This is a genomic window from Pantoea sp. USHLN256 (assembly GCF_037149875.1).
In the GTDB taxonomy this organism is placed as follows: Bacteria; Pseudomonadota; Gammaproteobacteria; order Enterobacterales; family Enterobacteriaceae; genus Pantoea; species Pantoea nemavictus.
This window is the reverse complement of sequence record NZ_JBBCQO010000003.1, coordinates 57,672-173,014: the sequence shown is the minus strand read 5'-3', so window position 1 is coordinate 173,014 and position 115,343 is coordinate 57,672. Positions and strand designations below refer to the sequence as shown.

The following is a 115,343-nucleotide window of genomic DNA, read 5'->3' as shown; positions in this document are numbered from 1 at the left end:
CCGTTGCGACTAAAGCTTTGCCGATACCGCGCTGGCGCTGTGCCGCCTGCACCGCAATCCGGCTAATGCGTTGTGAACGCAGCGTCGCCGCCTGCGCAAAACCCGCATGCGCCGCCAGCGATTGCGCCACCAGATTGCCACGCGGCCGGCGGTAACCCGCCCATATCGCTTCTGCTAGCGCCTGATCTAATCCGCCCTCCTCCACCAGCCACAGCGCGCCGGTGATGTGTTCACCTTCTCCGGCTAACCAAAAACGCATGCCAGGTGCATCCAGCATGCGGCGTAAATCCAGCGGTGACGTGCGGTAGTGCGCGCTGGCCAGCAGGCGGTAACCCGCTTCCAACGCAGAAAAGTTTTGCTGTGGTGTCGCCGGGAAAATTGCGACGTCGGCGTTTACGCGGCTTTCCTGCGCATCCTCAAACAGCAACGCCTGACTGAGCCACTGCTCCAGCGGATCGTTGGGCGACCAACGCAACGGCTCGTCGAGCTGGAAGTAATGGACATCGGGCAAGGTGGCGCAGAAGCGCAGCATAAAACCGCGTCCGGTACCTTCATAACCTTGCACGGTGGTGGTGAGCAGCACACGCGGAAAACGCTGCACCAGCTGCTGCAACAGCGGCGTGGGAATCGCTGCCGCTTCATCGACAATCAGCCATTGCGCCAGCGGCGTCTGTTCTCGCGCCAGAATGGCATCCGGTGCCATGAAGCGGAAATGCTCACCCGCAAAGTCGGCCAGCACCTCGGTTGAGACTTTGCCGGGCGCCGTCACTAAACAGTGCTGATTCTGCTGCGCCAGCATGCCAGCCAATGCAGATTTGCCGCGACCGCGCGCGGCGGTGATCACCGCGACGCCGGCAGGCATCGTTTCGAGCTGTTGCAGGATTTGCGCCTGCTGCTGTGGTGCCTGGCAGTGCCATTCGGGCAGATCAATATCGGCGGGATAACGCACAGGTTGATGCTGACGCTGCAACATTACCTGCGCATCGTCGAGCAGAAGAGATTGGAGATGATGGATAAAATGCGGTGTGGCGATCGGTTCGGCGACATCGGCCCAACGCAGGCTGTCAGCGTCTGTTTGCGTTGGCCAGCTTTTCCAGGCGGGCGTCAATAGCAATAACCAGCTGCCTGCACGCAAGGTTCCCGCCAGCGCCGCGAAGGCTTCGGCATGAAAACCTTTACGTGCATCGAATATCGCGTGCTGGAATTCACGGCCCAGTAACGTGCGCAATGCGGTTGGCGCGACCGCATGCGGCAAATCATCGCTGTCACTGAGCGTCAGCCAATCGCCTTGCAACTCCGCTCGCCATTGCGAGGCTTGCAGCCGGGCCCAATCCGCTTCGCCAGCAATCACACTCAGGCGGCGAATGCCTGCACGCTGCATCGCCGCCGTCGGTTCAATCAAGGACATCACTTGCTAGCGAAGGTGTTGCACTGACCGGGATCGCCGCTATCGAAACCGCGCTTCAGCCAGGTGTAACGCTGCTGGGATGTACCGTGCGTGAAGCTGTCCGGCACCACGCGGCCCTGACCTTTCTGCTGCAGGCGATCGTCGCCAATGGCTTCTGCCGCATTTAGCGCTTCCTGCAGATCGCCAACTTCGAGAATATTTTGCTGCTGCATATAATGGCCCCAAACACCAGCAAAGCAGTCAGCCTGCAGCTCCATCTTCACCGACAGTTGATTAGCCTGCGCCTGACTCGCGCCCTGCTGCATCTGGCGTACTTTCGGCTCAATACCGAGCAGTTTTTGTACGTGATGGCCAACTTCGTGGGCAATGACATAGCCCTGCGCAAAATCGCCGCCGGCACCGAGTTTGGTTTTCATATCATCGTAAAACGACAAATCGATATACACGGTTTGATCGGCCGGGCAATAAAACGGCCCCATCGCCGATTGGCCGGTACCACAATTGGTGCGCGTCGCACCGCGATACATCACCAGTTTCGGCGGCACGTACTGTTTGTTCATCTGCTGGAACAGCTTGCTCCAGGTATCTTCCGTGGTCGCCAGAATCACCGAGGTGAATTTGGCATCTTCATTACTCTGCGCGGTGTTCACCTGACGCTGCTGCGAAGTTGGCGCGACGCTACCGCCGCCTTCCAGCAGCGCGGTGAGGTCGTAGCCGTAATAGCCTGCAACAGCGACAACCACTAACAAGATCAGGCCACCTTTGCCGCGAGGAATGCGGATTTGCCGTCCGCCACCGCTGCCAATGCCCGGTGAATCATTGCGTCGATCTTCTACATTGTCGCTTTCACGACGCCCTTGCCAGCGCATGGCCTACTCCTTTAAACATGTTTTGGCATGATTTTAGTTGGCGGCGCAGGTTAGCACCAGTGTTGTAGTCACATAACACCGTAGGGTCGTCATTAATGACGACCTCTATTACGGGCATAAAAAAAGGTCGTCATAAATGACGACCCTACAAGATAGGTGGACAGACTTAATCCAGCTTCACACCCAAACGCTGGGCGACTTCTTCGTACGCTTCAACCAGGCCGCCGAGGCTCTGACGGAAACGGTCTTTGTCCATTTTGTCCATGGTGTTTTTGTCCCACAGGCGCGCGCCGTCTGGCGAGAACTCATCGCCCAGCACCACTTCGCCGTTGAACAGACCAAACTCCAGCTTGAAGTCGACCAGGATTAAGCCCGCGTCATCAAACAGCTTGCTCAGCACGTCGTTGGCTTTAAAGGTCAGCTCTTGCATACGTGCCAGATTGGCTTTGCTCACCCAACCAAAGGTTTCGCAATAGGATTCGTTCACCATCGGGTCGTGTTTGGCGTCATCTTTCAGGAAGAGATCAAACAGCGGTGGATTGAGCACAATGCCCTCTTCCACGCCCAGACGTTTTACCAGCGATCCTGCCGCACGGTTGCGCACCACGCACTCGACCGGCACCATCTCCAGCTTTTTCACCAGCGCTTCGTTATCCGACAGCAGCGCTTCCATCTGGGTCGGAATGCCCGCTTCCTGCAATTTGGTCATGATGAAATGGTTGAACTTGTTGTTTACCATTCCTTTGCGATCAAACTGCTCGATTCGTGCACCGTCTCCTGCTGACGTATCGTTGCGGAATTCAAGTACCAGCAGATCCGGATTATCGGTGCTGTATACGGTTTTCGCTTTACCGCGATACAACTCAGCTCGCTTTTGCATCTTGTTAACTCCAAACATGAAAGAACCCGTGTTCAGCGGTGTTTCACCGCGCGCCGACTGCGTGACGCAATCGTTTACTTCGCCGGGCGCTATTATACACAAAATCATTCGAGATGCAGGAAGGCGGCAAACGAATGACAAATCGGCGAGCCGATTTGAACAGCGCTTGCGCTGGCCCACAGGGTGAATCTTCTTAGAAGATTCATAATCCCGATGAGCTTACTCAAGTAAGTGATTCGGGTGAATGAGAGCAGCCAACGCATCTGCAGCTTGAAGGATTTGTGTATATGACAAATCAAAACAAAAAGGCCGGGTAATCTCCGGCCCTTTGGCAATTTATTTCAGCGCGCCTTGAATCACTGATACCAGCGCATCATTCTGCGTCTGGGTTAGCACGTGACCTTTCGGATCGATGAACTGCAGACTACTGCGGTTATCCAAATCGCCAACCTGCAATTTGTAATCGCCGTTTGGTAATTCCGGATCTTTCGCACCGATCTCATCCCACACGCCGCTGCCCGGCTGTTTGTAGGTGACTTTCAGGCTGCCCTGCGAACGGTTGTCGTCTGTGACTTCCATGCCCACGCGTTTCAGCGCCGCTGGCAAACGCTGCCAGGTCACGTTGAACGGTGCACGCAGAATCAACAGCGGTAAACCGGTATCGTCGGCGCCGCTCTGGACATCAATTTGTCCGGTGGCACGGTTTGCTGCGGCATCCTGGCTGGCAGAATCCACTTTATCCAGACCGGTGCTGATGTCGTTCAGCATCTGGCCGGTATAGCGTTGGATCTGCGCCGGAGAAGTGACGGCCTGACCTGACTGCTGCAGCTCGAGCAGACGTACCGTCAGCACTTGCTGATAGCTCTGATTCTGCACGCTGATCTGATAGCGACCGCGATACTGGTTATCTTCGTCAGCACGGTTCCACTGCACCCAATCGGTAGTCAGCTGCTGTGAAGCATCATCACGCTGCGCAATCGGGAACTTGTAAGACTGGACTACGCCAACCACTTGCGACCAGATCGAACCCCGGCTGCTTTCCACGGCCAGCACGCCGGTGTTACCGGTGAACTGCGCACGCGTGCCGTTCAGCAATGCCAGCGGCTGGGCTGGCGGACGAATATCCAGCTCTTTACCAACTGCGCCTTTGGCGACGCTATGCGGAACATCGTAATCACCATTCTGCAGTGGCAGAATCATGCCGGCGGGCGCTTTTAAATCCTGCAGCTCAGGCGCCTGCAGGTAAGATTCGTCGCCGCTGACCTGGCGCTTATAACGCTGATCGTTGGAACACGCTGTTAGCAGCATCAGGGTGGAAAGGCCCACTACCGTTGCCAGCGTCGAGCGCTTAACTGAATAACTCATTGATTCTCCCTAAATTATCGCAGACCCGCTTTAATCAGCGCCTGAGCCGTTTTCGCCTGACCCGCTTCGGTCAGTGGCGTCATTGGCAAGCGCAGCGTGTCATCCGCGATTAATCCTAGCTGTTTTGCTGCCCATTTCACCGGGATTGGATTGGGTTCACAGAAAAGCGTCTGGTGCAAATGCATCAGACGCTGATTCAGGCGACGCGCTTCGGCGAATTTGCCCTGTTGCGCCAACGCACAGAGTTCAACCATTTCACGTGCCGCAATATTAGCCGTTACCGAAATGACGCCTTTGCCGCCCAGTTGCATGGAGTCCAGCGCCGTGGCGTCATCACCGCTGACGATGATGAACTCATCATTAACCAGCTCTTGGATCTGTGAGATGCGCGATAAGTTCCCGGTAGCCTCTTTGATTCCGATAATATTTTTAATTTCGGCCAGACGCGCGACGGTTTCCGGGAGCATGTCGCAACCGGTACGCGAAGGAACGTTATACAGCATCTGCGGCAGATCGGTGCTTTCCGCAATGGCTTTAAAGTGCTGGAACAAGCCTTCCTGGGTTGGACGGTTGTAGTAAGGCGTCACCGTTAAACAGCCCACAACACCGCTGCCGGTAAAGCGTTTTGTCAGGGAGATGCCTTCAGCTGTGGCATTGGCGCCAGTGCCAGCGATAACCGGGATACGGCCATCGGCCAGTTCCAGGGTTTGCATGACTACATCACCGTGCTCGTCATGGCTGAGCGTGGCTGATTCGCCGGTGGTGCCAACAGAAACAATCGCCGCGGTGCCGCTGGCAACATGATAATCAATCAGTTTTTTTAGACTTTCGCGGCAGACATTACCTTTTTCATTCATTGGCGTAATGAGCGCAACAATACTTCCGGTGAACATGGGCTATCCCCTCGACAAACAAGTGCCTCATGTTACGTTTTACATTGAAAGAAAAGCAAGCGAGCCACGCCATTCCCGCGCTTGTCAGCAGTTTTTTTTATGTTTACCTTATAGTTATTAGCGAACGTACAGGAAATGCCATTTTGTCGCAGTCACAGCCTCACCATCTGGTGATCACCGCACTGGGCGTTGATCGTCCGGGTATCGTCAATACCATCACCCGCCACGTCAGTAGCTGCGGCTGTAATATCGAAGACAGTCGTCTGGCGATGCTTGGTGATGAGTTCACCTTCATCATGCTGCTCTCCGGCAGCTGGAATGCGATAACCCTGATTGAATCTACGCTGCCAATGAAAGGTGCCGAGCTGGAGTTGCTGATTGTGATGAAGCGCACCAACGCACGCGCTACGCCACCGATGCCCGCCACCGTGTGGGTGCAGGTTGAAGTCCCGGATTCTCCGCACATCATTGAGCGCTTCACCGATCTGTTCGATAAACACCAGATGAATATCGCTGAATTGGTCTCGCGGATTAAACCGTCGCAGGATGGCGTAGCCCCGACGCTCTATATTCAAATGACGGCGCACAGCCCGGCCAATCCGGTCAGCGCCCCTATCGAGCAGGCTTTCAATCAGCTGTGCGAAGAACTGCATGCACAAGGCTCAATTCGTCTTTATAGTGTGACCGACGATGCCAACAGCAGCGTTTAATCAGGCTCCGGGTTATTTCGCCACACACTCTGCCGCTGCGGCAAACCGTGTAGTGAAATAACCCTGACGGTAAACACCCCCTGGCACTTTTGTTCCTGATGGTGTATTACCCACAGCATGTAAAAAATAATGGAGAGTTGTGATGAATCCACTGAAAGCCGGTGATACCGCACCGAAATTTAGCTTGCCCGATCAGGACGGCGAACAAGTAAATTTGGCCGACTTCCAGGGACAGCGCGTTCTGGTCTATTTCTATCCGAAAGCCATGACGCCGGGTTGCACCGTTCAGGCCTGCGGTCTGCGCGACAACATGGATGAGTTGAAAACTGAGGGTGTCACAGTACTGGGCATCAGCACCGATAAAGCCGAGAAGTTGTCGCGCTTTGCCGATAAAGAGATGCTGAACTTCACGTTGCTATCCGATGAAGATCATCAGGTGTGTGAGCAGTTTGGCGTGTGGGGTGAGAAAACCTTTATGGGTAAAACCTACGACGGCATTCACCGCATCAGCTTCCTGATCGATGGCGAAGGCAAGGTAGAGAAAGTGTTCGACGATTTCAAAACGTCGAACCACCACGACATCGTGTTGGATTATCTGAAATCAGCCTGATAGTAACGGGTGCGCAAGCCGCACCCGTTCTCTTTTACTCTATTCGCGGCTCATCAAGCGCCGGTGTTTCAGGCCAGGCATGCACCACGGCTTTTACCAACGTTGCCAGCGGAATCGCAAAGAACACGCCCCAGAATCCCCACATCCCGCCAAAAATCACCACTGACAGAATGATCACCAGCGGATGCAGATTCACCGCTTCAGAGAACAGAATTGGCACCAGCACGTTGCCATCCAGCGCCTGAATCACCAGATAGATGGCGATCATGGTCCAGAAATCGCTGCCCAGTCCCCACTGGAACAGGCCAACGCCAATCACCGGAAGGGTCACCACCATCGCGCCGATATAGGGAATCAGTACTGAAATTCCGACCAGCACCGCCAGCAACAGCGAATAGTTGAGGCCCAGCATCAGAAACGCCAGCCAGGTAACAAAGCCTACCGCCACCATTTCCAGCACTTTGCCGCGAATGTAATTAGTGATCTGCTGATTCATCTCTTGCCACACCACGCCCGCCAGACCGCGATTGCGCGGCAGCACGCGACGCACCGCGCTCAGCATCTGCTCTTTATCTTTCAGCAGGAAGAACACCATCAGCGGCACCAGCACCAGATAGATCATCAGCGTCATCAAGCCCACCAGCGACGCCAGTGAATACTTCACCAGCGATTCGCCTAAGCCAGTCAGGCGGCTGCGCAGATTCTCCACGATGATGTCGATGATGCCAGCATCAACCAGTGCCGGATAACGCTTCGGCAAGCCAGCGGCAAAGAGATAGAGTTTATTCAGCATATTGGGCAAGTCGCGGGTCAGATTAATGCCCTGCTGCCAGGCCACCGGCGCCACAATCAACACCATCACCAATAAGATGCCCGCGAACACCACCAGCACCGCGCTGGTGGCCCAGGTGCGGCTACAACCGGCGCGCTGCAGGCGTACCGTTGGCCACTCAAGCAGGTAGGCGAGCACTAACGCCACCAGTAGCGGCGCCAGTAAACCGCTTAAGAAGAACAGAATACAAAACGCCGCCAGCAGAATCACCAGCAGGCCGATAGCCTGCGGGTCGCTGAAGCGGCGTTTGTACCATTGATAAAGCAGAGCGAGCATGCAAAACATCCTTGAAACGAAAACAGAAAAGCGCACGTTCCGTAGCGGTGCCATAAATTACGTCGCTACGGAACGTGCATGATAGGGGGGGTTAATGCGTAATACTACTCACCAACGCATCCTGACCGGAGATCATTACGCAGTTGCGCCCGGCATTTTTCGCCTGATAGAGCGCGGCATCGGCTTGCTTGAGGCTCTGTTCCTGCGCCCCGCCATCCGGCTGCCAGTCAGCAATCCCCACCGACAGCGTGACATTGCCAACCTGATCAATCCAGTTTTCCGCGATGCTGATACGCACGCGTTCGGCAAGAATGCGCGCATCTTCAACCGAGGTGGCGGGCAACAGCATCAGAAACTCTTCCCCGCCGTTACGGCACACCACATCGGTTTGCCGTGCGCTGTGACGCAAGGTGCGCGCCACGTGTTTGATCACCTCATCACCCACATCATGACCAAAGGTATCGTTGACGCGTTTGAAGTGATCGATATCCAGCGCCAGCACGGAAAACGGTTGGCGCATGGTAGAGAAATAGTCGAGCACGGCGCTTAAACCGCGGCGATTGAGCAGGTTGGTCATCGGATCGGTCTGGACTTCAGATTTCAGCCGGCCAATTTTGTCCTGCACTAAACCAATGCCGGTCAGCAACGCGCGCTTCACCTGCGCCGCTTCAAAATACCAGGCGCGAATGCCGCCAATCTCAGTTGATACGCCCTGCGAATCCATCTGGCTGGCTTTGCGCGCCAGCTGCCACAGCGGCAAGGCAATCAGCCGCGCCAAAATCACCGCCACCAGCAAGGTCAGCAGCGCGAACGGCACCGAGTTTTTCAGCACTTTTAATAACAAGCCAGAGAGCGGCGCCAGCGTGGCATCGGTCGGTTTCAACGCCACCACCATCCAGCCGGTGGTGGGCACGATGGCATAACCGGCCAGTTTGGCTTTGCCCTCTTCGCTTAACTGCACTTCGCCGTTGGTTTGCTGCTGGCGCTGGCGCTCGCTGATGATGGCTGGCGCACTTTTGCCAATCAGCTGGCTATTCTGGTGATACAGCACCTGATTATTACGATCCATAACGTAAACCTGGGTGCCGTCGCGATAGAACTGTTCGCCGAGCAGCGCGTTCAGGATGCTTTTCTTTTTCAGATAGATAGTGCCGCCCACATAGCCGAGATAGCGTCCGTCTTTGCTCCAGATTGGCCAGGAGACAAACACAATCAGGTTGTTAGCGGCGGAAATGCTGGGTCGGCTGACCATCGGCTGACGCTGCGCTAACGCTTCACGCGAAGACTGGCTGGTCAGCCGCATGCCTTTCAGCATCAACGATTCCGGTGAAATCGCCTTCACGATACCGTTACTGTCGACCACCGCGACCGAGTTAAAGCTGTTGGTTTGCTCACGCAGGCGATTTACTTCCTGCTGCGCCAGATCGTCATCATCAAAATCATTGCCTAACTGCGTCGCGCTGTAGTGCAGCTGCGACTGAGCCAGCTGAAAGAAGACTTCCGTGGTGGCGGCCAGTTTGGTGGCGTAAGCGCGATTAGCTTCGAGGGTGCTTTCGATCAGGACCATACGTTGCACGCGCCAGGTGGCGTACAACGCATTGGCGAGCGTGATGACGATGCTGGTGATTGCTAACAGCGCGATCAGCGTGCGCAGGTCAGTTTTTGGCCGCAGGCGCGTTAGCATGGCGCACCTGCTTTAAAGCGTAGATTCATAGATTTGTGTGCCTGACAGTCTTGTTATTGTTGGTTGCACTTGCCCTGGTGAGGGAACGAGCAATTGTACACCCACAACTCAAATTGAGCACGAAGCATCCTGTCAGCCACCGACAATTCTTTCTCACTGCTGGTGCTAATCGATCAAGCCATTGGCATCGTAAAACGGCCACGGGCCGGGATAATCGCCGATGTTTATTTGCGTCAGCCGACATTGCAGACATGCGCTAAGGATATTGAGTGACGAGCCATCAGCCGCAACTCCACTTGCAGCTGGCGCTTAAACCAAATCTAACTGTGACAGCAACATCGTGGAAAAATGACGAAGAGATGACAGCAGCGCGGGCTGCTGTCAGGCAGGCATTACAACATCAGGAAAGCGTAACCTTCGTTTTGCAGCGAAGCCACGGTGGTGCCACTCGACAGCGTGTGGGTAACGCGGGTATCAATCCAGTCGCGCTCCAGCTGATGGAATGCTACCGACTGATCGCAAATGGTTACCTTGACGCCCGCGCTTCTGAGCTCATCAATCAGCTTGAGGTTCGGGTTATCGGTGCCGTAGGTTTTGCGGAACTGTTCATTATTTAGCGCCGCGGGTACCGCATCGCTGTTGATCGACACCACAAACTTCAGCTGATTCAGTGGAACGCCCGCTGCGTAGTAGAGGTTGGTGACGCGCGCAACGCGCTCCAGACCGAGATTCGGCTGGCGAACATCCCCTTCATTACGGTTGATCTGGAAGACGATTTTGTTGCTTAAACCCGGCGTGTTGGCCGGATTGTAGTCCGGCACACTCACAAAGTGGATTTTGCCGTAACCGGCAATGGCGGGCGTGCTCCAGAAATCGGCGGGCTCGCTCTTTTTATCTGCAAACTTGTCGCTGACTTTATCAATCAGTTCCGGAAGCTGTAACACATTACCGCCGACAAAACCTGCCAGTGCCGCGATAACAATATAGGATGCTGGACGCATTTCACTTCTCCTGTGCCTGAGATTTACATCTGTAAGAGTGCATAACCCTGATTTTCCAGCGTCGACACGGTGGTCGGACTGGAGAGCGCATGAATCACCGATTGGTCGATCCACGCTTTCGGGAAGTGATGGAATGCCACCGACTGATCGCACACCGATACCTTCACGCCCAACTTATTCAGTGCGCCTATCAGCGCCAGATTAGGGTTATCTGCTTTATAGAACTGTTGGAAATGCGCGTTATCCAGCATCGCCGGGGTGGCGTCACCGGTGACCGAGACGACAAAGTGCAGGTCATCAGCTGGCACGCCAGAGGCGATATAAAGATTAACCACGCGCGCGACGCGCTCCAGACCGAGGTTCGGCCGCTTCATATCCCCTTCGCTGCGGGTAATCTGGAACACCACTTTGTTACTCAAGCCAATCACCGGCTTAAAGGCGGCGTCCGCTTCATAATGGATTTTGCCGTAGCCCTCCACGGCGGGTGTACTCCAGAAACCCTCCGGATCGGCTGGCTCGGCAGAAAAATGGCTCACAACACGCTGATACAGGTCATCACCCTTGCTCACGGTGGCGCCCACAAATCCACCCACAATGGCGATGAGGGCGTATGTGACAACAGAACGCATAGAAACTCTCCGGCATGCACTGCGCGTCAATTCACAGTCCGTTTGAATAAAGTGCCTTATCTATACCACAGCGTGCGCAGGGCAAAACGCCTGTAGTGACGGGCTGTCCGGCGTTTTGATTGCGCGAAAAATAATTAGCAGGGTTAATTGAATAAGAGTTTCGATTGTTGTGCGGCAGGAAGTGAAGAAATGGTTGGCCGTGAAATTGTGACCCCAACGCCAGTAGAATAAGTTGACGTGCGTTTAAAATATAGCCGCCATTTACTGTTCCAGAGGCCATGCGCAGCGTGAGCACGATTAAAATAACTGATGGATAAAGCGGGCCAAACCCGCTGATTTGCCACTGCTTTTCAGAGTAAACCTATAAAAATTCATGCCAAATTCAATAATTTTGAGCAACTTTACGTAACTTTAACTTTTGGCGGCCCACAGCCCGGTTTATGCCGCAACGCCCTATTCAATTTTTTGCTGCAATTTTGCGATGCTGTAACCGATTTTTCATTTATAGACCATTTAGCTTCATCATTTGCTTGTCGCAACAGTGTGGTTAAGATAGAGCGCGCGGTACCCATGCAAAATAAGCGCAGAACATTTGAACAACTTACCTGTCCAATTTCGGGTGACTTTTACAGGATCAAGGCATGTTTAACCGGTTGAAAAAATCAGTACTGGCGGCCCTTATTCCTGCGCTGCTGCTCACGCCTGCGCTGAGTGCGCGCGCCGACATTAGCGATACGCTGCCCGATATGGGCACCACCGCCGGTGCTACGCTGTCGATTAATCAGGAATTACAGATGGGCGACTTCTATGTGCGCCAGCTGCGCGCCAGTGCGCCTCTGATAAACGACCCGCTGTTGAACCAATATATTAATGAGCTGGGTCAGCGCCTGGTGGCCCACGCCAACTCGGTACGCACGCCGTTTCACTTCTTTCTGATTCAGAACGACGAGCTGAATGCCTTCGCCTTCTTTGGCGGCAATGTGGTGCTGCATTCGTCGCTGTTTCGCTACACCGATAATGAAAGCCAGTTAGCCTCGGTGATGGCGCACGAAATTTCGCACGTTACCCAGCGCCACCTGGCGCGCGCGATGGAAGAGCAGAGACGCAATGCGCCGCTCACCTGGGTGGGAGCACTGGGATCTATTCTGCTGGCGATGGCCAGCCCACAAGCGGGTATGGCGGCATTGACCGGCACGCTGGCGGGCACGCAGCAGGGCATCATCAGCTTTACTCAGGGCAACGAACAGGAAGCCGATCGCATCGGCATTCAGGTACTGCAACGCGCCGGCTTCGATCCGCAAGCAATGCCCACTTTCCTGCAGAAGCTGGCGGATCAGAGCCGCTTCTCCTCCAAGCCGCCGGAAATTTTGCTGACGCACCCGTTACCGGATAGCCGCCTGGCCGATGCGCGTAACCGCGCCAACCAGATGCGTCCAGTGGTGGTGCAGTCGTCGCAGGATTTCTATATGGCGAAAGTGCGTTCACTCGGCATGTATTCCACCGGTCGCAATCAGCTGACCGATGATTTGCTCAACGACTATGCCAAAGGCAACGTGCGCGAGCAGCAGGCTGCGCAATACGGCAAAGCGGTGCAGTTCCTGCAGGCCAAAAGCTTTGATAGCGCCAAACGGGTGATCGCCCCGCTGCTGGCGAAGCAGCCGGATAACGTCTGGTTTCTCGATATCATGACCGATATCGACATCGGCCTGAATCAGCCGCAGCAGGCGATCACTATGCTGAGCAGTAATAAAGCCAGCAGCAGCAACCCGGTGCTGCAGTTGAACCTGGCTAACGCCTATGTTGAAGCGAAGCAACCGGCTAACGCCAGCCGCATTCTCAATCGCTACACTTTCGCGCATCCGGACGATCTCAACGCCTGGGATTTGCTGGCGCAGGCCTCCGCAGCCCAGGGTTTACGCGATGAAGAGCTCTCCGCGCGCGCCGAAGGTTTAGCGCTCAACGGACAACTCGATCAGGCGATCTCGACGTTAAGCAGCGCCAGTGCGCAGGTGCCGCTCGGCAGCCTGAAACAGGCGCGTTATGACGCACGCATCGATCAGTTCCGTGAACTACAGAAACGCTTCAAGGTGTATCAAAAAGGATAAGAAACATGGTGAGCATTTATCACAACCCGCGCTGCAGCAAGAGCCGTGAAACGCTGGCGCTGTTGCAGGAAAACGGAGTTGAACCTGAAGTGGTGTTATATCTCGATACGCCGCCCGACGTGCCGACATTGAAGCGCCTGCTACAACAGCTCGGCATGCACAGCGCGCGTGAACTGATGCGTCGCAAAGAAGATCTTTATAAAGCGTTAGCGTTGGCGAATGATGAGCTGAGCGAGGATCACCTGCTGCAGGCGATGGCGGCTCATCCAAAACTGATTGAACGTCCGATTGTGGTTAATGGCGAGCAGGCGCGCATTGGACGTCCGCCCGAAGCGGTGCTGGAGATTATTTAAAGCTCCAGCGCTTCCTTAACAAAGGGAATGGTGAGTTTGCGCTGCGCACTAATTGAGGCGCGATCGAGGCGATCCAGCGTATCAAACAGCGTGCGCATCTCACGATCGAGGCGTTTCAGCAGGAAGCGCCCAACATCTTCCGGCAGCTCAAAGCCACGCAATCCCGCACGCAGCTGCATCGCCTGTAATTTGTCGTCATCCGACAGCGGCTGTAAGCGGTAAATCTGCCCCCAATCAAGGCGTGAAGCCAGATCCGGTAAGCCAAGATTCAGCTGGCGCGGCGGTCGATCGCCGGTGATCAGCAACCGCGTTTTACCGATTTCCAGAATGCGATTGTAGAGATCAAAGATCGCCATTTCCCACTCCGGATCGCCCGCAATACATTCGATGTTATCGATGCACACCAGCGCCAGATTCTCCATCCCTTCCAGAACCTCCGGCACAAACCACGTGCGTTTATCCAGCGGCACGTAGCCCACCGCCTCACCGCGCGCCGAGAGTTCAGCACAGGCTGCATGCAGCAGATGACTGCGGCCACCGCCTTCGCGCGACCAGAAATAGAGATAGCTGCCGTGTTGCTGTGAGAGTGCACCTTGCAGCGCCGCCAGCAGAGACGCGTTTTCCCCCGGCCAGAAACTGGCGAAGGTTTCATCATCGGGTAAATAGAGTGGCAGTGAGAGCTGTGCCGGCGTGTTCAGAAGTACCTCAACGGATGAGCGGGCAGAAAACCGCGCAAGTTTATCACGATCTTTGTCGGAGATGAACCGGGCTTCCCTGCCCGGTTTGTCGCCTTAACTTTCGCGCTTCTCTTCCGCATCCAGCACCACTTCTTCTGGACGTAATACGCTGATTAGACGGAAGATCAGAGCCAGGCCAACGCCAACGATGGTCGCCAGCGCCATGCCTTTCAGCTCGGCGGCACCAATGTGCACTTTGGCGCCGCTGACGCCGATGATCAGGATCACCGAGGTCAGGATCAGGTTTTGCGCCTTGTTGTAATCCACTTTGGATTCGATCAGCACACGAATACCCGACGCGCCGATCACCCCGTACAGCAGCAGCGACACGCCGCCCATGACCGGCACAGGAACCGCCTGAATCGCTGCCGCCAGCTTGCCAACGCACGAGAGCAGGATGGCAAAGATTGCCGCGCCGCCAATCACCCAGGTGCTGTACACGCGGGTAATCGCCATTACGCCGATGTTCTCGCCGTAAGTGGTATTTGGCGTTGAGCCGAAGAAGCCGGAGATCATGGTCGACAAACCGTTGGCGAACATGGAGCGGTGCAGGCCAGGATCGCGGATCAGATCTTTCTTCACGATATTGGCGGTGACCACTAAGTGGCCGACGTGCTCGGCAATGACCACCAGCGCGGCCGGCAGAATGGTCAGCATCGCCACCCACTCAAAACGCGGCGTATAGAAGGTTGGCAGCGCAAACCACGGTGCATTTTCCACCGCAGTCCAGTCCACAATTCCCATGCCGTAAGAGAGCGCATAGCCGACCAACACGCCGACTAAAATCGGGATGATGGCGAGGAAACCGCGGAACAGCACCGAACCAAAGACCGTGACCGCCAGCGTCACCATGGAGATGATCACCGTTTTGCTGTCTGGCGAAGTACCGTCAGCAGGCAGCAAGCCAGCCATATTCGCCGCTACGCCCGCCAGTTCCAGACCGATAACCGCCACAATCGCGCCCATCGCCGCCGGAGGGAACATCACGTCAAGCCAGCCGGTACCGGCTTTTTTCACGATCAACGCCACCACGCAGAACAAGAAACCACAGAGGATAAAACCGCCGAGCGCCACTTCATAACCGAGCGGCAACAGCAGCAGCACCGGCGAAATAAAGGCAAAGCTCGAACCGAGATAAGCGGGGATTTTTCCTTTACAGATAAACAGATACAGCAACGTGCCGACGCCGTTAAACAGCAACACCGTGGCCGGGTTGATGTGAAACAGAATCGGCACCAGCACGGTGGCGCCGAACATGGCGAACAGGTGCTGCAAGCTGAGTGGAATGGTTTGCAGCAGCGGTGGGCGTTCACTAACGCCAATAGCGCGACGAGTCATTATTATCCCCTATCCTCTTCATTCTTCGCGCCATGGCTGCGTTGGCTGCTCTTGTCCACCCGAATCACTTACTGAAGTAAGCTCATCGGGATGAACGCGTTTGCCGCCTTGCCCTGGCGCGAATAACTCGAGGATGACATTGTTGTGTTTTAGACAAAAAAAAGCCGACTCTCTGGCCGGCTGCTTTCTTTATTTGGTTCCGAAAATCTTGTCGCCGGCATCGCCGAGCCCGGGAATGATGTATCCCTTTTCGTTCAATCCCTGATCGACAGATGCGGTGTACAGCTCCACATCCGGATGCGCTTTTTCTAAAGCCGCAATCCCTTCTGGCGCGGCCACCAGCACCAGCACCTTAATACTGGTACAACCGGCTTTCTTCAGCAGATCGATGGTGGCAATCATCGAACCACCGGTTGCCAGCATCGGATCGACCACCAGCGCCAGGCGTTCTTCAATGTTCGATACCAGCTTCTGGAAATAGGGTACCGGCTCCAGCGTCTCTTCATCACGATACACGCCGACCACGCTGATACGCGCGCTCGGTACGTGCTCGAGCACCCCTTCCATCATGCCGAGGCCAGCACGCAGAATCGGAACAACCGTGATTTTTTTACCTTTGATCTGATCGATTTCGACCGGACCGTTCCAGCCTTCGATGGTGACGCGCTCGGTTTCCAGATCGGCGGTGGCTTCATAGGTCAGCAAGCTGCCCACTTCCGAGGCCAGCTCGCGGAAACGCTTGGTGCTGATATCATGCTCACGCATCAGGCCCAGTTTATGTTTGACCAGCGGGTGTTTGACTTCCACGATCTTCATGATTGTTCTCCCGGAATTGAGTTGAGCTAAAAAAAATCGCCGGATTATACCGCCTTTTCGCCGCCGCGCCACATGTCATCGGTCAATGGCTTGCCTGAATCAGCTCAAGAGTAAGGATTGGCGAAAATCTGACGCTGTGCAAAGGCAGCGTGAGATGGGACTCGCAAACGTTTGCCTGCGCTGTTAGAATTGCCGCGCTTAATTTTTGCCACCAACCGCAACTCGCGTGGGGATTCCGCAGTGACCGACAAAACCTCTCTCAGCTACAAAGACGCCGGTGTTGATATCGATGCTGGTAACGATCTGGTTGACCGTATTAAAGGCGTAGTGAAAAAAACTCGCCGCCCGGAAGTGATGGGTGGATTGGGTGGATTCGGCGCGCTCTGTGCGCTGCCGCAGAAGTACCGCGAGCCTGTGCTGGTCTCCGGAACCGATGGCGTCGGCACCAAGCTGCGTCTGGCGATGGATCTCAAACGCCATGACAGCATCGGCATCGATCTGGTTGCGATGTGTGTCAACGACCTGATCGTGCAAGGTGCAGAGCCGCTGTTCTTCCTCGATTATTACGCGACCGGCAAGCTGGATGTAGACACGGCTTCCTCGGTGATCACCGGCATTGCCGAAGGCTGCTTGCAGTCTGGCTGTGCGCTGGTGGGCGGCGAAACCGCTGAAATGCCTGGCATGTACCACGGCGAAGATTACGACGTGGCCGGTTTCTGCGTCGGCGTGGTGGAAAAATCAGAAATCATCGACGGTTCGAAAGTGCAGGACGGTGACGTGCTGATCGCGCTGGGTTCCAGCGGTCCACACTCGAACGGTTACTCGCTGGTGCGCAAGATTCTGGAAGTCAGCCAGACCGATCCTGAAACCAAGCAGCTGGAAGGCAAATCATTGGCCGATCACCTGCTGGCGCCGACCCGCATCTACGTGAAAAACATCCTTAGCCTGATTGAACAGGTTGATGTGCATGCGATTTCACATCTGACTGGCGGCGGCTTCTGGGAAAATATCCCACGCGTATTGCCAGACAATACTCAGGCCGTGCTGGAAGAGAGCAGCTGGCAGTGGCCTGCGGTATTCACCTGGATGCAGCAAGCGGGTAATGTTAGCCGCTTTGAAATGTACCGCACCTTTAACTGCGGCGTGGGTATGGTGATTGCGCTGAGCCCGGCAGACGCAGATAAAGCGGTGCAACTGATGAGTGACGCTGGCGAAAAAGCGTGGAAAATCGGTGTGATTAAAGCGTCTGATGCTGAAGAGCGTGTGGTTATCAACCCATGAAAAAACTGGTTGTACTGATCTCCGGCAACGGAAGCAATCTTCAGTCCATCCTAGACGCCTGCGCAAGCGGGCGTATTAACGGCAGCGTCGCTGCCGTTTTCAGTAATAAAGCCAGCGCCTACGGTTTGACGCGTGCGCGGGAAGCCGATGTCGCGCAGCATGCGTTAGCCGCCAGTGATTTTGCCGACCGTGCAGCCTTCGATCGCCAGCTCATGCAGGAGATTGACGCGTACGCACCGGATTTGGTGGTGTTGGCTGGCTATATGCGCATCCTCAGCAGCGCTTTTGTCGCGCACTATCACGATCGTTTGGTGAATATCCATCCGTCGCTATTGCCGAAATATCCGGGCTTGCATACCCATCGGCAGGCGCTGGAAAACGGCGACGAGGAGCATGGCACCTCGGTGCATTTTGTGACTGACGAGCTGGATGGCGGACCGATTATTTTGCAGGCGCGCGTGCCGGTGTTTGCGGGCGACAGCGAAGACGAGATCAGTGCGCGCGTGCAGCATCAGGAACACGCGATTTATCCGCTGGTGATCAGCTGGTTTGTCGATGGGCGTTTGCAGATGCGCGAGGGTAAAGCGTGGTTGGATGGTGAACCATTGCCGCCGCAGGGTTACGCCCACGACTGATTTCCCCGTCATACTTCAAGTTTCAGGAGCGTTGGCTTCACTTGCTCACCCCAGTCACTTACTGATGTAAGCTCCTGGGGATTCTCAAGCTTGCCGCCTTCCTGAAACTTGAATTATTTATGGGAGCGGTTTCGACAAAACGTCATCAACCAAACCTTCCCGTAATGTAATCTTCGGTGCGCCGCGCTTTTGGCGAGGTGAAGATACGATCGGTTTCATCAAACTCCACCAGCTGGCCGTTGTGCATAAACGCGGTGTAATCTGACACGCGCGCCGCCTGCTGCATGTTATGCGTCACCAGCACCAGCGTGAAATGCTGCTTCAGCGTGGTCATCAACTCTTCTATCACCAAGGTTGAAATCGGATCGAGCGCCGATGTCGGCTCATCCAGCAGCAATACCTCGGGTTCAATAGCAATAGCGCGCGCAATCACCAAACGCTGCTGCTGACCGGTAGAGAGCGTTAGCGCATTCTGTCCCAGCTGATCTTTGACTTCGCCCCACAGCGCCGCGGCACGCAGCGCACGTTCGCAGGCTTCATTCAGCACGCGTCGATCGCGCACGCCCTGCAAGCGCAGACCGTACACCACGTTTTCGTAGATCGATTTCGGGAACGGATTCGGTCGCTGAAACACCATGCCAATGCGGCGACGCAGCGCGGGAAGATCCTGGTTGGCCTGCATTACCGCATACCGATCGAGCAGAATTTCACCCTCAATGCGACAGCCATTAATCACGTCATTCATGCGATTAAAGCAGCGCAGCAGCGTCGATTTTCCGCAGCCGGACGGCCCAATCAGCGCCGTGATGCGGTTTTTCGGGATCTGCAGATCAATGTTATTCAGTGCCTGGCGGTCGCCGTACCACAGCGACAGCTGATTCACGCTCAGGGCAATGTCGTAATCGGGCGTCATCAGAAAACCTTTTTAGTGCGTCATGAGCCGGTAACGCTCACGCAACCGATGACGCAGCGCCATGGCCAGCAGATTGAGCGACAGGATGATCACCACCAGCAGCAAGGCGGTGGCGTAAACCAGCGGTCGGTCAGCATCGATGTTGGGACTTTGGAATGCCAAATCGTAGATCTGAAAACCGAGGTGCATGAATTTGCGATCGAGGTGCAGATAAGGGAACACCGCATCAACCGGCAGTTCGGGCACCATTTTCACCACGCCCACCAGCATCAGCGGCGCGGTTTCTCCCGCCGCGCGCGCCACGGCCAGAATCAGACCGGTCAGCATCGCCGGGACCGCCAGCGGCAATACCACGCGCCACAGCGTTTCTGCCTGGGTTGCGCCCAGCGCCAAGGATCCCTGACGCAGATTATCAGGAATACGTGACAATCCCTCTTCGGTGGCGACGATTACCACCGGCAGCGTCAGCAGCGCCAGCGTTAGCGCGGCCCACAGCAAGCCCGGCGTGCCAAAGGTTGGATTGGGTAACGCGCTGGAGAAGAATAACTGATCGAGCGTGCCGCCAATCAGCCAGACAAAGAAACCGAGCCCAAACACGCCGTAAACAATCGACGGCACGCCTGCCAGATTGACCACCGCGATGCGCACCAGCCGCGTCAGCGCATGGCGTCCGGCGTACTCATGCAGCCACACCGCAGCAACAACGCCGAGCGGCATGACGATAATCGACATCAACAACACCATCAGCACAGTGCCAAAAATCGCCGGAAATGCCCCACTTTCACCACCACCCGAGGTCGGTGAATCACTGATGAATTGCCAAATCTGACTGAAGAAGTGCAGCGTTTGGGTGGTTAATGTCATGGCATTGGGGTACCAGGCATCCACCACCTGCGCCAGCGGGATAACGTGATCCTGTCCCTGCACATCACGTAGCACCAGCGTGTCGCGCTGACTTTCGTGTTGTAGATGGGTTAACTGCTGCGCCAGCGCGTTAAAGCGGCGCTGTAAGGCGCTGCGATTAGCATCAAACTCTGACTGCACTTCGAGGCTGAAGGTGCCGTTACGCTGCTGTTCATCGGCCTGTTGCTGCAGGCTTTCCAGCTGCGCGTTGAGGCGTGCCATCTCAATACGGCGAATTTTACTCGCCTGGCGCAGCTGCTCATGCACCTGCTGCAAACGCTGATGCAGCAAGGCATCGCGGCTGTGCGCCGTCATCACTTCATTATCCTGGCGCAACTCCACCAGCCAGCCATAGGCATTGCCGCCGTTGCGGCGCTGCAGCACTAACACATCGGCAGGACGCCGGGTTTTCGCCTCGCCCTGGCTGTACAGCACGCGGAAATCTGGTGCAGCAAAATCACGGTTGCCGGTTTTCACTACATAGCGCCATTGCGCGCCCTGCTGCTGCTTTTGCAGCGTTTCACCCAGCACCATCACCGCATGACCTTCCGGCGGCAGGAACTGGTATTGATCAACCGGCTGCGGCCAGAAAGCGCGAACGCCCTGCCAGCCCAGCAAGCCAATCAACAAGGTAAACGCCAGCAGGCACACCGCAACCGCCCCCGCAGTAAGCCAGCGCCAGCGATCGTTTTGTTGCATCGCCTTCATCCCTGGACCTCATGCTGGCTGTAGCGTTGGCGTAACCGCTGACGAATCAACTCGGCAATGGTGTTGATCACCAAGGTAAACATCAGCAGCAGTAACGCGCTGAGGAACAGAATGCGATAGTGCGCGCTGCCGGCGGCGGCTTCGGGCATCTCAATCGCGATGTTAGCGGAGAGCGCACGCAGGCCAGCAAATAAACCGCCTTCGCTGACGGGCGTGTTGCCCGTCGCCATCAGCACAATCATCGTCTCGCCGACGGCGCGGCCAAAGCCAATCATCAAGGCGGCAAAAATGCCCGCCGAAGCGCCCGGCAGCACCACACGCGTCAGGGTTTGCCATGGCGTAGCGCCCAATGCCAGTGAGCCCTGCCCGAGCGCGCCCGGCACGCTGAATAACGCATCTTCCGATAAGGTGAAAATCAGCGGCACCAGCGCAAAGCCCATCGCCAGTGCGGCCACCAGCAGATTACGCTGTTCGTAATGCGCTAACCGCTCGCCCACGTCCGGCCAAAACAGCGTCGGCAGCCAGAGCGTGAGTAACGTCGTGACTAAAAGCACCGGCAGCAGCAGAATCACTTCAAACCCCGGACGTCGCCAGTTGGCCGGCAAACGCGGACTCAGCACGCCACACAATAATAGGGTGGCGGCGAGCACCAGCGGCAATAGCAACACGCCAACCAGCGCGCTGCTGATATGCGGTGCCAGCCAGACGCCCGCGATTAAACCAATCACTACGCTCGGTAGCGCGCCCATCATCTCGATGCCAGGTTTAACCCAACGGCGTAAACCCGGCGACATAAACCACGCGGTGTACATGGCGGCAGCCAACGCTAGTGGGGTGGCGAACAGCAGCGCCAGACTGGCCGCTTTTAGCGTGCCCAGCACCAGCGGCATCAGGCTGAACTTGGCCTGATAGCTGTCACCCGCCGCGGTGGATTGCCACACCCAATCGGGCTGCGGATAGTTTTCATACCAAATCTTCTGCCACAGGTTGCGCCAGGTGAAGTCCGGCCACGGATTATCCAGCGCGAACTGTTGCCATTGCCCGGCACGTTCAATAATCAGGCCATCCCCACGCGGCGCGAACGCCAGCGCCTGAATGCCTGGCGCCAGCTGCCGCGTCAAAATCGCGCCCTGCTGCTTGCTGGCAAACAGTTGAACCTTGCCCTGCTCATCAAAGGTGGCAAAGACGCGACGCTGCAATTCGGGCGTAATGCCGGCCAGTTTCTGGCTGCCGTTAAAGGTATGAATCTGTTGCAGGCGCGGTCCTTTATCACCCGCAATGGCAAACCATTGATGTATGCCCTGCGCATCCTGAATCAGCAAAGTACGTCCACCGGCCAGCATATGCAGGCTTTGCGGCGGCAGGTTGAGGGTTTGGGTTTCGCGTAATTGCGCGCCTTGCGGTGTGATTTGCCAGACACGCAGCAAACGCCCACTACTGGCGTAGAGCAGCGTCCCATCCGGCGACAGCAGCAGATGTTCGGCCTGCTGCTGCGGCAACACGATCTGATTAACTTTTTGCTGATTTTCCAGCGTCAGCAGGCTAATACCGGCTGCGGTTTGCGCGGCGATAAGCCACTGATTGTCGCTGAGCGACGTCAGCGTCATGTTACTCACCGTACCTTGCGGTAAACGCATTGGACGATCGCCGAGCGGGAAACGCCATTCGCCGCTGCCGTTGCGGATAACCGGTTGCATTAACAGCAGCTCGCCCTGCATATTGAGCAGCACGCTGCGGTTATCGCTGCTGGTGACCGCCGCATCAGGTTTGCCGTTGAGCGCCAGCGCAGGGCCCGCAGGTTGACCATCCAGCGGGATAAAGCGCGCTTCGTTGCGGTTGATGCGCCAGCCCAGATGACCGTCGCTGCCCATCGCTAGCATCGGCGCTTTATCCCACAGCTGCAGATTAGTGGTGGCATGCATGCCTGGCGCGCTAAACAGCGGTAATACCACCCAGATCAACCAGAAGAACAGCAGTAACATCAACAGTAAAATTCCCACGCCACAGGCCGTGACTATGCGGCGCACTAAATTATCAGTGGCGCGTCGACGACGGTCGCTAAAGTGGACGGGAATGCGATTTATGCTCATGCAGGCCAGGTTACCGGTGGAAACAAGTCGCTATGTTGCCCGTAGCTGATTGATAAGACAACCTTTGACGTTGGACAAGCCTGCCATACTCTCGCCATAATGGTGACGGACACTGAGCGGTACCGCATTTTTGCGTTTTTTCCGCCGGACATTCCGTCCAGCATCAGCATCTCGGAGTCAGAATGGGTCAGGATAAGCTGTATATAGAAAAAGAATTAAGCTGGTTAAGCTTCAATGAACGTGTGTTACAGGAAGCCTCGGATAAAAGTAATCCGCTGATTGAGCGCATGCGCTTTCTGGGAATCTATTCCAATAACCTCGAAGAGTTCTATAAAGTGCGCTTTGCCGATCTCAAGCGGCGAATTCTGATCAGCGAAGAGCAAGGCAAACCGACCTCTTTGCGGCATCTGTTAAAGAAAATTCAGCTGCGGGTGCAGAAATCAGATCAAGAGTTTGATGCACTCTATAACGATCTGCTGCTTGAAATGGCGCGTAATCAAATCTTCCTGATCAACGAACGCCAGCTGTCACCGAATCAGCAAGAGTGGCTGCGCTACTACTTCAAACATCAATTGCGCCAGCACGTTACGCCGATTCTGATCAACCATGACACCGACCTGATCGAATTCCTGAAAGACGATTACACCTATCTGGCGGTTGAAATCATCCGCGGCGACGATGTGCGTTACGCGCTGCTGGAGATTCCTTCGGATAAAGTGCCGCGCTTCATTAACCTGCCAGCTGAATCACCCCGTCGCCGCAAGCCAATGATTCTGTTGGATAACATTCTGCGTTATTGCCTGGATGAAATTTTCAAAGGCTTCTTCGATTACGATACGCTGAATGCCTATTCAATGAAGATGACGCGCGATGCCGAGTACGATCTGGTGACGGAGATGGAATCAAGCCTGCTGGAGCTGATGTCATCAAGCCTGAAGCAGCGTCTTAATGCCGAGCCAGTGCGCTTCGTTTATCAGCGCGATATGCCAGATGCGATGGTGGAAATGCTGCGCCATAAGCTGTCGATTTCGAACTACGATTCGATTGTGCCCGGCGGCCGTTATCATAACTTCAAAGATTTCATCGGCTTCCCGAACGTCGGTAAAAGTAATCTGGAAAACCGCCCGCTGCCGCAGATTCGCCACATTGGCTTTGATGGCTTCCGCAACGGCTTCGATGCCATACGCAATCGCGATGTGCTGCTCTATTATCCGTATCACACCTTTGAGCACGTGCTGGAGCTGCTGCGCCAGGCTTCATTTGACCCGAACGTGCTGGCAATTAAGATCAACATTTACCGCGTGGCGAAAAACTCGCGCATCATGGATGCGATGATTCACGCCGCCTATAACGGCAAGAAAGTCACGGTGGTGGTTGAACTGCAGGCGCGCTTCGATGAAGAAGCCAACATACGCTGGGCGAAACGCCTGACCGAAGCCGGCGTGCACGTGATCTTCTCCGCGCCGGGTCTGAAAATTCACGCCAAGCTGTTCCTGATTTCGCGCCGCGAAGGTGAAGAAGTGGTGCGTTATGCGCACATCGGCACCGGTAACTTCAATGAAAAAACCGCGCGCATTTATACTGACTATTCATTGCTGACCGCCGATGCGCGCATCACCAATGAAGTGCGTCGCGTGTTCAACTTTATTGAGAATCCGTATCGTCCGGTCACCTTCGAGCATCTGCTGGTGTCGCCGCAGAACTCGCGTGACATGCTGTACAAGTACATCGATGCGGAAATCGCCAACGCGCAGCAAGGTAATATTGCCGGTATTACCTTGAAGATCAACAACCTGGTGGATAACGGTTTGGTTGATCGGCTGTACGCGGCCTCGTCGGCTGGGGTGAAAATCAATCTGCTGGTGCGCGGCATGTGCTCACTGATTCCGGATTTACCGGGCATCAGTGAAAATATTCGCATTACCAGCATCGTTGACCGCTATCTTGAGCACGACCGCGTCTATATTTTTGAGAACGGCGGCGAGAAAAAGGTGTTCCTCTCTTCCGCGGACTGGATGACGCGTAACATTGATCACCGCATTGAAGTTGCCGTGGCGATTCTTGATCCGCGCGTGAAGCAGCGCATACTGGACATCATTGCCATTCTGTTTAGTGATACGGTGAAAGCCCGCATCGTCGATAAAGAGCTGAGTAACCGTTATGTGCCGCGCGGCAACCGTAAAAAGGTGCGTTCGCAGCTGGCCATTTACGACTACATCAAGAAACTGGAACAACCCGAATAACGCCTATGCCAATCTCACATAAAAGTACGCCGAAACCTCAAGAGTTCGCGGCAATCGACCTCGGCTCGAACAGCTTCCATATGGTCATTGCCCGCGTGGTGGATGGCGCTTTGCAAGTGCTGGGACGCCTGAAACAGCGCGTGCATCTGGCTGATGGCCTGGATGCACACAATCGCCTGAGCGAAGAGGCGATTGAGCGCGGTCTGAGTTGTCTGGCGTTGTTCGCGGAACGTTTGCAGGGCTTTAGTCCCGCGAACGTCACCATCGTCGGCACCCACACGCTACGTATCGCCAGCAACGCGGAAGAGTTCTTGCAGCGCGCGGCCGAAGTGATTCCCTATCCCATCGAAGTGATTTCCGGTAACGAAGAAGCGCGTTTAATCTTCATGGGCGTGGAGCATACGCAGCCGGAGAAAGGTCGCAAGCTGGTGATTGATATCGGCGGCGGATCAACCGAACTGGTGATTGGTGAAGACTTTGAGCCGCAGCTGGTGGAGAGCCGTCGCATGGGTTGCGTCAGCTTCGCCAATCTCTTTTTCCCGAAAGGGGAAATCTCGTCGGAAAACTTCCGCCGTGCGCGCCTCTCAGCTGCCCAGAAGCTGGAAACCATGGCGTGGCAATATCGTCTGCACGGTTGGCAATATGCGCTGGGTGCATCGGGCTCCATCAAAGCGGCCTGTGAAGTGCTGCTGGCGATGGGCGAAAAAGAGAAGCTGATCACGCCAGAAACGCTGGAGTTACTGACCAACGAAGTGCTGAAGCATAAATCCTTCAATGCGCTGAGCCTGCCGGGCTTGTCGGAAGAGCGTAAAGCGGTGTTTGTACCGGGATTAGCGATTTTGTGTGGCGTGTTTGATGCGCTCGCGATTCGTGAGCTGCGTCTCTCTGACGGCGCACTGCGCGAAGGCGTGCTGTATGAGATGGAAGGCCGTTTCCGCCATCAGGACATTCGCAGCCGCACTGCGCAGAGCCTGGCCAATCATTACGCCATTGATAGCGATCAGGCGCGGCGCGTGCTGGAAACCACCGAGCAGCTCTATTTACAGTGGCAGGAGCAGAATCCGAAGCAGGCTAATCCGCAACTCTCGGCGCTGCTGAAATGGGCGGCGCTGCTGCACGAAGTGGGATTGACTATCAATCACAGCGGCATGCAACGTCACTCGGCGTATATCCTGCAGAACTCCAATATGCCGGGCTTTAATCAGGATCAACAGATGCTGCTGGCCACGCTGGTACGTTATCACCGTAAAGCGGTGAAGCAGGATGAGATGCCACGTTTCACCTTGTTCAAAAAGAAACAGTTTCTGCCGATGGTGTTCCTGCTGCGTCTCGGTACGCTGCTGAATAATCAGCGCCAGGCAACCACCAAACCGGATTCGCTCAAGTTAAGCACCGACGATGGTCACTGGACGTTGACCTTCCCGGCGGGCTTCCTGAGCCAAAACACGCTGGTGCAGTTGGATCTGGAGCGCGAGCAAGCTTACTGGAATGATGTCACCGGTTGGAAACTGATGCTGGAAGAAGAGGAGTAAAGCGGGCTGCTGGCCCGTTGTATGGTTATGACAACACGCCCTGATAACTATTTCGCTGAAAAGTACGGTCTGACACCGACCCATTCTGAAGTCCTGGCGGCCCTTCCCCACCTTGAAGTGGGGAAAGCGCTGGATTTGGGATGTGGTCAGGGCCGCAATAGCCTGTTTCTCAATCAGCATGGCTTTGAGGTCACAGCATGGGACAGCAATCCGGCCAGTCTCGAACGCCTGAACAGCATTATCGCAGAAGAGAATTTGCAAAATCTTCACACCGAGTTGTGTGATCTCAATAGCGTACGCTTTAACGGCGCCTACCAGTTTGTGTTCTCAACGGTGGTGATGATGTTCCTGCAGCCTGCCACCATCCCGCAGCTGATTGCTGATATGCAGGCCAGCACGCGCAAATATGGCTACAACCTGATTGTGGCGGCGATGAATACCGCTGATTATCCTAATACGCAGAACTTCCCTTTTGCTTTTAAATCCGGTGAGTTAAGCCACTATTACCGCAACTGGCATATTGTGAAGTACAACGAAGATATCGGTGAACTGCACCGCCGTGACGAAAACGGTAATCGCATCAAATACCGTTTTGCCACGCTGCTGGCGCAGAAAGCCAGCTACTGATGTAACGGCCGCCCTGTGCGGCCGTTATTGTCTGATGTCGATCAATACCTTGAACCTTTTTTGCTCGTTTTTCACACAGCGATTGCTTTAGCGATCTAAGTGTGACTAAATATTGCCTCCGCCCAATCGGGTAACTATAGGAACCACCCCGCGTGAACAGCGCCATTTCTGCACGAAGACGTCCCAAAACCAGCACCATGAGCCGCATTATTTTGCTGATCAGTTTCTTTATTTTGGTTGGCCGTCTGATTTTCATCATTCCCGGTGCTATTGAGCATCATCAGCAAAAGCAAGTCATCTCTGAACCGGTCACGCTGAGCACCAGCGATTCGCGCTAACGCATCTGCGGGTCCTTGTCGCTGCGACACATTATCCTTTGAGACAATGCTGCTTTTTACGCTCTGTTACCCGCAACGCGCTACACTGTGAGCTGACTTTACAGACACAAGGAACGCGTTATGTCTGCTTCGCATTCACAAAAATTAGCTGAAACTCGCCATCACATTCTAAATCTGCTGCTTAACGAGCATGATCTCGTTGATGTCCTGCTGGATAAATCTGTCGATCTTAATGCTGCCGAGCTGCGCGATATTACCGACTGGCGCCATGAATTAGAGAGCGAACTCCAGCAGTTACATGCGGCGGATTTAGCCGACATCCTCGAAGCCTTGCCAGAAGAAGAGCGTCAGGCGCTGTGGCGTTTAGTGCCCACCGCGCAGCGCGGTCACGTGTTGGTTGAGGCTTCGGAAACCGTTTGGGCTAGCCTGACGGAAGAAATGTCTGATCGCGATATTCTGCATGCTATTGAGCCGCTGGATATCGACGATCAGGTATATCTGGCGCGCTACTTGCCGCGCGATTTAACCGGACGTCTGCTCACTACGCTGGAACCCGGTCTGCGCGCGCGATTGATGAGCGTGATCGAACTGGATCGCGATCGCGTCGGACAGATCATGGATTTCAACATCCTGACGGTGCGCTCGGACGTTACCTTAGCCACGGTGCAACGCTATCTGCGTAAAGGCAAAAAAATGCCAGACGGCACCGATAAGATCTTTATCACTGATGAGCAAAATCAACTGCTGGGTGAGTTGACCCTCACCGATATTCTGCTGAACAAACCGAAGATGTTAGTGGCCGAGGTGATGAATTCGCATCCCACCACCTTTCAACTCAACGATAAAGCGGAGGACGCCGCCAGCGCGTTCGAACGTTATAACCTGATCTCCGCCGCGGTAACCGATGCACAAGGCAAGCTGATTGGCCGTATCACCATTGAAGACGTGGTCGATTTGGTGAATGAAGAGAACGAAAGCAACATCCGTAAAATGGGCGGTATCAGCCAGGGTGAAGACGTGTTTGCCCCGGTGCGCAAAGCGGTTGGCAAACGCTGGGCGTGGCTGGCAGTAAATCTGTGTACCGCTTTCGTTGCGTCGCGCGTGATAGGTCTGTTTGAAGCGACGATTTCACAGCTGGTTGCACTGGCAGCGCTGATGCCAATCGTTGCAGGCATCGGCGGCAATACCGGTAACCAAACCATCACCATGATCGTGCGTGCATTAGCGCTGCATCAGGTTGAACCGGGTAACTTCTCGTTTCTGATTATGCGTGAACTCGGCGTGGCGATAATTAACGGCCTATTCTGGGGCGGCATTATGGGCGGCGTAACCTGGCTGATGTACGACAACCTGCAGCTGGGCGGCGTGATGATGCTAGCGATGGTGCTGAATCTGCTGCTCGCGGCGCTGATGGGCGTGCTGATTCCGTTAATCATGACCAAAATGAAACGCGATCCCGCCGTGGGTTCCAGCGTACTGATTACCGCAATCACCGATACCGGTGGATTCTTTATCTTCCTCGGTCTGGCGACGATATTTTTACTACACCACTAAGGCTTTAAACAGTGTGCGTAACGTTGCAGCATCTGCTGTAAATTGAGTTGCAACGTTGCGCGCGCCAGTTCACTCAATGCTGGATTGACCCGTGTTGAACCACGCTGATTTAACCACTCCAGCACATCGATCAAATGCCATAACGCTGTTTTTCCATCATGTATCGGACGCGGAAACTGCGGGCTGTGGCTGAGCATCAGCTTGCGCATATTCTGCCGCGAAACCCCTATTAACTCCGCGATATCCGTCAGCCCAACTAAGTCCGGCGCGGCTTCAATCAGTTCAGCATCGGGCAAGGCCTGAAAAACATCGTCTAACGCGCTGCGCACCGCTTCCTGTGCAGTAATGGCTTCGCGACTGAATGTCATGCTTAATTTTCCCGCCACGCCCGCGCCAATAAGCGCATCAGTGCAGCCATTTCCACCAAGTCGCTCTAGTGCTTCATTGGCGCAAATCTCATCATTGAGTTGAAATCGCAGCGTAAACTCAAATTCCATGTTCTGTTCCTCGTCACTTAACCCGCTTAGGGCTTCTACTGCAGTTATCCACCACACGCCGCAAAAGCCTGGCATGCATTTCGGGATTTTTCGGCGTACTCCAGATGCAGGTAATGCAGTAATCTCCACATCGACACTCGGCTGAGTTGTCCGGACAATACATCTTTCCCCACGCATGATGGCCGCCAACAGCAACTCGCCACCCTTTAGCTTCTGCATATCGCAAAGCTTCTTCTACCGCTTTATGCGGATGCCGCTTCCTGTCTGACATCGCTGGCTACCTTATGCTTACCGCAATGAGTTGTCAACTGACAACCCCTGTATATTTCGGTACTATTTCAGCGGCGGTAGGTTTAGAAAATAACCAGAACGGTCTCAACGCGGCACGCTTTAATCGCGTGCTGGAAACCAGCGCACAAATTCCAGCGCACACTCCGTGACGAACATATAAACTCTGTAAATATCACTGACCTGATGGAGAAAAAGCATGTTTAAGGTGGATGATTTTGTACAGTCGAAGACCGGTGGCCCGAAGATGCAGGTGCTGCGCGTGGAAGGCGATATGTTGTGGTGTGCTCGCGTTGACGATCACATCAAACGAGAAATTGAAGTCCGAGCCGATACCGTGAATCTGTATCACGAAGACGGCGATTTCGGCGTCTGCTAAAAAAATGGCCCCATTTCGGGGCCATTTTTACGGATTGTCGCGCTGAACATTATTCTGCCCGATGCCACCGATAAATGGCAGACGCAGCCTGAATGGGGTGAAATCCAGTCCCATATTAAGACCCAGCACATTCACCTCTAATCCCTCTTCCGCTCCCACCGTTACGCCAAGCACACCGAGTACAGAGAGCTGTACGCCGCGTCCTGAAGGCGGTAACCCCACCGGATTCAGCAGTGAGCGATAATCTTTGCCGAGCGCATTGGCTGGCAGATCCAGTTTCAGCGCGGGCACTTCACGGCCAATATGCGCCATGAAGGTATTGCTGTTGGGCCCCGGCCAGGCGTGATAGGTGGTTGGCCAGGGATACGATTTAATCGCCGCTTCGATCTGCGGAATCATCGCCTGTGCCGCGCTGCCGCGATGATCAACCAATAAACGAGGTCTAGCGCCGTACCAATAGCCATCCGGCAGATTACTGTTACGACGCACTTTATCACCGCTGCCCCAGCTGATGACTTCATAGCGATTGTAGTGGGTCTCCCCGGCGCGCTTGAAGATAATCCACGGATGCACCGCCACTGCGCCCTTCCAGCCATAAGTCGGCGCGGCGTAAACCTGCACAATTGCTTCTGAGGCGTAACGATGCGGATCCGGTGCGATACCGGCAGAATCGCGCCGAGCGGACGCCCAACCATCGCGTTCCGAGGTTAACTCACCACTGCGCGTTGCCTGCGCCAGACTGGCGCCTAATGAGAGCAAGATGATACATAGAAAAGAGATCAGTACGGCTTTGAAAGGCAACATCGACGGCATCCTGATGAGTAAAAATCACGCGCTATCTTGCATCGAAACGGGGAGTTTGTATTCACGAACTATGCGATGAAGCGAAAAAGCGGCATGCCTAACAGAAGTAAACTGATTGTACAAAATTTGATTGCCTTACTGTCATTTATAAAAGACAATCTACTAAGGATTCAGTGCTTGCGAGGACGCTATGCTGTACACGACTCAACGTTATCAGGACGCTACCGGTAAAGTCCCCTACACTGAGTGGATCAAAAGGTTACGTAAAAAAGATCCTCGTGCTGCAGCAAAAATTGATATCCGCATTGACCGCGCAGAAAGCGGCAATTTTGGCGATCATAAGTTTGAATTGGATGGTGTTTGGGAGCTTAGAATTGATTATGGCCCCGGTTATCGTGTCTATTACGCCCTTGATGGTGAAAGAATAATTATACTCCTCGTTGGTGGAGATAAATTCACTCAAGCAAACGACTTAATGAAAGCTGTAAAATTTTGGCGGGATTATCAAAAGAGGTAAGAATATGACTATCATCATTCAGTCTGCTAAAAAGAAAAAAGCAATAAACCACGATGATGCGATGGTAGCAGAGCTGCGCGAAAATCCTGAATATGCACAAATTTATCTGCAGACCGCTCTCGAAGATATTTATGAAGAAGGGGGTATTGCAGCCTTCCTCATCGCCTTACGCCGTGTTGTTGAAGCGCGCGGTGGGATCAGTGAAATATCTAAAAAATCAGGTCTGTCACGTCAGCAACTGTATAAAACGCTATCTGAAAACGGCAATCCTACATTAACGACTCTCACTGAGATTACTCGTGCAGCAGGTGTGCGGCTTATTCCACAAATCTAATCAGCAGGTAAAAAAGCCCGCAATTAAGCGGGCTTCGTTTTTACGCAGTAATAAAACATATATTTTCCACTCAATGATGGTGTGATAGGTTAATGGATTGTATTTATAAGAAAATTTTTTCTGCAGACAAACCCATCTTTTTTCCGTTATAAAAACCCTACTTAAAGCACACAAAAAATCACTTCAAGAAGGATATACTAAACTCATAACCTCTTGGTTAAGTTTTGTACTCCTTCATTCTTAGAGATAATAACCACAGTTCAGAAAGAAAATTCGGCATCACACACCAAACACCACCGGATATCCCACGAGGAACAGTTTCATAGCTTTCGTCAGCGAACATAAGCCTCATTTCACACTCGGTATTATACATTTTATCGTCTATTGTACCTTCCAACTTCACAGTCACTTGACTAATTGCAGATGAAGTATCTTCAACACCAGTAATGGACCAATGTATTAACGAAATACCTTTCAATTCATTGCGTAATCGACCAGCACGAAACCCAATAGGACGGTTGGGATAATCGACTGTACCCTTGGCTAATTCACCATAATTCTTCGTCATTAGCCAAGAAAGATATTCACCGGCAAAAGCCTCTGGACTATCTAATGGTAGGTTTGTAGTATTATTAGAAGCAGCCATGATAATATTTGAAACGACAGGCCGGGCTTTCCACCTATTTAATGCATTTTTAATTTCAGAATTTCGTTGTATTCTTTTCCCAAGCTCACGCATATCAATTGGTTTTTGTTCCTCGGTAGCTTTTTCTAATCTTTGTACTTCATCACGACACCGATCAAAATAATCAATTGCCGCCCATAAAAGATTAAATGCCTTCCCTGCAACTATGGGACTGCCGTAGTTAGGGTTTAATCCATGTACAATACCATGACGAAATGGCATACAGATAAGTTCCGTATCGAGCTTTCGTCGAGTCGAACCAAGAATTGCAAGCCCTTCAGATAGACCTCCGGGGCCTGATGTCTGGCTATCAAAAACAGGTTTATCCGCACCACCAGAAAACGGATGTTTACCTGTTGATGTGGTGCATACTCCATCAATAATGCTTAAAATAAGGGGGATAGCCGACAAATAATCTTCTGCTCCTGCTCGATCTACAGCTCGTTCATACATTGCTTCCCATGGATTAAAATGACGCTTACAAAACCGGTAACCCAAAAAACGCATGTTATCTGGATTTAGGTGATAGTTTGTCAGTTCGATTTCCCCATCCACAACGTTCATATCGAGAACTTTTGCGACAATGTCTGTCGATAAAAAATCATAATTTACCCATCCAAGCGGACTATAAATTTGCGCGAAAAGATCCCTGTTGCTCATCATATTTTTTATAATTCCTAACTGTCTTTCTACCTGCTGAAACTGCTCTTTAGCATTCTTGTCGAATGCTCCCAATAACTTTGCTACTGGACGATATTTTTCAATTTGATCAATAAGATATTCAGCAGGCGATTTAGGAACATGTTTATCTGACATTCATACTTCCTTTGTTGTATCAGAAATTGCGGAGCAAAATTTGCGTAAAATCATATCAATAATAATAGCTACTTATTAAGAAGCTAGCCATTGAGCATAAAAATCCATCCATATATTCGGCTGCATTTTATGGCTCAATTATAAGATGGCGTATATCCTTATTCTCCGGCGCACTGCGCTTCATGGCATTATACCGTCCCTTACTGAATATCTGCGCGCTGAACAGCAGTGGTTGAGATATGGCTGGGATACCCCGACTTAAATATATTTTTTTAATTTAGTCATTAAAAAATAATATTATAGCTCAACGGGAATTTATCAAATGGTAATTTTCAAATCTAAACTCGAAACCTGAGAGTGCTATCAAAAATCCCATTGAAAAAACCGTGTTTCCCGTTGCTAACCGCTGCCAGAAAGATACAAGTGCAAAAGCAAAAAAGCCCGCAGTTGTGCGGGCTTAGAGATGCTTAAATGCTTAAACGTGCAGGCTATTGCCAAACTTTAAATCATTCCCACTCAATCGTCGCAGGTGGTTTACCCGAAATATCATAAACCACGCGGGAAATGCCGTTCACTTCGTTGATGATGCGGTTGGAGACGCGGCCGAGGAAATCGTACGGCAGGTGCGCCCAATGTGCGGTCATGAAGTCGATGGTTTCTACTGCACGCAGTGAAACCACCCAATCGTATTTACGACCGTCGCCCATCACGCCGACAGAACGCACCGGCAGGAATACGGTGAATGCCTGGCTGACTTTGTTGTACAGGTCGGCTTTATGCAGCTCTTCAATGAAGATGGCATCGGCACGGCGCAGCAGATCGCAATACTCTTTCTTCACTTCGCCCAGCACGCGTACGCCCAAACCTGGACCCGGGAATGGGTGGCGATACAGCATGTCGTACGGCAGGCCGAGTTCCAGACCAATTTTGCGCACTTCATCTTTGAACAGCTCTTTCAGCGGCTCAACCAGGCCCATCTTCATCTCTTTCGGCAAACCGCCCACGTTGTGGTGCGATTTGATCACGTGCGCTTTGCCGGTCGCAGAAGCGGCAGATTCGATCACGTCAGGATAGATGGTGCCCTGCGCCAGCCACTTCACGTCTTCCAGACGCAGTGCTTGCTCGTCGAATACTTCTACGAACACGCGGCCGATGATTTTACGCTTGGCTTCTGGATCGTTCTCGCCCGCCAACGCATCAAGGAAACGCGCTTCAGCCGCAACGTGTACGATGTTCAGGCCGAAGTGGTCGCCGAACATGTCCAGTACCTGCTCAGCTTCATTCAGACGCAGCAGACCGTTATCGACGAACACGCAGGTCAGGCGATCGCCGATGGCGCGGTGCAGCAGCATCGCGGTCACAGAAGAGTCGACGCCGCCAGACAGGCCGAGGATAACTTTATCGTTGCCAACCTGCTGACGAATACGCTCAACCGCGTCTTCGATGATTTTGGCTGGCGTCCACAGCGCTTCACAGCCGCAGATGTCACGAATAAAACGCTCCAGCATACGCAGCCCCTGACGCGTGTGCGTCACTTCCGGGTGGAACTGCACGCCGTAGAATTTCTTCTCTTCGTTAGCCATGATGGCGAATGGACAGGTTTCAGTGCTGGCAACGGTTTCAAAACCGGCTGGGATGGCGGTGACTTTGTCGCCGTGGCTCATCCATACGTCCAGCAGCGGTTTTCCTGCTGCGCTAATCGCATCTTCGATGTCACGCACCAGCGCGCTCTGGGTCAGCACTTCTACCTGCGCATAACCAAACTCACGCTCGTTGGAGCCTTCAACCTTGCCACCCAGCTGCATCGCCATGGTCTGCATGCCATAGCAGACGCCCAGTACCGGCACACCGGCGTTGAACACGTATTCCGGCGCACGTGGGCTGTTCTGCTCGGTGGTGCTTTCCGGACCGCCAGAGAGGATGATGCCGTTCGGGTTGAACTGGCGAATTTGCTCTTCGGTGACATCCCACGCCCAGAGTTCGCAGTAGACGCCCAGCTCACGCACGCGGCGCGCCACCAGCTGCGTATACTGAGAACCAAAATCGAGGATCAAAATACGATGTTTATGAATATTTTCAGTCGTCATTGAGGCGTTTCCATTGGGATGGACTTAATAATAAAAGCGCCCGGCTGGTGCCGGGCGCTAAATTTTACGGGATTATGAACCCATGCGGTAGTTTGGTGACTCTTTGGTGATGGTCACGTCATGCACGTGGCTTTCGTTGATGCCCGCGCCGCTGATGCGCACGAACTCCGCTTTGGTGCGCAGATCGTCGATGGTGCCGCAACCGGTCAAGCCCATGCAAGAGCGCAGGCCACCCATCTGCTGGTGCACGATCTCTTTCAGGCGACCTTTATAAGCAACGCGACCTTCAATACCTTCCGGTACCAGTTTGTCAGCGGCGTTATCGCTCTGGAAGTAACGGTCTGAAGAGCCTTTGGACATCGCGCCCAGTGAACCCATTCCGCGATAAGACTTGAACGAACGGCCCTGATACAGCTCGATTTCACCCGGAGACTCTTCGGTGCCGGCCAGCATAGAACCGACCATCACTGCTGCTGCACCTGCGGCGATCGCTTTAGCGATGTCGCCAGAGAAGCGGATACCGCCATCAGCGATAACCGGAATCCCGGTGCCTTCCAGCGCAGTAACCGCGTCAGAAACCGCAGTGATTTGTGGCACGCCGACACCGGTAACGATACGCGTGGTACAGATTGAACCAGGACCGATACCGACTTTCACCGCGCTCACACCCGCTTCAGCCAGCGCCAATGCACCTGCGCCGGTCGCCACGTTGCCGCCGATGATTTCCAGGTTCGGGTATTTTGCACGGGTTTCACGGATACGCTGCAGCACGCCTTCTGAGTGGCCGTGTGATGAGTCAATCAGCAGCACGTCAACACCGGCAGCAACCAGCGCATCAACGCGCTCTTCGTTGCCTGCACCCGCACCAACCGCTGCGCCGACGCGCAGGCGGCCTTCCGCATCTTTACAGGCGTTAGGTTTACGTTCGGCTTTCTGGAAATCTTTAACGGTAATCATGCCCAGCAGGTGGAAGCTGTCATCCACAACCAGCGCTTTCTCAACACGCTTTTCGTGCATTTTGTGCAGCACCACTTCACGCGCTTCGCCTTCCTTAACGGTAACCAGACGCTCTTTCGGTGTCATCACCGCAGAAACGGGCAGCGTCAGGTCAGTGACAAAACGCACGTCACGACCGGTGATGATCCCCACCAGCTCGTTCTCGGTGTTCACCACAGGATAGCCAGCAAAACCGTTACGTTCGGTCAGCTCTTTTACCGCCGCCAGCGCGGTGGTTGGTAGCACGGTTTGTGGATCGGTAACGACGCCACTTTCGTGTTTTTTCACCTTACGAACTTCATCCGCCTGGCGCTCAATTGACATGTTTTTGTGGATAAAGCCCAAACCCCCTTCCTGCGCCAGCGCAATAGCCAGACCCGCTTCAGTTACGGTGTCCATTGCAGCGGAGAGCATTGGGATGTTCAGACGAATGTTTTTTGTCAGTTGCGTGCTGAGATCAGCGGTGTTGGGTAAGACAGTGGAGTGAGCGGGAACGAGCAGAACGTCGTCAAATGTGAGGGCTTCTTTCGCGATTCTTAACATTGCAATATCTCCACCTGGGGGCGATTAAAACAGATAAAATATTGCCGCGGCATTATACAGGCCGAAACCGATTGCCTCCAGTGTTTTTTCAGAAAAAGTCTTGATCCTCCGGGTGAGCAATGTAGTATCGGTTGATTAACCCTCTGATTTAAAATTTGATCTACATCACATGTCGCTACCGCCAACCGCCAATATTTTTACTGTCAGCCGCCTGAACACCACGGTGCGCCAACTGCTGGAAAATGAGATGGGCCTGGTATGGCTCAGCGCTGAGATCTCGAATTTTACCCAGCCCTCTTCCGGCCATTGGTACTTCACGTTGAAGGATGATGGTGCACAAGTACGCTGCGCGATGTTCCGCAATAGCAATCGTCGCGTCGCCTTCCGTCCTCAGCATGGTCAGCAAGTTTTAGTACGCGCCAGCATCACGCTGTATGAGCCGCGCGGCGATTATCAGCTGATTATCGAAAGCATGCATCCGGCGGGCGAAGGCTTGCTGCAGCAGCAGTTCGAACAGCTGAAAGCGCGTTTAGCCGCAGAGGGCTTGTTCGATCAGCAGTTCAAACAGCCGCTGCCGGATCCGGCGCGTCAGGTGGGCGTGATTACCTCCGCCACCGGCGCGGCGCTGCACGACGTGCTGCGCGTGCTGCATCGACGCGATCCGTCATTGCCGGTGATCATCTATCCTACGGCGGTGCAAGGCGTGGATGCGCCCGCTGGCATTGTGCGAGCCATCGAGTTGGCCAACCAGCGTGATGAGTGTGACGTGCTGATTGTTGGTCGTGGCGGCGGTTCGCTGGAAGATTTGTGGAGCTTCAATGACGAACGCGTGGCACGGGCGATTTTTGCCAGCCGCCTGCCGATCGTCAGCGCCGTTGGGCATGAAACCGATGTCACCATCGCCGACTTCGTTGCGGATTTACGTGCGCCAACGCCTTCTGCGGCGGCTGAGCTGGTGAGCCGTAATCAGCTGGAACTGGTGCGCCGTTTGCAGTCGCAGCAGCAGCGCATGGAGATGGCGATGGATTTTTATCTGGCACAGCAGCAGCGGCGCTTTACCCGCATCCAGCACCGATTACAGCAGCAGCATCCGCAGCTGCGTCTGGCACGTCAACAAACCGCACTGTTTCAGCTGCAGCGCCGTCTTGGCGAAGCGATGGATCAGCGTATGCGCGTAGCGAATCGTCAGCAGGATCGCCTGCTGCAGCGTCTCAACGCACAGCAACCGCAGGGACGGATTCTGCGCGCTCAGCAGCAGCTCCAGCAGTGGCACTATCGTCTGCAACAGGGCATGGAAAAACAGCTTAATCACAATCGTCAGCGCTTTGGCACATTAGCCGCACAGCTGGAAGGCGTAAGCCCTTTGGCGACGCTGGCGCGTGGATTCAGCGTCACCACCGATACGCAAGGTCAGGTGGTGAAGAGAACCCAGCAGCTCAGCAAAGGTGATTTGCTGCGTACCCGACTGGATGATGGCTGGGTGGAAAGTCAGGTTACCGCGCTTGAACCGCAGAAATCCCGGGGCCGTAAAGCGCGTTGATAGGATGAAAACTATACTTTTGACATAATCATTTGTGATCAGGAGTTAGTATGCCTTTTAGCGTTATTCCTCCCTACATGCTGCGCAATATCATTGATAACTGCACCGGTGCGCAGCAAGACTATGCGCGCCGCACTCTCACCCACGTGCAGCACTTGATGGAGAAACACAGCCATCAAGCCACCAGCGCCGCCATTGCCAAACCAGGCACCGTTCAGCGCGCAATCTACGACGCCGAAGGCACGCAAAATCTGCCCGGCACGTTAATCCGCACGGAAGGCCAGCCGAAAAATGACGATGTCGCCGCCCAGGAAGCCTGGGATTATCTCGGCATTACCTACGATTTCTTTTGGCAAACTTACCAACGCAATTCGCTCGACAACAAAGGCCTTAAACTCGATGGCACCGTGCATTACGGCAAGGAGTACCAGAATGCCTTTTGGAACGGCCAGCAGATGGTATTTGGCGATGGTGATGGCCAGATATTTAATCGCTTCACCATTGCACTCGATGTGGTGGCGCACGAACTGACGCATGGCGTAACGGAAACCGAAGCCGGGCTGATTTACTTCCAGCAGGCAGGCGCGCTGAACGAATCAATGTCGGATGTTTTTGGCTCACTGGTGAAGCAGTTTCATCTTAAGCAGAGCGCCGATCAGGCTGACTGGATCATCGGCGAGGGTTTACTGGCGGGCGGGATTAAAGGCCGCGGGTTGCGCTCGATGTCGTCACCCGGCACCGCCTACGACGATCCGGTGCTGGGAAAAGATCCGCAACCCGCCGATATGGATCACTACATTGAGACGCGGGACGATAACGGCGGCGTGCATCTTAATTCTGGCATTCCCAATCGCGCATTTTATCTCGCGGCTAAAGCGCTGGGCGGCTTTGCCTGGGAAATCGCGGGCCAGGCGTGGTACGACACGTTATGCGACAAAACGCTACCGCAGGATGCCGATTTCAGCATCTTTGCCCGCTTCACCGTGCAGCACGCCAAACAACGATTTAACACTTCAGTGGCGGAGAGCATTCAATCCGCCTGGCAGCAGGTGGGCGTAACGTGGACATCCAACTGACCGATGACGCTGTCATTAAACTGGCGCGTGAAGGCGGTATCGCCTTTATTCCTAAGCTACGCGGTGAACGACGCTTTGCCTTGTCAGAGCTGCCAGAACCGCAAAAACAGCGGGTTTGTGAAGTATTAGAACAGGCCATGCCCCTTGGCGAACCGGAAGATCAGGCGGCAAATATCGGTCGTGGCGATCAGCGCTATTACCGTATTCAAATCACCTACGCTACCCATCGCGAGGCGGGAACTTTGGTGCTGTTAATTCCTGAGCAGTTAGCACCACCTGAGTTGCAATCTCTCTGGCGCGACGGGGAATAGGTTATAAGAGATCTCTCAAGGAAAGTCATAACTGATTGACTATACTCATTATGTGGCTAGCTAGTCCACGTCGAAGAAAACACCCTTAGATGAGGTCTCTGCTATGACACAAAAAAAGCAACGAGGTGGTGCCGGGAACTTTGCAGAGGACCCGGAGCGCGCCAGGGAAGCAGGTAGCGCTGGCGGCAAAGTCAGCGGGGGTAATTTCAGAAACGATCCTGAAAGAGCCAGGGAAGCTGGAAGAAAAGGAGGTCAAAAAAGCCGCCGCCCTTCCAAGCAGCAGTGAATAAGGTACCTTGAGGGATAAAGTGCGCTAAGGATGGTAAAAAAAAGGCCGACATCATGATGTCGGCCTTTCTCATTAGGGCACTTACTTGCTGTCTGGCAGCGCGTAAGCAATCACGTAATCACCACGGTCTGGTGACTGACGTGCGCCGCCCGCGGAGATCAGGATGTACTGTTTGCCGGTTTTCGGCGATACATAGCTGATTGGACCGCCCTGGCTGCCGACTGGCAGACGTGCTTTCCACACTTCTTTACCGGTTGAGCTATCGAACGCGCGCAGATAGTAATCCTGCGTTCCGGCGATGAACACCAGGCCGCCCTGCGTCGCCAGCGTGCCGCCTAACGTCGGCATACCAATTGGCATTTTCGCGCGCATTTTGATACCAAACGGACCGGTATCCTGCACGGTACCCACTGGCACCTGCCAAACGATTTGGCGGGTTTTCATATCAATCGCCGACAGCGTACCGAACGGCGGTGCCTGGCACGGAATGCCCAGTGGCGACATGAAGCGGTTTTTGTTTACCGCGTACGGTGTGCCTTTCAGCGGAACCGCACCCATGCCGGTGTTGATCGCTTCACCACCATTGCTGGCCGCAGTTTTGCTGGTGTCTTGCGGCACCATCTGTACCCACAGACCCAGACGCATGTCGTTAACGAACATATACTGGTTGTTCGGATCAAACGAGATACCACCCCAGTTCATACCGCCCAGTGAACCCGGGAAGCTGAGGGATTTATCGGTATCCGGCACGGTGAACAGACCATCGTAACGCATGCCTTTAAAGGCGATGCGGCACGCCAGCTGGTCAAACGGTGTTGCACCCCACATATCCGCTTCAGTCAGCTTCTGGTTGCCAATGTTTGGCATCTCCACCGAGTGCGGCTGCGTTTTGGTGTACTGCTCGTTCGGGATGTGGCCCTGCGGCATCGGCAGCTCTTCAACTTTGGTCAAAGGCTTGCCCGTCAGGCGGTCCAGCACCCAAATCATGCCGGTTTTCGCCCCGATGACCACGGCTGGCTTAGTGGTGCCATCCTTCATCGGGAAGTCTACCAGGCTCGGCTGCATTGGCAGGTCGAAGTCCCACAGATCGTTATGCACGGTCTGATACACCCACTTCTGCTTACCGGTGGTGGCATCCAGCGCCAGAATTGATGCGCCGTAGGTGTGATCCAGTTTGGTACGGTTCGCACCCCACAGATCGACAGACGGGCTACCCATCGGCAGGAACACGGTGTTCATCGCTGGATCGTAGGACATAGGTGCCCACGAGTTCGGCGTACTACGCGTGTAGTCTTTACCCGGCATTAACACCGCATTAGGATCGTCGTTGCCTGGGTCAAACGCCCAACGCATCTGGCCAGTGATCACGTCAAAACCACGCAGCACGCCGCCTGGCATGTCAGTCTGCACGTTATCCGCGACGCGACCGCCAACCACAACGGTGGTCCCGGCCATCGCTGGAGGCGAAGTCAGCTGATATTGCGGATCTGGCGCTTTGCCCAGACCGGTTTTAAGATCAACCACACCGTGCGTACCGAAGCTGTCACACAGCTCACCGTTATCGGCGTTAATCGCAATCAGGCGCGCGTCAATGGTGTTCATCAGAATACGGCGCTGGCAGGTATCACCCGCCGGCAGCACAGCTGCAGTAACCGGCGTTGAACCCGGCTGCGTAGGCTGCTGCAGCGGTTTAGTCGCATCGAAATACGCTAAGCCACGGCAGCGGTTCCATACTTCCGCCTGAGCGTTAATTTCGCGTTTCCAGATCTGCTTACCGCTGTCTGCGGCTACCGCAATCACGTTGTTGTGTGGCGTGCACAGATAGAGCGTGTTGCCGATTTGCAGCGGAGTCTGCTGATCTTCCGCACCGTTACCGGTTGGGCTGATTGGCGTATCACCCGTGTGGAACGTCCAGGCAACCTGCAGATCTTTTACGTTGTCGCGCGTGATTTGATCGATGGCGGCGAAACGGTCGCCACCTGGCGTACGGCCATAGCTGCTCCAGTCCTGCTGTGGTTTCGATTTATCAACAGGAATCAGCGGCAGCTGTTTACCGTCAAACGCGACGGTAGGATGCGGCTGGAACATCTGCACGAAGGTTGCCACCATGCCTACCGCGATAACCGCCGACAACACGTAAGAGACTTTCGCCAGAGAGCTTTTGCCTTCGCGTTTACGCAGTGCTGGCCAGGTAATGAATGCCAGCAGCATCAAGCCAGCCGGAACCATCAGGCGTGATACCAGCGGCCAGAAATGCCAGCCAGCATCAAACAGTGACCAAATCAGCGTACCGGCAAACACCAGAATGAACAGGGTGACGGCAGATGATTTGCGACGGAAGAACTGAATGGCCGACAGCAACATAGCGATACCGGCGATGAGGAAGTACCAGCTGCCGCCAAGCGCTACCAACTTGCCGCCGCCGATAGCGAAGAACAAGCCGATTGCCAGCAGGACCAGGCCTAACAGTACAGACCAGATGCTCAGCCCTTTGCCGGGACGAGCGGAATTTTCTGCCATAACAAAAACTCTCCTGAAAAAATAACGCGCTGGTGCCGGTAAGCCTGAGGCAGCCGGTATTGAGGCTCCTGCCGAAGCGGGAGACAAGACATATCCGTTACGCTTTATTTTAATCTATTGGTACGGGAGCAAGGCCCGTGATTCGTCGCTTGTGAGCGAGGACACAATGCAGATGAGAGTGATTCTCGCCCCAAGGCGGCAGGATTGTACCACCTGGTACAATAAAAAGTGAATATCCATAACGCAGCAGTTACTGGTTAATAGCATTTTTGCTACAAAACCAGTCGTAACCCATTAATAACTATGACGGCGTGCGGTGGAAAATTGTTACTGAGCAGTGAGGTCGGGGACGAATTCGACACGCTTCTTCGAGATCAGACCGTCACCGTGCTGACAAAAGTAATCAACCGCTCCACAAGCTTTTAGCACCTGCAGCGGTTGATGGCAGTCGGGGCATAACGCCAGATGCGCAAAATGGCTGGCACAGTGAGCACACATAAAATCATCTGGGATGTGAGTAAGCGGTTGCTGGCAGTTGGGGCAAGGGATGTGCATCGATCCTCCGGCATAAAAAAAAGGGCCCGTCTGGGCCCTTCTCATCTTAACGCTTGTTCTTCTTCAGATGCGACATCAAACGCTGACGTTTACGCTGCTGAGTTGGCGTCAGCAGGTTGCGTTTGCCCGCATATGGGTTATCGCCTTCTTTAAATTGAATACGAATCGGCGTACCCATTACGTTGAGTGAACGACGGAAGTAGTTCATCAGGTAACGCTTGTACGAATCCGCGAGATCTTTCACCTGGTTACCGTGGATCACCACGATTGGCGGGTTATAACCACCGGCGTGCGCATATTTCAGCTTCACGCGGCGGCCTCGCACTAGTGGTGGCTGATGATCGTCGGCTGCCATGGTCATGATACGCGTCAACATCGCCGTGCCCACACGCTTGGTGGAGCAGTCATAGGCTTCAGTCACGGATTCGAACAGGTTACCCACGCCGCTGCCGTGCAGTGCTGAAATAAAGTGGATGCGCGCAAAATCGATAAAGCCCAGACGGAAGTCTAGCTGCTCTTTGACTTCGTCTCGCGCTTCCTGCGTCATGCCATCCCACTTGTTGACCACAATCACCAGTGAGCGCCCACTATTGAGGATGAAGCCCAGCAGCGACAGATCCTGATCGGAAATTCCGGCACGCGCATCAATCACCAGCATCACCACGTTAGCGTCTTCAATCGCTTGCAACGTTTTGATAACGGAGAATTTTTCTACGGTTTCGGTGACTTTACCGCGCTTGCGTACCCCCGCCGTATCAATCAGAACATACTCGCGTTCGTCACGTTCCATTGGAATGTAGATGCTATCGCGCGTGGTGCCAGGCATGTCGAAGACCACAACGCGATCTTCGCCAAGAATACGGTTGGTAAGCGTTGACTTACCTACATTAGGGCGGCCAACGATAGCCAGTTTGATCGGCAGTGTGGTTGGGTCGAAATCTTCTTCTTCCTCTTCCTCCAGCGCCTTCTCACCCTCTTCTTCTAATGCGGCCCAATAGGCGGCATTCTCTTCTTCTTCCGTAAGTTCCGCTTCTGGAACGATTTCGTCCATCCACGGCAGCAATGCGGTTTCCAGCAAGCTGTTAACGCCGCGGCCATGCGAAGCGGCAATCGGGTGAATTTCACCTAAGCCCAGCGCATAGAAATCCAGCACTGCCGCTTCCGGATCGATGCCATCCGTTTTGTTAGCGACAACAAAGGTGGCTTTCTCACGTGCACGCAGATGATTAGCGATTTGCTGATCCGCCGGCATCACGCCCGCGCGCGCATCGACCATAAACAGCACCACATCGGCTTCTTCAATCGCCAGCAGCGACTGCTCCGCCATGCGGTTTTCTACGCCTTCTTCGGTGCCATCAATACCGCCGGTATCAATAACAATGAATTCGCGCCCTTCCACTTCGGCGCGACCATATTTGCGATCGCGAGTCAGTCCAGGAAAATCCGCCACCAGCGCATCACGCGTGCGTGTTAAACGGTTAAATAGCGTAGATTTTCCCACATTGGGACGCCCAACCAGCGCGACCACAGGTACCATAACACTTGCCTCAGTTTTGAAAATAGTTCGCTCGAATGGCGTGATTATAACGACATTTGACGCCAGGTGTCAGGCAGAAGGCGCACAGAATACCATGCCTGACCAAAAACGAAACGGCCCCTGACGAATCAGGAGCCGTGTAAGCGAGCGGAAAATGGATTTCCGCAGAGCCAATGACTTAACGCGAGATGGCGTAAACTTCTCCGCCTTTCGCCTGGATCAGCAGCTTATCACCGGCAACAACCGGTTCAGTCTGGAAGCCATCGCTATCCAGTTTCTGCTGCGCCACGAAGCGGCCATCAAGCGTATTAATCCAGTGCAGATAACCTTCGCTATCGCCTACCACCAGATAACCGTTGAACAGCACAGGTGAAGTCAGATTGCGGTGCAGCAGATCACTTTGACGCCAGATGGCCACGCCACCGTCAGCATTCAGCGCAATCACACGGTCATCCTGATCGACCAGATAGATACGACCAGCATCCACCACCATGTCTTTGACGCCACCAATCTCACGTTTCCACAGCACCTGGCCAGAACGCAGATCCAGTGCGGTAAGATTGCCGTTATAGGCCAGCGCATAGACCACACCGTTTACGACCACTGGCGTGGTATCCACATCGCTCAGACGATCGATTTCAGTCGCGCCGCTTGGCTGCGAAATACGCTGCTGCCAGATCAGTTGGCCTTGATTGATGATGACCGCGCTAACACGACCATTGTCGCCGCCGACGATGGCACCACCAAAGGCAACAGTTGGCGCTGATTCGCCGCGCAGTGACAGCGCAGGCATATCAAGATTGACGCTCCACTTAATCGCGCCGGTGCTCTGGTCAAGTCCCTGCAACATACCGTTGCTGGTGTGCACCAGAATCAAACCATCGCTGACAACCGGACGCGACAGCGCTTCACCGGCGACTTTAGTCTGCCAGGCAATGCCACCATCGCTGGTGTTCAGCGCAAATACCTGACCACGCTCGCTACCGATGTAAATGCGATCGCCGCTGGCCGTTACGCCACCAGACAGCAGTGCGGAGATATTTTTCGAGAAGAAGCCGGTTTTCTCAGAGAGATCGACTTTCCATTTCTCTTTGCCATTGCTGGCATCTAGCGCTTTAACCACGCCAAAACGATCCGCAGCATACACGGTACCGTCCAGCCAGGCTGGATGCAGGTTGGAATAGAAATCACCCACGCCGTCCCCGACAGAGGTGCTCCACGCGGTCTGCGGCGTAAACTGGTTTTCCACTTTTGGCAGCGGGGCCATTTTCACTACATCTTCTTCGCCGCTGAACAGCGAGCAACCGCTGAGCAGAGTGACTGAAATCAGCCCTGGCAGCAGGTATTTACGTAATTCCATGTGCGCTCTCTTGACTGGCTTAACTTAAGTTATTCATCTTCATCTGCAGCATTTGCTTCAGCGCAGGAGAGGCCTGCGATTCGGCACCTTTGCTCCAGGCATCACGTGCGCCCTGCTTATCGCCTTTGCTCAGCAGTGCTTCTCCGCGAATATCCGCCACAATGGCTGTCCAGCCATCACCTTTAACATTGTTAAGGGTAGAAAGTGCGGCATCGGCCTGACTTTGCTGCAACTGAATGCGTGCCAGACGCAGGTTAATTACTGCCTGCAGGTTGGCATCTTTGGTATCTTTTAGTCCGCTCTGAAGCAGAGCGATAGCTTTATCCAGCTGATTAGCTTCAACATATTGCTTAGCCAGATCCAGCGACGCCAATGCGCCGTAGGTGTTGTTGTTTTCGCTAGCGAAAGTGGCCACTGCTTCCAGCGTATCAGGCTTATCGGCCTGCATGGCGCTGGTCAGTTGCTGATACTCAGCGGATGCCGCTTTATCGGTTCCTTCCTGATGGCTGGCCCAGAAACGCCAGCCACCCAGCGCAGCGATACCGATGATTACGCCAACGGCCAGAAATTTACCATTGTTGGTGAAGAACTGACGCAGCGCGTCAACTTGTTCGTTTTCGTTGCTGTAAACTTCCACGCAATCCCTCTCTTTAATATGGCTGTTGCAGTGCTGCGCTTACTGCAGCAGCGTGCGCAACGTCGCAGCGGCGTCGCTCTGAGCCAGCGTCTGTTGATCGCCGGTACGCAAGTCTTTAACCACAACCTGGCCCGCGTTCACTTCATCTTCGCCCAGCACCAGCGCAATGCGTGCGCCCCACTTGTCTGCACGGGCAAACTGCTTCTTGAAGTTACCGCCACCGAAGTTGGTCATCAGCTTCAGTGCGGGATCAGCATCACGCAGTTTTTCCGCCAGTTGCATCGCGGCAGACTGAACGCCCTGCCCCGAAGCGATAACATAGACATCAACAATGCGCGTCGGTTCAAATTCTGGATTAACCGCTTGCACCAGCAACACCAAACGCTCCAGGCCCATAGCAAAACCGACGGCTGGCGTAGCGCGACCACCCAATTGTTCGACCAGGCCATCATAACGTCCACCGGCACATACGGTACCCTGCGAGCCGAGGCTGCTGGTCACCCACTCAAAAACGGTGCGGTTGTAATAATCGAGGCCGCGCACCAGACGCTGATTCACGCGATATTTGATACCCGCATCGTCCAGCAGCGCGCACAGGCCGCTGAAGTGCGCGCGCGAGTCTTCATCAAGGAATTCACCCAGCGTCGGCGCATCGTTCAGCAGTGTCTGAATTTCAGGATTTTTGCTGTCGAGTACGCGCAGCGGATTGGTATACATGCGGCGCTTACAATCTTCGTCCAGCGCTTCTTTGTGCTGCTCAAGGAACGCCACCAGCGCGTTACGGTAGTCAGCGCGCGCTTCCAGTGAACCGATAGAGTTCAGTTCCAGCTCAACGTGATCGGCGATGCCCAGCGCTTTCCACCAGCGCGCAGTCATCATGATCAATTCGGCATCAATGTCCGGACCCTGCAGGCCAAAAACTTCCGCACCAATCTGATGGAACTGACGGTAGCGACCTTTCTGCGGACGCTCGTAGCGGAACATGGGGCCAACGTACCACAGACGCTGCTCCTGGTTGTACAACAGACCGTGTTCGATTCCGGCGCGCACGCAACCCGCGGTGCCCTCCGGACGCAACGTCAGGCTTTCGCCATTGCGGTCTTCAAAGGTGTACATCTCTTTCTCAACCACGTCGGTGACTTCACCAATCGCACGGCTGAACAGCGGGGTGTGCTCAACGATCGGCAGACGGATTTCACTGAAACCATAGCTGGCCAGAACCTGCTTCAGAGTGCCTTCAATACGCTGCCAAATTGCGGTATCCGCTGGCAGGTAATCGTTCATTCCGCGAATCGCTTGAATATTCTTCGCCACGTTAGAATCTCTTTAAGACAAAAAAACCTGAGCGGCATCATACCTTATGAGGATGAAACCGCACAGGTTCAATCACAAACTGGTACGCGGCCTGCACGCACCTTGATTATTTTTCAAGCTGCTGCACGTTGATGCGACGGCTTTCATCCAGCATGGTGGCCTTGGCGCGAATACGCGCTTCCAGCTGATCGATCATGTCGTTGTTATCGAGACGATCGCGCTGACGCACGCCATCTTCATAGAAGCCGCTTTTCTTGGCGCCACCGGTCACACCGAGGGTAGAAACCGTGGCTTCACCCGGACCATTAACCACGCAGCCGATAATCGAAATATCCATGGGCGTGATGATGTCTTCAAGGCGCTCTTCCAGCGCATTGACGGTACCGATGACATCAAACTCCTGACGCGAGCAGGTTGGGCAGGCAATGAAATTGATGCCACGCGAACGGATGCGCAGGGATTTGAGAATGTCATAGCCCACTTTCACTTCTTCGACCGGATCGGCCGCCAGTGAAATGCGCAGCGTATCGCCAATGCCTTCGGCCAGCAGCAGGCCCAAGCCGATGGCAGATTTCACTGAACCCGCACGTGCGCCACCCGCTTCGGTGATGCCGAGATGCAGCGGCTGATCGATAGCTTTCGCCAACAGACGATAAGATTCAACGGCGAGGAAGACGTCAGAGGCTTTGACGCTCACTTTGAACTGATCAAAGTTAAGACGATCGAGATGATCCACATGACGCATCGCGGATTCGAGCAGCGCCTGTGGCGTTGGCTCACCGTATTTTTCCTGCAGATCTTTTTCCAGCGAACCGGCATTCACGCCGATGCGGATCGGGATATTGTAATGACGCGCACAATCCACCACCTGGCGGATACGCTCATTATTGCCGATGTTACCAGGATTGATACGCAGACAATCCACGCCATATTCGGCGACTTTCAGTGCGATGCGATAGTCAAAGTGAATGTCCGCCACCAGCGGCACGTTGACCTGTTGCTTAATCAGTTTGAAGGCTTCAGCCGCATCCATGGTCGGAACGGAAACGCGGACAATATCAACCCCGACGCGCTCAAGCTGGCGAATCTGATTAACGGTTGCGTCCACGTCAGTGGTGCGGGTGTTGGTCATTGACTGAACGGCGATGGGCGCACCATCGCCAACTGGCACCTTGCCGACGTAAATCCGTGTTGATTTGCGACGGATAATGGGTGCTTCGTTATGCATATTCTCTCTCCACAATTACCCGGAAAGCGCGCTGCGCGTTATTGCGCACCCAGCGTCAGACGGGCAACCTGGTTATTACGGATAAAACGACTTAAATCAACGGGCTGATTCTGATATTGCACGTCAACCGCACTCGGAGCGCCAATTTTCAGACGATACGGAGCCGTACCGGACAAACTCAGCTTGCCGCCGCTACGTTGCAAACCACTGAACAACTTCTTGCCGGTGGCATCGCTCACTTCCAGCCAGCAGTCGGCTTTGAAGTTCATCACGATGGCATTCGGATCGCCAGCCGGTTGGCTGACCGCTGCGTTTGCGGTAGGCATTTGGCCGGCCGGAACGCTATTAGCCGGTGCCGGAGACGTGGCCGCTGGCGGCGTGGTGTCAATCGGTGCCTGGCTAGGCGAAACCACGGCATTCTCGCTGCCGTTGGTTTGCGCAGTCGTGCTTGCAGCTGGTGCGCTGCTCGCGGTGTTGCTGCTCTCTGGCGTCGCAACCGCACCCGCACCGTTATCAACCGGCGTACCGGCTGCATTCGTATCCGCATCAGCATTGCTGTCGGTGCTGTTGTCACCCAGCGGAATAGACTGGCTATTATCGCCGCTGCCGTTTTGATCGGCCATCGACACCAGATCAGCCTGTGATGCCTTATGATTTTGCCACCACCAGGCACCGGTCAAACCGACGACAACAAAGATCACCAACCAGGTGAAAATCATCAGCCAGCCATCGCGTTTTTTACGACGCTTACCCAATGAAAAGCTCTGCATTGGCTCGATTTTGGCCGCGCGCACCGGAGCCTGTTTTGCCATCATCGGCAGCAGGTCATCTTCCGGCACATGCACCAAACGGGCATAAGAACGAATGTAACCGCGCAGGAATGTCGAAGCTAAATCAGCAGGTGATTTGTCCTCTTCAATATCACGTACGGTAGAAACTTTCAGGCACAGGCGCTCAGCGACGTTTTGCTGGGTCAGCCCCATCTGCTCACGGGCCAGACGCAGGCGTTCACCTGTGGAATGTACTGCAGAATTATCTTGAGTGGCTTCAGTATTCATTAGCTAAATAACGCTGGTACTGTATCGATTGTGGAAAACTTCGCGCCAACCGGTCGCCATAACGTGTAACGTCAGCAGCGTTTCCCTGTTGCGCGGCGAAACGTATCTGTAACCATAGGCTCTCTGCCGTTGCGGGCAAACGCTGATGGTACACTTCTAAAAGCAGCGGAACGGATTGCTGTTCCTGCTGTTCAAGCCGCCTTTCCACTTCCCTTAGCAGTTGACTGCCCTGCTCCGGTGCGGCATCCAGCGCGTAACCTAATTGCTCGCGCGCTGCGGCACTCTCATCAGCCTGCAGGTAACAATAGCCCGAAAACAGAAATGCATCCTGACGGGCATCGATTTCCTGCGCCTCAATTGCCAGCTTAAACTGTTGATGCGCTTCGTCATACTGCCTTAAACCGCAGAGAAACGCACCGTAATTGTTAGCGACATAACCATTCAGCGGTGCTAACTGCCGAGCGCGTTGATAGTGCCAGCGTGTTTGCGCGCTATTCTGTTGCGCCTGCGCCACGCGGGCAAGGGCTAACGGCACCCGATAATCATCCGGTGCCGCCTGCTGCGCACGCAACAAATTGCGCTGTGCGGCGGCAAAATCCTTGACCGCAAGATAGTGCAATCCCAGCTGCAAGCGGATATCCGCTGCGCTCTGTCGGGCGGGGTGATTGACACAACCGGTTACAACTAAGCTGGCCAGAATCGCCGCAGGTATTCCTTTACGCATATCAGTTTCTCCCTGAAAAATGTGCGGAGAGACTGACATGAGTTACGCCCGGTGAATATCACCAGGCGCTGGCTTTCAGAGCGCCTTCACAGAGATGGCTTCACCCGCCATTTTCTTACGCAGCGTACGCTTGGTACGGTCAATCACATCGCCCGCTAACTGACCACATGCGGCGTCAATGTCATCACCGCGCGTTTTACGCACGATAGTGGTGAAACCGTAATCCATCAGTACTTTAGAGAAGCGATCGATACGGCTGTTGGAGCTACGGCCATACGGCGCGCCCGGGAACGGGTTCCATGGGATCAGGTTAATTTTGCACGGTGTCTCTTTCAGCAGTGCTGCCAGCTCATGTGCGTTGTCGGTGCTGTCATTAACATGATCCAACATCACATACTCGATGGTCACACGGCCCTGATTAGCATTGGACTTGCCGATATAGCGTTTAACCGCCGCGAGGAAGGTTTCGATGTTGTACTTTTTGTTGATCGGCACGATTTCGTCACGAATGGCATCGTTTGGCGCGTGCAGCGAAATCGCCAGCGCTACGTCGATCATATCGCCCAGCTTATCCAGCGCCGGCACCACGCCTGACGTTGACAGCGTAACGCGACGTTTTGACAGACCAAAACCGAAGTCATCCAGCATAATATCCATCGCCGGTACCACGTTGTTTAGGTTGAGCAGCGGTTCGCCCATGCCCATCATCACCACGTTGGTGATAGGACGTTGACCGGTGATTTTCGCCGCGCCGATGATTTTAGCGGCACGCCATACCTGGCCAATAATTTCAGACACGCGCAGGTTGCGGTTAAAGCCCTGCTGCGCCGTCGAACAGAATTTGCACTCCAGCGCACAGCCTACCTGCGAAGAGACGCACAGCGTTGCGCGATCCGCTTCCGGAATGTAGACAGTTTCCACCAGCTGATCGCCGACGCGAATCGCCCATTTAATGGTGCCATCGGTGGAACGCATCTCTTCCGCCACTTCCGGCGCACGGATTTCAGCACGCTGCATCAGTTTGCCGCGCAGCACTTTATTGATGTCGGTCATCTGCTCGAAATCATCGCAGCAGTAGTGGTACATCCACTTCATGACCTGATCGGCACGGAACGGCTTTTCGCCCATTTCGAGAAAGAATTCGCGCATCTGCTGACGGTTAAGATCCAGCAGGTTAATTTTTTCGTTTTTTGGGGAAACAACCACGGGGGAAGCGGACGACGGCGTCACAATCTGTTCGGACATAATGTTCTCTGGCCTCGTTGTTACACGTTACGGCTCTGGTTAATAGTAGGAAAAAACAGCGCCCTTGCTGAGTCAGACTCAACAAGGGCGCATAATTGTACTACATCTGCTGCATGATGCCAGGGGAACCGTTTCACAGATGTTGAACAGCTGTAAAGACGTGTGTCCGCCTGGCCCTCAATGTACTTAGCGAGTGCGTGGGCAGACTTCGTTTTCTGCGAAGAAGTACGCGATTTCGCGTGCTGCAGATTCAGCTGAGTCAGAACCGTGGGTCGCGTTCTCGGTGAAGCTGTCCGCGTAGTCAGCACGCAGAGTACCTGCCAGCGCGTTGTCTGGGTTAGTTGCACCCATCAGATCGCGGTGACGCTGAACGGCGTTTTCGCCTTCCAGTACAGAAACCACAACTGGACCAGAAGTCATGAATTCAACCAGACCATCAAAGAATGGACGACCTTTGTGCTCAGCGTAGAAGCCTTCAGCCTGCTCTTTGGTCAGGTGCAGCATTTTTGCGCCAACGATTTTGAAGCCCGCGCTTTCAAAACGGTTATAGATTGCACCAATCACGTTCTTAGCGACGGCGTTTGGTTTCACGATTGAGAAAGTACGTTCGATTGCCATGTTGACCTCTAGTTAGCATCCTGAAGAATCCGGGAGCCTGCTCCCGGTAAGAAAACGCGCCGATTATAGGGACATCATCGGGCGTTGCCTATTGGCGATTGGTGGAATTATTGAAAATAATTGATTTTTGTCGGGGCAAGCAGGCAAAAAGTATGCCATATCCCTGCACTCAACCGCGGGTAAACGCTAGCGAGGACAACTGCCCCGCTTCATCCATTACGACCAGTTGATAGCTGCCGGGTTCATCCAGCACCAGTGCTGCACTCTTTTTCCCGGCATCCTGTTCAAGCGGCTGTCCATTCAAAAACCACCAGCGCTGTTCGCCTTGTCCGCCCTGCACCGCCACCGGCATCACCAACACCACTTTGCCCGGCAGCGGTTGCACACGCTGGCCATTGATCACGCCGGTGATCACCAGCGGCGGCGCATTGCCCTGATTCAGTGGCGGACAGGCGGGATCGATGGGCGGCAATCGCTGGGCACGCTGTTCAGCAGGCGCTAGCCAGGGCTCAAGCGGCAGCGGCCACATCAACCGCTCACGGCTCTGCGCATCAGGACAATCGGCCGCCACGCGCAATCCATCACTATTCTGCCAGTATTGCTGGCGCAAGCCATTAACGCTCTCCTGCCCCGGCGCGAGCAGCGTTGGCGGCACGGTTTGATTCAACACCCAACTCTGACGGCGCTGACGGCAATTCTCATCGCCCAATGGCAACGGCTGGCCGCCTGGCCAGCAGATGCTCATGGCGCTGACCGATGGCGGACGCGGATCGCGCACGGCACCGTTCACCGGCATATGTCCCGCCAGCAGATTATTCACCTGATTCATCACCGGCACCGCTGAGGCAAAGCCAAATTGGCCAGCCACCGGCGTCGCATCTGGCCGTCCCACCCACACGCCAATCAGATAGCGCGGAGTGATACCAATCGTCCACGCATCGCGATAGCCGTAGCTGGTGCCGGTTTTCCACGCCAGTGGGGCAACATCCGACACCGCGCCGCTGGCGGGGGGTTGCGCAGCGCCTGCCAGAATACGCCGCACAATCCATGCGGCACCTGGCGACAACAACGGCCTTTCCTGTAACGGCTGTGTCGACAGCCAGCGCAGCTGAGCCGCGTTACCGTGACGGGCAAAGGCGCTATAGGCCGCGACAATGTCATCCAGCCGCGCGCCGGTACCGCCAAGCACCAGCGAGAGATTCGGTTCTGCGCCCGCCGGGAAGCGCAGATTTAATCCCACATTACGCAGACGCGCCGCCAGCGTTTTTGGCCCCAGAGCAGCCAAAAGCTGCACCGCAGGCAGATTAAGCGATCGCTCCAGCGCTTCACTGGCGCTTACCGGGCCGTGGAAGCCTGAATCAAAGTTGCCGGGACGATAGTCGCCAAAGCGGCGCGGCACATCCTGTAATAACGATTCTCCATGAATCAGCCCTTCATCCAGCGCCATACCATAGACGAAAGGTTTCAGTACCGATCCCGGCGATCGCACGCTGGCGATCATATCGACATGACCAAAGCGGCTGTCGTCGTTGAAATCTACCGAACCTACATAGCCGCGCACCTTCATACTTTGGTGATCCACCACCAGCAGCGCCAGCGAAGTGCGAGCAGGTAAGTTGCTTTTTAGCGACGACGCCAGATTCTCCAGTTCGCGCTGGAGCGACAAATCAATTGTGGAGGTGATTTTGTTGTCGGGTGACAACGACAATAAGCGCCGGGCGAGCAGCGGCGCACGTTGTGGCATTTGGCGCGGCGGCAGCCAAACGGCTTCCTGTTTAATATCGGCGACATCCTGCGGCGTCCAAACGCCATATTCCGCCAGACGATCCAGCACCTTATTACGCGCCGCTTCGGCGCGTTGCGGCCAGCGATCCGGACGCAAGCGGCTCGGCGCCTGAGGCAGCACTGCCAACAGTGCCGCCTCGCCTTTAGTGAGCTGTGACGGCGGCTTGCCCAGCCAGATCCAGCTCGCCGCACCCACGCCCTCAACCGTGCCGCCAAACGGAGCGCGATTGAGGTACAACGTCAGGATGTCTCGTTTGGAGAGATGATATTCCAGCTGTAGCGCACGCCACGTTTGTACCACTTTGCCACGTAAGGTGCGCGGTTGGGGATCGATAAGCCGTGCCACCTGCATGGTCAGCGTACTGCCGCCGGAAACCACGCCGTGATGCAGCACGTTCTGCCCGATAGCGCGCACAATCGCCATTGGATTAATACCGGGATGATGCCAGAACCAGCGATCTTCATAGGTTAGCAGCGCGTCGATGTAGGCTGGCGACACTTCGTCCAACGACACCGGATAGCGCCACACGCCTTGTCTATCAGCAAAGCGCCACAGCGGCGTGCCATCTTCGGCCACCACCACGCGCGCCGGTTGTACCTCATGCAGCGGTAAAGGTGTCAGTCGATCCAGCAGCCACAGCGCGGCCAGCGATGCCAGTAAAAAAAGCGGTAGCCAGCGCCACCGCTTTAGTCGGTTTCTTATCGGCATCAATGCTTAACGCACGTTGATTTTTTCTGGCGTGCTACCAATCGCACGCCACTCAGGCACATACATCGATTCCACCTGCGGTGGTGGCAGGTGATAGCTGCCCGGCGTAACCGCCCGCGCCAGATACAGCAACGTGCCCGGCGTGTAGCCGTCGAGCGCCAGCGCGGCAACAAAACGATCGTCCCGGAATTCGATATGTTTAATATTGGCCTGCTGCATATCCATCATGCTCTCTTTCAACGCATCGGCACTGTCGCCTAAACTGGCGCTGCTGTCGCTGAGGTTCTGGTTCTCCAGCTCAAGGCCAGCAGGCAGCAAGTCCACCACTAGCGAATCACTCACGCGCTCGCTGGCTTCGACTTTCAGCCGCACCACCAGCAACTCGCCACTTTTCAGATTGGCGAGATCGGCAGGCTTACCGTCCAGCGTGAAATATTCACGACCGATCTTCAGCACGTTGCTGATAGGCGACGGTGCGGTGCGGGGATAGCCCACCACATTTAGCGTGCCGTAGAGCGGCGACGCATTGTCGCTTTTCACCGACACGCCTTGTCGCAGCTGATCTTCCGTCATGCCAATGTTAAGCGGCTGATTACTGCTCAGCGGTTGCGCTTTACCCTGCAGTGTCGCCTGCCAGCTTTCGCCTTTGTGCTGCTGCAAGGTGCGGGCGGCGAGGAACAACGCGTTGTTTTCCTGCGTGGAGAACCAGCGCTGGCCATGTACCGCTTTCGCCAGATCGATCAGCAGCGGACCTTGCATATCTGGCAGCAGTTGGTTTTCGCTTAACAGCGACAGAATCAGCGCGCGGTCGCGCACCGGACTGCCGTAATCGCCGAGCCAGCTGTTCGGCTTACGTTCCAGGCCAATCCCCTGCGCCAGCGCCAACTGTGCACGCTGCTGATCGCCCATCAACTTCAGCGCTACGCCAAGTTGCACCATCGCCAGGCCCGATTTGGCCTGCTCGCGTTTTTCATACAGCGCACGCAGGGCACCAAGCGGTGCCTGCTGCTGGCGCGCCAGTACTAACCCGGCATAGGCCTGCACGCTGAAACGTAAACCATCGGCATCGCTGCTCCAGCTGGTTTCGATCTGCGCAGGGTCCTGTAGATAGCGCAGCAGACGTTCGTCGGCGCGGGTAATCACGCCATCCGGCACGCTATAACCCGCTTCGCTGGCGCGCAGCAAGAAATCGGTGACGTAAGCGGTCAGCCAAAACTCTTCCTGACTCTCTTTGCTCCACAGGCCAAAGCTCCCGTTGCCGCGCTGCATGCCGGCAAGACGCGCAATGCCGGTATCAATTGACGCACGGCGCGCCTCATCACTGCTGGTTTTGATGCCCATCGCCGTCAGCTGCGCATGGTTGGTGAACACCGATGGCCAAATGCCGCTGGCGGTCTGCTCAAGGCAGCCGTAAGGATAGGCGTAGAGCGAGCTGATAAAGCTGGCGATGTTCAGCGGCGGACGGTTACTGAGCGACAGCTGTCCGCTCAGCGTATCCTGCTGCAAACCATTAAAGGCACTCGCCAACACCTGCCAGTTTTGGCCGGTTTGCATCACGTTATCGAAGCTCAGCGTTAGTGCCGGATAAGCCGGACGCACGCCAATTTTCCATTTTCGCTCGCTCGGCGCCAGGGTTTCGCCCGGCAAACTCATGCCTGAGACATTCACCTGCACAGCGCCGTCACCAAAACCTCCCTGCGCTTTCACCGGAATGGATAAGGTGCTACGCGCGCCCTTTGCTAATTGCACGCTGGCCGGGATTTGGCCATTCAAGGCAAGCTGACCGCTGGCAGTAACACGGATTTTCAGCGTCTGGGCGCGATCGGTGAGGTTAGTGAGATCCAGCGCCAGCGTAGCTTGATCGCCGCTAGCAAGGAAACGCGGTGTCGCCAGTTCGCTAATAAGCGGTGCAGCAACCACCAGCTTGCGCTCGGCCGATCCGAAGCTGTCGTCGCTCCAAACCTGCGCCATCAAACGCAGTTCACCATTAAAAGCAGGGATCGGCAGCTCCAGCGTGCCGTCGCCATTGGCATCCAGCGTCACAGGCTGCAGCTGTTGTGCCACGATCTGCACATCGGTGACCGGCTTTTTACCGCCGCGCGACAGGGCATCCGCATCGTCGCCGTCACCGCCAAAGCGCAGCGCGGCCAGCTTGCCGCCGCCTTCAATTAATTGACCAAACACATCGTATTGATCGGCGTTATAGCGCTTGCGACCGAAAAACGCCTCCCACGGATTCGGTGTTGAGTAGTCAGTGATGCTAAGTACGCCGCTGTCTACCGCCGACAGCAATACCTGAACCTGCTTCGGCAGCTCGCCGCCTTCGCGGCTGGCTTTCACCTTCACTTTCAGGGTCTGTTCTGGGCGGATTTTATCGGGTGCGTCGAGCGTCAACGTGAGTCGACGTGCTTCGGTCGCCATCGGCAGATGCAGCAAGCCCACCGCGCGTTTCGGCGTGACGCCGCTGGCCTTGTCGCCGTCGCGCACCACGATAGCGCTGAGATAGAGATCGTGTCGCTTCCAGCTGTCGCTAATTGGCACATCAATGGTTGTGCCACCTGCCGGAACATCCAGCGGCTGCCACCACAGCGTGCCGCTGCTGGATTCCACCATCAGATAGCCTTTGCCAGCTGCGGGCGACTCTACCTGCACATGTGCAGTGTCGCCCGGTTGATAAGCGGTTTTATCAATTTTCAGCTTGACCTGATCCGGGCGCAGCGCGCCGGTGCCATTGGTGTTGTCCTGCCACCCATATCCCGCCTGGAATCGTACGCTGCTGACGATGTTGTCACCCGCATGCACTTCCAGTCGATAGGTGCCCCACTCCACCGGGAAACTCACTTTCTGGCTGCCACCGGCAGCAATAGTGATGTGCTGTTGCTCTTCCTGCAGATCTTTTTGATCGTAGCGCGACTGCCAGCCTTCGCTGTCAGAGAAGCTCCAGTAATAGTCGCGGCGCTCGTGGATCAGGCGAACATCCAGATCCTGCGCCGCCAATTTTTCACCCTGCGGGTTGGCGTATACCACGTCGAATTCAGCAAGGCTGTTTTCCGCGACGGTTGGCTCATCGTGATAACGATCGGTGCGGTAGTCATACACCGATTCACTGTTAAACAGCGGACGAATGCCCGGCAGCGCCGGTGCGGGCCAGATCGCCTGAGTAGCGCGACGCGTCACCGGACGTCCACCGGTTTCCAGCAGGCTGGCTTGCAGAATCAGATTGAGCGGCGAATGGCTCTCTTTCCAGCTGCTCTCCACGCTGAGCTGCAACTTACCGCTCTCATCCAGCTTCTCATCGACATCGTCCAGCGTGCGTTTCAGTTCTTCGGTGATGTCACCGAACTGATAACCCGGCAGCGCCGTAACCGCTTCACGCGCGGGGCGCAGGAACAGCTGCCCTTGTAGCTCATTACCTGCGGCAGGTGCGCCGTACAAATAGCGCCCTTCCACATCAAATTGCACCGCGGCATCCGGCGCCACCGGCTGTGCGCTGTTGCTCAGCGCCAGCGCCATACGTTCCGGCAAAAAATCCTCCACGTGGAACGGCCAGCTGCGCGGCTGGTTGTCGCCACTGTTAATGCGCAGCGTCCACTCTCCGGTCATGGCAGAGGCCGGCAGCGGGAAGCGTTGTTGATAGACGCCATTTACCGGCTGCCAGACGAAGGTTTGCGCCACTTCACCGTTCGGCTGCACCACTTCGGCTTTTACTGGCTGCGGCGGCAGCGGTTTACCATCGGCATCACGCAGCAGCGCGTTGACGATCACCGTTTCGCCGGGACGATAGAGATCGCGCGGACCAAAGACGAAGAACTGTTTGTCGTAACCTTGCGGACCATCAATCGGAAACTCAGCCAGATCGAGCGCCGGGCGAGTGAGATCGATCAGCGAGGTTTGCCCTTTTTGTGTCGCCAGCAGCAACTTGCCTTTGGCATGCGCGGGTAAGCGCAGATGACCGTTACTGTCGCTGGCGCCACTGGCCAGGAGTTTGCCCTTTTCATCCAGCAGCTGCACGCTGACGTCATCCAGCGGTGCGCCGCTGGCCAGGCTTTGAGCGAACAGCTCCAGCTGTTCAGGGAATTGGTGTAGCGACAGACCGATGTCGCTTAGGGTAAACAGCGTCGCTGGCTGCGTGTAGTTATAAGTCCCAGCCTGTTTCATTACCGCCAGATAGACGCCAGATTGTTTCAGGGCATCCACATCGCCGAGCGGCAACTGCATTTTTTCGCGCGTATTGCGCGCCGGATTGAGATCAAAACGTCCGCTGTAAACCAGATCGGCATTTTTCAGCAGATCGCGGGATTCCCAGTACGACATATTGTTGCCGTAGTTCCACTGAGCCAGAAAATCGGCCAGTGTGGCACTTTTTATCCGGAAGAAATCGACGTCGACACTGTTTACATTCAGCGCCAGCAGCGGTAAGCCCTGCGTCAGACGTAGCGGCAGCAGCGAGCCGCGACTGGCAAAGCCGACCATCGGCTGGATATCACGCGTGGTCAGCGTTTGGCTAAAAGGCGTGGATAAGGTCGTGCCATCGGCGGCTTTAAGACCGGCATCGACGTTAATCGTCAATTTGCGCGACGGTTCCGGATGACGAAAACGCAACGCTTTACCGTTTTGCGCCAGCTCCCAGCCGCCGTCGACCTTGCCACTTTTCTCGTCAGTAATTTGCACGCGCGAAGCAAAATCCTGTTTGCTATCGAGCGGGGTATTAAAGGTCAGCACCAGGGCAGCAGCACCGTCGAGCTGCAGTTCGGAGAGATCGATAACCGAGAGTGATTGCTGCGTGGCTGCTGCGGCTGTCGTTTCCGCCGCGTGAGTCGTCGACGTTGCGCTGCCCAGTAATACACCCCCGATCAGCGCGCTGAGCAGTAGCCGGTTAAAACATTTTGCCATGGTAAATCCCTCACCAGTCCCAGAAGTTAAGAAAGAGTAATGCTGCGCATTTTCGACAACTTTAGCAATCATGCCCTTGAGATAGCCTTCACATTCCCGGAGACTGGACGTTTCCCGATTGCTAAGAAGAGGTTGCTATGACAGCCATATTTGTCTCCGCTGACTGGTTGAAAGAACACTACACAGAAGAAACTTTGCAGGTGATTGATGCCCGTATGTTACCGCCCGGGCAGGAAGCGGTGCGCGACATCCAGGCGGAATATCTTGCCGGCCATCTGCCGCATGCCCCCTTCTTTGATATCGAAGCGCTATCCGATCACACCAGCCCCTATCCGCACATGATGCCGCGCGCCGAGACCTTTGCAGTGACCATGCGTGAGTTGGGCATTAGCCAGGACAAACACCTGGTGGTGTATGACGAAGGCAACCTGTTTTCGGCGCCGCGCGCGTGGTGGATGCTGCGCGCTTTCGGCTGCGAGCAGGTGTCGATTCTTGCTGGGGGATTACAAGGCTGGAAAGCCGCCGGTTATGACGTGGCTACCGGACCGGTTAGTCTGCCGGAAGCTGAGTTCGAGGCTAAATATGATAGTACACAGGTGAAACGCCTGACCGATGTGCTGCTGATTAGTCATGAAGGTGGTGCGCAGATTGTGGATGCACGCGCGGCAAACCGCTTTAATGCCGAAGTGGATGAGCCACGCCCCGGCCTGCTGCGTGGACATATCCCTAACAGCCTGAACCTGCCGTGGAACAGTTTGGTGGCGAACGGTGAACTGAAGCCGGCAGCGGAACTGCGCGATTTGTTTGATAAAGCAGGCGTGAAGCTGGATCAGCCAGTGATTGCCAGCTGCGGTTCCGGGGTGACTGCGGTGGTATTGATTTTGGCGCTGACATCGCTCGGGGTACGTGACGTGACGCTGTACGACGGCTCGTGGGGCGAATGGGGAAGTCGCGACGATTTACCGATTGAGAAATGATGGTAGGGTGCGCATTAATGCGCACCTGGCCAAACGCTGCACCGTTCGTAACGGTAATAGATCAAATAATCCGCTGACTGCCTTTAAAGTCGCGCAGGAAACTGCCCCAGCGGCGTTCATAGAATGGCGTGATGTGGGCAGTAAAAAAATGGCTAACGCCACGATCTTCACTCACCACTTCACAGATATCAATTGGCGCATCATCGGCAAGCGTATCGGTTGCCACACCACCCGCCGCCTGAATGATCTCATCAATATCGCTATCAGCTTCGATGCCAATCAGCAGATTCGGCGCTTCCGTTGCGCTTTCACGAATGCTGGCGACGTAAGCACGGCGCACCTGCTTATACTTGGCAAACAGCTGCGTCAGAGAATCAATCATCTGCGCCGGTGGCTCTGCCACTTCAGAGAGCAGCAGCGCTTGTCCCCCTTCCAGCACGGTTTGTTGACTCAGCGCACTGCCCTCTTCACTCATCAAATGAGCGATTTCGCCTGGCGAAAACTCTTTGCCGGCAGGCAGTTTCGGATTGAGAAACAGCGTTTCGCCCTGCGTAATCTCAAACAGCGTACGCACCGGCATGCGCAGATAAGGCTGTTCATTTTTGATCGCCTCGCCCATCGCTTCTTCGGAGGTGAAGAAAGGAATCACGCTGCCGCCGCCCTCTTTTTCCCAGTGCTGCAGTTCCACCGGTGACGTGGCATCAAACTGTTCGGCCGGGCTTTCGCCAGGTACCCAAACATCGGCTTCCAGCAGCAGTTGGAAAAATTCCGGACGGTGCGCAGGCTCAGTGGCTGCCAGTTTTAGCACCTCTTCAAGACGGTTACTCATTTAGTCATTTCCAAAAAAAGCAGGCCTGCGCCTGCCGTGATGAGGATTATTTCAGCAGAAGATTGGCAACGGTGCGCACACCCAAACCGGTTGCACCGGCAGACCACTGATCCACCGCGCCTTTGCGGTAGGTGGCAGAGCAGTCAATATGCAGCCAGCCCTGTTGATATTTGCTGACAAAATGCGACAGGAACGCGGCCGCGCTGCTGGCTCCGGCAGCATGCGACGGGCTGGCAATGTTATTCAGGTCGGCGAAGTTCGAAGGCAAATGGCTGCGATGGAATTCGGCCAGCGGCAGGCGCCAGAAAGCTTCGTTTTCACCGGTCGCACTGCCAAGCAGCGATTCCGCCAGCACGTCGTCAAAAGTAAACAGCGCGTGGTAATCGTTGCCCAGTGCCGTTTTCGCTGCACCCGTTAGCGTTGCTGCATCAATCAGCAGCTCTGGATTCTGCTCGCTGGCATCGATCAGGCCATCAGCCAGTACCAGACGACCTTCCGCATCGGTATTCATCACTTCAACGGTTTTACCATTGCGATAGCGGATGATGTCGCCCAGACGGAATGCGTTGCCGCTTACCATGTTGTCTGCGCAGCACAGGAACAGTTTAACGCGCTTATTCAGACCACGCGAAATCGCTAACGCCAGTGCGCCGGTCAGCGTTGCCGCGCCGCCCATGTCGGACTTCATCGAGTCCATAAAGGCGCTCTGCTTCAGGCTGTAACCGCCGGTATCAAAGGTGATGCCTTTACCGACCAGACACGCATAAACCGGTGCAGCTTCATCACCGGTCGGGTTGAAATCGAGCGCCAGCAATACCGGTGCGCGGGTTGAACCACGGCCAACGGTATGGATGCCGGTGTAACCCTGGACGCGCAAATCATCACCTTTGGTGATGCGATAGCTCACCGCTTTGCCGCCGACTTCGTTGATAAGATCAACGGCGTTATGCGCCAGCTGCTCCGGACTGAGATCTTCCGCTGGCAGGTTGATGGTGTCGCGCACCCAATCGATGATCTTCAGACGACGATCAAATTCACTCTGATCGGCTTCACTAAACTCTGGCCACTCGACCTGACGTTTGCCTTTCGGACTGCGATAGCCTTGCCAGAATGCCCAGCATTTTTCCAAATCCCAGCCTTCGCCTTGCAGTGCTACGTGACGAATGCCCTGACCGTCCAGCTTGCGGCCCGCGCGCTGGATGCTCATCAGCGCATCTGCGCCCGTCAGGTGAAGGGTCATGCCACTTTCGTTGCTGCTCAGCAAAGCTTTGTCACCCCAGCGCGCGTCGGCGGCCTGGGAGCTGAGCGTAATTATCATCGGTTGTGTTGTCATCGCGTGGCTCCGTTTGCGTTAGGTGTCACCTTGCGCCAGAACCGGCGCAAGGGGTGCATGAATTAGCGGGACGGTGCTACAGGCGAAACTGCCCGCAGACGCGTCACCGCTTTGTTGACCAGCTCGATAGCGTACTCAATCTCTTCTGTGCTGGTGAAGCGTCCGAGCGAAAAACGCAGCGAGCTGTGTGCCAGCTCCTGCTCAACGCCCATCGCGCGCAGCACATAAGAGGGTTCGAGACTGGCCGAGGTACAGGCGGAACCGGATGACAGCGCCAGATCTTTCAGCGCCATGATCAGCGATTCGCCATCGACGTGGGCAAAACTGATATTGAGGATGTTCGGTGCGCCCTGTTCGAGCGAACCGTTGAGGTTCACATTACCCAGTTTACTGATGCCGCTCCACAGACGCTGGCGCAGCTCAGCCAGACGTGCCATTTCGCCGCTCATCTCTTCACGCGCAATGCGATAGGCTTCGCCCATGCCGACAATCTGATGCACCGGCAACGTACCCGACCGCATGCCGCGTTCATGACCGCCACCGTGCATTTGCGCATCAATTTGCAGACGCGGTTTACGTCGCACCCACAGCGCGCCAATGCCCTTCGGCCCATACAGCTTGTGTGCCGAGAACGACATCAAATCCACCGGCAGTTCACTGACGTCAATCGGCAGTTTGCCGACACTTTGGGTGGCATCAACGTGAAACAGGATGTCACGCGCACGGCACAGCGCACCGAGGGCGGCGATATCCTGAATCACACCGGTTTCATTATTAACCTGCATCAGCGACACCAGCACCGTATCGTCGCGCAGCGCAGATTCAAGCATCTGCGGCGTGACAATGCCGTCGCTGCCCGGCTGTAAGAAGGTGACATCAAAGCCCTCATTCGCCAGCTGCAAGCAACTGTCGAGCACCGCTTTATGTTCGGTTTGACTGGTAATGATGTGTTTGCCGCGCGCCTGATGGAATTGTGCCGCACCCTTAATTGCCAGGTTGTCAGCTTCGGTCGCGCCAGAGGTAAAAACGATTTCACGCGGATCGGCATTGACCAGCTCAGCAATCTGATTGCGAGCAACATCAACGGCTTCTTCAGCCTGCCAGCCAAAACGGTGGGAACGGGAAGCGGGGTTACCGAAGGTGCCATCCAGGGTGAGGAACTGCATCATTTTGGTGGCAACACGCGGATCAGCAGGCGTGGTGGCTGCGTAATCCAGGTAAATCGGTAATTTCATTGCGCTAAAACTCCGTATAAAAAATCATACGTCTTTATAGCACGCTTGGACCTTTCCTACCTTAGCAGGAAAGGCCGAAGTGAGATCAATTACGCGCGAAGATTAACGTTGATGGTTTCTTGCACACGATGCTGCTGGAAGCGACGATTATCGACGGTGTTCTGACGATCGGCGACATCAAGGATTTCCTGATTGTTGACCAGCTCTGCCAGCGTGATGTTGTTGAGGAAGTCGCTGATGCGCTCACTCAAATCACGCCACAGCACGTGCGTCAGGCAACGTTCGCCGCCCTGGCAGCCTTCTTTGCCCTGGCATTTGGTGGCATCGACAGATTCATCAACCGCGGTGATCACCGCGCCTACGGCGATAGCGCCTGAATCTTTGCCTAACAGATAACCGCCGCCTGGACCACGTACGCTGGCCACTAAACCGTGCTTACGCAGACGTGAGAATAACTGCTCCAGATAGGACAGCGAAATGCCCTGACGCTCAGAAATGTCAGCTAGCGGCACCGGGCCCTCGTGTGAGTGCAGTGCAACGTCCAGCATAGCGGTTACGGCATAACGTCCTTTGGATGTCAGTCTCATAGCATACAACCTCGTAAGCGTCCGTCCGGTTATCGGCGGGTTATCTGATGAATTGAGGCCAGTCTGACATTCCCGAGTAAAACGGTCAACTATTTAACCAAGTAATTTACTCAACTATTTAACCAACTGTTTCACTCAACTATTATCCACATTACCTTTGCGCTTTTCGAACGAGGCCATCATGCCGCGCAGGATATTGAGTTCATCACGTTCCGGGCGCGCGCGGGTGTATAGACGACGCAGCTTGCTCATCACCTGGCTTGGCGTGCCTTCACGAATAAAGCCACTGTTCAGCATCATCTGTTCGATGTGCTGATAGAAACGCTCCAGATCGTCGACCAGTGGATACGGCGACTCCTCAGGCTCCGCAACCGGTGCGGCTTTTTCCTGCGCTTCCAGCCACGCCATGCGCACTTCGTAAGCGATGATCTGTACCGCCATCGCCAGATTCAACGAGCTGTACTCCGGATTGGCCTGAATCGCGACATGATAATGACACTTCTGCAGCTCTTCGTTAGTCAGGCCGACGCGCTCACGGCCAAAAACCAGGGCAACTGGCGCCTGCTGGCCCTCTTCCACGCTTTTAATGCCGCACTCGCGCGAGTCAAGCATGGGCCACGGCAACGAACGCGAGCGTGCGCTGGTACCGACCACTAAACTGCAACCGGCAATGGCTTCATCCATGGTATCCACAATGCGCGCATTGCCGATCACATCACTGGCACCGGCGGCGAGAGAAATAGCCTGTGAATCAGGTTTTACCAGCGGATTGACCAGATAGAGGTTAGTTAAGCCCATGGTTTTCATCGCGCGTGCGACGGAGCCCATGTTGCCGGTGTGCGACGTTTCTACCAATACGATTCGGATATTTTGCAGCATAATTAGAGGCGGTCAGGTAAATGATGGCGCGCATCCTAACATAAAAGTAGGACATTTGCTGAACACGCTGATATACTCCGCGCCGTTTTCCCCGTTCTTTAACATCCAGCGAGAGATACCGATGCATCCGATGCTCAACATCGCCGTGCGCGCAGCGCGCAAGGCCGGAAATTTAATTGCCAAGAATTACGAAACCCCGGACGCTGTCGAAGCCAGCCAGAAAGGCAGCAACGACTTCGTTACCAATGTTGACCGCGACGCAGAACGTCTGATTATCGAAGTAATTCGTAAATCGTACCCGAAACACACCATCATCACCGAAGAAAGCGGTGAACTGGCGGGCGAAGATCAAGACATTCAATGGGTAATCGATCCGCTGGATGGCACCACCAACTTCATCAAACGTTTACCTCACTTCTCAGTATCTATCGCTGTGCGCATCAAAGGCCGCACCGAAGTGGCGGTAGTTTACGATCCAATGCGCAACGAACTCTTCACCGCTGTACGCGGTCAGGGCGCACAGCTTAACGGTTATCGCCTGCGCGGCAGCACCGCTCGCGATCTGGATGGCACCATTCTGGCGACCGGCTTCCCGTTCAAGTTGAAGCAGCATGCAACGCCTTACATCAATATCGTTGGCAAACTGTTTACCCAGTGTGCAGATTTCCGTCGCACCGGTTCTGCCGCGCTGGATCTGGCTTACACCGCCGCGGGTCGCGTAGATGGTTTCTTTGAAATTGGCCTGAAGCCGTGGGATTTTGCGGCGGGCGAACTGCTGGTACGTGAAGCGGGCGGCCTGGTGACTGACTTCACCGGCAACCACGGTTACGTCTTGTCGGGTAACATCGTCGCGGGTAACCCACGCGTGGTTAAAGCGATGCTGGCATCAATGCGTGAAGAATTGAGTGAAGCGCTGAAGCGCTAAAGAAGAAAAGGCGACTGAATCAGCCGCCTTTTTTTATTACCGACGTTCGTGACTTAATACCTGACGCGGCTGGGTCTTACGACCAACCCGCCCCAGCAATGCCGCCAACACCGCTTCAATGACCAGCATAAAGAAGGTGAACCAGCTGGCTTTCGCCGTCGCAGCTGCTGCTTGCTCAGCAACCTCACGCGCTTTCTGTTCCGCCTGCTGTTTTAACTGCTGATATTGTTGTACGGCTTTTTTGTAGCTCTCTTCCGTTTGCGTAACGATCTGCTCAACTTCCTGATCGCTTTTACCGGTACGCGCCTTGATAATATTTTTCAGTGCATCGCGATCGGCAGCCTGCAAAGTATCGGAATGACGACTGACAACGCCTTTCAACCAATTAGCCAGATCATCATCCGCATTTTGTGGATTCTGCGCCGTTTGCTCTGCCTGATTCTGCGCATTATTGGCTTCGTTATTTACATCCTTCTGCAGATTCTCCGGTTGTAATTCCGACTTACCCGTCTGTCGCAGTGTGGTTTGCAGTTCATTTTTTAAATCGTCCAGATTGATATTACTTTCCTGCAGCTTTTCTTTTGCCATATTGGTAAGGGATGGCGCCGCAGCGGAAATTCCATTACCCACAGCATTAACGCCTGCGCCGAGAATATTAAAGGCGCCACCAATAAGGCCAGTAGCTAAGGTAATCGCCAGCCACAATGTCAGGATGGTACTGACACCAAACATTAATAATCCATGCATCGCGCCTTCGCGCTGCGCCAGACGCCCCGCGACGTAACTACCTACGCCCATGGCGATTAGCATACTGACGCCGGTCCAGATTAATGCGCCGGTCCCCAAATGCTGGAGTGGATTTTGTTCCTGTTGCGGATCGATGGTTGTCGCGCCAATTGCGGTGCCTAATACACCTAATAAAATATGGATGATTAGCGCAGCGATGACGCCGGCAAATACTGCGCTCCAGGAAATACGTTTCAACGGTAAACCGACATGAGCTTCATGAACAGTTTCTACGCCGCCATTATTAAGCCGGGTTTCAGGCATCACATTTTCCTCGCAAAATATTACGATAAATAATTATTGTTACTGAATGGACCAGAAGCCTGACTGGTAATAATCAGCGTAGACGGTGAACGCTATTTCCACCAGATAAGCACAGAGGAGATATTTAATTATATGAAGTGAATAACGTTTTAAACGCAGCCGATAATGTTACCGCTGCGTTTATTATTTTAGATTATATGAAAGGACGAATTCCGCCCCCGCTACCCGGGGAAGCGCTCTGCCATAATGCAACGCCCGCGATCATTAATAATACACTGCCCAACAGGGCGAGCACGGGCAGCAGTAGTCTGGCAGACGCATGCGTCCCGCTGGCTCGCCCTAACTTCATCGCCAATATGCGGGAACGTTGCACCAGCAAACCGAGGGCGGAAACGGTCAGTGCGGTACCCACCGCCATGGCGACTGCAGACGCCACGCCCCAGGCATAGACCCCAATCACTTTGGCGAACAGCAGCATCATAATGGCACCGGAACAGGGCCGCAGTCCCATTGAGAACACCACCAGCGCCTGAGTTTTAGCGCTTACCGCCTGGTCCATCTGCTCGGCACTTGGCATGTGCGCATGGCCACAGCCGCAGTGCTCGTGGTGCTGATGCTGCGGCCGAATAGCGTGAATCTGCATCTTTACTGCAAGTTTCAGTTGCTGGCGCAGCGATCGCAACGCACGCCACCCGACCCAAACGCCGAGCGCAATCACCAGCAGATAACTGCCCTTCTCCAGCCAGTAGCTGCCGAGATGAAGCTGGCGCGACGAAGTTTGTAGTACCACCAGCATTAGCGTCACCAACCCAATCGCTACCCCGCCTTGCAACAAGGCCGCCAGCAGCGTCAGCTTCATACTGGTCTTCAGTTTCGCCGGATGGGTGGCGAGAAAAGTCGCGATCACCACTTTGCCATGCCCTGGGCCGAGCGCGTGTAGCACGCCGTAGGCCAGGCTAAATAGCATCAGCGTCACGCCCGCCTGCTGCGGTTGCTCAGCGACCTGCTGTAATAGCTGGGTCATTTCGCGATTGAGAACCTTTTGCCACAGCACGCTTTGCAGCAAAATCTGCGACCAGTGCTGCCAGAGCATCACTCCCGCCAGCAACAACAATGCCGCCAGCAGCCATAGCGGCCACAAGCGGCGTGAGCGTGAAGGAATAGAAATCAATGACATGTCAGCATCACCGTTTGCGCGAACTGTTGGCCGAGATCCATATCTTCCGGTGGCGCATCGGCCTTATCCAGCGACAGCGCATATTGCTTTAGGGAGTCATCGGGTTTCGGTGTGTGGAGATCAATTTGGCAATGGGATTTAACGCTATCGTCCATGGTTAATGCCTGCGGATTATCGTAATACATATCAACGAAATAAGTGGGATCAAACGTCTGAATACGATACTGCTTCGCGCTTAGCGACTGCGGTTCGCCAAACGGCACAATAAACTCCAGCACCGCTTTATTGCCCTCGCGCGACAGATGGTACTCTTTCGGCAAATTAAGGAATTTCACCCGGTTTTTGTCCTGCCACACTTCGGTAAAATAGTGCTGGCCCAGCACATTGGCCATCACCTGTGCCGCCAGTTTCTTCCACACCACATCGCCCGGTTTAGCCTTTCCCGCGTCGTAAAGCAGGTCAGCGGAGGTGATTTCATCCATGGTCCACACCATTTTCATGCCACTCAAGCGATCGTTTTCACTGATGAACTGAGTTTTCATATCAATAAAGCTATGTGGATGTGACCAGGCTGCCGTGCTGAACAATAGCGTAAAGATAATGAGTGCAATTTTCATGTGTTATAAAGTAACAATTTTAGAGTGAAGTGTGGAGTGGTACAGAAAAATTGTGACCCGCCCTAAAGCTCTGAACAAAAGTCACGACAAAGAGCAGGGATACCTCAAGGAGTTAGCTATTCTTAGCTAAAAAATGACCTGCGGATAAACCTTTGATGAGTTCTGCACCTTCTTCTGCACCACTCTTCAGCCGCTCCCAGCGTCGTTGTCATCTATTACTGCTGCTCTTTCTGCCCACTCCCGCATTGACGCTTGAAAAGCTCTGCCAGTTAAATGGCGTGGCACCTGTTGTCGCCCGACAGGATATCGCGGATGTGGGAGAGGAGATACAGCGATACCATCAACTGGAGCTACACCAGATGGTGGATGGCAGCTTCCGCATTCATGGGACGGAACTGGACAGGCGACTGTGCCTGATCCACTGGCTGCGACGCGCGCTGCGTTTGTCGCAGGATTTTGTCTGCGAGCACTTTGCCCCCATTCTGCGCCAGCGCCTGAAAGTGCTAAAGATTGAGAAAGCGCTGTGGGATGAGACCAACCTTCAGGCACTGATTCAACACTGCAGCCTGCGGCTAACGCGTGACTTCAGCCCGCGCGATCGCCTGTTTTTGCAAATCTTCATGAAGTATTCACTGTGTCAGCGGCAAAACGCCCTCTTCAATCAGGGACAGCGCGCGTGGCTGGCAGAGAAAGCAGAGCGCGCCGCCGCCGACGATGTAATTCATCATTGGCAGAAACGCTGCCACTTAGCGCCCGATGCCAGCGAAACTGACTTCTGGACGCTACTATTCAGCCTGATTCATGCACCGAACGGTGCGGAACTCCATCATCCTCAGGCCATTAAACTGATGCAAGCAGTGCAAGCACTGGTTGTGCGTTTTGAACAAATGGCACAGACGCGCTTCAAAAATCAGCAAGAGCTCACCCAGCAGCTGTTTACGCATCTGGCGCAGGCGCTGGATCGTAGCCACTTTTCCATCGGCATTGATAACAGCGTAGCGCTGGATGTTGCGCGGCTCTACCCGCGCCTGCTGCGCACCACCGAACGTGCACTCCACCCTTTCAGCACGGACTTTGGTACGCGCTTTAGCGCGGAGGAAGTGAGCCTGGTGGCGGTGCTGTTTGGTGCCTGGCTAATGCAGGAGAGTGCGTTGCAGGAAAAGCAGGTGCTGCTGCTGACCGGCGCCGATGCGGCGCTAGAACAGTTGCTGGAGCAACAGCTGCGGGAAATGACGCTGTTACCCATTAACATCAGCTATCAGGATGTGATGCATTTTCAACGGGAAGGCGCACCACGGGATATCGCGCTGGTGATCACGCCATACGCCATTTCACTGCCGCTGTTCTCACCGCCGCTGATTCAGGCGGAGCTGCCGCTGAGTAGCCATCAGCAGCAGCGCATCCGCCAATTGCTCGAGAGCTAAGCGGTTCGCGGACGCAGGAACAGTGCCGGCAGCGCCACCAACGCCATTACCCAGAACAGATGTCCTTGCAGATGGGCAAACAGCACGCCGCAAATCATTGTCATCACCGCGATACCGCCGCCCATCGCCAGCGCCGAGTAAAGCGATTGCAGACGAATCACTTCTGCACCTTTGCGTGCGGCAATAAAACGCATCGCCGCTAAATGACAAACGGTAAAGCTGCCGCAGTGCAGAATCTGCGCCACAATCAGCAGTGGCAGCGCGGTGCTGGATCCCAGCAGCGTCCAACGCACGATGGCGCATGCTCCGGATAACAGCAGCAGGTCGCGCGCGGTCCAGCGGCGGAACAGCCGGCCACTGAGCGCAAAAATAATGATTTCGGCGACAACGCCTAATGACCACAAATAGCCAATAATCGACGCAGAATAACCGCTTTCCTGCCACCAGATGGCGCTAAAGCTGTAATAGGCCGCGTGCGCGCCCTGAAGTAGCGTTACGCATAACATAAAGCGCCACACTGCATTTTCGCGCAGCAGCTCACGCCACGCCTGCCAGCCGCCGTCTGTTGACGTCTGACGTTCACTGCCCTGCGGCCTGGTCGCCGGTGTTAACATCATTCCACCCAGCATGCCGATCGCGCCTAATGACAGCAGCACTAAAATCGCCTGAGACGAGAACGCAGTGACTAACATGCCGGTTAAGGCGGAACTGATAACAAACGCCAGCGAACCCCAAAGACGAACCGGCCCATAGGCCAGGCCAATTTGCTGCGTCCAGGTAGCGGCCAGCGCATCGCTCAGCGGCACCAGCGGTGAGAAAAACAGGTTGAAGCCGATCATCACCAACAGCAGCCACATCCACTGTTGCCCAAGCCAATAACCGATGGCGAACAGACAGGTCATCAGCGCCAGCAGGCGCAGAGCAGTGATCAACTGCGCCGGATTTTTAACCTGTGAGGCAATCAGCAAGCTCCCCACGAAGCGGGCCACCATGCCGCAGCCGAGCAGCAGGCCAATCTTTTCGGCATCAAGGCCTGCACCTTTCAGCCAAACGCTCCAGAAAGGCAGGTAGATGCCATAACAAAAGAAGTAAGTGAAGTAGCCCAATCCGAGCCATTTGGCCGAGCCGATTGCCATATTCCCTCCAGCAAAGATGCTGCTCTGCAGCACGAGTGGTCGCTACTTTGTCAGAGCGCTATAGCGACGGCAATAAAAAAGGATGGCCTAAGCCATCCTTTTTCCTGCTGCATCGACAGACGTAAAAACTTACGCGTATACCGGCAGACGGCTGCAGATTTCCAGCACTTTCTGTTTGGTACGTTCGATGGTCGCTTCGTCGTTGATGTTGTCCAGCACGTCAGCAATCCAGCCCGCTAGTTCACGAACTTCAGCTTCTTTAAAGCCGCGACGCGTCACCGCTGGCGTACCGATACGGATACCTGAAGTTACGAACGGGCTCTTCGGATCGTTTGGAACGCTGTTTTTGTTCACGGTAATGTTAGCGCGGCCCAAAGCGGCATCAGCTTCTTTACCGGTCAGATTTTTGCTCACCAGATCGATCAGGAACAGGTGGTTGAAAGTACCACCAGAAACGATGTTGTAACCACGCTCCAGCAGAACTTCCACCATCGCTTTGGCATTCTTAGCAACCTGCTGCTGATAAGTCTTGAACTCTGGCTCCATCGCTTCTTTGAATGCAACGGCTTTACCGGCGATCACGTGCATCAGAGGACCACCCTGGCCGCCCGGGAACACCGCGGAGTTCAGCTTTTTATACAGATCTTCGTCACCGTTTTTCGCCAGGATCAGGCCGCCGCGCGGACCCGCCAGGGTTTTGTGGGTGGTAGAGGTTACGATGTGTGCATGAGGAACCGGGTTCGGATAGACGTCTGCGGCGATCAGGCCAGCAACGTGGGCCATATCAACGAACAGGTAGGCGCCAACGCTGTCAGCGATTTCACGCATTTTGGCCCAGTCGCACACGCCAGAGTAGGCGGAGAAACCACCGACGATCATTTTCGGCTTATGGGTTTGCGCCAGTTCAGCCAGTTCGTCGTAATTGATTTTGCCAGTTTCATCGATGCCGTAAGGGATAACCTTGTACAGCTTGCCAGACAGGTTAACCGGAGAACCGTGCGTCAGGTGACCACCGTGCGCCAGGTTCATACCCAGAATGGTGTCGCCCGGCTGCAGCAGTGCCGTGTACACCGCGAAGTTAGCCTGCGAACCTGAGTGCGGCTGTACGTTAGCGTAATCAGCGCCGAACAGTTCTTTAGCACGATCGATCGCCAACTGCTCAACGATATCAACGTATTCACATCCGCCGTAGTAGCGTTTGCCCGGATAGCCTTCGGCATATTTGTTGGTGAGCTGTGAACCTTGTGCCTGCATTACGCGTGGGCTGGTGTAGTTTTCAGAAGCAATCAGTTCAATGTGCTCTTCCTGACGCACTTTCTCTTGCTCCATAGCCTGCCACAACGCGGCATCATAATCGGCAATGTTCATATCACGCTTTAACATCCGGACTCTCCTGACTCAGCTAACTTTTTAACGGCAGTTTAGGCCCCGGCTAAGGGGCGAAGGCGAACAGTGTAAACGGTTTTGACAGGGGACGGTAGCGCCAATCCCCTCTTTTTGCGCAATCGATTGGCATGGCGCTGGAACGGCTTTTTTACGCTTTTTTGCCAGCGAGAAAATCGCGAGATTTGCTCACATTGCACGGGAATAAATTTCAGGTTTGCGGGCCAGCGCGCACCTTTTTTGCCTAATCCTTAATCACAACGAGGGATTTACAGGCGCTTCGATTAACCATAAGATGCATTTTAAATACATGTTTAAATTCACTCTGAGGATTTCACCATGCTCGACGCGCAAACCATCGCTACCATCAAATCCACCTTGCCTGCCATTGCACAAATCGGTTCCCAGCTCACCGGTCACTTTTATCAGCGTTTGTTAACCCAGCATCCTGAACTGAAAAACGTCTTCAACATGAATAATCAACGCAGCGGCAATCAGCGTGAAGCCTTGTTCAACGCGATTGTGGCCTATGGCAGCAATCTGGAAAATTTGGCGGTGCTGTTGCCGGCGGTGGAGAAGATCGCGCAGAAGCATGCCAGCCTGAACATTCAGCCTGAACAATACGCGATTGTGGGCGAAAACCTGCTGGCAACCATTGATGAGTTGCTGCATCCGGGCGAAGAGGTGCTGACCGCATGGGGAAAAGCTTATGGCGTGCTGGCCGATGTGTTTATTCAGCGTGAAGAAGCGATTTATTCTGCGTCCGAAGAGAAAGCTGGCGGCTGGCGCGGCGCGCGTGATTTCCGTATTCGCGCCATCAACCAGGAAAGCTCAGTGATTAAGAGTTTTGAGCTGGTGCCGAACGACGGTCAGCCAGTGGCAACATTCTTGCCTGGCCAGTATCTGGCCATTAGTCTGCAACCTGCAGGCAACGAAAATATCCAGCATCGCCAGTATTCGCTGACGCATCAACCGAACGGCACCTTCTATCGCATTGCAGTAAAACGCGAAGCGCTGGGCAGCGTATCGGGTTGGCTGCATGACAATGCACAGGTCGGAGATATCGTGCAGTGCGCCGCTCCAGCGGGCGATTTCTTCCTGCAGGCTGACGCGGCGACACCCATCACCTTAATCTCTGCTGGCGTGGGACAAACTCCGATGCTGGCGATGCTGGCTAATCTGGCTGAGCAGCAACATCCTGCAGCAGTTAACTGGCTACACGCGGCTGAAGCCGGTTCCCAACATGCCTTTGCTGAAGAGGTAAAATCGTTTGGCGCACGTCTGCCAAACTTCGCCAGTCACGTTTGGTATCGCCAGCCGGAAAGCGCAGATGCAGGACGTTATAACGATGTGGGATTGATGGATCTGGCGGGCGTATCTTCTGCGTTAAATCAGCCCGAGCGCCAATTCTGGATCTGCGGTCCACTGCCGTTTATGCAGTTTGTCGCGCGTCAGTTAGTCGATGCGGGTGTGAGCGGCGATCGTATCCATTACGAAGTGTTTGGTCCGCATAAGGTGCTGTGAAACAGAAAGCCTGCACAAGGCAGGCTTTATCAGGCAATGCGCGAAGGGGCTTAAATCGCCTCTTCGTCCTCTTCACCGGTACGAATACGCACCACGCGCGCTACGTCGAAGACAAAGATTTTGCCGTCGCCGATTTTGCCGGTCTGCGCAGTTTTCATAATGGTTTCTACGCAGGTGTCGACGATGTCGTCACCGACCACCATTTCAATTTTCACTTTTGGCAGAAAATCGACCATGTATTCCGCGCCGCGGTACAGTTCCGTGTGGCCTTTCTGACGGCCAAAGCCTTTGACTTCACTGACCGTCATCCCGGTGATGCCCACTTCCGCTAACGCTTCACGTACATCATCGAGTTTGAATGGTTTAATAATTGCATCGATCTTTTTCATGACAGATCCTTTTTTACTCCCTCCATGATGGACGGATACCGTTAGTATAAGTGTTCCTGACACCGCCGCAGCACGCTACTCTTTAAATTCGCTGGCGTCTAGCTCATGGCGCGACAGCAGCTTATAGAATTCAGTGCGGTTACGTCCAGCCAGACGCGCGGCGTTAGTGACATTTCCTTTGGTCATCTGCAACAGTTTACGCAGATAATTCAGCTCAAACTGATTACGCGCCTCGACGAAGGTTGGCAACGCGGTATTTTCTCCTGCCAGCGCCTGCTCCACCAGCGCATCGCCGATCACCGGTGCAGTACTCAACGCTACGCACTGCTCAATCACGTTCACCAATTGCCGCACATTGCCCGGCCATGCTGCGCCAACCAGTCGTTTCATGGCATCCACCGAGAAGCTACGCACGAAAGGTTTATGACGATCGGCGGACTGGCGCAGCAGATGATTCGCCAGCAGCGGAATATCTTCGGCACGCTCATGCAGCGCAGGAATTTTCAGATTCACCACGTTGAGGCGATAGTAGAGGTCCTCGCGGAAACTCTTTTTCTCCATCGCTTTCGGCAAATCACGGTGCGTCGCGGAAATAATCCGCACGTTGATATCCAGATCGCGGTTACTGCCCAGCGGGCGCACCTTGCGTTCCTGCAGTACGCGTAGCAATTTCACCTGCAACGCCTGCGGCATATCGCCGATCTCATCCAGAAACAGTGTGCCGCCCTCCGCCGCCTGGAACAGCCCTTCACGCGCACTGACTGCTCCCGTAAAGGCACCTTTGGCGTGGCCAAACAGTTCAGATTCCAGCAGTTGCTCTGGCAAAGCGCCACAGTTGATGGCAATGAAGGGCTTGGTCGCACGGGGGCTGGCCGCATGAATCGCTTGTGCCAGCACCTCTTTACCGGTGCCGCTTTGGCCATTGATCAAAATACTGACGTCCGATTGCGCCACCATGTGCGACTGATCCAACAGGCGCAGCATCTGCGGATTGCGCGTCACAATCGCTTCGCGCCAGCCGTCATCGCTCATCGGCGCGCGCTGTGCCAGCGCTTCATCAATCGCTTTGTACAACGCATCACGATCGACCGGTTTGGTAAGAAAACTAAATACGCCTTGCTGCGTAGCGGACACGGCTTCAGGAATTGAACCATGCGCGGTGAGAATGATCACCGGCAAGCCCGCATGACGTTTCTGTACTTCGCCAAACAGCGCCAGACCGTCCATCTCATCCATGCGCAGGTCGCTGATGACTAAATCGACCTTCTCTTTCTGCAGATGACGCAGTGCTTCTGGTCCGCTGGCTGCCGTCGCCACCTGAAAACCTTCGCTACTCAAACGCATGCCAAGCAGTTTCAGTAAGCCAGGATCGTCATCTACCAGCAGTAAGCGTGCGCTCTGTTTCATGATTACTGATCCTCAGTTTGCACATCACTGGCACCGTGCGATGCGTCGCTGCTGTCGGGCGCTTTGCGCGATGACAGTTGGCGCTCAATGTCGGTTAAACGCTCGAGCTTACGTTGGGTGTCTGCCAGCGCCTGGCGCATTTTGCTTTGCTGCTGGCGCAGGTTGTCCATTTCAGCGTCGTTGCTTTGCTGCAGGGCGGCGTAACGTCCACGCGCTTCACTCAGCTCCAGCTGAGCGGCCTGATTACTGCGCCACAGCTGCAGTAACGGGCGCACTGCCGCCGGATAAGACGCGCTATAACCGTCCAACGTGGTGACGTAATCACGGCGTTCGACCGGCGTGACGTTACCGTTAGCGAGCAGAATGCCTTGCTTAAAGGCGCGTGCCCAGCCTTGCACCGGCCAGCGACGCGCTTCGGCGCGAGCTTCGGTAGGGGATAAGCGCTCGGCACAATCAACGGCGCGCTGCCAGTAAAGCGGATTACTCACGGCGGCTGGCGTTTCGATTTGCCACACGCTTTGACAATCGATCGCCAGATAATCCGGCAGGCGCACGTCGGGTTCCGGCACGCTCACGCTAGTGTGTTGGGGACGTTGCTGCGACGGTGCCTGGCAGGCACTCAGGCCGAGCGCCATCAACGCACAGGTCACAAATTTAAATCGGGGTAATTTCATTAATCAGGCATTCCCGTCGCTGGTAGTCAGAATGATACGAAAACAGACATCCGCATCCTTGCGTGTTACCAACTGCAAATCGCCTTGCATCCTGCGCAGGCAATCTTTGGCGATGCTTAACCCCAGACCGCTGCCTTTAACCGGCCCCTTGCGCTGTTGGCTGCCTTGATAAAAAGGCTCAAAAATCATCGCCTGCTCTTCAGCCGGAATCGGTGTGCCGGTGTTTGCCACCTCAATCCACACCTGGTTGCCCTTCTGCTGGCTCTGCAGCCAGATGTTACCGGATTCGGCGCCGTAGTTCACGGCGTTCGAATAGAGGTTATCAATCACCCGCTGTAGCAGCGTGGCTTCCGCCAGACAGTGATTCACCTGCAGATCAACGTGCGTCGTCATCTCACGCGCACTGGCAGGCAACGAGTGCACTTTTACTACGGAATCAATGATGTCATTTAATACCACCGGTGCCAGCGTCATCGGGCCATCTGCCAGCTTACGGTTGTAATCCAGCAACTGCTCAATCAGCCGCTGTAAATGACGACTGCTGGTATCGAGAATCGCGACCACTTCCTGCTGCTCAGCGTTTAGTGGCCCGGCGACCTGATCGGCCAGTAGCTCAGTGCCTTCCCGCAGGCTGGCAAGCGGTGTTTTCAGCTCATGCGACAGGTGACGCAGAAACTCATGGCGCTGCTCTTCCAGCCAGCTCAGACGTTCACTCAACCAAACGATGCGCTGTCCCAGCGAGCGAATTTCACGTGGGCCGCGAAAGCTGCCGCTATCGCCCAGCGATTTGCCCTCGCCTAAGCGATTGATCATGCGCTCAACGCGTTTTACCGGACCAATAATCATGCCGGTGAACAGCAAAACCAGCACCAGGCTGATCAGGAACAGAATTAGCGCCTGCCAGCCAAAGAACTGGCCGCGATCGGCAATTTCACGTTGCAGTTGTAAGCCGCGCGAAAACACCACTTCGCGCGTTGCCTGCACCATTTGCGTATTGGTATCGGAAAAACGCTCCAGCGCGCTGGCAGCTTGTGCTTGCGGATTACCATTATCGCACTTTACCTGCTGCAGCTGCGGCAAGGTGGTTTGCAGCACTTTGAAGGAGGGCAGATCGGGCAAGCTGGCTGCGTGGCTGCTGAGCATTTGACCGTAGCGCGTCCACTGCGTTTGATACAGTTTGGCCAGCGACGCATCGCCTAATACGCAGTATTGACGATAGCTTCGCTCCAGCTCCAGCGCGGTGCGCGCCATCGCTTCACTGCGCCGTACATCGGTAAAGGTATTGCGATTGGTATCTGCCGCCTGGTTGCTCAGCGCCGAAAGGCTTTCCCATGCTTGCCATGCCAGCACCAGTAACGGCAGCAGCACCAGCAGAAAGGCCATTAAGACTAACTGTCGCAGGGATCGGGGAAACAGACGCCATTTATTCACAACCGCGCTTCCTTAAATATGAGCTGCAGGCATGCTAGCGAAGTATCAAAACGGAAGAAAGGAGAGATATGAAAACGGCAGGCCTTTTGGCCTGCCGTGAGAGCGACGCCACAGCATCGCTTGCAAAATAGGTGGAGCCTAACTCAACGTTGCGTCCGATGCTTGATAACGTTGCAAAGCAAGCGATTATCGGTGAGGTGGACGACAGGCTCCGTTTGGTGCGTCATTCAGTTTTTATGAGCTCTGCCGCGAAAAGCGGGGCAATCATAAACAGGCGAATGAGCCACGCAGAGAGTATAGCAAGTATCATGCCAACAAATAAATAGTGTTTATTATCAGAGGAATGCCAGATAGAAGGCGAAGACAGGAAGGAAAGCGGACCGGACGGTCAGGGAAAAGTGTCGCTGATTAGCAACGGGTTTAGAGCGCTAACTTCCTTGCATTACAAATCAACGAGTTAAATGTCACCTTTTGACGACAGTATAAAGTCAGGATTGTCGCCTTTTTCCGACAGCTTGCATACTTGTGGGGTTTTTAGCCAGGTCGCCATTAATGGCGACCCTACAAAAAAATAAAGGCCGCGGTTAGACGGCCTTAGTAGGGTGCCCATTAATGGGCACAAGGAAAACGACTAAGGATGAACGCTTAGCCCAACTGCTTACGCGCATTGCGGAAGATACGCATCCACGGGCTATCTTCGCCCCACTCTGCCGGATGCCACGAGTTGCTGACGGTACGGAACACGCGCTCTGGGTGCGGCATCATAATGGTGACGCGACCGCTTTCGTTAGTTACCGCAGTGATGCCGTTTGGTGAGCCATTCGGGTTCGCCGGATAGCTTTCCGTCACTTTGCCGAAGTTATCGACGAAGCGCAGCGCTACCAGACCTTTGCTCTCCAGCTGCGCCAGATGCGCACCGTCACGCACTTCGACAAAACCTTCGCCGTGCGATACCGCGATTGGCATATGCGATCCTGCCATGCCCTCCAGCAACAGCGACGGGCTCGCCGCCACTTCGACCAGGCTGAAACGCGCTTCGAAACGCTCGGACTGGTTACGTACAAAGCGTGGCCACAGTTCGCTGCCTGGAATCAATTCACGCAGGTTCGACATCATCTGGCAGCCGTTACACACGCCCAGCGCCAGCGTTTGTGGACGATGGAAGAAGTTCTCAAACTCATCACGTACGCGGCCGTTGAACAGGATCGATTTCGCCCAACCTTCACCGGCGCCCAGCACGTCACCGTATGAGAAGCCACCACACGCAACCAGTGCCTGGAACTCTTCCAGACCGCGACGACCGGCCAGCAGATCGCTCATGTGTACGTCAACTGCAGTAAAGCCAGCGCGATGGAAGGCAGCCGCCATCTCCACGTGGGAGTTCACACCCTGCTCACGCAGCACCGCCACACGCGGACGTGCGCCAGTGGCGATCATCGGTGCCGCCACATCCTCTTCTGGCTTGAAGGTCAGATGGACGTTCAGACCAGGATCGTTATCGTCTTTCTTCGCTTCATGCTCCTGATCGGCACAGGCTGGGTTATCACGCAGACGCTGCATCTGCCAGGTGGTTTCTGCCCACCAGGTACGCAGCGTGGTGCGGCTTTCGCTGTACACCGTACTGTCGCCAGAACGGATCACGAAGCGGTCGCCCGGCAGCGCTTTACCCATCACATGCACGTTAGCGCTCAGGCCGTGATCGGCGAATATCTTCTCCACTGCCACGCGATCTGCTGCGTTGATTTGCAGCACCGCGCCCAGCTCTTCGGTGAACAGCGCTGCCAATGCATCACTGCCCAACGCGGCGATATCGGCTTCGATACCGCAGTGACCGGTAAAGGCCATCTCCGCCAGCGTGACCAGCAGGCCGCCGTCAGAACGGTCGTGATAGGCCAGCAGTTTCTGCTCGGCCACCAGCGTCTGAATAGCGTTAAAGAAGCCCGCCAGCTGCGTAGCATCACGCACGTCGGCAGGCTTGTCACCGAGTTGACGATAAACCTGTGACAGCGCGGTAGCACCCAGCGTGTTAGCGCCGTTACCCAGATCCACCAGCAGCAGCAGGTTATCTTGATCGGCCTGCAGCTGCGGCGTAACGGTGCGACGTACATCCTCAACGCGCGCAAACGCGGTAATCACCAACGACAGCGGCGAGGTCATTTCACGCTGCTCGGTGCCTTGCTGCCAGCGGGTTTTCATCGACATCGAGTCTTTACCGACGGGAATCGTGATGCCCAGCGCCGGACACAGCTCTTCACCTACCGCTTTAACGGCGGCGTACAAACCAGCATCTTCGCCTGGGTGACCGGCGGCGGCCATCCAGTTCGCGGAGAGCTTGACGCGCTGCAGCGAACCAATTGAGGTCGCTGCGATGTTGGTCAGCGCTTCACCCACCGCCAGGCGACCGGAAGCGGCGAAGTCGAGCAACGCGACTGGCGCGCGTTCGCCGAGAGAGAACGCTTCACCGTGATAGCTATCCAGGCTGGCCGTGGTGACGGCGCAGTTCGCGACCGGAATTTGCCACGGCCCCACCATCTGATCGCGCGCGACCATGCCGGTTACGCTGCGATCGCCAATGGTGATCAGGAAGGTTTTTTCCGCCACGGTTGGCAAATGCAGCACACGATTCACCGCATCAGCAACGGTAATCCCGTCGCGCTGCAGGGCATCACCTTTGGCTTGCTGGCTGGCAACATCACGCGTCATCTTCGGCGTTTTGCCCAGCAGCACGTCGAGCGGCATGTCGATTGGCTTATTGTCGAAATGGCTGTCGGCGAGGTTCAGATGCAGCTCTTCAGTCGCTTCACCAATCACCGCATAAGGCGCGCGTTCACGCTGGCACAACTCATCGAACAGCGCCAGTTTCTCAGGCGCCACCGCCAGCACATAACGCTCCTGTGATTCGTTACACCACACTTCCAGCGGGCTCATGCCCGGCTCGTCGCTCAGGATGTCGCGCAGGTTAAAGTTGCCGCCGCGGTTACCATCACTTACCAGCTCTGGCATCGCGTTCGAGAGACCGCCCGCGCCCACGTCATGGATAAACAGAATCGGGTTGGCTTCGCCCAGTTGCCAGCAGCGGTCAATCACTTCCTGGCAGCGACGTTCCATCTCTGGGTTGTCGCGCTGTACTGAAGCAAAGTCGAGATCGGCATCCGATTGGCCGGAAGCCATCGACGAAGCTGCACCGCCGCCCAGACCGATGTTCATCGCCGGGCCACCCAGCACGATCAGTTTGGCCCCCACCACAATCTCGCCTTTCTGCACGTGATCGGCACGAATGTTACCGATGCCGCCCGCCAGCATAATCGGCTTATGGTAGCCGCGCAGCTCCACACCATTGTGGCTGTTGACGCGCTCTTCATAAGTACGGAAGTAGCCATTCAGGGCAGGACGACCAAATTCGTTGTTGAATGCCGCGCCGCCCAGTGGGCCTTCGGTCATGATGTCTAAGGCGGTGACAATACGATCCGGCTTACCGAAATCCTCTTCCCACGGCTGTTCGAAGCCTGGAATGCGCAGGTTCGATACCGAGAAACCGACCAGTCCGGCTTTTGGCTTCGCACCACGTCCGGTTGCGCCTTCATCACGAATTTCACCACCGGAACCGGTCGCAGCACCCGGCCATGGCGAAATAGCAGTTGGGTGGTTATGGGTTTCCACTTTCATCAGGATGTGCGCTTCTTCCTGATGGAATTCATATTCGCCCTTCTGCGCATCTGCGTAGAAGCGGCCAACCTCGGAACCTTCCATCACCGCGGCGTTGTCTTTATACGCCGACAGCACGTGCTCAGGATTATGTTCAAAGGTGTTTTTGATCATTTTAAACAGCGACTTCGGCTGCTTTTCGCCGTCGATAATCCAGTCGGCGTTGAAGATTTTGTGACGACAGTGCTCAGAGTTTGCCTGCGCAAACATATAGAGCTCGATGTCGTTTGGATTACGCCCCAGCTTGGTAAAGGCATCAAGCAGGTAATCGATCTCATCATCGGCCAGCGCCAGGCCCAGTGTGGTATTGGCCTGCTCCAGCGCGCTGCGACCTGCGCCCAGCACATCGATGCTTTTGAGCGGCTGCGGCTGATGATGGGCAAACAGCTGCTGCGCATCGCTGAGGTCAGCGAACACGGTTTCCATCATGCGGTCATGCAGCAGGCTGGCAAGTTGCTGCCACTGCGCTTCCGTCAGCTCAGGGGCCTGCACATAGAAAGCCATGCCGCGTTCAAGGCGTAACACCTGTGGCAGATCGCAGTTGTGCGCGATATCGGTGGCTTTCGAGGACCACGGAGAGATGGTGCCGGGACGCGGCGTTACCAGCAACAGACGCCCTTGTGGCGCATGTTCGGCGAGAGAAGGACCGTATTTCAGCAGACGTTGCAGGCGGGCGTGCTCATCCGCGCTGAGCGGTGCGCTGACATCGGCAAAATGGACGTACTCGGCGTAAATATCACTCACCGGAAGATGAGCGTCCTGAAAGCGGGTCAGCAGTTTGTTTACACGAAATGCCGACAGAGCGGGCGAACCACGCAGAATTTCCATCATTAAAGATCTCTCGTCTTTGAAGTGCCGGGCGACGCTTCATTGGGCGCAACAGGGGAAAACGGGCGGTATTATAGAGAAACAGCACGGGATACGAAACCGTTTGCGCATAAATTCTGGCACCTGGCGTTTGGCTGAATTTTGCACAATTCTTGCTATAAAAGTTGCCCTGCCCCTTTTTGTTGCGCAAAATGCCCCTCGCTCTGGGAGTTAAAACAACATAAATACTGCCTTTAAAAGACAGAGGCCTGTGAGCCATTACGAGACAACTATTTGAAACGCCTAAAAATAAACTATCTGTTTATCGGTCTGATCACCGTGCTGCTTGCGCTAGCATTGTGGCCTTCAATCCCGTGGTACGGGGGTGGAACAGACGCGCTATCACAGATCAAATCACGCGGAGTGCTGCGCATCAGTACCGTTAACTCTCCGCTGACTTACTACACCATTAACAATGCACCAGCCGGTATGGATTACGAGCTGGCGAAGCGCTTCGCCGATTACCTTGGCGTAAAACTGGAAGTTGAGGTGCGTCCAAACCTCGGTGACCTGTTTGATGACCTGGATGACGGCAAGGCGGATTTGCTGGCTGCCGGCCTGATCTACAACAGCGAGCGCCTTGCGCACTACCAAAGTGGCCCGAGCTACTATTCGGTGTCGCAACAGCTGGTGTACCGCATTGATAAGCCACGACCGAAAAATCTCGGCGATCTGAAAGGCCGCCTGATTGTGCAGTCCGGTTCGGCATATCTGTCAACTTTACGTTCCGCCAAAGCCGACAGCTATCCCGATCTCGACTGGGCGATCTCGACCGATCAAGGGCAGAAAGCGCTACTTGAAGCGGTTGCTGACGGCAAACTGGATTACACCGTGGGCGACTCCGTCACCATTGGCCTGTTACAGCGCATTCATCCGCAGCTGGCAGTAGCGTTTGATGTGACGGATGAAGAGCCGGTCACCTGGTATTTGCCGCGTAACGAGGACGACAGCCTGAACGCGGCGATGCTCGACTTCTACAGCCAGATGGGCGAGGAAGGCGCGATGGCGCGACTGGAAGAGAAGTATCTCGGCCACGTCGGCACCTTTGATTATGTGGATACCCGCACCTTCCTGCGCGCCATAGATAACACGCTGCCGGACATCAAACCGCTGTTTGAGAAATATTCGGCCAGCATGGATTGGCGATTGCTGGCGGCGATCTCTTATCAGGAATCGCACTGGAATCCGCAGGCCACTTCGCCGACCGGCGTCCGAGGCATGATGATGTTGACGCGCAATACCGCTGACAGCCTTGAAGTCAACGATCGCCTCGATCCTGAACAGAGCATTCGCGGCGGCAGTGAATATCTCAAGCGCATGATGGAAAAGGTGCCGGAGACGATTCCTGAAGATGAGCGCATTTGGTTCGCGCTGGCGGCGTACAACATGGGCTACGCGCACATGTTGGATGTGCGCAAACTGACGGCGAAACAGGGCGGCAATCCTGATAGCTGGGCGGATGTGAAGCTGCGCCTGCCGATGCTGAGCCAGAAGCGCTACTACACGCAAACTACCTATGGTTACGCGCGCGGTCACGAAGCTTATAACTACGTCGAGAATATCCGTAAGTATCAGATAAGCCTGGTGGGCTATCTGCAGGAGCAGGAGAAGCGGTTAGCGCAGCAATCGGCGCTGGAAGCGGAGTTAGGTGCCGGCTACCCGGCGGTCGAACCGAAAATTGCCATGAATTAATCTGCGCGCTGCGCCTGACGCAGCGCCTTCTTCTGCTCGCGACGCATGCGGAAGAAGTCACTCAACATCCCAGCGCACTGTTCCGCCAGCACACCGCAATCAATCTGAATTTGATGATTCATGCCGGGATGGCCAATCACATCCAGCAGTGAACCGGCCGCGCCGGTTTTCTCATCTTTAGCGCCATACACTAACCGCGTGATACGGCTGTGCACCATCGCGCCAGCGCACATCACGCAGGGTTCCAGCGTGACATACAGTGTGGTATCCAGCAGACGATAGTTTTCCAGCACTTTGCCACCCTGACGCAGCGCCATGATCTCAGCGTGCGCGGTGGGATCGTGCTGACCAATCGGTCGATTCCAGCCTTCGCCGATTACTTTATCGCCCTGCACCAGCACCGCACCGACCGGCACTTCGCCCTGCTCCCACGCGCGCTTAGCCAGTTCCAGCGCATAACGCATCCAATATTCATCAGTTTGTGGGTTCACCGGGCAACTCCTGCGGGCATCAAAAGGCGGCGCATTATAGCGATGCTGCTGCCGGAATCGAAGCGTTATTCCAGCTGTTGCAGCTCACCGCGCGGCGTGACGCGCCAGCGGTGCTGACAGAAGAACAGCAGCGGGTTGTCCTGCTTGCTGTCGCTGTAGCCGCTATACAGCTGCAGCGGCGTGCCGATTTTCTCCTCCAGCTGTGCCACCTTCTCATGGCCGAGGCAACGCATCGCCAACAGGCGGCCGCCGCGGCCCGGTTTCATCTGACTGGCGATCAGCTGCACGCGCGGTAAGAAGGCGGAATCGAAATAGACTTTCTCCACCAGCGATTGCGGCGAACCGGTGATCAGCCAGACATCGGCATCATTGCTGCTGAGATAATCAGTGAGCCGCTGCTGCACCACCGGAAAGGCGGTAACGCGCTGGCGGAACCAGTCAGCGAATTCGGCTTCGCGCTGGCGCAGACGCGTTTCGCTATGGCCGAAGGTAATCGCCCATAGCAGCAAACTCATTGGCCAGCGCGCCGCGCGACCTTTGATCAGCATGCCGAGACCAATCACCGGTAACAGCGGCACCACCAGCAGCAGATTGATCGGCTGACGTCGCAGCAGATAGCGCATATAGGTGCCAAACATGTCTTGCTGATGCAGCGTGCCATCGAGATCGAAAAACACCACGCGTCGTTGCGTACCCTTTGTCAAACAACACTCCTTCTCTATCCTTCGTGGTTTCTGCACTACAGTGTAGCCAGCTTCAGCGTTTGGGGCGAAAGCTGCTATTTTTAATTCCAATGACTACAATGCCAGCTGAATAGTTTATTCTCTGTGCCCGCGCGCTGTCATCTGGCGGCAATCGCCCGACATCCTGCGCGTAACCGCACTACGCTCTATCTGGAAAGATGAATTAAGGATCGAACAATGAGTTCATTGCTGCGCATTCGCCAACTTTATCCTCGACTGGCGCTAAATGAGCGTCGCCTGGCGGATTTTTTGCTGTCGCAGCCGGACCGTGCACGGCATCTGAGTTCACAAAAACTGGCTGAGGAGTCGGGTGTCAGCCAGTCCAGCGTGGTGAAATTTGCCCAGAAGCTGGGCTATAAAGGCTTCCCGGCGCTGAAGCTGGCGCTGAGCGAATCAATGGCCGATCGCGATGCCATTACCGTGCATAACCATATTCTTAGCGATGACCCACTCAAAGTGGTGGGTGAAAAGCTGCTGACGGAAAAGATCTCGGCGATCCGCGCCACGCTGGATATCAATAGCGAAGAGAAGCTGCTGCAAACCTTACAGCTGCTGAAAAATGCCAACCGTATTCTTCTGGTCGGCATCGGTGCATCGGGTTTGGTGGCGAAAGATTTCTCATGGAAACTGATGAAAATCGGCATTAACGCGGTGGCGGAGCAGGATATGCATGCGCTGCTGGCCAGCGTGCAGGCGATGGCGCCGGGCGATGTGTTGCTGGCGATCTCCTACACCGGCGAACGTCGCGAAATCAATCTGGCGGCGCAGGAAGCGGCGCAGGTTGGCGCCGATGTGCTGGCTTTTACTGGCTTCACGCCGAATGCCCTGCAGCAGTGTGCGACGGTTTGTCTCTACACCGTAGCGGAAGAGCAGAGTACGCGCAGTGCGGCAATTTCATCAACCAGTGCGCAACTGGCACTTACCGATTTGCTGTTTATGGCGCTGGTGCAGAACGATCCGGAACGCGCATCCAGCCATATTCGTCACAGCGAAGAGTTGGTGAAAAAGCTGGTCTGACGAGATGAGGCGCGTATAATACCCGCGCCTTTTCTGCTGTTATTGGATTTCCGCTATGGCCCTGCTCATCACCACCAAATGCATCAATTGCGATATGTGCGAACCTGAATGCCCAAACCAGGCAATCAGTTTAGGCGACGCTATCTATGAGATTGATGTCGACCGCTGCACTGAGTGCGTGGGCCATTATGATGTGCCGACCTGCCAAAGCGTCTGCCCGATTGATAACACCATTATTGCGGATCCACAGCACCTGGAGAGTCGTGAGGCGCTGTGGGAGAAGTTTGTGGTGTTGCACCCTTAATTCTCGATAATCACCGTCGCGCAAGCGTAGTGGCGTTCATCCGCTAACGTCACATGCACGTGCTGCACGCCGAGCTGGCTGGCAATCACTTTCGCCTGCTCAAAGAAACGTAATCCCGGCTTACCCAGCGCATCGTTGTACACTTCAAACTGATTGAACGCCAGGCCACCGCGAATGCCGGTGCCAAACGCTTTCGCTGCCGCCTCTTTCACCGCAAAGCGTTTGGCAAGAAAGCGCACCGGTTGCTGGTGCGCCTGATATTGCTGCCACTCGGCTTCGCTTAATACGCGGCGCGCCAGGCGATCGCCGGAGCGCTCAATCACGCCCGCAATGCGCTCGATCTCTACGATGTCGCTGCCGAGTCCGAGAATCGCCATTAGCGACGCGCTTCCCGCATCAGCTGCTTCATTTCGCTGACCGCATCGGCCAGGCCGCTGAACAGTGCGCGACCAATAATCGCATGGCCGATATTCAGTTCGTGCATTTCCGGCAGTTCAGCAATCGGCTGCACGTTGTGGTAGGTCAAACCGTGGCCAGCATTCACTTTCAGGCCAAGGCTGGCGGCGAAAGTCGCGGCTTTACGAATGCGCGACAGTTCAGCCTGGCGCGCCAGACCTTCAGGCGCTTCGGCGTAGGCGCCGGTGTGAATTTCAATATAGGGCGCGCCGCTGGCAACGGCGGCTTCAATCTGGCGATGATCGGCATCGATAAACAGCGACACCAGAATGCCGGCGTCGCTCAGCAGGCGCACCGCGGCGTTAATTTTATCCTGCTGACCGGCCACATCCAGCCCACCTTCAGTGGTCACTTCCTGACGCTTTTCCGGCACCAGGCAAACGAAGTGAGGTTTGATTTCGCAGGCGATGTCGATCATCTCGTCCGTGACCGCCATCTCCAGATTCATGCGCGTCTGAATGGTGTCACGCAGAATGCGTACATCGCGGTCAGTAATGTGGCGGCGATCTTCACGCAAATGCACGGTAATGCCGTCGGCACCGGCCTGCTCGGCAACAAACGCAGCCTGCACCGGATCGGGATAGTTTGTGCCACGTGCGTTACGTACGGTGGCAATGTGGTCAATGTTGACGCCTAACAGCAACTCAGCCATGACAATCCTTAAATGTGTTCAGTGTGTTTGCAGTGTACTGCGCTGAATATATCAGGCGGTACGACCAGCGCTAGTCGTTTGCCACATCGGGTCTCTTTTTTGGCACGAACTGGCGAAACAGTTCCTGACTCTTCAGCGGTTTGCCGCCCAGATAGGGCTTCAGCGCCATCCGCGTAAAGCGTTTGGCGGCGCGCAAAGTATCGGCATCGGGGAATTCACGTTCCCATAGCGCACGCAGTTGGCGGCCAGTAAAGCTGCGCTGATTGACCACCAGGCTGGCGATAAAGCCCTTCTCTTCGCGGTAGCTGTAGGTCATGCCATCGGCAACCTCTTCGCCGCTGCCGGCACAATGCAGGAAATCGACGCCGTAGCCGAGATGACCCAGCAGCGCCAGCTCAAAACGACGCAGCGCCGGTTCAGGCGAGCCGTTGCCTGCTGCCAGCGTTTGGATGCAATTCAGGTAATCGAAGAACATGTCCGAGAAGGGGATTTGCTGCTCTAGCACGCGCGACAGCAGTTCATTGACGTACAGCCCGCAGTAGAGCGTGATGCCGCTGAGCGGCAATGCCAATGAAACGGCTTCGGCATTACGCAGCGTTTTGACGTCGCCACGACCGCCCCAGCGCACCAGCAGCGGCGTGAAGGGTTGTAGCGCACCTTTCAGTTGGGAGCGGCGCGAACGGGCACCTTTGGCAAGGACGCGGACGCGCCCTTCGCTTTCGCTGAACAGATCGAGGAGCAGGCTGGTTTCGCTATAAGGGCGACTATGCAGCACAAAGGCGCGTTGCCAGCCTTCCATCGATTACCCTTCGTCAGAGTAACCTAAGCTGCGCAGCGCACGTTCATCGTCCGCCCAGCCAGATTTCACTTTAACCCACAGTTCAAGATGCACTTTCGCCTCAAACATCTCTTCCATGTCTTTACGCGATTCAATGCCGATGGTTTTGATCTTGGCGCCTTTGTTGCCGATGACCATCTTCTTCTGGCCTTCGCGCTCAACGAGGATCAGGCCATTAATGTCATAACCGCCGCGCTCGTTCGAGACAAACTGCTCAATTTCTACGGTGACGGAATAAGGCAGCTCGGCGCCAAGGAAGCGCATCAATTTTTCACGGATGATCTCAGATGCCATAAAGCGCTGCGAGCGGTCGGTGACATAATCTTCTGGGAAATGATGCTCAGATTTTGGCAAGCATTTGCGCGCAATCGCCGCAATAGCGTCAACATTTTTGCCGCTCTCCGCAGAGATCGGTACAATTTCGAGGAAGTTCATCTGCTGGCTGAGGAACTGCAGATGGGGCAACAGAATGCTCTTATCCTGAATGTTGTCGACTTTATTGATCGCCAATACCACAGGAACTTTGTTATCCCGCAGCTTGTTAAGCACCATCTCGTCGTCTGGCGTCCAGCGCGTGCCTTCAACCACAAAGATCACCAGCTCAACATCACCGATGGAGCTGCTGGCCGCGCGGTTCATCAAGCGGTTGATAGCCCGCTTCTCTTCCATATGCAGCCCTGGCGTATCCACGTAGATCGCCTGATAAGCGCCTTCGGTGTGGATGCCCATAATACGGTGACGCGTGGTTTGCGGTTTGCGTGAAGTGATCGACACCTTCTGCCCCAGTAACTGGTTCAGCAAAGTGGATTTACCGACGTTTGGTCGGCCTACAATCGCGACAAAGCCGCTATATGTTTCGAGTTCGCTCATTCGAGTCCTGACTTGGGCAGCGCCGCTTTCGACGCTGCGATGTGACTATTTATTCGAGGCCAAGCTTGATTAACGCCTGTTCGGCGGCTGCTTGCTCGGCTTTACGGCGGCTGGAGCCAATGCCCACCACCGGTTCTGCCATGCCACTCACCTGACAGTGAATGGTGAATTCCTGATCGTGGGCTTCGCCACGCACCTGCACCACCAAATAAGAGGGCAGCGGCAGATGACGTCCCTGCAAATACTCCTGCAGGCGCGTTTTCGGATCTTTCTGTTTATCACCCGGACTGATCTGTTCCAGTCGTGAGTGATACCAATCGAGAATTAACTTTTCGACGGTCTGAATACTGCTATCAAGGAAGATGCCGCCAATTAAGGCTTCAACGGTATCCGCAAGAATCGATTCACGACGGAAACCGCCGCTTTTCAGCTCGCCCGGACCGAGGCGCAAACACTCGCCGAGGTCGAACTCTCGCGCCATCTCCGCCAGCGTATTGCCGCGCACTAGCGTGGCGCGCATGCGGCTCATATCGCCTTCATCCACGCGTGGGAAGCGGTGATACAGCGCATTAGCAATCACATAGCTGAGAATAGAATCGCCAAGAAATTCAAGACGTTCATTGTGTTTGCTGCTGGCACTACGATGCGTCAATGCCTGCTGCAATAAATCCGGATGAGTAAAAGTGTAGCCCAGTTTGCGCTGCAGCTTGTTAATGACGATGGGGTTCATGCGATTCCAGTTGTTCAGTGCGTCTGTCACTCTGCATACGAAACAGGGCTGAGGTGCCAACCTGTTCTGTTTCGTGTGCACTGGCCCCCAAAAGGAGGCCAACCATTGCTGTTCAGCCAAGGCTAAACAGCGCTTTTATCAATGAATCCCACCAATGCGGCTAAAGCGCACGCCGGTCGGCCACTGTCCTTCTTGTTTCTCGAAGCTCATCCAGATAGCAACCGCTTTACCGACCAGATTCTTCTCGGGCACAAAGCCCCAGTAGCGGCTGTCGGCGCTGTTATCACGGTTGTCACCCATCATGAAATACTGCCCTTGCGGCACAATCCATGTCGATTGCGGCTGGCCAGGCTGCTGATAATACATGCTTGCCTGACTTTGCGCTTCGTTTACCAGCAAGATATCGTGCGTTACGTTGCCCAATGTCTCTTTACGGGTGCCGAGACGCAAACCGCCCTTCATGGTTTCACCCTGCGGAGCCTGGAAGAAGCCGTTACCGGTTTCATTGCCATCAAAGCCGCTGAAGGTTTGAATGAAGTTGCTTGGCTCAACGTTAGTGTACGTTACCGGCAGCGCGGTACTGCAATTGCCGCTGCTGCAACCCGGATTGATGGTCAGGGTTTTGCTGTAAGGATCAAACACCACTTTGTCGCCTGGCAAGCCAATCACGCGCTTGATGTAATCCACGCTCGGATCTTTCGGATATTTGAACACCGCGACATCACCGCGCTGCGGATGACCGGTTGGAATCAGCGTGGTTTGGGTAATTGGATCTTTAATGCCGTAAGCAAACTTCTCAACGAGGATGAAGTCACCAATCAGCAGCGTTGGCATCATTGAGCCTGAGGGAATCTGGAACGGCTCAAAAATGAACGAACGCACGATCAATACCACCGCCAGCACCGGGAATACCGATGCCGTGGTTTCTACCCAACCCGGTTGTGCGGCCACTTTCGCCAGCGTTTTGCTGTCGAGTGCGTTGCCAGCCTGCGCTTGCGCTGCAGCCTGCTTAGCACGACGTGCCGGTGCCCATTTAAAGCGATCGATACACCAGATAACGCCAGTGACCAGCGTTGCGATCACTAAAACCAGGGCGAACATGTTAGCCATTAAAAATCCTTATTTGCTGTCTTTACCGACATGCAGAATGGCAAGGAATGCTTCCTGCGGCAGCTCAACGTTGCCGACCTGCTTCATTCGCTTCTTACCGTCTTTCTGCTTCTGCAACAGTTTCTTCTTACGGCTCACGTCGCCGCCATAGCATTTCGCCAGGACGTTTTTACGCAGCTGTTTGACCGTTGAGCGAGCGATAATGTGGTTGCCGATTGCCGCCTGAATCGCAATATCAAACTGCTGACGAGGGATCAGATCTTTCATCTTCTCCACCAGATCGCGGCCACGATATTGTGAGTTATCACGGTGAGTAATCAGCGCCAGCGCATCAACACGTTCTGAGTTAATCATCACGTCGACACGCACCATGTCAGAGGTTTGGAAACGTTTGAAGTTATAATCCAGCGATGCATAGCCGCGCGAGGTTGATTTCAGACGGTCGAAGAAGTCGAGCACCACTTCAGCCATCGGAATTTCATACGTCAGCGCAACCTGCTTACCGTGGTAAACCATGTTGGTTTGTACGCCACGTTTTTCGATACACAGCGTAATGACGTTACCGAGGAACTCCTGCGGCAGCAGCATATGACACTCAGCGATCGGCTCACGCAGCTCTGCAATATTATTCAGCGGTGGCAGTTTCGACGGGCTATCGACGTAAATCGTTTCACCATCGGTGGTTTCCACTTCATAAACTACGGTCGGCGCGGTGGTGATCAGGTCGAGATCGTATTCACGCTCCAGACGTTCCTGAATGATCTCCATGTGCAACAGACCGAGGAAGCCGATGCGGAAACCGAAGCCCAGCGCCGTTGAACTCTCTGGCTCGTAGAACAGTGACGCATCGTTCAGGCTCAATTTGCCCAGCGCATCACGGAACGCTTCATAGTCGTCGGAACTGATCGGGAACAGACCGGCATAAACCTGTGGCTTCACTTTTTTGAAGCCAGGCAAAACTTTCTCCGCCGGATTGCGCTGCAAGGTCAGCGTATCGCCTACTGGCGCGCCGAGGATATCTTTAATCGCACACACCAACCAGCCCACTTCACCGCAGTTCAACTCGTTGCGATCAACGCGTTTCGGCGTGAAGATACCCAGGCGGTCAGCGTTATAGCTTTGGCCAGAACTCATGACCTTCACTTTGTCGCCTTTGCGCAGCGTACCGTTTTTGATGCGAATCAGCGACACCACACCAAGGTAGTTATCGAACCATGAATCGATGATCAGCGCCTGCAAAGGACCTTCTGGATCGCCTTCTGGCGGCGGAATGTCGCGCACCAGACGTTCCAGCACATCGGGCACGCCGACGCCAGTTTTCGCCGAACAACGTACCGCATCGGTAGCGTCGATGCCGACGATATCTTCAATCTCTTCCGCTACGCGCTCTGGATCGGCGGCAGGCAGGTCGATTTTGTTCAATACCGGTACCACTTCCAGATCCATTTCCATTGCGGTGTAGCAGTTTGCCAGCGTCTGCGCTTCAACGCCCTGCCCTGCATCGACCACCAGCAATGCTCCTTCACACGCCGCCAAAGAGCGGGAAACTTCATAGGAGAAGTCAACGTGTCCGGGAGTATCGATAAAATTGAGCTGGTAAGTTTCACCGTCCAGCGCTTTGTAATCGAGCGTTACGCTCTGCGCTTTAATGGTAATGCCGCGTTCACGTTCCAGATCCATTGAGTCGAGAACTTGCGCAGCCATCTCACGATCGCTCAGGCCACCACAAATTTGAATCAAACGGTCAGAGAGCGTTGATTTGCCGTGGTCAATGTGAGCGATGATGGAGAAATTTCTTATGTGCTTCATTTATATGAATATCTTCACGTAGAAAATCAGTGGGAAACTTGAGCACAGACACATTCAGGAAAGTCAGCTTTACCCGGAACCCTGTCGGCCTCATTAATGACGACGCATATTACACTGTTAACGCCGCGCGTTAAAGAATGGAACTGTGGGGAATCGCAACAGATTTCAGCGGTTAAGCAGAATAGAGGAAGCCGCATCCGATGCGGCCCTGACGGGGATCAAACTTCGCTTTCCACACGCAGTGCATCGGGAGGTAACGCAACGCTGAGAATCACAGGCTGAAATGCCTCACGATCGCCGAATACGTTAGAGACACCTTTCGCCACGATAAAGCCGCCAATGCCGCCTAACAGTGCGCCACAGGCCGCAGCAACATCGCTGTGGAACAACATCTGGAAGATACCTGCAACCAAAAACAGGCCAAACAGCGGCGTCATGTAAACCAGCAACGCCGATCCCAGTAAACTGCTTTCACGAATGCCTAATTCGATACGCTGCCCAGGTTGCAACGGCTCCGCGCTGGCGATAGTCATAACGTGAGCATTTTTGGGTCCCAGCTGATTAAGCGCGTGGCTGCCGCAGCCTTTGCGCGCCGAACAGCTGTTACATGAGGTTTTTGCTTCCGTATGCAACGTAGCAATGCCTTCCTTCCACGCCACGACGGTGGCCCATTCTCTCATCATTTTGGTGAACCCGAATCTATGCTGTCCGCAATACGTTTGGCAGTAGCTGGCGGCAATTCGCCCACCACCGTGATTTCACTATTATTGCGCACTTCTGTCTGCACCGTACGACGCCCAGTGCGCAATGCCTGCACGCTGCTGCTTTTATCTGCTGGAGTGATATTGATGGCGAAGCTGAATAAGCCGTCGCTATACAGGCGAGATTCGACAGTTTTGTTCATCGACGGAATATTGCGTCGACTTTGTGAAATCAACTTCATGCCTGCCGGAAGCCAGCCTGGCTGCCAGCTAAGTTCGACTTTATCTCCCGCCGGCAGTGACAGCGACGGCGGCAGATTAGCCTTTTCCAGACCTTGCATCAGATTACGCACGCCTTCATCAACGGCAAAACTGATCACCCGGAACTGCTCCAGCGTTTCTCCGTCACGATCGAGCAGATCAATACGCAGCGGCAATTTGGTATCCACATCCAGCCACACCACATAGCTGTAGCGTGTGCCATCGCGCGACACGATACGCACCACTTCGCACATCTGATCGGCCATGCGCGAGCGCCCCACGGGGATGAAATCGTAAGACTCGCCCAAACGGGAGAAGTCCGCGAACATCAACGCAGGAAGTGCATCAATAATGTGATTGCCCGGCAGCGAGAATGGATCTAATCCCGGCTCGAAATAGCTGATGTCGTTACCGCGCTGAATCACTTCACGGCGCGGCCCATCCATCTGCAGAAGTTGAGCGAAGATACGATTGTCGATTACCGCGTGACGATAGCGTAGAGATTCAATGCCGAGACGCGAGACATTGATGTAGGCAAATTCGTAGTTGAGGTTCTGGCTTGCCTGCTCCATCTGCTGTAACAACGCCCCGGACGCAGATGTCTGCGCCGAGGCGATAGATGAGCAAAACAGGCTGCCTGCCAGCAGGCTAACGGCACACCAAAGCTGCTTCATTACTGCTGCTGAGTTCCTAACGACTGGTTTCCAGGAACATTAGCCTGTGCCTGTTGCGGATCGTTCTTTTCAAACTGAACCTGATCGGCATGCAGACGACGTTGCAGTTCATAATCCTGCAGCATGGCATTCACGCGACGACGCTGTTCCTGCACCTGCTGATTAGAACTATTGGTGTCGAACGCTTCAGACGGCACACCTAAGCTAACCGGCGACGCTTTACCCATCATTGGCAAGGTATTAAACGCGGGTGAGTCAGAGGCTTCCGTTGCACTGCCGGTTGGTGAACTGTTGTAGTGCTGAACACCCACAATCACCGCCAGTGATACACAGGCAGCGACACCAACCTGAGTCAACTGTGCAGCCCAGCTACCACCACGACGCCAAAACGGCATCTTTTCATAGCGTGACGGCTCAGGCTGCGCTTCAGGGATCAGCGGAGTGACTTTGCGCGTCGGCTCATTTTCGATGGCCGCAGCTACACGTGCGGAGATATCAAAATGCAGCACTTCACCGATATCACCTCGTAAGGTGTCGCGGATGAGATGGTAGCTTTCCCAGCTTTGCTGAAGATCCGCATCCTTTGACAACGACGCCAACAGCTCGTTATCTAAAGTTTCACCATCCATTAAAGCGGAAAGTTTTTCTTTCTGCATGCCTTGGTACCCTTCCAGTAGCCGTTATCACTGACGTTGGATAAGCGGTTGAACTTTATTATCAATAGCCTCTCGTGCACGGAAGATACGCGAACGTACGGTACCAACCGGACAATCCATGATGACGGCAATCTCTTCGTAACTTAAGCCATCCAATTCCCTAAGGGTAATGGCCATACGAAGATCTTCGGGAAGCGCCTCAATGGTGCGAAAGACGATTTGTTTCAGTTCCTCAGACAACATTAAGTTCTCAGGGTTCGAAATTTCTTTTAACGCACCTGCACTTTCGAAATTCTCGGCGTCGATAGCATCCACATCACTGGATGGCGGACGTCGCCCCTGAGCAACCAGATAATTTTTTGCTGTATTCACCGCGATGCGGTACAGCCATGTATAAAAAGCGCTGTCGCCACGGAACGACTCCAGTGCGCGATACGCTTTAATAAAAGATTCCTGAACCACATCAGGCACATCGCCTGAGGGAACATAGCGTGAAACCAGGCTCGCCACTTTATGCTGGTATCGAATCACCAGTAAATTAAAGGACTTTTGATCTCCCTTCTGAACCCGCTCAACGAGAACCTGATCCGTTAACTGCTCGCTCATCCGAGGTAATATCTCCCCAAAACTTTTTTATGCGTAAGTGAACTGCCAGCACATCTCATTGTTCTGAGCAAGCATGCGCTTAGAGTGATCTGCTGGCCTAAAGTTCACAACGACCTGAATATTTCCGTATCGGAACCACGACATCATTGTTGTTGATGGTCTTTCAGTGTAGCGACTTGCCACGCCGGTGGTGTCTTTTGCGGCACCGATAATCGCTGGCAGAGTACCTTATGATGCGGTCATTTTCACCTTTATTACCTGAATTTTCAGAGTGTTTACTATAAAAAACACATTCTGCTTATTTTAAACGTTAACCTACTGATATCGCGTTACTATCCTGAGAGGCTGGATAATTTTCCGGCGTAATTTGTTCAAAATACTTCACAGCATCGCTATCCAGGCTTATGCTCAAGCGACCTTTTGTTTAGTAAATTAAACATCATGACCTCTCTTCCTGATTATCAGTGTGATGTACTCATCGTCGGCAGCGGTGCGGCAGGTTTATCTTTAGCACTGCGACTGGCACCGCATTATCAGGTGACTGTGCTCAGTAAAGCCCAGGTCAATGAAGGCTCAACGCTGTATGCGCAGGGCGGAATTGCCGCAGTGTTTGATGAAACGGACAGCATTGAATCTCACGTAGAAGATACGCTGGTGGCCGGAGCGGGCTTATGCGATCGCCAAACAGTAAGTTTTATCGCCAGTAATGCGCGTCACTGCGTGCAATGGTTAATTGATAATGGCGTAGCATTCGATAAAGAGCCGCAGGTTGACGGCGAAGCACGTTACCATCTCACGCGCGAAGGCGGGCACAGTCATCGTCGTATCCTGCACAGCGCCGATGCCACTGGTCGCGCGGTTGAAACCACGCTGGTAAGCCAGGCGCTGAGTCATCCCAATATCCGCATTATCGAACGCACCAATGCGGTGGATTTAATTCTCTCCGATAAGCTCGGTTTGCCGGGCAAACGCCGTGTGGTTGGCGCGTGGATCTGGAACCGCAATCGCGAACAGGTAGAAACCTGTCGCGCGCGCGCCGTGGTTTTAGCCACCGGCGGCGCAGCGAAAGTGTATCAATACACCACGAATCCGGATGTGGCGTCCGGCGATGGCATCGCGATGGCATGGCGCGCCGGTTGTCGCGTGGCCAACCTGGAATTCAATCAATTCCACCCTACCTGTTTATTCCATCCGCAGGCGCAGAATTTCCTGTTAACCGAAGCATTGCGCGGTGAAGGTGCCTGGCTGCTGCGACCAGATGGATCGCGCTTTATGCCTGACTTTGACGAGCGAGCCGAACTGGCCCCGCGCGATATCGTCGCGCGCGCGATTGACCATGAGATGAAACGCCTGGGCGTCGATTGCATGTATCTCGACATTAGCCACCAGCCGGAAAGCTTTGTGCGCGCCCACTTCCCGATGATCTATGAAAAGTTATTGACCTTCGGCCTGGATCTTACCAAAGAGCCTATTCCCATCGTGCCCGCGGCGCATTATACCTGCGGCGGTGTGATGGTTGATCAGCAGGGACGAACTGACGTAGACGGGCTCTATGCCATCGGCGAAGTGAGCTACACCGGCTTGCACGGTGCCAATCGCATGGCATCAAATTCACTGCTGGAGTGCCTGGTTTACGGTTGGTCAGCGGCGGAAGACATGATCGCTCGCCTGCCCGATGTCGCGGCGGTGGAACATCTACCCGCATGGGATGAAAGCCGCGTTGATGATGCCGATGAGCGCGTGGTCATTCAACACAACTGGCACGAACTGCGGCTGTTTATGTGGGATTACGTGGGCATTGTTCGCACCACCAAACGGCTGGAGCGCGCACTGCGACGCATCAATTTGCTACAGCAGGAGATCGATGAATACTACGCGCATTTCCGCCTATCCAACAATCTGTTGGAGCTGCGTAATCTGGTTCAGGTCGCCGAACTGATGGTGCGCTGTGCACTGCAACGCAAGGAGAGCCGCGGGTTGCACTTTACCCTCGACAATCCCGGCCTGCTTGCGGAAGCCTTACCGACCATCCTGCAGCCAACGCTAACGGAATAGGTAAAACGCTTTGACCAGGCTGAGCCAGTCTGCCGAATAGCTTTTATCTTCATCGCGAATGGCGAGACGCTCCAGCAGCGTTTCGCCTGCGGTTGGAGAAAAGCCTAAGACCACCCGATTCGGTGGACGCTGCGCATAAGCGGCAACGTCGTAGCGATAGCGCAGATGCCAGCCGTCGGCTTCTGCGAGTGCAATCAGCGCTTCTCCTGCCTCTGCGGGCAGCACCACGCAAAAAAGTCCTTCTTCCTCAATCAACTGCGCCGCGCAACGCAGCAGGGTGAGATGATCCAGTGTGGCGGTACTGCGTGCGGTATCTCGCTCTATGCTGCCAGAAGCCATACCTGGCGCAAAAAAAGGTGGGTTACTGACGATCAGCGAATAGCGTTTTTCGCACTGCTCGCTCCAGCTAACAATATCCTGATGATGAACCGTAATGCGATCCGCCCACGGCGAAGCCTGCATATTTTCCTGCGCCTGCTGCGCAGCGCTGGCTTCCAGCTCGACCGCATCAATCTGTACCTGAGACGACGTGCGCTGCGCCAACATCAGCGCAATCAGTCCGCTGCCGCAGCCTATATCGAGGATGCGACGGGCATCTGCAACGGGCGCCCATGCGCCAATTAACACGCCATCGGTGCCCACTTTCATCGCACAGCGATCGTGTGCGACGAAGAATTGTTTAAAGGTAAAACCATCTTTTCTTAACGTTTGCCGCGCCTGCGGCTGGTGCTGAGACATTCTTCACTACCATTGAATTTTTTACTGCCGGAAGTGTAACGTGGTGGGGATGGGAATTCACCTGCGCCCGTAATACCTACACAAACAGATGAAGATTATATTCGTTCTGTCTATAATCAGCGCCCCAAACTGAGGTAGACCATGACCGTAACCACATTCTCCGAACTCGAACTCGACGAAAGCCTGCTACAAGCTTTGCAGGAAAAAGGCTTCACTCGCCCTACTGTTATTCAGGCCGAGACCATTCCTGCCGCGCTGGAAGGCCGTGACGTTCTGGGTTCGGCTCCAACCGGGACGGGGAAAACTGCAGCGTTTTTGCTGCCCGCTTTACAGCATTTGCTCGATTTCCCGCGCAAGAAATCAGGCCCGCCACGCATTTTGATTGTCACCCCAACGCGCGAACTGGCGATGCAGGTTGCCGATCACGCACGCGAACTGGCTAAACACACGCATCTGGATATCGCCACCATCACCGGTGGCGTGGCGTATATGAACCATGCCGAAGTGTTCAGCGAAAACCAGGACATCGTCGTCGCGACCACCGGCCGTCTGCTGCAATACATCAAAGAAGAGAACTTTGACTGCCGTGCTGTGGAGACACTGATTCTTGATGAAGCTGACCGCATGCTCGATATGGGCTTTGCGCAGGACATCGAAACCATCGCCGCAGAAACCCGCTGGCGCAAGCAGACGCTGTTGTTCTCGGCGACGCTGGAAGGCGAGCATATCAAAGACTTCGCCGAGCGTTTGCTGAATGAGCCAGTCTTTATCGAGGCCGACCCAAGCAAAAGCGAACGTAAAAAAATCCAGCAATGGTATTACCGCGCTGACGATCTCGAGCATAAAAATAAGCTGCTGATTCATCTGCTGAAACAGCCCGATGCCACGCGCGTCATCGTGTTTGTGCGCAAACGCGAGCGTCTGCATGAGCTGGTCACATGGCTGCATGAAGCCGGCATTCGCACCAGCTATCTTGAAGGCGAAATGGTGCAGGTGAACCGTAACGAAGCGATCAAACGCATGAATGATGGCCGCGTTAAGGTGATGATCGCCACTGACGTTGCCGCTCGCGGTATCGACATTGACGATATCTCACACGTTATTAACTACGACTTGCCGCGCACTGCCGATACCTATCTGCACCGCATCGGTCGTACCGCGCGTGCGGGCCGTAAAGGTACAGCAATTTCGCTGGTTGAGGCACACGATCACGTGCTGCTGGGCAAAATCATCCGTTACATCAACGAGCCGTTAAAGGCGCGTGTGATTGATGAACTGCGTCCAGAAAGCCGTGCGCCAAGCGCTAAAGTGACGGGAAAACCGTCGAAAAAGGCCCTTGCGAAGCGCAAAGAGAAGAAAGAGAAAGAAGAAGAGAAACCTCGCGTGAAAAAACGCCATCGCGACACCAAAAATGTCGGTAAACGCCGCAAGCCAAGCGGTAGCGATGCACCAGAATCCGGTGCGGAATAAAACAGCACCGTCTGAAACTGATCGCCTCTTTTGAGGCGATTTTTTTGTTTTAAGCGTAGCGAAATAGCGCTTTCGTTATGAAGGTCCCTTCAGAAGCCTCTCTTTTTCAACGCACAATATAAAAAAGCCGCGCCAATCAACATTGGCACGGCTTGTATTGCTGTGTGTCTTTTCGTCAGCGCTGCAATTACAGGCTTTCGGTAAATGTACGAGTAATAACATCACGCTGCTGCTCTGGCGTCAGCGCGTTAAAGCGCACGGCATAGCCGGAAACGCGAATGGTCAACTGTGGATATTTTTCCGGATGGTTCACGGCATCTTCCAACGTTTCACGACGCAGTACGTTTACGTTCAGGTGCTGACCGCCTTCAATACGCACCTGCGGTTTCTGCTCAAGTGGAATTTCACGGTAAGCAATTTCACCGAGATCGCTGATAGCAACGACCTGATCTTCAGAGAAATCACCTTTAGCACACAGGCAGCGTGCTTCAGCTTTCTCATCGTCCAACAGCCAGAATGAGTTCATCAACTGTGGATTACTTGCCTGAGTAATTTGAATTCCGGTAATCATAGTGGGCCTCCAGGGCTTTAGGCTGCCGCACAGGGACAGCGTTTATCAATCGGTTATGGAATGCTCTGGTATATCACTCAAAGAAATCCTTGGTTTTGACCTGTATCAATTTTGTCCAATCGCTTTAAACGCGTCAAAAGCTAACAAATTGATTCACAACAATTTTTAAAATTAACTTTTTACGTAAATTTTCAAATTATTTTTACCCTTCTGCTGCTGTGCCTGACACGTTAAGCTAGGCGTATTAATTTGCAGGGAGTCAATGATGGCTGAGAAGCTAACCTGGCACGATGTGCTGGCTGAAGAGAAAGAGAAACCTTACTTCGTGGAAACCCTTAAAGCGGTTGCCAATGAACGCGCTGCTGGCGTAACGGTTTATCCGCCGCAAAAGGATGTGTTTAACGCCTTCCGCCTCACTGAACTGGGCGATATCAAAGTGGTTATTTTGGGCCAGGATCCGTATCACGGTCCAAACCAGGCGCATGGGCTGGCATTTTCCGTGCTGCCCGGCGTGGCCATTCCACCGTCGCTGCTGAATATGTACAAAGAATTAGAGTTGGATATTCCCGGTTTTGTACGTCCCAAACACGGTTTTCTCGAGAGTTGGGCAACGCAAGGCGTGATGCTGTTGAATACCGTATTAACGGTGGAAGCCAGCAAGGCGCATTCGCACGCGCGCTTTGGCTGGGAAACCTTTACGGATAACGTTATTAGCGCCATCAATCAGCACCGCGAAGGGGTGATTTTCTTACTGTGGGGTTCACATGCGCAGAAGAAAGGCAGCATCATTGATACGCAGCGTCATCATGTCCTAAAAGCGCCGCACCCTTCTCCGCTCTCGGCCCATCGCGGCTTTTTTGGTAGCAAACACTTTTCACAGGCTAACGCGCTATTAAGCCAATCGGGTCAAACCCCGATCGATTGGATGCCGCAACTGCCATAAAAACAAACGGCCGCATTATGCGGCCGTTGTCATTACAGCAAGGGATTAGCCTTTGGCTTTGGTCACTGCCACCATCGCCGGACGCAGCAGACGACCGTTGAGGGTGTAACCACGCTGCATTACCATCAACACGTGATTTGGCGCCATATCATCAGACTCCATCATCGACATTGCCTGATGTATTTCCGGATTGAACGGCACATTGGTGTCGCCCACCACTTCCACGCCAAACTTACGCACCGCGCCCAGCAGCGACTTCAGCGTCAGCTCGATGCCTTCAATCATCGAAGCCAGTTCAGCGTTCTCTTTATCAGCCACTTCCAGCGCACGCTCCAGGCTATCGATCACTGGCAGCAGTTCGTTGGCGAATTTTTCTAGCGCAAACTTGTGCGCCTTTTCCACATCCATTTCGGTACGACGACGGATGTTTTCGATCTCCGCCTGAGCACGCAGCTGTGCATCACGAACGCCGGTTTGTGAAATGGCTAACTCGGCTTCGAGTTGCGCGATACGCTCATCACGTGGATCCACCTCAGCGGCTGTCTCTGCGTCCACGTGCTGTTGATCCTGTTGAATTTCGTCTGAGACTTGCTCGTTTGGGGTGTTGTGTTCTTTACTACTCATGAATTTCTCCGCGTTTTGCACATTCATCTCGCTGGTTGGCTTATTATGGGGATCAGTTTGACGGTTTCAAGTAAACCCATCACATTGCCTGGCCGTTTTGGCTTATAAGGAACTCGCGCTAAATGAACAAACACTTTAACTGCATCGGGATTGTCGGCCATCCGCGCCATCCTACTGCGTTAACCACCCATGAAATGCTCTGGCGCTGGCTAACGGCAAAGGGTTATGAGGTGATTGTCGAGCAGCAGATTGCGCGCGAACTGGATTTGAAAAACGCTGAAACTGGCAGCCTGGCGGATATTGGCCAACGTGCCGATTTAGCCGTGGTTGTCGGCGGCGATGGCAACATGCTCGGCGCTGCTCGCGTGCTGGCGCGCTATGACATCAAAGTCATTGGGATCAACCGTGGCAACCTCGGTTTTCTAACCGATCTCGATCCGGACAACGCACAACAGCAACTTGATGATGTGCTGCAGGGTGATTATTTCGTCGAAAGCCGCTTCTTGCTGGAGGCGCAGGTTTGCAAAGAAGATTGCTCGCCGCGCATCGGTAGCGCCATTAATGAAGTGGTACTGCATCCCGGCAAAGTGGCGCACATGATTGAATTCGAAGTCTATATTGATGAGGTGTTTGCGTTCTCGCAGCGCTCTGATGGCTTAATTATCTCCACACCAACCGGTTCAACTGCCTACTCGCTTTCAGCTGGCGGCCCGATTCTCACGCCGTCGTTGGACGCGATTACGCTAGTGCCCATGTTCCCGCATACGCTCTCCGCACGTCCGCTAGTAATTAATAGCAGCAGCACCATCCGTCTGCGCTTCTCCTCCTTACGCAGCGACCTTGAGATCAGTTGCGACAGCCAGATTGCCCTGCCGATTCAGGAAGGTGAAGATGTACTGATTCGCCGCAGCGCCAATCATCTCAATCTTATTCACCCTAAAAATTATAACTATTTTAATACGTTAAGCTCAAAGCTGGGTTGGTCGAAAAAATTGTTCTAAAATCATCGCCGACTACTTTACTGTATAAAAAACCAGGATATACTGTATGTAAAACCATATCTGTTTTTACATACAGGTGATTCTATGCTGGCACAACTGACCATCAGTAATTTTGCTATCGTTCGTGAACTGGAGATTGACTTTCATCGTGGTATGACAGCGATCACAGGTGAAACCGGCGCAGGTAAATCCATCGCTATCGATGCGCTGGGCCTGTGTTTAGGCGGCCGCGCTGAAGCAGATATGGTGCGTCAGGGCGCCAGTCGTGCAGATATCTGCGCCCGCTTCCAACTGAAAGCCTCGCCTTCCGCACAACGCTGGCTGGTTGAGAATCAGCTGGATGAAGGTAATGAATGCCTGCTGCGCCGCGTGATTAGCGCAGATGGCCGTTCGCGTGGCTTTATTAACGGCACCTCAGTGCCGCTGTCGCAGCTACGTGAACTCGGCCAGTTGCTGATTCAGATTCACGGCCAGCATGCTCACCAGCTCCTGCTCAAAGCCGATCACCAAAAGCACCTGTTGGACGCTTACGCAGCACATGACAATGTGCTGTGCGACATGCGCCAGCACTACCAGCGCTGGCACCAGAGTTGCCGTGCGCTGGCACAGCATCAGCAGTTATCGCAAGAGCGGGAATCACGTCGTGAGCTGCTGCAGTATCAGCTGAAAGAGCTTAATGAATTTGCCCCACAGTTGGGCGAATTTGAACAGATTGATGAAGAGTACAAACGTTTGGCGAACAGCGGCCAACTGCTTTCAACCAGTCAGCAAGCGTTGCAAATCCTCGCCGATGGTGATGACACCAATCTGCAAAGCCTGCTGTACAGCGCCCGCAATATGTTAGGTGAACTGTTAACGCTGGATAATAAAGTTAGCGGCGTTTTCAACCTGCTGGAAGAAGCAGCCATTCAACTCAGTGAAGCCAGCGATGAACTGCGCCACTATTGCGAACGGCTGGATCTCGATCCTAATCGCCTGCATGAGCTCGAACAGCGCCTGTCACGACAGATCGCCCTTGCGCGCAAACATCACGTTTCGCCTGAAACCTTACCTGTTCTTTATCAGCAATTACTGGATGAAGCGGAGCTGTTGTCACAGCAAGAGAGCGATCAGGAAGCGCTACAGTCAGACGTGGTGGCTCATCATAAAGCCGCGTTAGTCAGTGCTGAAAAGCTGCATCAATTGCGCGAGCACGCAGCACAAGAGTTGAGTCAGCTGATTACCGAAAGTATGCGCACGCTGGCGATGCCGCATGGCCAGTTTGCCATTGTTCTGGAGTTCAATGCAGATCAACTCACCGCTGAAGGTGCGACACGTATTGATTTTCGCGTTACCACCAACCCTGGCCAACCGCTTCAGCCATTGGGCAAAGTCGCGTCGGGCGGTGAACTATCGCGTATCGCACTGGCCATTCAGGTGATCACCGCACAGAAAATGGAAACCCCAGCAATGATCTTCGATGAAGTGGATGTTGGAATCAGCGGTCCAACCGCCGCTGTGGTTGGCCAGATGCTGCGTCAGTTGGGTGAATCAACTCAGGTGATGTGCGTAACGCATCTGCCGCAGGTTGCTGGCTGCGGACATCATCATTTCTATGTCAGCAAAGAGACCGATGGCGCGATGACTGAAACCCATATGCAGCCGCTTGATAAGCGTGCGCGCTTGCAAGAGTTGGCGCGACTACTGGGCGGCAGTGAGGTCACTCGTAACACGCTGGCAAACGCGAAAGAACTTTTAGCCGCCTGATACAGCACTTTTTTCCCGGCTGGTGGTCATATGCTTGCTCTGTAGAGGTTTCAAATAGCGGAAAGGTTTATTATCATCGGCAGTTATATAAATCGAATGATAAAGCCTGCCGCAGGCAGAGTTCAGAATTTGATGGCAAAAAAATAGCCTGCTGAAAGGCGTTTGGCCCCAGAAAAGGAATGTATAGATGCGCTGTAAAACGCTGACTGCCGCGGCAGTAGTAATGTTGATGATGACCGCTGGATGTTCCACCCTTGAGCGCGTTGTGTATCGTCCGGATATCAATCAGGGGAATTACCTGGTCGCCAACGATGTGTCGAAGATTCACAACGGCATGACGCAGCAGCAGGTCGCCTACACGCTTGGCACGCCAATGATGCACGATCCCTTTGGCAGTAACGTTTGGTATTACGTGTTCCGTCAGGAACCTGGCCATGAAGGTGTGAAACAGCAGACCTTGACGCTGACCTTTGATAGCAACGGAACGCTGACCAACATCGATAACAAGCCCAAGCTCACTGGCAAAGAAGGCTAAGTGAACAGCAATAAAAAAGGCGCTTTAGCGCCTTTTTTAGTTTTCCTACCCGACTATTTCTTATCTGCCGCACGCTCTGCGCGTTGACGCCGCATCTCTTTTGGATCGGCAATCAGCGGCCGATAAATCTCGATACGGTCACCATCCTGCACAGCATCAGTCAATTTCACTGGGCGACTGTAGATACCGACTTTATTGGTGCTAAGGTCAATATCCTTGCGCAGCGACAATAAGCCCGACGCCTGAATGACCTGCTCAACCGTCGCGCCCTCTTCAATAGTGACTGAGCGCAAATATTGCTTATCAGGCAGCGCGTATACCACTTCCACGCTGATATCAGGCACGATAAACCTCTTTCGCGCGCTGACTGAACGCCTGCACCATGCTGTTAGCGAGCTCTTTAAAGATGCGACCAAACGCCATTTCTACCAGCATATTGGTGAACTCAAAATCAAGGCTCAACTCAACTTTACAGGCATCATCACCTAACGAAGTGAAATGCCAGCCGCCGGTCAATTTTCGAAATGGACCATCAACCAACTGCATTAAAATGCTTTGATTACTGATCAACGTATTACGCGTAGTAAATGTTTTACTGATGCCTGCTTTCGAGACATCAACGGCGGCGGTCATTTGATCTCCGCTGTTATCCAGCACGCGGCTGCCGGTGCAGCCCGGCAGAAACTCAGGATAAGCATCCACATCATTCACTAGACGGTACATCTGCTCAGCGCTATAAGGGACCAGCGCTGAACGGCTAATCTGGGCCATAATGGTTCCTGTTCATCACAAAACCCTTGAATAATACCATTTTCAGTCACCAAACAAAAATTCACGGATTTGCTTGCTGTGCTAAAATGGAGTGTTTTTTACCGCCCTGCAGGACAGGGGATGCGCCCATAAACTGAGTGATGTAGACTACGCCGCACTATGACAAAGAAAAAAGTTAACAAACCCGGTTCAGCCACTATTGCCCTCAATAAACGCGCACGTCATGAATACTTCATTGAAGAAGAGTTCGAGGCGGGTATGTCGTTGCAAGGATGGGAAGTCAAATCACTCCGTGCCGGTAAGGCTAACATCAGCGATAGCTACATTCTGCTGCGCGATGGTGAAGCTTACCTGTTCGGCTCTACCTTCCAACCGCTGGCAGTGGCTTCAACGCATGTGGTGTGTGATCCCACGCGTAGCCGCAAGCTGCTGCTGAAACAACGCGAACTCGATTCCCTCTACGGACGCGTTAACCGTGAAGGCTTTACCGTGGTTGCGCTGTCGATGTATTGGAAAAATGCCTGGGCCAAACTGAAAATTGGTGTGGCACGCGGCAAGAAAGAGCACGACAAGCGTGACGACGTTAAAGAACGTGAATGGAAGATGGATAAAGCACGTATTATGAAGAATTCAAAGCGTTAAGCACTGGATTTGAACATCTGTTTTCTGTAGTATTGAAATTTCTTGGGGCTGATTCTGGACTCGACGGGATTGTGAAGCCTTAGGAGCATGCCGAGGGGCGGTTTGCCTCGTAAAAAGCCGCAAAAAAATAGTCGCAAACGACGAAAACTACGCTTTAGCAGCTTAATAACCTGCTTTGAAGCCCTCTCTCCCTAGCTTCCGCTCTTAAGACGGGGATCAAGAGAGGTCAAACCCAAAAGAGATCGTGTGGATGCCTTGCCTGGGGTTGAAGCACTAAATCTAATCAGGCTAGTTTGTCAGTGGCGTGTCTGTCCGCAGCTGGCCGGCGAACGTAAAGACTGACTAAGCATGTAGTGCCGACGGTGTAGTAATTTCGGACGCGGGTTCAACTCCCGCCAGCTCCACCAAAATCCTTCGAAGATGATTCCAGAGTCATCCGTAGAAGTCCTGAAAGCCCGCACGGCACAAGCCCTGCGGGCTTTTTTGTGTCTGTAACCTTCCGAGACGATCCGCCTGAATCCGGTGATAATTGGTATACGAATTGGTATACGCTAGAATGTATGCCAATAACGTATACCAATTCATGCAGGAAATACAGACATGGCAAGGACTACGCGCCCATTAACCAACACAGAAGTTCTACGCGCTAAAGCAGATGATAAAGATTTGACTCTGCATGATGGTGACGGGCTTTTTTTAGTCATCAAAACCAGTGGCAAAAAACTTTGGCGCTTTCGCTATCAACGTCCCTCCACGAAGCAACGGACAATGATCGGATTAGGGGCCTTCCCTGCCCTTTCACTTGCCAACGCCCGCAGCTTGAGAGCGGATTATCTTGCCCTGTTAGCTAATGGGGTCGATCCTCAGGTGCAAGCAGAGATTGCCGAGAAGCAACATCTGATCGCTATGGACAGCATTTTCTCTACAGTGGCCACTAACTGGTTCCAGCTCAAAAGTAAGAGCGTTACGCCTGATTATGCAAAAGACATTTGGCGTTCTTTAGAGAAGGATGTATTTACCGCTATTGGTGGAATTCCTGTTCAAGAAATCAAGGCTAGAACGCTAGTTGATGCTCTCGAGCATATTAAAGCGCGAGGAGCTTTAGAGACGGTTAGGCGCTTAGTACAACGTATAAACGAAATAATGATTTATGCAGTAAATACAGGTCTGATTGACACCAATCCTGCATCTGGCATTGGAATGGCTTTTGAAAAACCAAAAAAACAAAACATGCCGACGTTGCGGCCAGAAGAATTGCCAAAACTCTTGCATTCGTTGGTTATGTCGAATCTATCTGTCCCAACTCGCTGCTTGATTGAATGGCAACTACTTACTCTAGTGCGTCCTTCCGAAGCTTCAGGTGCTCAATGGGCTGAAATTAATTTTGAGTCTAAAACCTGGAATATTCCGGCTGAACGTATGAAATCAAAGCGCGAACACAATGTTCCTTTATCTCATCAAGCATTAGCAATTTTAGAGATTATGAAACCAATTAGTCTGCATAGAAGGCACGTTTTTCCAAGCCGCAATGACCCAAAACTGCCTATGAATAGCCAGACTGCTAATGCAGCTCTTAAGCGGATAGGATTTGGGGGTAAGCTTGTAGCACACGGTCTCCGCTCTATAGCTAGTACAGCTTTAAATGAAGCTAATTTTAATTCAGATCATATTGAAGCAGCCTTAGCCCATACCGATAAAAATGAGGTTAGGCGGGCATATAATAGAACAACATATTTCGAAAATAGAGTAGTTATTATGGATTGGTGGGGAGACTTTGTCACTTCAAGCAGAAAAAATTATTAATATAACAAAGGGAGTCACCTCCCTTTTTTTTTCAAACCATGTAGCTCAGTCTTTGCTTGAGATAATCAAACATTGTAAAACCCTCATGCCTTTTGATAATACTTCGTATTTGTGCTGTGTCGTAATTACTTTCAAACTTATAAGAACATAGCGAACTAGGTTCTTCATGACAAAACTGGCAACACTCAATCTCCTTAGCACCACACCTAAGTTTCAAGTTTTTTATTTTTCTGATTAAAACTTTTGAAAACTCATTGAGAACCCACTTACCCTTGCAAACTTCAAATAAACCATTAACATCAAAATCAATTGACTTAGAGAACGCAAACTCACCTAGCTCTTGTTTTTTTGCTAGTATTTCATCGAAGGCGCCGGTGTTTCTTAGATGATCTACGCTCATTGAATAAGATGCGAGTGATGCATATTCAAGCTCACAAGCATTACGAAGACTTTCCAACCCAACAAAATACATTGGCATTATCAATTCGATAATTTCATCATAAATCTCATTAATCAACTCATCCGTTATTAACTTTCTACTCAAGCCAGTGCATTGAATCAAAACAGCCTTGATAGCATCATGTGTGATAAAGTGGCTCTCCATAGAGTACCATTTTAAAACAAACAAACCCGGCAGAGCGTTCAGTTCACCTCTATAAAATCGAGCATCTCTATCAATAACCCCAAGAATATATCGTTCTAACTCACCTGAAAAACCCAGCATATTAACTTCTTCAATGAAGCTCACTACGCTTTTACTTCCCTCATGCTTTCCCTTCAAATTTTGAACAGCTATAACCTCATGATTACCACCTAATGAAAAACATAAGTTCTCATACACAGGCACATCATCCACCCCTTCCACTACTAATATTGGTGTTTCTGACATAATAGCTTCATTTAGTAACTCATCGTACTCCATTGTTAGCCAATCATTCATAATCTTCGTTCTCTAGATTAATTGGCTCCAATTTAACAAGACTATTTGGGGATTTTTTTGATATTATCGGACTATGAGATGCAACAATTATTTGCGTCTCGGGAACCAGTTCTTTCAACAAACCAAGCAACGTTCTCTGCCATTGTATGTTTAAAGATATTTCAGGCTCGTCGATTATAAGGAAATCCTTCCCACGCCCTGCGATAATTACCAAAGCTAAAAATGTTAGAATGTGCCTTTCTCCGCTCGATAAAGCGTCAATTGACAACTCTGATGTGTCAGTTTCGATATAAATGTCTTTTTTATTAATTACAAGCTTTTTATCACCTACTAAAAATGAATTAAAAACATCCAGAAGGATATTTATTGAACTCAGGAGTTGCTTTTCAATTTTGAGCTCCCTAGTCATGTTCATGACTAACTTCCTCAATAATTGATTATTCAATATAGAGTTAACATCGCGCTCACTTTTAATAGATGATAAGATACTCACCACATGTGTTTTGAAATTATTTTCATAACCATCATCTAAAGCTTCAATTATCCTTTCTTTATTCCTAAATACGTCACTTTCAAAATTTGAAGGTAGTATAATTTCGTCATTAATATGATGAGCATCAATTGCAATAGCTAAAGTATCGAATAATGCATTTTGAATTTTTTCTGTCGCAAGATTTCTCGCCAAAGAATAACGCTCAATCAGCATACTTTCTATGTTGCTCATCTTGATATTTTGAAGATAGACATGAGGCATATCTAAATTCATCTCATCTTTTTTATTGCGTCTTTTACTATGCTGACTTCTTTTCAAAAACTGGGCCATCAACTCACAGAAGCTTTTCAGATCACCATTAGGGATATAATCTCTATGTGAAGGGTGATTGAAGAATCTGTAAATATCTATAGGTTCTACTTTTAGAGATTCTGAAGTAACGCCCCTTTCAACACCTAATGATAATGATGTACTTTCAGAAAGAGACGAGTTAAGAAATGCGTCCCAATCATAATACGTAACATAAATCCCATCATCACCAACTTTAATTCTTTTCGACACTTGTACTAAATGCACATTCCTGCTGTTATCAGTATAAGATATTTCAACATGTGTAACACTTTCATTTGCCAAAGTATCTTCATCTCTAGATAAGATGGCATGAATAAGCTTGAGGAAGGTTGTCTTTCCACAACCATTCTCGCCATATATTACTGAGATATCTCCCTCTGCAAACTCAACATATACAGCTCGACTTTCAGATCTAAACCCTGCTATATAAACATAATTAAGTTTCATCCCTTCCTCGCACGTTAAATTCGTTCTTGCAAATCAATTAATGTGAATTTACTTTAAAATCCTATATAGGTATAACCCCCCTCCCTTCAAAACATGAATATCCTTAATGCATCGGCAATTTTCAAGAAAAATTTAGACCTTTAGTTTGTTAATCTGGTTAATCAGGTTTACCCCGTTGCGCGCGCTCGTACCCCCGCCACGCCTGCCCGCTTTATGTAGTAGTTTTCATGCGGCTGCATGAGTCCCTTCAGGCCGCGCCAGTGCTGGCCTGAATTGCATAAACTCAGCTGCATTTATTCATGCGCTTTCATGCAGCATAGGCATGCACTCATGCGAATCAGGCTTGCCAGAGAAAAGAGATGAAAAAAACCGGCACGATGGCCGGTCAGGTATTGCTGATAAAACTCAGCAGGGGGCGTTCTGGCGATTCGAAAGCCTGCTGGCTGATCCATAACGGTTTAGCGTCTGCCGTGGTGGCGGTGATTCTTTCTCAGGGATGTCTTCAGCGACCTTCTGCGGTTTCATGATAATGGTGTCCAGGCTCTCAAGCGTTGTGAACGTGCAGGAGCAGTCGATATTACGACACTGATACCACGTCTTTTTTAACGTACCTGTCTGATATTCGCTCGTACGCGTGTGTGCGGTCATGCTGCATTCAGGGCATTTCATTGCCATCACGTTTTATCCTTCTGTTTAGCGCCAGTCCCCGTCCAGGATGGAGTTAACGGTTTATAAAAGCCGTTATCGTTAGCTTTCTTTGTAGGGGGAGAGCCAATGGCGGCTCCGGTGAATGCATTGTGCCGTTGCTGGCACAGTCGAGCTATGGGATGGCGTTGTGTGATAGCCCAGACAAAATGACCTTCTTCTGGCTGGCGGCAAGGTGACATATTGGCTCCCTGCTCAACTTTTAAATTTATATATATCCTTCACCATTCTTCACCTTAATAAAAAAGAGAGTAAATACAGTATATTAAAGGGTGAATAATCAATATTTATCCCTTCACCCGGTGTTCACCATGCTTCACCCAACTTTTTATGCAGATAAACCTTGTCGAGTGTTTATTTCGATTGATTCAACAAGGATTAATCATTGAAAACGACTTGCATAATTCATCTCGGCACTATTGGTCTATATTGCCCTATATTTACCTGTGCAAAAAACAGGCGGCTAATTTTTGCGCATTTGTGCCAGCCGCAGCACCCATTTGCCTTGTTGCTTTGGCAGTAAATATGCTGAGAATAAAGAGCTACCCGACTCCGGACGTATCTGTCCGTATCACCACGGACTCAATAAGAGGTAGCTCATGCACACCGTATTATCCGCAAACTCCTCCGCTCCTGCGGCCCCGGCTTTACCCGTAAACCCGGTGCTGAACGACCGCTTCCTGCGACTGCCGGAAGTCATGCACGTCTGCGGCCTGTCACGCTCCACCATTTATGACCTTATCAGCCGCGGCGCCTTTCCTGCGCAGGTGTCGCTTGGCGGCAAGAACGTGGCCTGGCTCGCCAGTGAAATCAGCGTCTGGATGAGCGATCGCATTGCAGCACGCGGTCAGGAGCGTAACGCATGAGGTTTTTGAACCCTGCCGGTAAATCACGCCAACTCTGTGTCGTGCACGCAATGCCGCCTGTGCATGCGACTGGCACCGGGAAGGGTAAACCGCTACAGACGCAGCGCTTTTGCGCAATGAAGCCAGCCTTCAGCCTGCAAAGTAGAAGCGTCCCGCCCTTCGGTATCCGGATTGTTTCCCGTGGCGAGAGTCATCCCGCCAGCTGCTGAGGTTGCCTGATGTTATTTTTAACTGCTGCCTCCGGCTTGCGCGCCGGGGCCATTCCCTGGTACAGTAAATCCGCTGTCGCAAAATCGGCAGCCGGGCGTGGAAACCCGTGTAAAACTATGGCGACACCAGACGCGCCATGCGTCTTTTTTTGTGTCTGTGCCCTGATGCACCCATTTTTCGGGCAACGGTTCTGTATCCGTTGCGCCGTCTGCGTAATGGTGGCTCAGGCGGGGCAGCCTTCGGGCTGGCCGGTTCCCATAGTTACCGGTATTTCCACCCCCGTCTGGGCTACCACCCTTGAGCGTGGAAACTCTGGTGGTAGCTGTAAAAAGCTAACTATGGAGTTTGCCCTTATGGCTACGGTCCTTAATTCCCCATACCCTCAGTTCGTTTTCGTCTTTGCCGCCATCCGCCGCTGCGAGCGCCAGCAGCATATTCATATGCTCCGCACCGTTGCCGCCGATGAGCGCGCCGCCCGCCTTTCGCTGGCCCGCGACTACGTGCTGTCCTTTGCCGCCCGCCTGCCGGTCCGGGAGGTGCGCGCATGACTCACGCAACGATTTCTCACGCCGACCTGGTACGCCTTGAGCACCTGCGC

General features: G+C 53.9%; 106 protein-coding genes, 1 other RNA gene and 1 pseudogene (2 of these 108 cut by a window edge). 38 read left to right on the top strand and 70 right to left on the bottom strand.

The annotated features are described in order from the left end of the window. The 5 genes from WFL93_RS10055 to dapA all read right to left on the bottom strand — a co-directional run. A protein-coding gene (locus WFL93_RS10055) for a tRNA(Met) cytidine acetyltransferase TmcA (RefSeq protein WP_336778041.1) crosses the window boundary here: on the bottom strand, nt 1-1,408 show its 5' portion. It extends 551 nt beyond the left edge of the window; 1,408 of the gene's 1,959 nt are visible here — the first part of the coding sequence; the start codon lies at nt 1,406-1,408; the stop codon falls past the left edge of the window. Further along, the gene (gene ypfJ / locus WFL93_RS10050; RefSeq protein ID WP_049852966.1) at nt 1,408-2,277 is read right to left on the bottom strand and encodes a KPN_02809 family neutral zinc metallopeptidase; all 870 of its coding nucleotides are present in this window, start codon (nt 2,275-2,277) and stop codon (nt 1,408-1,410) included. Before ypfJ ends, WFL93_RS10055 begins: the two co-directional genes overlap by 1 nt. Before the next feature lie 166 nt (nt 2,278-2,443). Beyond that, a complete protein-coding gene (gene purC / locus WFL93_RS10045) occupies nt 2,444-3,157 on the bottom strand; it encodes a phosphoribosylaminoimidazolesuccinocarboxamide synthase (RefSeq protein WP_007884822.1) in 714 nt (237 codons plus the stop codon). A 336-nt stretch (nt 3,158-3,493) separates the two neighbouring features. Next, a complete protein-coding gene (bamC, locus tag WFL93_RS10040; protein WP_007884823.1) occupies nt 3,494-4,522 on the bottom strand; it encodes an outer membrane protein assembly factor BamC in 1,029 nt (342 codons plus the stop codon). Between the two features lie 14 nt (nt 4,523-4,536). Next, entirely contained in the window at nt 4,537-5,415 is an 879-nt protein-coding gene (dapA, locus tag WFL93_RS10035; RefSeq protein ID WP_007884824.1) for a 4-hydroxy-tetrahydrodipicolinate synthase, read from the bottom strand. A 143-nt stretch (nt 5,416-5,558) separates the two neighbouring features. Between dapA and WFL93_RS10030 the strand changes: the two genes are divergently transcribed. Together WFL93_RS10030 and bcp are read left to right on the top strand one after the other, a co-directional pair. Further along, the gene (locus WFL93_RS10030) at nt 5,559-6,125 is read left to right on the top strand and encodes a glycine cleavage system transcriptional repressor (RefSeq protein ID WP_036619762.1); all 567 of its coding nucleotides are present in this window, start codon (nt 5,559-5,561) and stop codon (nt 6,123-6,125) included. Nucleotides 6,126-6,267: 142 nt separating this feature from the next. Then, on the top strand, nt 6,268-6,735 hold the full coding sequence (bcp, locus tag WFL93_RS10025; RefSeq protein WP_007884826.1) for a thioredoxin-dependent thiol peroxidase: 468 nt from the start codon (nt 6,268-6,270) through the stop codon (nt 6,733-6,735). Nucleotides 6,736-6,769: 34 nt separating this feature from the next. On the opposite strand, the gene WFL93_RS10020 is transcribed toward bcp, so the two are convergent. From WFL93_RS10020 to WFL93_RS10005, 4 genes are all read right to left on the bottom strand, one after another. Beyond that, nucleotides 6,770-7,843, bottom strand: coding sequence for an AI-2E family transporter (locus WFL93_RS10020; protein ID WP_049852969.1), 1,074 nt, complete (start codon nt 7,841-7,843; stop codon nt 6,770-6,772). A gap of 91 nt (nt 7,844-7,934) precedes the next feature. Further along, entirely contained in the window at nt 7,935-9,527 is a 1,593-nt protein-coding gene (locus tag WFL93_RS10015; RefSeq protein ID WP_049852970.1) for a sensor domain-containing diguanylate cyclase, read from the bottom strand. 392 nt (nt 9,528-9,919) lie between these two features. Beyond that, on the bottom strand, nt 9,920-10,528 hold the full coding sequence (locus WFL93_RS10010) for a DsrE family protein (RefSeq protein WP_007884832.1): 609 nt from the start codon (nt 10,526-10,528) through the stop codon (nt 9,920-9,922). A 23-nt stretch (nt 10,529-10,551) separates the two neighbouring features. Further along, complete coding sequence (locus WFL93_RS10005; protein WP_336778040.1) at nt 10,552-11,157, bottom strand: DsrE family protein; 606 nt, start codon at nt 11,155-11,157, stop codon at nt 10,552-10,554. A gap of 641 nt (nt 11,158-11,798) precedes the next feature. Here WFL93_RS10005 and WFL93_RS10000 point away from each other — a divergent pair. Continuing rightward, nucleotides 11,799-13,262, top strand: a complete 1,464-nt coding sequence (locus tag WFL93_RS10000) for a beta-barrel assembly-enhancing protease (RefSeq protein ID WP_049852971.1) — start codon at nt 11,799-11,801, stop codon at nt 13,260-13,262. 5 nt (nt 13,263-13,267) lie between these two features. Next, nucleotides 13,268-13,615: an arsenate reductase (glutaredoxin) gene (arsC, locus tag WFL93_RS09995; RefSeq protein WP_369817634.1), complete on the top strand. Its 348-nt coding sequence runs from the start codon at nt 13,268-13,270 to the stop codon at nt 13,613-13,615. Here arsC and hda read toward each other — a convergent pair. The 3 genes from hda to upp all read right to left on the bottom strand — a co-directional run bounded on the left by hda (nt 13,612) and on the right by upp (nt 16,506). After that, nucleotides 13,612-14,313, bottom strand: a complete 702-nt coding sequence (hda, locus tag WFL93_RS09990) for a DnaA inactivator Hda (RefSeq protein WP_036619769.1) — start codon at nt 14,311-14,313, stop codon at nt 13,612-13,614. The two genes, arsC and hda, sit on opposite strands and share 4 nt — an antisense overlap. A 93-nt stretch (nt 14,314-14,406) precedes the next feature. Continuing rightward, a complete protein-coding gene (gene uraA, locus WFL93_RS09985; RefSeq protein WP_007884849.1) occupies nt 14,407-15,690 on the bottom strand; it encodes a uracil permease in 1,284 nt (427 codons plus the stop codon). A 189-nt stretch (nt 15,691-15,879) separates the two neighbouring features. Further along, complete coding sequence (gene upp, locus WFL93_RS09980; RefSeq protein ID WP_007884850.1) at nt 15,880-16,506, bottom strand: uracil phosphoribosyltransferase; 627 nt, start codon at nt 16,504-16,506, stop codon at nt 15,880-15,882. Nucleotides 16,507-16,746: 240 nt separating this feature from the next. On the opposite strand from upp, the gene purM reads away from it, so the two are divergent. Both purM and purN read left to right on the top strand, forming a co-directional pair. Beyond that, entirely contained in the window at nt 16,747-17,787 is a 1,041-nt protein-coding gene (gene purM, locus WFL93_RS09975) for a phosphoribosylformylglycinamidine cyclo-ligase (RefSeq protein WP_007884851.1), read from the top strand. Continuing rightward, nucleotides 17,784-18,422, top strand: a complete 639-nt coding sequence (gene purN / locus WFL93_RS09970; protein ID WP_007884852.1) for a phosphoribosylglycinamide formyltransferase — start codon at nt 17,784-17,786, stop codon at nt 18,420-18,422. Before purM ends, purN begins: the two co-directional genes overlap by 4 nt. Before the next feature lie 145 nt (nt 18,423-18,567). On the opposite strand, the gene pstB is transcribed toward purN, so the two are convergent. The 3 genes from pstB to WFL93_RS09955 are packed head-to-tail and all read right to left on the bottom strand — an operon-like array spanning nt 18,568 to nt 23,036. Continuing rightward, nucleotides 18,568-19,335, bottom strand: a complete 768-nt coding sequence (pstB, locus tag WFL93_RS09965) for a phosphate ABC transporter ATP-binding protein PstB (protein WP_336778039.1) — start codon at nt 19,333-19,335, stop codon at nt 18,568-18,570. A gap of 12 nt (nt 19,336-19,347) precedes the next feature. After that, complete coding sequence (pstA, locus tag WFL93_RS09960) at nt 19,348-20,946, bottom strand: phosphate ABC transporter permease PstA (RefSeq protein ID WP_336778038.1); 1,599 nt, start codon at nt 20,944-20,946, stop codon at nt 19,348-19,350. Beyond that, entirely contained in the window at nt 20,943-23,036 is a 2,094-nt protein-coding gene (locus tag WFL93_RS09955) for an ABC transporter permease subunit (protein ID WP_336778037.1), read from the bottom strand. Before WFL93_RS09955 ends, pstA begins: the two co-directional genes overlap by 4 nt. A gap of 182 nt (nt 23,037-23,218) precedes the next feature. Here WFL93_RS09955 and ppk1 point away from each other — a divergent pair, with 182 nt between their 5' ends. The 5 genes from ppk1 (at nt 23,219) to mgtE (ending at nt 29,330) form a co-directional block, all read left to right on the top strand. Further along, nucleotides 23,219-25,279, top strand: coding sequence for a polyphosphate kinase 1 (gene ppk1, locus WFL93_RS09950; protein WP_049852975.1), 2,061 nt, complete (start codon nt 23,219-23,221; stop codon nt 25,277-25,279). Nucleotides 25,280-25,284: 5 nt separating this feature from the next. Further along, nucleotides 25,285-26,811 carry an exopolyphosphatase gene (ppx, locus tag WFL93_RS09945; protein ID WP_336778036.1) on the top strand — a complete coding sequence of 509 codons (1,527 nt, stop codon included), beginning with the start codon at nt 25,285-25,287 and terminating at the stop codon, nt 26,809-26,811. Nucleotides 26,812-26,838: 27 nt separating this feature from the next. After that, nucleotides 26,839-27,438, top strand: coding sequence for a tellurite resistance methyltransferase TehB (gene tehB / locus WFL93_RS09940; protein WP_336778035.1), 600 nt, complete (start codon nt 26,839-26,841; stop codon nt 27,436-27,438). A gap of 152 nt (nt 27,439-27,590) precedes the next feature. Further along, on the top strand, nt 27,591-27,776 hold the full coding sequence (locus WFL93_RS09935) for a YfgG family protein (protein ID WP_007884862.1): 186 nt from the start codon (nt 27,591-27,593) through the stop codon (nt 27,774-27,776). A gap of 120 nt (nt 27,777-27,896) precedes the next feature. Continuing rightward, complete coding sequence (mgtE, locus tag WFL93_RS09930; protein WP_049852977.1) at nt 27,897-29,330, top strand: magnesium transporter; 1,434 nt, start codon at nt 27,897-27,899, stop codon at nt 29,328-29,330. Here mgtE and WFL93_RS09925 read toward each other — a convergent pair. Together WFL93_RS09925 and WFL93_RS09920 are read right to left on the bottom strand one after the other, a co-directional pair. Beyond that, entirely contained in the window at nt 29,327-29,827 is a 501-nt protein-coding gene (locus WFL93_RS09925) for a helix-turn-helix transcriptional regulator (RefSeq protein WP_336778034.1), read from the bottom strand. The genes mgtE and WFL93_RS09925 overlap by 4 nt on opposite strands. 13 nt (nt 29,828-29,840) lie before the next feature. Then, nucleotides 29,841-30,098, bottom strand: a complete 258-nt coding sequence (locus WFL93_RS09920) for a hypothetical protein (protein ID WP_072093460.1) — start codon at nt 30,096-30,098, stop codon at nt 29,841-29,843. 216 nt (nt 30,099-30,314) lie between these two features. Here WFL93_RS09920 and WFL93_RS09915 point away from each other — a divergent pair, with 216 nt between their 5' ends. Continuing rightward, nucleotides 30,315-30,494: a hypothetical protein gene (locus WFL93_RS09915; protein ID WP_007884864.1), complete on the top strand. Its 180-nt coding sequence runs from the start codon at nt 30,315-30,317 to the stop codon at nt 30,492-30,494. Nucleotides 30,495-30,521: 27 nt separating this feature from the next. On the opposite strand, the gene WFL93_RS09910 is transcribed toward WFL93_RS09915, so the two are convergent. After that, nucleotides 30,522-31,298, bottom strand: coding sequence for a DUF3750 domain-containing protein (locus tag WFL93_RS09910; RefSeq protein ID WP_049852979.1), 777 nt, complete (start codon nt 31,296-31,298; stop codon nt 30,522-30,524). Between the two features lie 190 nt (nt 31,299-31,488). On the opposite strand from WFL93_RS09910, the gene WFL93_RS09905 reads away from it, so the two are divergent. Both WFL93_RS09905 and WFL93_RS09900 read left to right on the top strand, forming a co-directional pair. Continuing rightward, nucleotides 31,489-31,815, top strand: a complete 327-nt coding sequence (locus WFL93_RS09905) for a type II toxin-antitoxin system RelE/ParE family toxin (protein ID WP_049852980.1) — start codon at nt 31,489-31,491, stop codon at nt 31,813-31,815. Nucleotides 31,816-31,819: 4 nt separating this feature from the next. Then, on the top strand, nt 31,820-32,149 hold the full coding sequence (locus tag WFL93_RS09900) for an addiction module antidote protein (RefSeq protein WP_049852981.1): 330 nt from the start codon (nt 31,820-31,822) through the stop codon (nt 32,147-32,149). A 217-nt stretch (nt 32,150-32,366) separates the two neighbouring features. On the opposite strand, the gene WFL93_RS09895 is transcribed toward WFL93_RS09900, so the two are convergent. The 3 genes from WFL93_RS09895 to guaB form a co-directional block, all read right to left on the bottom strand. Further along, complete coding sequence (locus WFL93_RS09895; protein ID WP_336778033.1) at nt 32,367-33,650, bottom strand: hypothetical protein; 1,284 nt, start codon at nt 33,648-33,650, stop codon at nt 32,367-32,369. 506 nt (nt 33,651-34,156) lie between these two features. Then, nucleotides 34,157-35,737, bottom strand: coding sequence for a glutamine-hydrolyzing GMP synthase (gene guaA / locus WFL93_RS09890; RefSeq protein WP_007884870.1), 1,581 nt, complete (start codon nt 35,735-35,737; stop codon nt 34,157-34,159). A 72-nt stretch (nt 35,738-35,809) separates the two neighbouring features. After that, nucleotides 35,810-37,276, bottom strand: coding sequence for an IMP dehydrogenase (guaB, locus tag WFL93_RS09885; protein WP_007884873.1), 1,467 nt, complete (start codon nt 37,274-37,276; stop codon nt 35,810-35,812). Nucleotides 37,277-37,445: 169 nt separating this feature from the next. On the opposite strand from guaB, the gene xseA reads away from it, so the two are divergent. The 4 genes from xseA to WFL93_RS09865 all read left to right on the top strand — a co-directional run bounded on the left by xseA (nt 37,446) and on the right by WFL93_RS09865 (nt 40,489). Further along, nucleotides 37,446-38,816 (top strand): exodeoxyribonuclease VII large subunit, encoded by a 1,371-nt coding sequence (gene xseA, locus WFL93_RS09880; protein WP_336778032.1) that lies wholly within the window; start codon nt 37,446-37,448, stop codon nt 38,814-38,816. A gap of 50 nt (nt 38,817-38,866) precedes the next feature. Further along, nucleotides 38,867-39,892, top strand: coding sequence for a M4 family metallopeptidase (locus WFL93_RS09875; RefSeq protein ID WP_336778031.1), 1,026 nt, complete (start codon nt 38,867-38,869; stop codon nt 39,890-39,892). After that, nucleotides 39,877-40,203 (top strand): protealysin inhibitor emfourin, encoded by a 327-nt coding sequence (locus WFL93_RS09870; RefSeq protein WP_007884879.1) that lies wholly within the window; start codon nt 39,877-39,879, stop codon nt 40,201-40,203. Before WFL93_RS09875 ends, WFL93_RS09870 begins: the two co-directional genes overlap by 16 nt. Before the next feature lie 103 nt (nt 40,204-40,306). Continuing rightward, nucleotides 40,307-40,489: a general stress protein gene (locus WFL93_RS09865; protein WP_045814915.1), complete on the top strand. Its 183-nt coding sequence runs from the start codon at nt 40,307-40,309 to the stop codon at nt 40,487-40,489. A gap of 84 nt (nt 40,490-40,573) precedes the next feature. On the opposite strand, the gene WFL93_RS09860 is transcribed toward WFL93_RS09865, so the two are convergent. The 13 genes from WFL93_RS09860 to WFL93_RS09800 form a co-directional block, all read right to left on the bottom strand. Next, nucleotides 40,574-43,012, bottom strand: a complete 2,439-nt coding sequence (locus WFL93_RS09860) for a glucose/quinate/shikimate family membrane-bound PQQ-dependent dehydrogenase (protein WP_007884881.1) — start codon at nt 43,010-43,012, stop codon at nt 40,574-40,576. Between the two features lie 327 nt (nt 43,013-43,339). Beyond that, nucleotides 43,340-43,567: a zinc ribbon domain-containing protein gene (locus WFL93_RS09855; RefSeq protein WP_336778030.1), complete on the bottom strand. Its 228-nt coding sequence runs from the start codon at nt 43,565-43,567 to the stop codon at nt 43,340-43,342. 46 nt (nt 43,568-43,613) lie between these two features. Further along, nucleotides 43,614-45,104 (bottom strand): ribosome biogenesis GTPase Der, encoded by a 1,491-nt coding sequence (gene der / locus WFL93_RS09850; protein WP_007884883.1) that lies wholly within the window; start codon nt 45,102-45,104, stop codon nt 43,614-43,616. A 178-nt stretch (nt 45,105-45,282) separates the two neighbouring features. Then, nucleotides 45,283-46,464, bottom strand: coding sequence for an outer membrane protein assembly factor BamB (bamB, locus tag WFL93_RS09845; RefSeq protein ID WP_007884884.1), 1,182 nt, complete (start codon nt 46,462-46,464; stop codon nt 45,283-45,285). A gap of 19 nt (nt 46,465-46,483) precedes the next feature. After that, on the bottom strand, nt 46,484-47,101 hold the full coding sequence (locus WFL93_RS09840; RefSeq protein WP_007884886.1) for a YfgM family protein: 618 nt from the start codon (nt 47,099-47,101) through the stop codon (nt 46,484-46,486). 39 nt (nt 47,102-47,140) lie between these two features. After that, nucleotides 47,141-48,415, bottom strand: a complete 1,275-nt coding sequence (gene hisS / locus WFL93_RS09835; RefSeq protein ID WP_049852989.1) for a histidine--tRNA ligase — start codon at nt 48,413-48,415, stop codon at nt 47,141-47,143. A gap of 106 nt (nt 48,416-48,521) precedes the next feature. Then, on the bottom strand, nt 48,522-49,643 hold the full coding sequence (gene ispG, locus WFL93_RS09830) for a flavodoxin-dependent (E)-4-hydroxy-3-methylbut-2-enyl-diphosphate synthase (protein ID WP_007884889.1): 1,122 nt from the start codon (nt 49,641-49,643) through the stop codon (nt 48,522-48,524). A 38-nt stretch (nt 49,644-49,681) separates the two neighbouring features. Continuing rightward, a complete protein-coding gene (gene rodZ, locus WFL93_RS09825; RefSeq protein ID WP_007884890.1) occupies nt 49,682-50,701 on the bottom strand; it encodes a cytoskeleton protein RodZ in 1,020 nt (339 codons plus the stop codon). After that, a complete protein-coding gene (pilW, locus tag WFL93_RS09820; RefSeq protein WP_336778029.1) occupies nt 50,691-51,425 on the bottom strand; it encodes a type IV pilus biogenesis/stability protein PilW in 735 nt (244 codons plus the stop codon). The genes rodZ and pilW overlap by 11 nt, the downstream gene beginning before the upstream one ends. Before the next feature lie 75 nt (nt 51,426-51,500). Beyond that, nucleotides 51,501-52,670: a bifunctional tRNA (adenosine(37)-C2)-methyltransferase TrmG/ribosomal RNA large subunit methyltransferase RlmN gene (locus tag WFL93_RS09815; protein WP_007884898.1), complete on the bottom strand. Its 1,170-nt coding sequence runs from the start codon at nt 52,668-52,670 to the stop codon at nt 51,501-51,503. A gap of 186 nt (nt 52,671-52,856) precedes the next feature. After that, nucleotides 52,857-53,288, bottom strand: coding sequence for a nucleoside-diphosphate kinase (ndk, locus tag WFL93_RS09810; RefSeq protein WP_007884899.1), 432 nt, complete (start codon nt 53,286-53,288; stop codon nt 52,857-52,859). Between the two features lie 169 nt (nt 53,289-53,457). Continuing rightward, on the bottom strand, nt 53,458-55,782 hold the full coding sequence (gene pbpC, locus WFL93_RS09805) for a peptidoglycan glycosyltransferase PbpC (protein WP_336778028.1): 2,325 nt from the start codon (nt 55,780-55,782) through the stop codon (nt 53,458-53,460). Nucleotides 55,783-55,788: 6 nt separating this feature from the next. Further along, nucleotides 55,789-60,675 carry an alpha-2-macroglobulin family protein gene (locus WFL93_RS09800; RefSeq protein WP_336778027.1) on the bottom strand — a complete coding sequence of 1,629 codons (4,887 nt, stop codon included), beginning with the start codon at nt 60,673-60,675 and terminating at the stop codon, nt 55,789-55,791. A gap of 137 nt (nt 60,676-60,812) precedes the next feature. Between WFL93_RS09800 and sseA the strand changes: the two genes are divergently transcribed. Beyond that, the gene (sseA, locus tag WFL93_RS09795; protein WP_336778026.1) at nt 60,813-61,652 is read left to right on the top strand and encodes a 3-mercaptopyruvate sulfurtransferase; all 840 of its coding nucleotides are present in this window, start codon (nt 60,813-60,815) and stop codon (nt 61,650-61,652) included. A gap of 61 nt (nt 61,653-61,713) precedes the next feature. Here sseA and sseB read toward each other — a convergent pair whose 3' ends face one another. From sseB to trmJ, 5 genes are all read right to left on the bottom strand, one after another. Then, a complete protein-coding gene (gene sseB / locus WFL93_RS09790) occupies nt 61,714-62,481 on the bottom strand; it encodes an enhanced serine sensitivity protein SseB (protein WP_336778025.1) in 768 nt (255 codons plus the stop codon). Between the two features lie 46 nt (nt 62,482-62,527). Continuing rightward, nucleotides 62,528-63,814 (bottom strand): aminopeptidase PepB, encoded by a 1,287-nt coding sequence (pepB, locus tag WFL93_RS09785; RefSeq protein WP_049852995.1) that lies wholly within the window; start codon nt 63,812-63,814, stop codon nt 62,528-62,530. A gap of 62 nt (nt 63,815-63,876) precedes the next feature. After that, entirely contained in the window at nt 63,877-65,049 is a 1,173-nt protein-coding gene (locus tag WFL93_RS09780; protein WP_336778024.1) for an IscS subfamily cysteine desulfurase, read from the bottom strand. An 89-nt stretch (nt 65,050-65,138) separates the two neighbouring features. After that, on the bottom strand, nt 65,139-65,636 hold the full coding sequence (gene iscR / locus WFL93_RS09775) for a Fe-S cluster assembly transcriptional regulator IscR (protein WP_007886228.1): 498 nt from the start codon (nt 65,634-65,636) through the stop codon (nt 65,139-65,141). Between the two features lie 135 nt (nt 65,637-65,771). After that, nucleotides 65,772-66,515 carry a tRNA (cytosine(32)/uridine(32)-2'-O)-methyltransferase TrmJ gene (gene trmJ / locus WFL93_RS09770; protein WP_007886227.1) on the bottom strand — a complete coding sequence of 248 codons (744 nt, stop codon included), beginning with the start codon at nt 66,513-66,515 and terminating at the stop codon, nt 65,772-65,774. Between the two features lie 121 nt (nt 66,516-66,636). On the opposite strand from trmJ, the gene suhB reads away from it, so the two are divergent. Further along, nucleotides 66,637-67,440: an inositol-1-monophosphatase gene (gene suhB / locus WFL93_RS09765; RefSeq protein ID WP_036620143.1), complete on the top strand. Its 804-nt coding sequence runs from the start codon at nt 66,637-66,639 to the stop codon at nt 67,438-67,440. 36 nt (nt 67,441-67,476) lie between these two features. On the opposite strand, the gene WFL93_RS09760 is transcribed toward suhB, so the two are convergent. The 3 genes from WFL93_RS09760 to WFL93_RS09750 form a co-directional block, all read right to left on the bottom strand. Continuing rightward, nucleotides 67,477-68,490 carry a hypothetical protein gene (locus WFL93_RS09760; protein ID WP_007886225.1) on the bottom strand — a complete coding sequence of 338 codons (1,014 nt, stop codon included), beginning with the start codon at nt 68,488-68,490 and terminating at the stop codon, nt 67,477-67,479. 193 nt (nt 68,491-68,683) lie between these two features. After that, on the bottom strand, nt 68,684-69,667 hold the full coding sequence (locus WFL93_RS09755; protein WP_336778023.1) for a nickel/cobalt transporter: 984 nt from the start codon (nt 69,665-69,667) through the stop codon (nt 68,684-68,686). Next, complete coding sequence (locus WFL93_RS09750) at nt 69,658-70,284, bottom strand: DUF1007 family protein (protein WP_007886223.1); 627 nt, start codon at nt 70,282-70,284, stop codon at nt 69,658-69,660. Before WFL93_RS09750 ends, WFL93_RS09755 begins: the two co-directional genes overlap by 10 nt. A 155-nt stretch (nt 70,285-70,439) precedes the next feature. Here WFL93_RS09750 and csiE point away from each other — a divergent pair, with 155 nt between their 5' ends. Beyond that, complete coding sequence (gene csiE / locus WFL93_RS09745) at nt 70,440-71,708, top strand: stationary phase inducible protein CsiE (RefSeq protein ID WP_336778022.1); 1,269 nt, start codon at nt 70,440-70,442, stop codon at nt 71,706-71,708. Here the strand turns inward: csiE and WFL93_RS09740 are convergent. Together WFL93_RS09740 and glyA are read right to left on the bottom strand one after the other, a co-directional pair. Next, complete coding sequence (locus WFL93_RS09740; protein WP_049852999.1) at nt 71,705-72,844, bottom strand: 3-phenylpropionate MFS transporter; 1,140 nt, start codon at nt 72,842-72,844, stop codon at nt 71,705-71,707. The two genes, csiE and WFL93_RS09740, sit on opposite strands and share 4 nt — an antisense overlap. Nucleotides 72,845-72,973: 129 nt before the next feature. Further along, the gene (gene glyA / locus WFL93_RS09735) at nt 72,974-74,227 is read right to left on the bottom strand and encodes a serine hydroxymethyltransferase (protein ID WP_007886219.1); all 1,254 of its coding nucleotides are present in this window, start codon (nt 74,225-74,227) and stop codon (nt 72,974-72,976) included. 339 nt (nt 74,228-74,566) lie between these two features. Here glyA and hmpA point away from each other — a divergent pair, with 339 nt between their 5' ends. Then, on the top strand, nt 74,567-75,751 hold the full coding sequence (gene hmpA, locus WFL93_RS09730) for an NO-inducible flavohemoprotein (protein ID WP_336778021.1): 1,185 nt from the start codon (nt 74,567-74,569) through the stop codon (nt 75,749-75,751). Nucleotides 75,752-75,801: 50 nt separating this feature from the next. On the opposite strand, the gene glnB is transcribed toward hmpA, so the two are convergent. The 5 genes from glnB to purL form a co-directional block, all read right to left on the bottom strand. Continuing rightward, nucleotides 75,802-76,140 carry a nitrogen regulatory protein P-II gene (glnB, locus tag WFL93_RS09725; protein WP_007886217.1) on the bottom strand — a complete coding sequence of 113 codons (339 nt, stop codon included), beginning with the start codon at nt 76,138-76,140 and terminating at the stop codon, nt 75,802-75,804. Between the two features lie 75 nt (nt 76,141-76,215). Next, nucleotides 76,216-77,547: a two-component system response regulator GlrR gene (gene glrR / locus WFL93_RS09720; protein WP_007886208.1), complete on the bottom strand. Its 1,332-nt coding sequence runs from the start codon at nt 77,545-77,547 to the stop codon at nt 76,216-76,218. 2 nt (nt 77,548-77,549) lie between these two features. After that, the gene (gene qseG, locus WFL93_RS09715; protein WP_336778020.1) at nt 77,550-78,221 is read right to left on the bottom strand and encodes a two-component system QseEF-associated lipoprotein QseG; all 672 of its coding nucleotides are present in this window, start codon (nt 78,219-78,221) and stop codon (nt 77,550-77,552) included. A 3-nt stretch (nt 78,222-78,224) separates the two neighbouring features. Next, nucleotides 78,225-79,652 carry a sensor histidine kinase gene (locus WFL93_RS09710; RefSeq protein ID WP_336778019.1) on the bottom strand — a complete coding sequence of 476 codons (1,428 nt, stop codon included), beginning with the start codon at nt 79,650-79,652 and terminating at the stop codon, nt 78,225-78,227. 645 nt (nt 79,653-80,297) lie between these two features. Beyond that, complete coding sequence (gene purL / locus WFL93_RS09705) at nt 80,298-84,188, bottom strand: phosphoribosylformylglycinamidine synthase (RefSeq protein WP_336778018.1); 3,891 nt, start codon at nt 84,186-84,188, stop codon at nt 80,298-80,300. A 270-nt stretch (nt 84,189-84,458) separates the two neighbouring features. Here purL and mltF point away from each other — a divergent pair, with 270 nt between their 5' ends. After that, entirely contained in the window at nt 84,459-85,916 is a 1,458-nt protein-coding gene (gene mltF, locus WFL93_RS09700) for a membrane-bound lytic murein transglycosylase MltF (protein WP_007886192.1), read from the top strand. Here mltF and tadA read toward each other — a convergent pair. Together tadA and yfhb are read right to left on the bottom strand one after the other, a co-directional pair. Beyond that, nucleotides 85,913-86,407, bottom strand: a complete 495-nt coding sequence (tadA, locus tag WFL93_RS09695) for a tRNA adenosine(34) deaminase TadA (RefSeq protein WP_072093462.1) — start codon at nt 86,405-86,407, stop codon at nt 85,913-85,915. The two genes, mltF and tadA, sit on opposite strands and share 4 nt — an antisense overlap. A 65-nt stretch (nt 86,408-86,472) precedes the next feature. Next, nucleotides 86,473-87,111: a phosphatidylglycerophosphatase C gene (gene yfhb, locus WFL93_RS09690; RefSeq protein WP_007886187.1), complete on the bottom strand. Its 639-nt coding sequence runs from the start codon at nt 87,109-87,111 to the stop codon at nt 86,473-86,475. 216 nt (nt 87,112-87,327) lie between these two features. Between yfhb and WFL93_RS09685 the strand changes: the two genes are divergently transcribed. Further along, nucleotides 87,328-88,167, top strand: coding sequence for a MurR/RpiR family transcriptional regulator (locus tag WFL93_RS09685; protein WP_007886185.1), 840 nt, complete (start codon nt 87,328-87,330; stop codon nt 88,165-88,167). Nucleotides 88,168-88,222: 55 nt separating this feature from the next. Continuing rightward, entirely contained in the window at nt 88,223-88,471 is a 249-nt protein-coding gene (locus WFL93_RS09680; protein ID WP_007886183.1) for a YfhL family 4Fe-4S dicluster ferredoxin, read from the top strand. Here the strand turns inward: WFL93_RS09680 and acpS are convergent. The 11 genes from acpS to rpoE all read right to left on the bottom strand — a co-directional run bounded on the left by acpS (nt 88,468) and on the right by rpoE (nt 97,834). Continuing rightward, nucleotides 88,468-88,848, bottom strand: coding sequence for a holo-ACP synthase (acpS, locus tag WFL93_RS09675; protein WP_007886180.1), 381 nt, complete (start codon nt 88,846-88,848; stop codon nt 88,468-88,470). The two genes, WFL93_RS09680 and acpS, sit on opposite strands and share 4 nt — an antisense overlap. Further along, on the bottom strand, nt 88,848-89,579 hold the full coding sequence (gene pdxJ, locus WFL93_RS09670; RefSeq protein ID WP_007886179.1) for a pyridoxine 5'-phosphate synthase: 732 nt from the start codon (nt 89,577-89,579) through the stop codon (nt 88,848-88,850). Before pdxJ ends, acpS begins: the two co-directional genes overlap by 1 nt. 70 nt (nt 89,580-89,649) lie before the next feature. Continuing rightward, nucleotides 89,650-90,378 carry a DNA repair protein RecO gene (gene recO / locus WFL93_RS09665; RefSeq protein ID WP_049853006.1) on the bottom strand — a complete coding sequence of 243 codons (729 nt, stop codon included), beginning with the start codon at nt 90,376-90,378 and terminating at the stop codon, nt 89,650-89,652. A gap of 3 nt (nt 90,379-90,381) precedes the next feature. Further along, a complete protein-coding gene (era, locus tag WFL93_RS09660; RefSeq protein ID WP_007886176.1) occupies nt 90,382-91,287 on the bottom strand; it encodes a GTPase Era in 906 nt (301 codons plus the stop codon). A gap of 49 nt (nt 91,288-91,336) precedes the next feature. Beyond that, nucleotides 91,337-92,017: a ribonuclease III gene (gene rnc, locus WFL93_RS09655; RefSeq protein WP_036620136.1), complete on the bottom strand. Its 681-nt coding sequence runs from the start codon at nt 92,015-92,017 to the stop codon at nt 91,337-91,339. A gap of 138 nt (nt 92,018-92,155) precedes the next feature. Further along, nucleotides 92,156-93,127: a signal peptidase I gene (lepB, locus tag WFL93_RS09650; protein ID WP_007886174.1), complete on the bottom strand. Its 972-nt coding sequence runs from the start codon at nt 93,125-93,127 to the stop codon at nt 92,156-92,158. Between the two features lie 9 nt (nt 93,128-93,136). Further along, entirely contained in the window at nt 93,137-94,936 is a 1,800-nt protein-coding gene (gene lepA, locus WFL93_RS09645; protein ID WP_007886170.1) for a translation elongation factor 4, read from the bottom strand. A gap of 218 nt (nt 94,937-95,154) precedes the next feature. Next, nucleotides 95,155-95,619, bottom strand: a complete 465-nt coding sequence (gene rseC / locus WFL93_RS09640; RefSeq protein WP_007886167.1) for a SoxR-reducing system protein RseC — start codon at nt 95,617-95,619, stop codon at nt 95,155-95,157. Further along, nucleotides 95,616-96,572, bottom strand: a complete 957-nt coding sequence (gene rseB / locus WFL93_RS09635) for a sigma-E factor regulatory protein RseB (protein WP_007886165.1) — start codon at nt 96,570-96,572, stop codon at nt 95,616-95,618. The genes rseC and rseB overlap by 4 nt, the downstream gene beginning before the upstream one ends. Next, nucleotides 96,572-97,228, bottom strand: coding sequence for an anti-sigma-E factor RseA (gene rseA / locus WFL93_RS09630; protein ID WP_007886163.1), 657 nt, complete (start codon nt 97,226-97,228; stop codon nt 96,572-96,574). Before rseA ends, rseB begins: the two co-directional genes overlap by 1 nt. Before the next feature lie 27 nt (nt 97,229-97,255). Continuing rightward, nucleotides 97,256-97,834: an RNA polymerase sigma factor RpoE gene (gene rpoE, locus WFL93_RS09625; protein ID WP_007886161.1), complete on the bottom strand. Its 579-nt coding sequence runs from the start codon at nt 97,832-97,834 to the stop codon at nt 97,256-97,258. A gap of 441 nt (nt 97,835-98,275) precedes the next feature. Here rpoE and nadB point away from each other — a divergent pair, with 441 nt between their 5' ends. Continuing rightward, on the top strand, nt 98,276-99,889 hold the full coding sequence (nadB, locus tag WFL93_RS09620) for an L-aspartate oxidase (RefSeq protein ID WP_336778171.1): 1,614 nt from the start codon (nt 98,276-98,278) through the stop codon (nt 99,887-99,889). On the opposite strand, the gene trmN is transcribed toward nadB, so the two are convergent. Next, nucleotides 99,878-100,627 (bottom strand): tRNA(1)(Val) (adenine(37)-N(6))-methyltransferase TrmN, encoded by a 750-nt coding sequence (gene trmN, locus WFL93_RS09615; RefSeq protein ID WP_336778017.1) that lies wholly within the window; start codon nt 100,625-100,627, stop codon nt 99,878-99,880. The genes nadB and trmN overlap by 12 nt on opposite strands. Before the next feature lie 141 nt (nt 100,628-100,768). On the opposite strand from trmN, the gene srmB reads away from it, so the two are divergent. Further along, nucleotides 100,769-102,097, top strand: coding sequence for an ATP-dependent RNA helicase SrmB (gene srmB / locus WFL93_RS09610; RefSeq protein WP_336778016.1), 1,329 nt, complete (start codon nt 100,769-100,771; stop codon nt 102,095-102,097). 187 nt (nt 102,098-102,284) lie between these two features. Here the strand turns inward: srmB and grcA are convergent, their stop codons facing one another. Then, nucleotides 102,285-102,668: an autonomous glycyl radical cofactor GrcA gene (gene grcA / locus WFL93_RS09605; protein ID WP_007886153.1), complete on the bottom strand. Its 384-nt coding sequence runs from the start codon at nt 102,666-102,668 to the stop codon at nt 102,285-102,287. A gap of 265 nt (nt 102,669-102,933) precedes the next feature. Here grcA and ung point away from each other — a divergent pair, with 265 nt between their 5' ends. After that, entirely contained in the window at nt 102,934-103,611 is a 678-nt protein-coding gene (ung, locus tag WFL93_RS09600; protein WP_007886151.1) for a uracil-DNA glycosylase, read from the top strand. A gap of 45 nt (nt 103,612-103,656) precedes the next feature. Here the strand turns inward: ung and grpE are convergent, their stop codons facing one another. After that, nucleotides 103,657-104,235: a nucleotide exchange factor GrpE gene (gene grpE / locus WFL93_RS09595; protein WP_336778015.1), complete on the bottom strand. Its 579-nt coding sequence runs from the start codon at nt 104,233-104,235 to the stop codon at nt 103,657-103,659. A gap of 122 nt (nt 104,236-104,357) precedes the next feature. Between grpE and nadK the strand changes: the two genes are divergently transcribed. The 3 genes from nadK (at nt 104,358) to bamE (ending at nt 107,517) form a co-directional block, all read left to right on the top strand. Next, nucleotides 104,358-105,236, top strand: coding sequence for an NAD(+) kinase (gene nadK / locus WFL93_RS09590; protein WP_008101540.1), 879 nt, complete (start codon nt 104,358-104,360; stop codon nt 105,234-105,236). An 84-nt stretch (nt 105,237-105,320) separates the two neighbouring features. Next, the gene (gene recN, locus WFL93_RS09585) at nt 105,321-106,982 is read left to right on the top strand and encodes a DNA repair protein RecN (RefSeq protein ID WP_336778014.1); all 1,662 of its coding nucleotides are present in this window, start codon (nt 105,321-105,323) and stop codon (nt 106,980-106,982) included. Between the two features lie 187 nt (nt 106,983-107,169). Continuing rightward, on the top strand, nt 107,170-107,517 hold the full coding sequence (bamE, locus tag WFL93_RS09580; protein WP_007886144.1) for an outer membrane protein assembly factor BamE: 348 nt from the start codon (nt 107,170-107,172) through the stop codon (nt 107,515-107,517). Between the two features lie 53 nt (nt 107,518-107,570). On the opposite strand, the gene WFL93_RS09575 is transcribed toward bamE, so the two are convergent. Both WFL93_RS09575 and WFL93_RS09570 read right to left on the bottom strand, forming a co-directional pair. Next, nucleotides 107,571-107,861 carry an RnfH family protein gene (locus tag WFL93_RS09575; protein WP_336778013.1) on the bottom strand — a complete coding sequence of 97 codons (291 nt, stop codon included), beginning with the start codon at nt 107,859-107,861 and terminating at the stop codon, nt 107,571-107,573. Next, nucleotides 107,854-108,288, bottom strand: a complete 435-nt coding sequence (locus WFL93_RS09570) for a type II toxin-antitoxin system RatA family toxin (RefSeq protein ID WP_007886142.1) — start codon at nt 108,286-108,288, stop codon at nt 107,854-107,856. The genes WFL93_RS09575 and WFL93_RS09570 overlap by 8 nt, the downstream gene beginning before the upstream one ends. A 159-nt stretch (nt 108,289-108,447) precedes the next feature. Here WFL93_RS09570 and smpB point away from each other — a divergent pair, with 159 nt between their 5' ends. From smpB to WFL93_RS09555, 3 genes are all read left to right on the top strand, one after another. Continuing rightward, nucleotides 108,448-108,930 carry an SsrA-binding protein SmpB gene (gene smpB, locus WFL93_RS09565; RefSeq protein ID WP_007886141.1) on the top strand — a complete coding sequence of 161 codons (483 nt, stop codon included), beginning with the start codon at nt 108,448-108,450 and terminating at the stop codon, nt 108,928-108,930. A gap of 44 nt (nt 108,931-108,974) precedes the next feature. Next, nucleotides 108,975-109,337, top strand: a transfer-messenger RNA (tmRNA) gene (gene ssrA, locus WFL93_RS09560). 193 nt (nt 109,338-109,530) lie between these two features. Then, complete coding sequence (locus tag WFL93_RS09555) at nt 109,531-110,733, top strand: integrase domain-containing protein (protein ID WP_336778012.1); 1,203 nt, start codon at nt 109,531-109,533, stop codon at nt 110,731-110,733. Nucleotides 110,734-110,764: 31 nt separating this feature from the next. Here the strand turns inward: WFL93_RS09555 and WFL93_RS09550 are convergent, their stop codons facing one another. From WFL93_RS09550 to WFL93_RS09540, 3 genes are all read right to left on the bottom strand, one after another. Further along, nucleotides 110,765-111,673, bottom strand: a complete 909-nt coding sequence (locus WFL93_RS09550; RefSeq protein WP_336778011.1) for a hypothetical protein — start codon at nt 111,671-111,673, stop codon at nt 110,765-110,767. Further along, the gene (locus WFL93_RS09545; protein WP_336778010.1) at nt 111,666-112,964 is read right to left on the bottom strand and encodes an AAA family ATPase; all 1,299 of its coding nucleotides are present in this window, start codon (nt 112,962-112,964) and stop codon (nt 111,666-111,668) included. The genes WFL93_RS09550 and WFL93_RS09545 overlap by 8 nt, the downstream gene beginning before the upstream one ends. Nucleotides 112,965-113,369: 405 nt before the next feature. Continuing rightward, the gene (locus WFL93_RS09540) at nt 113,370-113,639 is read right to left on the bottom strand and encodes an ogr/Delta-like zinc finger family protein (RefSeq protein WP_265301328.1); all 270 of its coding nucleotides are present in this window, start codon (nt 113,637-113,639) and stop codon (nt 113,370-113,372) included. A gap of 629 nt (nt 113,640-114,268) precedes the next feature. Between WFL93_RS09540 and WFL93_RS09535 the strand changes: the two genes are divergently transcribed. The 4 genes and pseudogenes from WFL93_RS09535 to WFL93_RS09525 form a co-directional block, all read left to right on the top strand. Then, complete coding sequence (locus tag WFL93_RS09535; RefSeq protein ID WP_336778009.1) at nt 114,269-114,535, top strand: helix-turn-helix transcriptional regulator; 267 nt, start codon at nt 114,269-114,271, stop codon at nt 114,533-114,535. 218 nt (nt 114,536-114,753) lie between these two features. Beyond that, nucleotides 114,754-115,074: pseudogene (locus WFL93_RS24280) on the top strand (ash family protein); the annotation flags it as partial. A gap of 24 nt (nt 115,075-115,098) precedes the next feature. Beyond that, the gene (locus WFL93_RS24275; protein WP_442955889.1) at nt 115,099-115,293 is read left to right on the top strand and encodes a host cell division inhibitor Icd-like protein; all 195 of its coding nucleotides are present in this window, start codon (nt 115,099-115,101) and stop codon (nt 115,291-115,293) included. After that, nucleotides 115,290-115,343 carry the beginning of a hypothetical protein gene (locus WFL93_RS09525; RefSeq protein WP_097096377.1) on the top strand. Its footprint extends 171 nt past the window's final position, so only the first 54 of its 225 coding nucleotides appear in the window; its start codon is at nt 115,290-115,292; its stop codon lies off the right edge, out of view. The genes WFL93_RS24275 and WFL93_RS09525 overlap by 4 nt, the downstream gene beginning before the upstream one ends.

Bases quoted from the DNA above. Each gene is read 5' to 3' on its own strand.
- ypfJ (WP_049852966.1), bottom strand. From the start codon at position 2,277: ATGCGCTGGCAAGGGCGTCGTGAAAGCGACAATGTAGAAGATCGACGC.
- purC (WP_007884822.1), bottom strand. From the start codon at position 3,157: ATGCAAAAGCGAGCTGAGTTGTATCGCGGTAAAGCGAAAACCGTATAC.
- bamC (WP_007884823.1), bottom strand. From the start codon at position 4,522: ATGAGTTATTCAGTTAAGCGCTCGACGCTGGCAACGGTAGTGGGCCTT.
- dapA (WP_007884824.1), bottom strand. From the start codon at position 5,415: ATGTTCACCGGAAGTATTGTTGCGCTCATTACGCCAATGAATGAAAAA.
- bcp (WP_007884826.1), top strand. From the start codon at position 6,268: ATGAATCCACTGAAAGCCGGTGATACCGCACCGAAATTTAGCTTGCCC.
- WFL93_RS10020 (WP_049852969.1), bottom strand. From the start codon at position 7,843: ATGCTCGCTCTGCTTTATCAATGGTACAAACGCCGCTTCAGCGACCCG.
- WFL93_RS10015 (WP_049852970.1), bottom strand. From the start codon at position 9,527: ATGCTAACGCGCCTGCGGCCAAAAACTGACCTGCGCACGCTGATCGCG.
- WFL93_RS10010 (WP_007884832.1), bottom strand. From the start codon at position 10,528: ATGCGTCCAGCATCCTATATTGTTATCGCGGCACTGGCAGGTTTTGTC.
- WFL93_RS10005 (WP_336778040.1), bottom strand. From the start codon at position 11,157: ATGCGTTCTGTTGTCACATACGCCCTCATCGCCATTGTGGGTGGATTT.
- WFL93_RS10000 (WP_049852971.1), top strand. From the start codon at position 11,799: ATGTTTAACCGGTTGAAAAAATCAGTACTGGCGGCCCTTATTCCTGCG.
- arsC (WP_369817634.1), top strand. From the start codon at position 13,268: ATGGTGAGCATTTATCACAACCCGCGCTGCAGCAAGAGCCGTGAAACG.
- uraA (WP_007884849.1), bottom strand. From the start codon at position 15,690: ATGACTCGTCGCGCTATTGGCGTTAGTGAACGCCCACCGCTGCTGCAA.
- upp (WP_007884850.1), bottom strand. From the start codon at position 16,506: ATGAAGATCGTGGAAGTCAAACACCCGCTGGTCAAACATAAACTGGGC.
- purN (WP_007884852.1), top strand. From the start codon at position 17,784: ATGAAAAAACTGGTTGTACTGATCTCCGGCAACGGAAGCAATCTTCAG.
- pstB (WP_336778039.1), bottom strand. From the start codon at position 19,335: ATGACGCCCGATTACGACATTGCCCTGAGCGTGAATCAGCTGTCGCTG.
- pstA (WP_336778038.1), bottom strand. From the start codon at position 20,946: ATGAAGGCGATGCAACAAAACGATCGCTGGCGCTGGCTTACTGCGGGG.
- WFL93_RS09955 (WP_336778037.1), bottom strand. From the start codon at position 23,036: ATGAGCATAAATCGCATTCCCGTCCACTTTAGCGACCGTCGTCGACGC.
- ppk1 (WP_049852975.1), top strand. From the start codon at position 23,219: ATGGGTCAGGATAAGCTGTATATAGAAAAAGAATTAAGCTGGTTAAGC.
- ppx (WP_336778036.1), top strand. From the start codon at position 25,285: ATGCCAATCTCACATAAAAGTACGCCGAAACCTCAAGAGTTCGCGGCA.
- tehB (WP_336778035.1), top strand. From the start codon at position 26,839: ATGACAACACGCCCTGATAACTATTTCGCTGAAAAGTACGGTCTGACA.
- mgtE (WP_049852977.1), top strand. From the start codon at position 27,897: ATGTCTGCTTCGCATTCACAAAAATTAGCTGAAACTCGCCATCACATT.
- WFL93_RS09925 (WP_336778034.1), bottom strand. From the start codon at position 29,827: ATGGAATTTGAGTTTACGCTGCGATTTCAACTCAATGATGAGATTTGC.
- WFL93_RS09920 (WP_072093460.1), bottom strand. From the start codon at position 30,098: ATGTCAGACAGGAAGCGGCATCCGCATAAAGCGGTAGAAGAAGCTTTG.
- WFL93_RS09915 (WP_007884864.1), top strand. From the start codon at position 30,315: ATGTTTAAGGTGGATGATTTTGTACAGTCGAAGACCGGTGGCCCGAAG.
- WFL93_RS09910 (WP_049852979.1), bottom strand. From the start codon at position 31,298: ATGTTGCCTTTCAAAGCCGTACTGATCTCTTTTCTATGTATCATCTTG.
- WFL93_RS09905 (WP_049852980.1), top strand. From the start codon at position 31,489: ATGCTGTACACGACTCAACGTTATCAGGACGCTACCGGTAAAGTCCCC.
- WFL93_RS09900 (WP_049852981.1), top strand. From the start codon at position 31,820: ATGACTATCATCATTCAGTCTGCTAAAAAGAAAAAAGCAATAAACCAC.
- WFL93_RS09895 (WP_336778033.1), bottom strand. From the start codon at position 33,650: ATGTCAGATAAACATGTTCCTAAATCGCCTGCTGAATATCTTATTGAT.
- guaA (WP_007884870.1), bottom strand. From the start codon at position 35,737: ATGACGACTGAAAATATTCATAAACATCGTATTTTGATCCTCGATTTT.
- guaB (WP_007884873.1), bottom strand. From the start codon at position 37,276: ATGTTAAGAATCGCGAAAGAAGCCCTCACATTTGACGACGTTCTGCTC.
- xseA (WP_336778032.1), top strand. From the start codon at position 37,446: ATGTCGCTACCGCCAACCGCCAATATTTTTACTGTCAGCCGCCTGAAC.
- WFL93_RS09875 (WP_336778031.1), top strand. From the start codon at position 38,867: ATGCCTTTTAGCGTTATTCCTCCCTACATGCTGCGCAATATCATTGAT.
- WFL93_RS09865 (WP_045814915.1), top strand. From the start codon at position 40,307: ATGACACAAAAAAAGCAACGAGGTGGTGCCGGGAACTTTGCAGAGGAC.
- WFL93_RS09860 (WP_007884881.1), bottom strand. From the start codon at position 43,012: ATGGCAGAAAATTCCGCTCGTCCCGGCAAAGGGCTGAGCATCTGGTCT.
- WFL93_RS09855 (WP_336778030.1), bottom strand. From the start codon at position 43,567: ATGCACATCCCTTGCCCCAACTGCCAGCAACCGCTTACTCACATCCCA.
- der (WP_007884883.1), bottom strand. From the start codon at position 45,104: ATGGTACCTGTGGTCGCGCTGGTTGGGCGTCCCAATGTGGGAAAATCT.
- bamB (WP_007884884.1), bottom strand. From the start codon at position 46,464: ATGGAATTACGTAAATACCTGCTGCCAGGGCTGATTTCAGTCACTCTG.
- ispG (WP_007884889.1), bottom strand. From the start codon at position 49,643: ATGCATAACGAAGCACCCATTATCCGTCGCAAATCAACACGGATTTAC.
- rodZ (WP_007884890.1), bottom strand. From the start codon at position 50,701: ATGAATACTGAAGCCACTCAAGATAATTCTGCAGTACATTCCACAGGT.
- pilW (WP_336778029.1), bottom strand. From the start codon at position 51,425: ATGCGTAAAGGAATACCTGCGGCGATTCTGGCCAGCTTAGTTGTAACC.
- WFL93_RS09815 (WP_007884898.1), bottom strand. From the start codon at position 52,670: ATGTCCGAACAGATTGTGACGCCGTCGTCCGCTTCCCCCGTGGTTGTT.
- ndk (WP_007884899.1), bottom strand. From the start codon at position 53,288: ATGGCAATCGAACGTACTTTCTCAATCGTGAAACCAAACGCCGTCGCT.
- pbpC (WP_336778028.1), bottom strand. From the start codon at position 55,782: ATGCCGATAAGAAACCGACTAAAGCGGTGGCGCTGGCTACCGCTTTTT.
- WFL93_RS09800 (WP_336778027.1), bottom strand. From the start codon at position 60,675: ATGGCAAAATGTTTTAACCGGCTACTGCTCAGCGCGCTGATCGGGGGT.
- sseA (WP_336778026.1), top strand. From the start codon at position 60,813: ATGACAGCCATATTTGTCTCCGCTGACTGGTTGAAAGAACACTACACA.
- sseB (WP_336778025.1), bottom strand. From the start codon at position 62,481: ATGAGTAACCGTCTTGAAGAGGTGCTAAAACTGGCAGCCACTGAGCCT.
- pepB (WP_049852995.1), bottom strand. From the start codon at position 63,814: ATGACAACACAACCGATGATAATTACGCTCAGCTCCCAGGCCGCCGAC.
- WFL93_RS09780 (WP_336778024.1), bottom strand. From the start codon at position 65,049: ATGAAATTACCGATTTACCTGGATTACGCAGCCACCACGCCTGCTGAT.
- iscR (WP_007886228.1), bottom strand. From the start codon at position 65,636: ATGAGACTGACATCCAAAGGACGTTATGCCGTAACCGCTATGCTGGAC.
- trmJ (WP_007886227.1), bottom strand. From the start codon at position 66,515: ATGCTGCAAAATATCCGAATCGTATTGGTAGAAACGTCGCACACCGGC.
- suhB (WP_036620143.1), top strand. From the start codon at position 66,637: ATGCATCCGATGCTCAACATCGCCGTGCGCGCAGCGCGCAAGGCCGGA.
- WFL93_RS09760 (WP_007886225.1), bottom strand. From the start codon at position 68,490: ATGCCTGAAACCCGGCTTAATAATGGCGGCGTAGAAACTGTTCATGAA.
- WFL93_RS09755 (WP_336778023.1), bottom strand. From the start codon at position 69,667: ATGTCATTGATTTCTATTCCTTCACGCTCACGCCGCTTGTGGCCGCTA.
- WFL93_RS09750 (WP_007886223.1), bottom strand. From the start codon at position 70,284: ATGAAAATTGCACTCATTATCTTTACGCTATTGTTCAGCACGGCAGCC.
- csiE (WP_336778022.1), top strand. From the start codon at position 70,440: ATGAGTTCTGCACCTTCTTCTGCACCACTCTTCAGCCGCTCCCAGCGT.
- WFL93_RS09740 (WP_049852999.1), bottom strand. From the start codon at position 72,844: ATGGCAATCGGCTCGGCCAAATGGCTCGGATTGGGCTACTTCACTTAC.
- glyA (WP_007886219.1), bottom strand. From the start codon at position 74,227: ATGTTAAAGCGTGATATGAACATTGCCGATTATGATGCCGCGTTGTGG.
- hmpA (WP_336778021.1), top strand. From the start codon at position 74,567: ATGCTCGACGCGCAAACCATCGCTACCATCAAATCCACCTTGCCTGCC.
- glnB (WP_007886217.1), bottom strand. From the start codon at position 76,140: ATGAAAAAGATCGATGCAATTATTAAACCATTCAAACTCGATGATGTA.
- glrR (WP_007886208.1), bottom strand. From the start codon at position 77,547: ATGAAACAGAGCGCACGCTTACTGCTGGTAGATGACGATCCTGGCTTA.
- qseG (WP_336778020.1), bottom strand. From the start codon at position 78,221: ATGAAATTACCCCGATTTAAATTTGTGACCTGTGCGTTGATGGCGCTC.
- purL (WP_336778018.1), bottom strand. From the start codon at position 84,188: ATGATGGAAATTCTGCGTGGTTCGCCCGCTCTGTCGGCATTTCGTGTA.
- WFL93_RS09685 (WP_007886185.1), top strand. From the start codon at position 87,328: ATGAGTTCATTGCTGCGCATTCGCCAACTTTATCCTCGACTGGCGCTA.
- WFL93_RS09680 (WP_007886183.1), top strand. From the start codon at position 88,223: ATGGCCCTGCTCATCACCACCAAATGCATCAATTGCGATATGTGCGAA.
- acpS (WP_007886180.1), bottom strand. From the start codon at position 88,848: ATGGCGATTCTCGGACTCGGCAGCGACATCGTAGAGATCGAGCGCATT.
- pdxJ (WP_007886179.1), bottom strand. From the start codon at position 89,579: ATGGCTGAGTTGCTGTTAGGCGTCAACATTGACCACATTGCCACCGTA.
- recO (WP_049853006.1), bottom strand. From the start codon at position 90,378: ATGGAAGGCTGGCAACGCGCCTTTGTGCTGCATAGTCGCCCTTATAGC.
- era (WP_007886176.1), bottom strand. From the start codon at position 91,287: ATGAGCGAACTCGAAACATATAGCGGCTTTGTCGCGATTGTAGGCCGA.
- rnc (WP_036620136.1), bottom strand. From the start codon at position 92,017: ATGAACCCCATCGTCATTAACAAGCTGCAGCGCAAACTGGGCTACACT.
- lepB (WP_007886174.1), bottom strand. From the start codon at position 93,127: ATGGCTAACATGTTCGCCCTGGTTTTAGTGATCGCAACGCTGGTCACT.
- lepA (WP_007886170.1), bottom strand. From the start codon at position 94,936: ATGAAGCACATAAGAAATTTCTCCATCATCGCTCACATTGACCACGGC.
- rseC (WP_007886167.1), bottom strand. From the start codon at position 95,619: ATGATGAGAGAATGGGCCACCGTCGTGGCGTGGAAGGAAGGCATTGCT.
- rseB (WP_007886165.1), bottom strand. From the start codon at position 96,572: ATGAAGCAGCTTTGGTGTGCCGTTAGCCTGCTGGCAGGCAGCCTGTTT.
- rseA (WP_007886163.1), bottom strand. From the start codon at position 97,228: ATGCAGAAAGAAAAACTTTCCGCTTTAATGGATGGTGAAACTTTAGAT.
- rpoE (WP_007886161.1), bottom strand. From the start codon at position 97,834: ATGAGCGAGCAGTTAACGGATCAGGTTCTCGTTGAGCGGGTTCAGAAG.
- nadB (WP_336778171.1), top strand. From the start codon at position 98,276: ATGACCTCTCTTCCTGATTATCAGTGTGATGTACTCATCGTCGGCAGC.
- trmN (WP_336778017.1), bottom strand. From the start codon at position 100,627: ATGTCTCAGCACCAGCCGCAGGCGCGGCAAACGTTAAGAAAAGATGGT.
- srmB (WP_336778016.1), top strand. From the start codon at position 100,769: ATGACCGTAACCACATTCTCCGAACTCGAACTCGACGAAAGCCTGCTA.
- grcA (WP_007886153.1), bottom strand. From the start codon at position 102,668: ATGATTACCGGAATTCAAATTACTCAGGCAAGTAATCCACAGTTGATG.
- ung (WP_007886151.1), top strand. From the start codon at position 102,934: ATGGCTGAGAAGCTAACCTGGCACGATGTGCTGGCTGAAGAGAAAGAG.
- grpE (WP_336778015.1), bottom strand. From the start codon at position 104,235: ATGAGTAGTAAAGAACACAACACCCCAAACGAGCAAGTCTCAGACGAA.
- nadK (WP_008101540.1), top strand. From the start codon at position 104,358: ATGAACAAACACTTTAACTGCATCGGGATTGTCGGCCATCCGCGCCAT.
- recN (WP_336778014.1), top strand. From the start codon at position 105,321: ATGCTGGCACAACTGACCATCAGTAATTTTGCTATCGTTCGTGAACTG.
- bamE (WP_007886144.1), top strand. From the start codon at position 107,170: ATGCGCTGTAAAACGCTGACTGCCGCGGCAGTAGTAATGTTGATGATG.
- WFL93_RS09570 (WP_007886142.1), bottom strand. From the start codon at position 108,288: ATGGCCCAGATTAGCCGTTCAGCGCTGGTCCCTTATAGCGCTGAGCAG.
- smpB (WP_007886141.1), top strand. From the start codon at position 108,448: ATGACAAAGAAAAAAGTTAACAAACCCGGTTCAGCCACTATTGCCCTC.
- WFL93_RS09555 (WP_336778012.1), top strand. From the start codon at position 109,531: ATGGCAAGGACTACGCGCCCATTAACCAACACAGAAGTTCTACGCGCT.
- WFL93_RS09550 (WP_336778011.1), bottom strand. From the start codon at position 111,673: ATGAATGATTGGCTAACAATGGAGTACGATGAGTTACTAAATGAAGCT.
- WFL93_RS09545 (WP_336778010.1), bottom strand. From the start codon at position 112,964: ATGAAACTTAATTATGTTTATATAGCAGGGTTTAGATCTGAAAGTCGA.
- WFL93_RS09540 (WP_265301328.1), bottom strand. From the start codon at position 113,639: ATGGCAATGAAATGCCCTGAATGCAGCATGACCGCACACACGCGTACG.
- WFL93_RS09535 (WP_336778009.1), top strand. From the start codon at position 114,269: ATGCACACCGTATTATCCGCAAACTCCTCCGCTCCTGCGGCCCCGGCT.
- WFL93_RS24275 (WP_442955889.1), top strand. From the start codon at position 115,099: ATGGCTACGGTCCTTAATTCCCCATACCCTCAGTTCGTTTTCGTCTTT.